The following is a 110,827-nucleotide window of genomic DNA, read 5'->3' as shown; positions in this document are numbered from 1 at the left end:
GCGTGAAGGACATGATGTCGAGCGCGTTGCCGAACGAATGCTCGGAGAGCTTGGCACCGGCTTGGTTGTTGCGGCCGCGGCAGGAATAGGTGCCCGCGTTGATCTCGGCCACCGGCACGCCGAAATAGAGGTTGGCGGCGGGCTGGATCGTGTCGGCGAGCCACGCCTCGGCCTCGGCGAGCGCCGGGCAGGCCAGCGTCATGCGCTGCTTAAGCGCAACCGTGCCGCCGCCGAGCCGGGTGACCTTGAACGGCTGCTGCATGCCGCACGGGCCGGGGCCGTCGATCTCCTTGGCGAGCGAGACATAGGCCGTCGGCTGCACGAGCTTGCGCGCGATGCACATCTGTTCGGCTTGGTCGCGCCATGCTTCCCGGCGCTCGAACCGGTTGATCGCACAGCCCGTGAGCCCCGCGCCGAACAGCACCAGAGCCGAGAACGCTAACGCTTTACGCCACATGGACGCGACGATGCGCACCGTCCCGTAAACGAGCCGCTAACGATGCGCGATCGGATCCGCCCTCATGTGGAGCGCTGTTGACAGATTCGACACGGACCGTGACTCGGATGGGCATGACCTCGCTTCTCGACATCCGCGCCCGTGTCGCGGACGATACCCTCTCGGCCGCGGACGCGATTCAGACAGCGCGCGAGCGGATCGCCGCGCGCGACCCCGCCATCGGCGCCGTGTTGCGCCTTGCGCCCGAAACGACGGCCGTCCCTGCGCATGGGCCGCTCGCCGGCATCGCGGTGGGGATCAAGGACATCATCGACACCGCCGACATGGCGACCGAGTCCGGCTCGGGGATCTATGCCGGCTGGCGACCCAGGGCCGACGCGGCGATCGTGTCGCGGCTGCGCGCGCTCGGCGCCGTGCCCCTCGCCAAGACCGCGACCACGGCCTTTGCCGGTCTCGACCCTGCTGCCACCGTGAACCCGCACGATCCCGGCCATACGCCGGGCGGCTCCTCCTCGGGCTCGGCCGCGGCCATCGCCGCCGGGATGCTGCCCCTGGCGCTCGGCACTCAGACCGGCGGCTCGGTGATCCGCCCGGCGGCCTTCTGCGGGATCGCGGCGATCAAGCCGTCGTTCCGGCTGCTGCCGACGGTTGGGGTCAAGACCTTCTCCTGGGCGCTCGACACGGTCGGCCTGTTCGGTGCCTCCGTCGCCGACATCGCCCACGCGCTCGCTCTGATCGCGGACCGGACCGGCATCGAGGCGCCCGCCCCGGAGCACCCGCGCCTCGCCCTCTGCCTTCAGGATTTCGCGGGGAGCGCCGACGCGGACGCGCTCGCGGCGCTCGATCACGCGGCCCGTGCCGTCGAGCGGGCCGGAGCGGTTCTGCGCGATCTCGTCCTGCCGGAACCCTTCGCGCGGGCCTGGGCCGCGCACCCGACCGTGCAGGATTTCGAGGCGCGCCAAGCGCTCGCCTGGGAATATGCCGAACACCGGGAGTCCCTGCCGCCGGTTCTGCGCGGCCAGCTCGACCGGGCGCAGGATCTCAGCGCCGCCGATTACGACGCCGCCCGCCGCGAGGCGCACCGGGCGCGCCGCCTGCTCAAGGAGCTGTTCGCGGATGTCGATGCGATCCTCACGGTGTCCAGCGTCGGTCGCGCGCCCAAGGGGCTCGGCTCGACCGGGGATGCCCGCTTCAACCGCCTCTGGACCCTGATGGGCGTGCCCTGCGTCACCGTTCCGGTGCCGGGCGACGGACTGCCGCTCGGCGTGCAGGTGATCGCCCGCTTCGGCGACGACGGACGGGCGCTCGCCGTCGCGCGGATGATCGAGGGGGCGCTGGCGCGGGCATAGAGCCTCATTCGGAGCGGCTTTGTCCGGCGGCGCTCGAGACCGAACGGAAAGCAGGGGCTCGCCGGAGCCGTAGCCGACCCCAGTGCGTCAGGCCGGCGTCTCTCGGTCCTTGGTTTGACGGGCCGCCTTGCGCCGTTCCGTGAGCGGCAGGTCGATGGAGCAGTGCAGAGCGGTCTCGCTCAGCTCGTAGCGCGTGCGCGCGTCGAGGGCGTAGGGCAGCGCCTTCTCGATCAGCTCGCGCCCGTAGCCGCGCCGTTGCGCGGCGCCTTCTTCGCGCGGGCGCTCGATCTCCGTCTCGCTCCAATGCAGGGCGAGCCGCATCCGGTCGTCCTCGGTATAGGTGCGCCACGTCACGCTCAGCCGCCCCGTGTCTCCGGAGAGCGCGCCGTATTTGCGGGCGTTGGTCGCAAGTTCGTGCAGGGCCAGCGCGAAGGTCTGCACCGTGGCCTTGCGCAGCCGCACGGATGGACCGTCGAGATAGATGCGGTCGGACGCCTCCCAGGCACCGAGGGCGTCGAGTTCCGTGGCGATGAGGGCGTGCAGGGTGATCGGCTCGATGGTCGAGCGGGAGAGCAGGCCCTGCACCCGCGAGAGCACCGCGAGCCGGTCGTAGAACCGCGCGCGGAACATCGGCATGGAATCGCTTCGGGCCATGGTCTGCTCGGCCAGCGAGCGCACCACCGTGATGAGGTTGCGCGTGCGGTGCTGCAACTCGGCCACCATCACGCCCTGCTGCTCCTGCAGCTGCCGCAGGTCGTCGATGTCGGTCGAGGTGCCCAGCCACTCGACGATGTCGCTGCCCTCGCGCAGCGGCAGGGCCCGCGACTGGAACCAGCGATAGCGGCCCTCGGGGGCGTGACGGATTCGGTAATCGACGGCCAGCGCCTCGGCCGCGGCGGCGCCGCTCCAGGCATTCTGGGCCCGGTCGCGATCCTCGGGATGAACCGCGTCGAGCCAGCCGAAGCCGCGGCTCTCGGCCTCGGTCTGGCCGGTATAGCGGCACCATTGCGGGCTCGCCCAGCTCCACGCGCCGCCATCGCCCGCCCGCCAGACGAGCTGGGGGATGCCTTCGACCAGGGCACGCTGCCGGGCTTCGCTCGTGCGCAGCTCCGTTTCGGCCTGCGCCCGCTCGGCCGCCTCCCAGGTCCGCGCGGCTACCTCCTCGATCAGGGTCGTCTCGGAGCGCGTCCACGTCCGGGGCTCGCGATGGGTTAGGTAGAGGACGGTGCGGACCCGGCCGTCGCGGACCAGCGGCACCGCCACGAAGCTACCGACGGCGCCCTGTCGCCAGACGCCGGGGGCCGCAACGGCCGCGGCATCGTCCACGATGATCGTCTCGCCGTTTCGGAGCCGATCGAGAACCGCCCGGCCGAAGGCCGTGATGGGCAGGGGGCCGAGCCGAGCCTCGGACTCGGCGTGATAGCCGACCTGCCGCTCGATCTGCTTCCCGTCCGCGGAGAGGCGCGCGTAGCCGACCCGTCCGGCGCCCAGATGGCGCCCCAGCGCCTCGACTACGGTCTGAAGGGCGGCCTGCGGGTCGGTCTGGTCCTGAAGCCGGTCGGCGAGGTCGAGAAGGAAGGCCTGCCGTGCCTCCTCCGCCCGCAGGCTCTGGGCGGCGATGTGCTGGTCGTGGATGTCCGTGGCGGCGCCGATCCAGCGCGTGATCCGACCTTCCGCGTCCCGCGCCGGGGCGTGGCGGATCAGGAACCACCGAAAGGGGCCGTCGCGGCGGCGGATGCGCTGCTGCCGCTCCACCGGCCGGCCGGTGGTGAAGGCTTCCGTGAAGATGCGCTTCGTCTCCTCCCGCTCGTCGGTTGGGATGGTGGCCAGCCAACCGCCGTTCTGGACCTCGTCTTGCGTCTGGCCGGTATAGGCGCCCCATTGCTGGTTCACGACGATGACCTTGCCCTCGGGATCGCAGTTCCAGAGCAGGCTCGGCACGAGTTCGGCGAGGGTCCGGAAGCGCTCCTCGCTCTCGCGCAGAGTGTCGGCGGTGCGCTTGCTCAGCAGGGCCTGGAGGATGGCCGGGGCCAGGGCCTCGGCGGCCTCGAGATCCTCCGACCGGTATCCGCCCGCGCGGTTGCCGAGCCCGATCATGCCGATGGTCTGTCCGTTCCGCTTCAGCGGGACGCCGAGAAAGGCCTGCAGGCTCGGGTGGCCCGCCGGTGTCCCGATCCGGTCCGGGTGCGAGCCGGGATCATTGGCGATGAGGCTTTTCCCGTCGCGCAGCACGCGGCCGTAGAGACCGTGGATCTTGAGCCCTTTCGGGCCGACGCCCTTGGAAAAAGCGGAGTTCTCCATCGCGAAGTGCTGCCAGCCGCGATCGCTGATGGAGAGTTCGTCGAACCGGTCGTTCTCCTGATCGACCTCCCCCATGAAGCTGAAGGCGCTCTGCGTCACATCCTCGGCGACCGCGAGGCAGACGCGGCCGAGTTCCTCTTCCGTGGGGGCGGTCAGCGCCTCACGGAAGATGCGGTTGATCCCTTCGAGCACCGCGTTCTTGCGCCGGATGTCCGCTTCCGCCCGGCCGCGCTCGACCGCCGACCAGATCCGCTCGGCCACCTCCCGCAGCAATCCCAGGTCGGCGTCCGTCCAATCGCGTGGGGTCGAGTGGGTGACCCAGAGCGCGCCGACCAGGCTGCCGTTCTTGATGAGCGGTGTGCCCATGCAGGCGCCGATCTGCAGGGCGGCGAAGGCGGGACGGCTCGCTTCCGGAACCGAGGCCTGTGTGTCGGCCAGGACGTGGCATTCCCCGCGGCGGAGGATCTCGGCGGACCATTCGAAGTCCGCGAGCCTGTGCTCGCCGGCGATCGAGGGCGCATCGCCGCGAACGTGGTCCCACGCGATCCGGATGATCCCGGCGGCTTCGTCGGCGGTCGCGTAGTAGCACCGGTCCACATCCAGCCGCTCGCCCACCAGCCGGCATGCCGCGCTCTGGATCGCCTCCGGATCGGTCAGCGAGCGCACCGCATCGCTCAGCGCCAGGAGGAAGGCCTGCCGCTCCTCGCGATCGCGCAGGGCCGTCTCGGCGACTTTGCGCTCGGTGACGTCGTCGTAGAGGATCAGCAGGCGGTCGTTCGCCTGCGGGTAGACGGAGACCTCGAACCAGCGCCCCATCGGCGTGTCCGTGTGCTCCAGCCGTGCCGGCAGGCCCGTCGCGGCGATGCGGTCGTAGGTCTCGACCCACCAGAGATCGAGGTCGGGCACCACTTCGCGTCCCGTCCGCCCGCGTGCTTCCGCGGCCGGCAGACCGACCAGCCGCTCGAAGGCGGGATTCAGCTCGATGTAGCGGAAATCGACGGCCCGGCCCTGCTCGTCGCGCACGAATTCGAGTTCGCAGAAACCCTGCCCCATGGTCTGGAATAGGGTGCGGTACTTCTCTTCGCTCGCCCGAAGCGCCGCTTCGGCCCAATCGAATTCAAGGATCCGTTGCGCCGTTGCGTCGCGATTCGACGGCCACCCGGGCGGGTCTGTTCTTTGGCCCATCCTGCGCCCTGCTGCGGCTCGATGGGCAACACCTAATCGATAGGTTGTCGATTTTGTAAAGCACGCTTGCGTTGTGGAGGCCTACCTCGCCGAGATGTGTACGGTGCGCGATATGTACGGGGCCCGGCCCGCCGCACCGCCGGTTCCGGCCCGGAACCGGCGGTGCGGAGGCCGCGCGGCTTACGCGCCGCGCAGGCTCGACAGGTCGAGCGGCAGCGAGCGCAGGCGCTGGCCCGTCGCGGCGAAGACCGCGTTGGCGATGGCCGGCGCCAGCACCGGCACGCCGGGTTCGCCGATCCCGGTGGGAGCGACCTCGGACGGCACGATGTGAACATCGACCCGCGGCATCTCGGAGATGCGCGTCGGCTGGTAGCTGTCGAAGTTCCTCTCCTGCACCACGCCGTCCTTGAGGGTGATGCGGTTGCGCAGCACCGCCGACAGGGCGAAGCCCACCGCACCCTCGACCTGGGCGCGCACCACGTCCGGGTTCACGGCGATGCCGACATCGACCGCCGCCACGATCCGGTTGACCTTCACACCGGACTCGCCCGCCGTGACGTCGGCCACCATCGCGACGTAGGAACCGAAGGATTCGTGCACCGCCACGCCGAGGCCGCGGCCCTTTTCGGAGGGTTTTCCGCCCCAGCCGGCCTGCTCGGCGGCGAGCTTCAGCACGCCCGACAGGCGCGGCGCGCGGGTCAGCAGCGACAGCCGGTAGGCGACCGGATCGGACCCCGCGGCATGGGCCAGCTCGTCGATGAACACCTCCATCACATGGGCGGTGTGGGTGTGGCCGACCGAGCGCCACCACAGGACCGGCACGCCCTCGCGGGCATTGTGCACCTCGAAGCGGTAGGCCGGGAGCGCGTAGGGCGTGTCGGAGGCGCCCTCGACGGTGGTGGAGTCGATGCCGTTCTTGACGAGCATTGCCTCGAAGGGCGAGCCGATCATGATCGACTTGCCGACCATGGTGTGGCGCCAGCCTGTGATCTGGCCCTTCTCGTTCAGGCCCGCCTTGACCGTGTGGTGGACCTGCGGGCGGTAATAGCCGGCCGCCATGTCGTCCTCGCGGGTCCAGACGAGATGGACCGGCGCCTTGCCGTCCCAGGCCTTCACGATTGCGGCGGCCTCGGCGAAGTAGTCGGCGCCCGGCGTGGCCCGGCGGCCGAACGAGCCGCCGGCCCATTGCGTGTGCAGCCGGACCCGGTCGGTCGTGACGCCCAGCGTCGCCGCCACCACCGCCTGCTCGATCGTCTGGATCTGGCAGCCGGCATAGACGTCGAAGCTGCCGTCCGCCGCGCGCTCGATCGTGGCGTTCAGGGGCTCCATCGCGGCATGGGCCAGGTAGGGGAAGGAGAACTCCGCCTCCAGCACCTTGGCGGAGCCCTTGATGGCGCCGTCGGCGTCGCCCGCCTGCGAGGCGACGAGACCGGAGGTCTTGGCCGTCTCGCGGTACTCGGCGAGGATCGCGTCCGAGGAGCGGGTCTCGGCGGCGGAATCGTCCCAGGTGATCTTCAGGGCCTCGCGGGCCTTCATCGCGGTCCAGGTGTCGCGGGCGATCACCGCTACGCCGGTCGGGATCGCGACGATGCCGACGACGCCGGGCATGCCTTGCGCGGCCTCCGCATCCACCGACTTCACCGTGGCGCCGAAGCGCGGCGGGTGGGCGACGAGGGCCGTGACCTGACCGGGGCGGCGGATGTCGAGGGAGTAGATCGCGGTGCCGTCGGTCTTCGCCGCGGAATCGATGCGCGGCACGCGCTGGCCGATCAGCGTCCACTCGGCCGGCGTCTTGAGGCGGGGCTCCTGCGGCACCGGCTTGGCGGCGGCGGCCTCCGCGAACTCGCCGAAGCGGGCCTGCTTGCCCGACTTGTGGCTGATGACGCCCTTGGCGACGGTGATCTCACCCGCCGGCACGCCCCACTTGTCGGCCGCGGCGGAGACCAGCATGGCGCGGGCGGCCGCACCCGCCTTGCGGAGCTGGAACCAGGAATTGGCGATCGCCGTCGAGCCGCCGGTGCCCTGGACCGGGCCCATCAGCAGGTTGGCGTAGAGCTTGGCGTCGGCCGGGGCGAAGGCGACGCGCATCTGCCCCCAATCCGCGTCGAGTTCGTCGGCGAGGATGGTGGTGAGCCCGGTCGTGTTGCCCTGGCCCATATCGAGATGCTTGATCATCACCGTGACGGTGTCGTCGGCGGCGATCCGCACGAAGGCATTAGGCTGGGCCGGGGCCTTCGACAGCGCGTCCGAGGCTTCCGCGGCGCGGGCACCCTTCAGGTCGAGGCGGAAGGCGAGCAGCATGGCCCCTGCCGCCGCGCCGCCGAGGAAGGCGCGCCGCGAGGGGACGGGCGCATCAGTCAGGTCTCGCTTGAGCATGCCGGGCTCCAAATCTAGATAGGCTGCGGGGCGGCTCAAGCGAGCGTGCGGGCGGCTTCGTGGATGGCGGCGCGGATGCGCTGGTAGGTGCCGCAGCGGCAGACATTGCCGTCCATGGCGCCGTCGATATCCGTGTCGCTGGGCTTCGGGTTCTCGGTGAGTAGGCCGATGGCCGACATGATCTGGCCGGACTGGCAGTAGCCGCACTGCACCACGTCGAGGCCGCGCCACGCCGCCTTGACCGCATCGGCCACCTTGCCCTCGACGCCCTCGATCGTGGTGATCTTGGCCTCGCCGACATCGCCGATGCGGGTCTGGCAGGCGCGCACCGGCTGGCCGTCCATGTGCACGGTGCAGGCGCCGCACTGGGCGATGCCGCAGCCATACTTGGTCCCGGTCATGTCGAGGCGGTCGCGGATCACCCAGAGTAGGGGCATGTCGGGGTCGGCATCGACCTCCCGGGCCACGCCGTTCAGGTTGAGGGTCAGCATGGGCGCTCTCCGAGAGGAAGCTGTCGCACGAAGCGCCCAGGCTCAGGGCCGCCAGCGGGCCGCGAGATGCGCTTCGGCACCGTCACTTGGTGTCGGCACGTGGAGTGACGGCACTTGGAATCGTTCCGAGTTTGATCCTGTCCGCTCGTTCCCGATGTGCGGGAGCGCACTCCGATAAGGATGAGACGTTTCCGCCCCTGGATCTACGCAATTCGCCGGATCGTCGAAGCCGCTTCTTAACGGTTCGCACGGCACCCTGCGGGCTCTCCACCTCACCCCGTGCGCCGCTAGACCACGACCGGGCGCCCGGCGTTCCGATCCCGATTGGCGATCTCGACTGTTATGGCCGACCTCACAGCGGAGATGGTTCAGCGCGGGCGCGGGCCCTCCTCGCAAGAGGTGGCCAAGCGGCGCGGCATCGCGCGCGAAATGCGCTCGGCCCGGGAGCGGCTGACCTCCACGAGCGGCCTGGAGCGGGCCTTCGACACCGAACTCCTGCGCCTCTACGCCCAGTACCGGGTCGGGGCGGGCATCCCGCTCCTGATCCTGGCGCTGATGGTCGCGGGTGCCTCCTCGATCTGGGTGCCGGCCGTGACCGCGGCGATCTGGGCGGCCGGGGCGATCGCCGCCACCACCCTGATGCTGCTGCTGAGCCGCCGCTTCCTGCGGCAGGCGCCGGAAAGCCTGTCGCTGAAGCACTGGGGGCGCGCCTTCGTCGCCGCCGAGTTCGGCCAGAGCGCTGCCTGGGCGATGCTGCTGCTCGTGGGCGTTCCCGAGGCGCGCACCTTCGCGCTGTTCGGCCTCGTCATCGTCGCGGCGGTGACGACGATGCTCGCCGCAACCGTTCCGGTCGCCGCCCTGGCCGGCCTCGTCCCGCTGATGCTGGCGGCTTTGTCGCTGCTGATCTTTTCCAGCGACATGGACACGATGCTCCTCGTCGCGATGACGGTGGCGAGCCAGCTCTTCTTCGCCGGGCTGGCCCGTCGCCTCTACGCCTCCGCGGTCGGCACCCTGCAATCGCGGGCGGAGAAAGACGCGATCTTCGCCGAACTCGAACAGGCCAAGGCCAATTCCGACGAGGCCCGGCGGCGGGCGGAGGAGGCGAACCTCGCCAAGTCCCGCTTCCTCGCCACCATGAGCCACGAGCTGCGCACGCCGCTCAACGCCATCCTCGGCTTCTCGGAGGTGATGAAGAACGAGGTGTTCGGCGCCCACGTCGCCCCGGCCTACCGGGAATACGCCACCGACATCCACGACAGCGGGATGCACCTGCTCAATCTCATCAACGAGATTCTCGACCTCTCGCGCATCGAGGCCGGGCGCTACGACCTCACCGAGGAGGCGGTGCAACTCGCCCATACGGTCGAGGAGTGCCGCCACATGATGACCCTGCGCGCCCGCAGCAAGGGCCAGACCTTCGCCAGCCTGATCGACGATTCGCTGCCGCGCCTCTGGGCCGACGAACGGGCGCTGCGCCAGATCGTGCTCAATTTGCTCTCGAACGCGGTGAAGTTCACGCCGCCGGGCGGCGAGATCACGATCAAGGTCGGCTGGACCTCGTCGGGCGGGCAATATCTCAGCGTCAAGGATTCCGGGCCCGGCATCCCCGAGGACGAACTCGGCACGGTAATGTCCTCGTTCGGGCGCGGCTCGCTGGCGATCAAGACCGCCGAGCAGGGCTCCGGCCTCGGCCTGCCGATCGTGAAGGGTCTGATCGACCTCCATGGCGGCGGCTTCCAGCTTAAGTCGAAGCCGCGCGAGGGCACCGAGGTGATCGTCACCTTCCCCGCGAGCCGCGGCATGGACACCCTGCCCGCGATGACGCTCGCTGCCGAGAAGGCCCCGGCCGAGGCGGCGTCCGCCCGGCGTGCACGGGCGGCCTGACGGGCGTCAGTCCGCGCTCTTGCCCGACACCCCCGCCTGCTCGAACGTCGCCATGTCGCGGTGGCAGGCGAGCGCGCCCTTCAGCAGGCCGAGCGCCAGGGCCGCGCCCGAGGCTTCGCCGAGGCGCATATCGAGCGACAGGACGGGCTTGAGGCCGAGCCGTTCCAGCACCTCGCCATGCGCGCCCTCGGCCGAAAGATGCCCGGCGATGCAGTGGTCGAGGGCGTGAGGGTCGGCGGCGTGCAGAATGGCCGCCGCGGCGGTCGCGACATAGCCGTCGAGCACCACCGGCACCCTCTGCAGCCGCGCGGCGAGGATGGCCCCGGCCATCGCCGCGATCTCCCGGCCACCGAGGCGCGCGAGGATCGTCAGCGGGTCGCCGAGATGATCCTTGTGGGTTTCGAGCGCCAGCCGCACGGCCTGCGCCTTGCGGTCGAGGCCGGCGGCATCGAGGCCGGTGCCGCGCCCGACCCAGTGCTCGGCCTCGCCGCCGTAGAGCGCGGCGTAGATCGCCGCCGCGACCGTGGTGTTGCCGATTCCCATCTCGCCGACCGCGAGGCAATCGGTGCCCGCCGCCACCGCCTCCATGCCGAAGGCCATGGTGGCGACGCACCCCCTCTCGTCGAGGGCCGGGCCGGAGCAGATGTCGCCGGTCGGCAGATCCACGGCGAGGTCGAACACCCGGAAGCCGAGGCCGTAGGCGGCGCAGAGCTGGTTGATCGCGGCCCCCCCGGCGGCGAAGTTGTCCAGCATCTGCCGGTTGACCGCGGCCGGGAAGGCCGAGACGCCGCGCTCCACCACGCCGTGGCTGCCGGCGAACACGCAGACCATCGGCCGGTCGAGGGTGGGCTTGGCCTTGCCCTGCCACGCGCCGAGCCATTCCACGAGACCTTCGAGCCGCCCGAGCGCGCCCGGCGGCTTGGTGAGGCTGGCATCCCGCGCCCGGATCGCGGCGACCGCGTCCCCATTGGGGCCGGGCATCTCGGTGAGCAGGCGGCGGATGTCGGCGAAGGGCGAGGCGTCGGGGGTCGGGCTGGAGGTCATCGGCAGGGCTCGTGCGCGTCGGATGCGGGAAAAACGAAGGAGGTCGCCCGATCGGTGCGGGAATTGCCACCGGATAGCCAGCGGCGCCGCGTAGCAGGCAGCCGGCTCCCGGCGCTATAGAAGCGGACGGGCCCGCGGTACAGGCGGCCGAAGGGAAGGGCAGCGGAATGATCGAGCGCAGTGGCCGCGATCTCGGACCGCCCTTTCCGGGGGCGGAGCTGGTCTACGATCTCGCCGCCTGCCTTCGCTTCTTCACCCGCCTGCCGGTTCCGCCGCTGCCCGACGAGCCGGCGCCCTACGCCGCGCCGGATTTTCGCACCGTGCCGCGGATGCTGCCGCTGGCCGGGCTGCTGATCGCCGCGCCCGCCGCCCTGGTGCTTGTGCTGGCCTGGGAGATCCGGCTCGGGCCGTTCGTCGCCGCGGCACTCGCCCTCGTGGCGCTCGCGCTCATCACCGGCGCCATGCACGAGGACGGCTTGGCCGACGTCGCCGACGGGTTCGGCGGCGGACAGAGCCGCGAGCGCAGTCTGGAGATCATGCGCGACAGCCGCATCGGCGCCTATGGCGGCACCGCTTTGTTCCTCGGGCTGGCGCTGCGGGCGGCGATGCTCGCCACCTTGCTCGACCGCTCCGGCGGGCTCGCCGCCGTGTCGCTGCTGTTCGCCGCGGCCCTGTCGCGGACGGTGGCGCTGCTCCCGCTCGCGATCCTCGACCCCGCCCGTCCCGGCGGCGCGGGCGCCGCGGTCGGCCGGCCGACCCGGGCGACGCTGGGGATCGCGGGATCGATCTGCCTGATCCTTGCCGGGATCGCCGCCGCCCTCGGCCTGCCGCCGCTGGGTCTCGGCCTCGCGCTGATCCTGGCGCCGCTCGCGGCCTTCGGCCTGAGCGCGCTCGCCGAGCGGAAGATCGGCGGTCAGACCGGCGACGTGGTCGGCGCCTGCCAGCAAGTCGGCGAGATCGCGGTGCTGCTGGCCCTGGTGGCGGCGACGGCCTAGGCGAGATCTGCATGATGCTGGAGATCCTCCGCCGACTCTTCCAGAGCCGGAGGGTGAAGGCGCAGAGCCAAGCCCCGTCCGACTCGCCCTTGGAGGCGATCGACCGGGCCGACACCGCCGAGCGGATCGAGATCCTGGCCCGCGGCGGCTTCGAGACCGAAGCCTCGACGCTCAAGACGATCCTGGACGAGTACTTGAACCCCGACGAGATCGATCCCGAGGATCGCCGCTGGGTCGAGGCGGAGGTGGCGCGCGCCTTCGCACGCAAGCGGGCCGACGAGGCGACGTGGCCGCTGGAGACGGATTTCGACCGCCTCGCCATCGCCTTCGATGCGCTCGACGCGAGCGGGATCATCGCGCTGCACGATGCCGGCTACACCCGCTCGGACGGCATCTCGGATGCGGCCGAAATCTATCACCAGCGCCGGGAGCGCGGGCGCGCCTCGCGGGGGTTCGTCTTCTACCACGGGCAGGATGTCGAGGCGGTCGTCTGCGACCGGGGGCTCTACCTCGCCTTCGGCGCGTTCGACGACCGCGAAGCGACCATGGCCGCCATCGCCGCCGAGATCGTGGCGGCCGTGGAGGCGCAAGGGTTGCGGACGCATTGGGAGGGGGATGTGGGGACGCGCATCCTCGTCCACCCGATCCACTGGTTGAAGCGCAGCCCGTCCGACGACCCGCGGGCGGCGTAAGGTTTTCGGTGAGACCTTGATTCACGGCCCCGCTCCGTCCCATTTGCACGGGCGATGCTGGCGACCCCTTCGAAAAAACCCTCCTCACCCTGCACCAAGCTCTGCGTGCTCGATGCCGTCACGGGCCTGTGCGAGGGCTGCGGGCGCACGCGTGACGAGATCGGGCTGTGGGGCTCGCTCTCCGAAGCGCAGCGGCTGGCTGTCATGGCCGCGCTGCCCGAGCGGCTGCGCCGGGCCTATCCCGGCCGGGAGGTATGCGCGCCATGATGTGGGCCGCGCTCGCCATTCTCGGGATCGGCCTTGCCGTCCTGATCGCCAACCATGACGGCGGCCCGGTGATGGGGCTCGATGCCGATCAGCTCGCCGGCGTCGTGTCGATGACCGCGCTGCTGTTGCTGCTCGTCGCCGGCCGCTGGCGGCAGGCGCTCGTCATGCCGGGCAAGACCCTGGGTTCGATCCTGATCTGGCTCGCCATCGGCGCGGTGATCGTCGTCGGCTACACCTATCGCGACGACGCGCAGCGGGTCGGCGCCAATGTCGTCGGGGCGCTGCGCCCCGGCACCGCCGTCGTCGGCCCCGGCGGCGAGGTGACGATCACCCGCCGCTCCGACGGCGATTTCGCCGTTCTGGCGGCGGTGAACGGCGGCGCCGAGCAGCGCTTCGTCTTCGACACGGGCGCGAGCAGCGTCGTGCTCACCGCCGAGACCGCCGAGCGCCTCGGCATCCGTCCGCCGGAGGGCGCCTTCACCCAGCGCGTCTCCACCGCCAACGGCACCGCACTCACGGCATCGATCCGGCTCGACTCGATCACCGTCGGGCCAATCACCGAGCGCAACGTCAACGCGATGGTGAGCCGGCCCGGCGTACTGACCACCAACCTGCTCGGCCAGAGCTTCCTCGACCGGTTGCCCTCCTACGAGGTGCGCGGCGACCGGCTGATCCTGCGCAGCCGCTGACGGGCGTCCGCGCCGCCCGCCGACTCCGAAGCCGCCCGGGACGTTTTCAGGCTCGCGGTCGGTGCTCTGTCCGAGCACCATCAGACGGCCTCGACGGGACCGACGACCTCGCTTGTCGCCGCGATGGCAAGAGTGAACCACGTCCACGGACAAATCGTTTGAACGGCTCAGCCTTCCCGGCGCGGGTGACGATCCCGGCCGGTGCAAAGCTGTGAGGGGAGCGTTTCGAACGGAGTTTTCCGACCTTGGCTATACGTCCTTACCGCGCCGCCCGGCGTCTTCCCCTCGTTGCCGGACTCTCGGCCGTCCTGCTCGGCCTCGCACCACTCGCCGTCTCGGCTCAGTCCGTGGTTACACCGGACGTCGAGGCACCCTCCGTCGAGGCGCCGACCGCGCCCGATCTCGGCAACGGGCTTCCCCAGGGCGCCTTGGTCTTTCACGGTAATTATTGCGGCCCGGGCAGCCGCGGCGCCGGCCTTCCCCCGATCGATGCCCTCGACCGGGCCTGCATGCACCACGATGCCTGCTCGCCGCCGGTGGGCCAGGGGCTGCCGACCTGCTCCTGCAACGACCAGCTGGCGCGCGAAGCCAGGCAAGTGGCCCGGACGCCGCGGATCGACGACGAGTTGCGGACAGCAGCGGAGTTCGTCGCCGTCGGCGCGAAGGCGCTGGCCTGCGAACCCTAAAATCTAACCCCTGACACGCCATCGGCCCGGAGCGCTCGTTCCGGGCCGATGTCATTTTGCGCGATGGATGTCTCGCTCGAAGCGCAGAGGGCCGCGACTCGTCCGGCTTGCAGCGAGCGTCTGCGCGACCTCACGCCGGGTGGGGCGCCCTAGGCCTCGGGCGGCTCCATGGGAATTCCCAGCGCGTCGAGACCTTCTTCGAGGAGCGGCGCCGCATCCGGCGTGCCGAGCAACTCGCGGATCACCGTATCGCCCGCCGCCTCACGCTCCTTGGCGAAGTTGACCGCCGTGTGCCATTCGGCCGCCTCGTAGTCGCCGCGGCCGATATACAGCAGTGCTCCGAGATCGGCGCGCTCGTCTTCGTTGAGCCCGGCGATCATGCTGCGGATCTCCTGCTCGGTGGCGTCGTCGGTACCGCCGACCAGCATGTCGATCGAGCCGTCATCGGTCGGGTTGGAGCCCGAATCCGGATCGGTCGCGCCTTCCTTCACCTCGACCGCCCGCAGCCGCAGGATGATCTCGGTGATCTTGTCGAGGGCAATGTCCATACGTGGCTCCAGCATCGACGGCCCACGATACGCGGCGCGTCGGGTTCGAACGGAACGCGCCGTGTCCGCCGCGATCGTCTGGGCCGGCCGGTGACGTCGGGCTGCGACAGGGCGCAGAGCCTCGACAACCCATGGCGTGGCCGTTGGTTCGGCCGGACCGGAGCACCATGCGGAATCGGGAGTGGAAAGGGGTGGAAGCGGCGGGCGCGGTAGCGCGGACAGCCTCAGGCCCGCGGCGGATATCCGCCCGGCTCGGCGTCCGCGGTCCGCGCCGGGCGTTCCTCCTCCCGCCGGTGCCACATCAGCAGCAGGGCGGAGATCACGAGCCAGGGACCGGCGATCCCGATGAAGAAGGACATGGGCGCATCTCCCCGCGGCGGCGTCTGCAGTTTCGAGAAAATCCGGTCCGCGTCAGAGAGGATGATAGGGGCTGCCGACCGGTCCGCAAGCGGCGCGTCAGGCGAACAATTCGGGGCGGCGCAGGCGGAGCGAGAGCAGGAGCACCAGCGTCTTCATATCGACGATCTCGCCGGCCTCGCTCATGGCGGCGAGGGTGGAGAGCGGCATCTCGACCACGGTGATCGCCTCGTGCTCCTCGGCCAAGCCGCCGCCCGGCCCTTCCCGGTCGCTCTCCGCGTAGGGGGCGAGGTACAGGTGCATCCGCTCGGTGGAGATCCCCGGCACGCTCCACACCGTGGAGACCGGCTCGAGATGCGACAGCCGCAGGCCGGTCTCCTCGAAGGCCTCCCGGCGCACGCCCTCGTCCGGGTCGGCCTCGTCGAGCAGGCCCGCAGGCACTTCCAGCAGATCGGACACGCCCGCGGTGAAGAAGGGTGGGGCGCGGAACTGCCGGATCAGCAGGGCCACCTTGCGCTCGGGATCGTAGGGCAGCACGCAGACCGCCTCGCCGTGATCCTCGATCTCGCGGGTCACCGCGGTGCCCTCGGAAGTCGTCACCTCGGCGACGAGGAAGGTTGCCCAGCCATCGTGGACGGTGCGGGTGCCGCGGATCTCGGGGGGCATGGCGTCTCCGGTTCGGGGCTTCAGGTCGGAATCTCGGGGTCAGGCTTGCGCAGGCGGGTGGTCGACGCCGCGGCGGATCAGGAAGCGTGCGGCCGGGCCGTGGCGCTCCAGCGCCTCCAGCGCGGCCCCTTCCTCGCGGACGACGTTGGGGATGTCGATCCCGGCCAGTGGATCGGTCGCGGTCACGGCCAGGCGCGCCCCGGGCGCGAGGCCCCGCAGGGCCTTGCGCGTGCGGAGCGCGGGGAGGGGGCATTTGAGGCCGCTGAGGTCGAGTTCGACCGTGCCGTCCTGCGAGATCTCGGACATGGGAGCGGCGCATAACACGAAAACGCCCTGCCGGCTGAACCCAGCCGCAGGGCGTTGTCGTCACGGGTGGAGGAGACGGCTACCAGCCGTAGGGGCCGTAGCCGTAATAGCCGCCATAAACCGGGTAGCCGTAGCCGCCGTAATAGCCGACGGGGACGCCGTAGCCGTAGTAACCGCCATAGGCCGGATAGCCGTAGTAGCGGGGGGCCGCACTGGCGGCGATCGCGCCGCCGATCAGGCCGAGCGCCGCACCCGCGAACAGCGCACCCGCGACGTTGCGGCGGCGATAACCGTAGCCGTAGCCGTAACGGGGGCCGTAATAGCCTCCGTAATATCCGCGGCGCCAGCCGACGGTCTCGACGGCGGGGCCGCTGCCAACCTGCGCAGCGCTCATCGCCGGCAGGGGCGCGGCCTGGACGGGCGAAACGGCCGTCACCGTCAGGCTCGCCGCGGTGAGACCGGCCAGCGTCAGGGTCGTGATGCGGGACATAGATGCGAACTCCTTACGCGATAAGGAACACGCAGAGGAACAACGCCGCACAGAACGCGTTCCGACTGCCCCGCTTGCCGTGGAAGAAAATCTAGGGTGGTACCCGCACGATCAGAACGTGCAGGTGGTGAAGGCCGGATCGACCGACTTCTCCCAGGGGCCTTCGTAGTCGGCGAGCCGCTCCTGCGCGTGGCTGCGGCCGGCGGCCACGATCGCCTCCAGCGGCTGGAGATAGACCGCCTCGTCGCGGCCGTTGCCGTCGCGGCGCGCCCGTGCCTGAAGCCCGGTGCGGGCGATGGCGAGCGCCTCCGCCGCGACCGCGCCGAGGCAGCGCCCGCCGATGCTGGCATGGAGCCCGAGCCGCGGCACGGCCGCGCGCATCGATTCCCGCTCGCTGGCGGACCAGCCGCGCACCAGATCCCAGGCGGCGGAGAGGGCGGTCTCGTCGTAGAGGAGCCCGACCCAGAAAGCCGATTGCGCGGCGATCATCGCCGGCCCGCCGACATCGGCGCCGCGCATCTCGAGGAAGCGCTTGAGCCGCACTTCCGGGAAGACGGTGGAGGCGTGGTTCGCCCAATCCGAGACGGTGGCCCGCTCGCCCGGCAGTTGCGCGAGGCGCCCGGCCATCAGGTCGCGGAACGAGGCCCCGGCGACGTCGTGATAGGTCTCGCCGCGCTTGACGAAATACATCGGCACGTCGAGCAGCCAATCGGCGTAAGCCTCGTAGCCGAAGCCCTCATCGAAGGCGAAGGCCAGCATGCCGGTGCGGTCGGGGTCGGTGTCGCGCCAGATCTCGGAGCGGCGCGACAGGAAGCCGTTGGGCCGCCCGTCGGTGAAGGGCGAATTGGCGAACAGCGCCGTGGCGATGGGCTGGAGCGCGAGGCTGACGCGCATCTTGCGCACCATGTCGGCCTCGGAGGCGAAATCGACGTTCACCTGCACGGTCGCGGTGCGCAGCATCATGTCGAGGCCGAGCTTGCCCACCTTCGGCATGTAGTTGCGCATAATGCGGTAGCGGCTCTTCGGCATCTGCGGCGTCGCCTCGCGGGTCCATTTCGGACTCATGCCGAGGTCGAGGAAGCCGATGCCGAGAGGCTCGGCCGCGCGCTTCGTGGCAGCGAGATGCTCGTCGAGTTCGGTCGCGGTCGCGTGGATGTCGGGCAGCGGCGCACCGGACAGTTCGAACTGGCCGCCGGGCTCGATCGAGATCGCGCCGCCGCCCTCGGGTCCCGCCAGCCCGATGATGTTGCCGGCATCCAGGATCGGCTCCCAGCCGGTCTCGCGGCCGAGATTTTCCAGAAGCGCCCGGATGCCGCGCTCGCCCTCATAGGGAACGGGCATGTGGTCGGCGGTGTAGAACGGGATCTTCTCGTGCTCGGTGCCGATCGCGAACCGTGCGCGCGGTTTTTCGCCCGCGGCGAACCACGCGATCAGTTCGTCCCGCGTCGTGAGCGGGGTGGTGTCGGACGTGTCGCGCGCCATGCGCTGCCTCGAAGGTAACGTCGGTCGAAGGGGTCAGCGGCGCGCCGAGAATCCGCCACCGGAAGGGCCGTCAGCGGCCGCACCGGATGTCGTGTCCTTAGAGGACGCTGCAAGAGTGAACAACGCGCCCGCCGACCGCATGGCAGACATGACATAAGCTAATGTTTACGGCGTCTACCTCGCCGATCACCGATCCGCGAAATAGGCGCCGTAGGCGGCCCGATCCACCCCCGCCCGAAGGAGAAGCTGGAGCATCAGCCGCGCTTTCACGCCCGACAGGTTGCCGGCCGAGAGCGCGCCGCGACCCAGCAGATCGATCTCGCCGCCGGGATACCCGTATGTGCGCGAGAACACAGGACCGGTCTCGGTGCGGGAGGCGAGCACCACCGGAAGCCGCGCGATCAGGGTGGAGACGATCTCCGCCAGCGCCTCCGGCACGTGGCCCGCGCCCATTCCCTCGATCACGACGCCCGCGAAGCCGAGATCGGGCAGGGCGGCGAGCATCCGCCCGTCGTCGCCGATCCCCATCTTCAGGAGCGCCACCGGGGCCGGCTCATCCGTCAAAGGACCGGTCAGGGTAAGGCTGCGGCGGGCTCGCAGGAAAATCCGGGCCTCGCCCTCGATCACGAGACCGACCGGGCCGGCGAGCGGTGAGCGGAAGGCCGAGGGCAGGGCGGTGTGGGCCTTCTGCACGAGGCGGGCGGCGTGGATCTCGTCGTTGAGGACGGCGAGCACGCCCATTCCCCGCGCCGAAGCGCTGCCCGCGACGATGGTCGCGGCCAGCAGGTTGCCGGGGCCGTCGGCGCCGGCGCTTTCCGGCCCGCGCATCGCGCCGGTGACGACGACGGGCTTGTCGCCGGCGACCAAGCTGTCGAGGACGAAGGCCGTTTCCTCGATCGTGTCGGTGCCCTGGATCACCACCGCGCCGTCGAGGTCGCCCGCCAGACGCTCGTTCAGCATGCGTGCCACGCCGATGAGGTCGTCGAGGGTGAGCCCGGCGCTCGGCCGGCGCAGGGGCGAGAGCGTCTCGATGGATGCCACCGCGGCCAGCCCCGGCACCGAGCCTGCGAGGTCGGCGGCCGTCAGCGTCGGCACGATCCCGCCCTCGAGGCTCCGGGTCATGGTGATCGTCCCGCCGAGGGACAGGAGGAGGATGCGGGGCAGCGTCATTCTTTAAGATATCCTCGAATCAGCCGAACTCACCGCGCATCCCCCAGCACGGCCTGCACCAGCGCCAGCACCGCCACGGCGGCCGTATCCGCCCGCAGGATGCGCGGGCCCAGCGACAGCGCGACCGTGTTGGGGCGGGCGGCGATCAGCGCGCGCTCTTCGGCGTGGAACCCGCCCTCGGGTCCGACCAGAACAGCGAGCGGCGGCGGGCTCGCCGGGTCGGCCGCGCCGCGCAGGGCCGCCACCGGATCGGTGACAGATGCGTCCTCGTCGCAGAACACGAGCAGGCGATTCGCTTCGAGGGCATCGAGGCAGGCGGGCAGCCGGGCCGGCTCGCCGATCTCCGGCACGGAGAGGATGCCGCACTGCTCGGCCGCCTCGATCGCGTTGGCCTGGAGACGATCGAGCTTGATCCGCTCGCCTTGGGTGAAGCGGGTGAAGACCGGCTGGAGGCGCCCCGCGCCCATCTCCACCGCCTTCTGCGCCATGTAGTCGATCCGGCCCGACTTCAGCGGCGCGAACAGGTAGTGCAGGTCGGCCGGCGCCGGCTGCGGCCGGGTCTGCGCCACCACGCGCAGGTCCGCGCTCTTGCGGCCCTGCGGCACGATCTCGGCGCGCCACTCGCCGTCGCGCCCGTTGAACAGCAGGACGGGCTCGCCCTCCGCGCGGCGCAAAACCGTGAGCAGGTAGTTCGCCTGCGCCCGCTCCAGCGGCAGGACGCGCCCCTCCGCCAGATCCGCTTCGACGAAGAGGCGTGGAGCGGTGAAGTCGTAAGCAGCCATGGTCTCTCGCAGGCAAGCCGGTCTCGTCGCGTGGCGGCCCCGGCCTGTCAATCGGCAGCGGCCCGACGCTCACTGATGCAAAAACAACACGCCCCGAATGTTTCAAGGCGTTTCCCACGCTCCTGGCATTCGTGCGGCGGAAGGCACCATTGGCGCCACAATCCCGTGCGCAGAAGACTTCTGCATCGAAACACTTCAAGCCCCTCTGCCGGGCCCATGGCGCGAGCCGCCAGGGATTCAGGCCGGATGGGCGCTGCGGGATCGGGGGTACACCCGTCGCGGCATGCGGGGAGAAGGACCGGGCCGAATGTCTGCCAGGATTGTTGCACCGACGAAGACCGCCGCCGCTCTTGTCGGCCTTGTCCTGCTGGCCGGGCCGGCTCTGGCCCAGAGCATGGGCGGGATGCCGCTGCCGTCGATGGATACGCCGGCCGAGCCTGCGCCCTCGGCTGGCGCGCCGATGAGCGTTCCCGCGCCGATGGCGCCGGCTGCGCCCGCCCAATCCGTTCCGCAGCAGGCCGGCACGGATTGCAGCTCGATCCAGAAGACGCTGATCGAGCGCAAGAACCTCGTGGCCAAGGCCAACTCCGCCTCGAACTCGAAGAAGAAGATGACGCCGCAGGAGGCGTGCTCCCTATTCGGCCAGCTCCAGGCCAACGGCGCCACCGGCATCAAGTGGATCACCGCCAACAAGGAGTGGTGCTCGATCCCGGATTCGTTCTCGGAAGGCTTCAAGGCCGACCACAACAAGGTCGCGGCGATCCGCACCAAGGTCTGCGGCATCGCCGCCCAAGCCACGAAGATGGAAGCCCAGGCCAAGACCCAGGCGCAGAACGGCGGCGGTGGCGGCGGTCTGCTCGGCGGTCCCGGCCTGTCGGGCGCCTTCCGCATGCCGCAGGGCGCGCTTTAAAAGACGCACTGTAAGTTTTCAGCGCCGCGTCACCGTTGCCCTCTCCGTCCGAGCCCGGCTCCGGCCGCGTCGCCGATGCGGTCGCCGGCCATTGGGCCGACCGGCTCGCGCCGGCCGGGGCGCGGCCTTATCTGCGCCTCGCCCGGATCGAGCGGCCGATCGGCTGGTGGCTGCTGCTGCTGCCGTGCTGGTGGTCGGCGGCCCTCGCGGCGACCGCCGCCGGGAATCCCGGCCCCCATCTCGGCCATCTCGTGCTGTTCCTGATCGGCGCAGTGGCGATGCGCGGCGCCGGCTCAACCTACAACGACATCGCCGACCGGAAGCTCGACGCGCAGGTCGAGCGCACCCGCTCGCGCCCGCTCCCCTCGGGACAGGTGACGACGAAACAGGCCGCCGCCTTCCTCGTGGCCCAGGCGCTGGTCGGCCTCGCGGTGCTGCTGCAATTCAACGCGACCGCGATTCTCGTCGGCATGCTCTCGCTGGCGCCGGTGGCGATCTACCCGTTCATGAAGCGGGTGATGCCGATGCCGCAGGCGGTGCTCGGCCTCGCCTTCGGCTGGGGCGCCTTAATGGGCTGGGTCGCTGTGTTCGGCCGCCTCGATCCGCCGGCCCTGTGGCTCTACGCGGGCACGATCTGCTGGATCGTCGGCTACGACACGATCTACGCGGTGCAGGACATCGAGGATGACGAGATCGTCGGCATCCATTCCTCGGCCCGGCTGTTCGGGACGCGCCTGCGGCTCGCGGTGGGTCTGTGTTACGCGGGCACCGTCGCCCTGTTCGTGCCGGCGCTGATCGGCGCCGGGGCTGGCCTGTTGGGCTGGATCGGGCTCGGGCTGTTCGCCGCTCATCTCGCCCGGCAGGTCATGCATCTTTCCGAGCGCGACGGCCTCCGGGCCCTGGCGCTGTTCCGCTCGAACCGCGATGCGGGCCTCATCCTGTTCGCGGGGCTCGCCGCCGACGCGCTGTGGCAGGGTCTGCGCTGAATCGGCCGTGGCGAGGGCTCGTCCCCGCGCCATATTCGATTCCATGAGTGAGACAGATCCGCACCGACCACCCGACGATCCGATTACCCAGGGCGCCCGTGCCCGGATTCAGGGGCGTCCGCGCGACGCCTGCCCCTATCCGGTGAATTCGCCCGAGCGCACGGCGTGGCTCGAGGGCTATGACGGCTCTCCGGCCGACCGTTCGCCGGACAGGCCGCTCGACAACGGCTGAGGCGGGGCACCGTCTCATACCAAATCCGTTTGATCCCTTCGGGATGGCGGATTTGGGCTTCGCTCAGGCGCCGCGCGGGCTCGCTGATACGGTCCCCGCTTTCATCAAGCGGAGACCGTATCAGCCGCGGGAGATGATTTCGCTCTCGCCCCGGTGGATGCAGGGCCGGGCCGGGAGACGGGCGGGCTTGCGCCGCACCAGGAAGCGCGGGCGGCGTCCGCTGAGCGCGGCGTGACGGCGGCGCTGGCGGCCCTTGCCGAGCACGACCGGGCCGAGCTGCTGCGAGACCGGGACGATGGCGCCGTCCTCGCGCAGCAGCATCCGGGCGAGACCGCCCGTGGTCGAGATGTCGCGCCACACCGCCACGACATCCTCCTCGGGGAACGGCCCGAGCCGCATCGACACCTCGCCCTCGTCGTCGACGAGAAGCAGCGAGAAGCGGTCCTCGCCGCAGGCATCGGCCGCATCGTCGGCAAACGCCAGCGCCACGCCGACGGGCGCGACGCCATTGGCCGCCCCGAGAACCGGCAGCGGCGTCGCCTGAACCGTGATGCAGGGCGCGCTCATCTCGTCCTCGCCGCCGGGCCGACAGTTCTGATTCATGATCTCGAAAGTCATCATCGGTTCGACGCCCTATCCCGTGTCGCGGTCTCTGTCGGACGCGCTGATCTGACAAGCACAGTGCCGGTCGTCTCCCCCAAGGCGCCTTAAGAGTGAGCGTTAAGCGTTCGTGGATCGAGCCGAAGTCTGCCGGATGCTCAACGGACCCTTGCCGGGATTGGTGCAAATGTCGGTAACCGTGTGGGCGCCGCCGCGCCGGCTCGGCGATGCCGCCGAGCGTGCGCGCGGCCGGGGCGGCCCGCCCTGCATCACTGCGTTCCGAAATCCGATGGCTACTTTTTCCGCCGATGCTCTAGAACGGAAGGGTGCCGGCGCCGTTCAAACGGCATGAGGCGGCTTTGAACGAACGGCTCCGACCGGATCCATGACCCAGACGACATCCTCTCTCGCGGCGCTGCGGCCCGTGCTGCACGACGCGATCCGGGAGGCCGCCGCGCTCGCGCTGCCCTTCTTCCGCCAGGGAGATCAGACCAGCGCCCGGGTCTGGTCAAAGGCCGGCGGCTCGCCGGTCACCGAGGCGGACGTCGCCGTGGACACCTTCCTCAAGATCCGCCTGTCGCAGATCGAGCCGCGGGCGGCCTGGCTCTCGGAGGAGACCAGCGACGATCCGGTGCGGCTCGGCCACGACTTCGTCTGGATCGTCGATCCGATCGACGGCACCCGGGCCTTCCTGTCCGGGCATCCCGATTGGTCGATCGCCGTCGCTTTGCTGGCCCGGGGCGAGCCGGTGCTCGGCGGCGTTTTCGCACCCGCGACCGAGCAGTTCTACGAGGCCGTGGCGGGCGAGGGCGCGACCCTTAACGGAGCGCCCATTCGCGTCGCGCCGCAGGCCACGCTGGAGGGCGCACGCATCACCGGCCCGAAGCCAATGCAGGACCGCCTGCTCGACGGCGCGGCACGGCTCGGGCCGCGCCCCTCGGTCACGGTCGTCGACCGCGTGCCCTCGCTGGCCCTGCGGCTCGCGCGGGTGGCCGAGGGCCGGATCGATCTCGGCCTCGTCTCCCGGGATGCGCGGGATTGGGATCTCGCCGGCGCGGACCTCATCGTCCGCGAGGCGGGCGGCGTGGTCTGCGATCTTCAGGGCCGGCCGGCGGTCTATAACCGCCCGGAACCGCGCCACGGCGAACTGATCGCCGTGCCGCTGCCGCTGCGCGATCCCGCTCTGGCTGCGCTGGAGGCGTGAGCGCCGGAGCCGCCGGAATCGAGCGGGCTCGCTCGCTCGGGTAAAGGGTAAGGGGGCTGCGGCCCTACCGCGCGGTGTTCACCCAGCGCACGAGGTCGGCGAGCACTTGGCCCAAAGCCGCGTCGAGGCCGGCGGCGGCGCTTTGCGGATCGACCTTCTTCACCGGCACGCGGGCGGTGAAGACGCGGGCGTTGACGACCCGTCCGGTTCCCTCGGCGATCAGCTTGGCCGAGAGGTCCACCACGGCTTCGCCGGTGCCGGAATTGACGTCGAACTCGCGGATCTCGCTGACGAGCTGGTAGTCCGACGGCACCTTGTCGCTGGGCCGCGAGACCGAGCGCAGGCGGCCGGTATTCTCCAGGCTCTGGATCACCCGCGTCTGGATCAGCCGCGGCAGGCGGTCGGCCCACTGGCCGCCGCCGAGGAAGGACAGGGAGCCGCCGGGCTCGCGCACGATGATGCGGTCGGCCTCCATCGGCTGCAGGCCGACGGGCTCGGACACGACGATCGAACGTGCTGCGCCGCCCGCCCGCGCCTGACCCGGCAGGGCGGCGAGGTCGAAGGTGAGCGGCGTGCCGCCGCCGCAGCCGCCGAGGAGCGCGAGCGGCGCGAGAAGGGCGCCCGCCCTCAGGATGCGGCCGGACAGGGGGCGACCGGGAAGAGCAGGCGAGAGAGGAAGACGCGTCATACGCTCGGGCACCGTCCGTTCGCTGTCGGGGAGACTGACACCCCCTCTAGCACGCGGGAGCATACGCCAACGCTCAAGCTGCGCCGTGCGTGCCGACACATCGTTCGGAAACAGAACCGCTCAGCGGCCACCGTTGTATTCCGGCAACGACGGCTTGCCGCCGAAAATAACCTGTGATGGGTCGCGCTCCAGGCTGCGGGCCGCCCGGCTCAGGGTGTTGAGGGTGCGCTGGCCGTCGCTCGACAGCGCCTCGACCTCGCGCCGGCTCGTACCCGACAGGCGGTTGAAGCTCGTCGAGATGTTGGCGGTGCGCTTGTCGAGGTTCTCCGACAGCGCCCGGAACGCCCGGCCGGCGTCGCGCACGGAGATCGCCGCCTCGCGGATCTCGGCGAAGGTGCCCGCGCCCTGCTGGCCCGAGGCCGAGCCGAGGAAGCCCTCCGCGCCCTTGAGCACGCCGTCGATCTTGTCGGCGGAGGCGTTGAGCTTGGCCGCCAAGCTGCGGGCATCGTGCAGCCCGGCCTGGATGTCGCCGCTCGAATTCGCCAGCGCGGTCGAGAAGGTCTCGGCGTTCTCGATCACCCGGTTGAGGCGCTGCCCGTCCACCGACTTGACGAGGCCGGCGATGGAGGGACCGGCCTCGGCCAGCGTCTTCGAGAACGACTCGACATTGGCGAGGGTGCGGTTGATCGCGCCCTCGTTGCCGGCCACGACCTTGTCGAGGCGCTGGAGCACGTCGTCGGCCCGCTGCGCGATCTGCTTGGCCGCCGCCATCATGTCCTGGATGTCGCTCGAATCGGCGAAGATCGTCGGCATCTTGTCGCCCGAGCCGGGCGTGAGGGCGGGTGCGTCGGCGCTGCCGCCGGAAAGCGCGATCTGGGAGACGCCGGTCAGCATCGCAGAATCGAGCCGCGCGCGGGTGTCGGCGCGCAGCGGCGTCGAGGGATCGACCTGCACGATCGCCACGACCCGGCGCGGGTCCTGCGGCAGCAGGCGCACGTCGAGCGCCTCGCCGACCTTGATGCCGTTGAACGAGACGGTCGAACCCTTGGCCAGCCCCCCGACCGAGCCGGAGAACACGATGCGGAGCGCCTGGGTCGCCTGTCCCCGGGAGCCGCCCTGGAGCCAGAACACGAAGCCGAAGGCGGCCAGCACGACGCCGATGGTGAAGGCGCCGATCAGGACGTAGTTTGCGCGAGTCTCCATCGGCTCAGCTCTAATCCCGATCCGAGGGGGCGAAGCGGTGCGAAACCGCACCGGGGGCGATCATCGACACCTCACGCATGGGCGTAGCCGGGTGGCGCGAGTTGGCTCGGCGTGGCGATGGCGCGGGCGCGCTTGCCGTGGAAGTAGGAGCGCAGCCAGGGATGGTCGCTCGCCAGCATCTCCTCGATCGTCCCCTGCGCGATGATCCGGCCGTCGCCCAGCGCCGCGATGCGGTCGCAGGCGGTGTAGAGGCTGTCGAGATCGTGCGTCACCATGAAGACCGTCAGGCCGAGCGTCTTCTTCAGGGTCGAGACGAGGTCGTCAAACTCGCCCGCGCCGATCGGGTCGAGGCCCGAGGTCGGCTCGTCGAGGAACAGGATCTCCGGGTCCAGCGCCAGCGAGCGGGCGAGCGCGGCGCGCTTGATCATGCCGCCCGAGAGTTCCGAGGGGTACTTGTCGGCCGCATCCGGCTTGAGGCCGACCATCTCGATCTTGAGGCGGGCGAACTCGTCGAGCAGGCGCTCGGACAGCTTCAGATGCTCGCGCATCGGCATCTGGATGTTCTGCTTGACGGTGAGGCCCGAGAACAGCGCCCCCTGCTGGAACAGCACGCCCCAGCGCTGCTCCAACTGGCGGCGCCGGGCCACGGTGAGCCCGTCCACGTTCTCGCCGAAGATCTCGATCGTGCCCGAGCGCTTCGGCACCAGTCCGAGGATCGTGCGCGTCAGCACCGACTTGCCCTGACCCGAGGGACCGACGAATCCCAGAATCTCGCCGCGACGGATATCGAGGTCGAGCCCCTTCATCACCGTGCGCTGGCCGAAGCCGACCACGAGATCGCGCACGCGAATAATCGCGTCGCTCTGGGCGGCGTTTGGCCCGGCCGGGGAAAGATGAGGGGTGGTCAAAGGGTCCGTCCGAACGTCGTCTGCCTAAAAAGGCTAGAAATCGATCGCGGCGAAGAAGACCGCGAACAGGCCATCCAGCACGATCACCATGAAGATTGACTTGACGACTGAGGCGGTGACGTGGCGCCCGAGCGACTCCGCCGAGCCCTCGACCGCGAACCCCTCGATCGTCGCGATGATGCCGATGGTCAGCGCCATGAACGGCGCCTTGATGAGCCCGACCGCGAAATGGTGGAACGACACCGCCGCCTGGAGCCGCGCCAGGAAGGCGTCGGTGGTCATGCCGCCATAGATCGCAGCGGTGAGTCCGCCGCCCGCGAGCGCGGCGAGCGAGCCGAGGAAGGCCAGGATCGGCAAGCCGATCACAAGTGCGAGAATGCGCGGCAGGATCAGGATTTCGATCGGGTCGAGGCCCATCACGCGCAGAGCATCGACCTCCTCGCGCATCCGCATCGAGCCAATCTCGGCGGTGAATGCCGAGCCGGAGCGGCCCGCCACCATGATCGAGGTGAGCAGCACCCCGAGTTCGCGCAGGATCAGCAGGCCGATCAGGTTCACGACGAAGCTCTGCGCGCCGAAGCGCTGGAGCTGGAAGATGCCCTGCTGCGCGACGATGCCGCCGACGAGGAACGAGATCAGCACGATGATCGGCACGCCGCGAAGCGCCACCTGTTCGAGCTGATTAACGAGCGCGGCCATGCGAAAAGTCTGCGGCCGGCGCGCGACCCGGCCGCCGGCAGCGACCACTTCGCCGAGGAAGGCGATGCCGGACAGGATCTCGTTGCCGCCGCGGGCGACGCGCTGACCGGTGGTGTCGAGGAAGCGCAGGGCCGGGTTGCGGGTATCCTGCGGCACCGGTTCGGGCTCGCGCAGGCCCATCTCGCCGAGCAGGATGCGGTGCTCGGGCCGCGCCCCGGCATAGGCCAGCCGCCCGCCCGCCGCCTCGATCTCGGCGCGGGTCCGCTCCAAGACCCAGGCGCCGAGGGTGTCGAGGCGGGCCAAGCCGCTGAGGTCCACCAGCACGGGCTGGGTCCGGCCCTGGGCGGCGATGCGCGCCGAGGCGCTCTCGACCGCCGGACCCTGGTCCGCGGTCCAGCGCCCATGCAGGAGCACGCGACCGCCGGCCGCATCGAGGTCGGCGCCCGCTGTCTCCAAGGTGCTTGAGCCGTCTGCGATCCGCACGCGCCGCTCCCGCTTCCGCTCCGAAAATCTTGAAACGAAATTCTTACCAAGATGCGTCGAATCCGATTTGTCGGATTCAACGTCGCGGCCGACCGAAGTCGCCTACCGGGGCGCTGCCCCGATCCCCGCCAAAGGGATGATCCCTTTGGAATCCCGCTCTCGGGATTGCTGGGGGAGCGTCGCCTATACCTTATGGGGAGAGCCGCCGCCAAATCGGTGGGGATCATGGATGCGTTGCGCCAGCGCCACGAGGACGAGGCCGGCAAGCGCCAGCGGCGCCATCATCAGGAAGGTCGAAGGCCCGCCGAACGAGCGGTAGACGGCGCCGCAGGCCAGCGTCGCCAGCGCCGAGACGAGCGCGGTCGAGGCGCCGATCGTCCCCTGCGCCCGGCCGCGGGCGCCGTCGGGCGCGAAGCCGGAGACGGCCGCCATGATGCCGAGATGGGTCGCGCCGAAGGTGAGGCCGTGCAGCATCTGAAGCGGCAGGAGCAGGGCCAGCTCCCCGTCCGCGAGGCTGAGACCCAGGGCCCGTAGCAGAGCCGCCGCCGCCCCGAGCCCGAGCAGGCGGAACGGGCTGCGCCAGCGCGCGGGAAAGCGGCCGACGAGGGCGAACAGCGCGATCTCGGCCGTGACGCCGACCGCCCAGAGCGCGCCGATCCAGGGCGGCGAGACGCCATGGCGGGCCCAATCGAGGCTGCCGAAGGCGTAGATCGCCGCATGGCTCGCCTGGATCAGCGCCGCCGCGGCAATCGAGAGCCGCAACACCCGCGGCAGGGGCGGAGAGGCTCCCCGCTTCGAATGCGGCTCGGCGGGCGGCGCGACCTCCTGACCCGAGGCTGCGACCAGGGTCGCGGCAAGCGCGAGCCCGGTGAGCAGCAGCGGCACCGCCACCCGGTCGCCGAGCAGGCCGAGCAGCGCGCCGCCCGCGAGGTTCGCGGCGAGGAAGGCAACCGAGCCGCACAGGCGGATGCGGGCATAATCGATCCGCTTCGAGCGGCGGGCGGCGGCGAGGGTCAGGTAGTCGATGCTCGGCACCAAGGGGGCCTGCGCCACGGCGTTCACGACGATCAGCGGGACGAGCAGGGCCGCGGCGATGGCGGCGGCCGCCGGCATCAGGGCATAGCTCAGCGCCAGGGTGAGGCTTCCGGCGACGAGTAGGGTGCGCGGGCGCACGCCGCGATCGATCCGCCCCATCAACGGCCGCGTCGCGACGACCTTGGTGGCGATCGGCAGGGCGAGCAGCAGGCCGATCAGCCCGGCATCGAGACCGAGCGCGCCGAGCCACACGGGCATGAACGGCATGGCGATGCCGATCTCGACGAAGACCACGGCGTAGAGGAGACCGAGGCGGACGGGATCGGGCTCGCCGGTCGGGGCTGTGCGTGTCACGGAATTGCGGCGAAGCGGGCCGCCCCTCTCGATCGGTCAAAAACGTCGCGCGGCGGGGCGAAGCGAAGGAAAGCGTAAGCCGCTGTTAAAGCACGCCTGTCAATCTGCCGCCGACCGTCAATCGTCGCGGCACTCCTCGCGGTGGGGCCCGAGTCTTTGCGGGGTGTGATGTCGAGTTCCCGTTCCCTGACGCCTCTGGACGCGTCGCAATACGATGCTATCGAGGACGCCGTCCGGGAGACCGAGCGCGGCCGGTGGTTTCTGACCGAATACGCCCGCCGCAACCGCAACGCCGACACCGAGGTGCTGCTGGACGCGATCCGGCGCATCGAGAACGTCGTCACGACGGACCGGCCGGACGATGTCGGGCGCTTCCGCGGCGACCTGATGGAAATGGCCGACGCCATCGCCCGCACCCGCGCGGAGGTGGCCGCCCTCTCGACCGCTGAGCAGGGCGAGAGCCGTCTCACGGTCGCCTCGGAAGCCCTCGACGCCATCGTACGCGCCACCGAGCGGGCGACCTCCGACATCCTCAGCGCCGCCGAGGAGGTGCAGGAAGCCGCCTGGACCCTGCGCGAGACCGGAATCGACTCCGAGCTGTGCGACGCCCTCGATCGGCACGCCACGCAGATCTACACGGCCTGCTCGTTCCAGGATCTCACCGCCCAGCGCACGAGCCGCGTGGTGCACACCCTGCGCTACCTCGAGAACCGCATCGCTTCGATGATCGGGATCTGGGGCAGCCCCGAGGACGCGGTGCCCCCGCTCGGCGAGGACGCACCTGTACCGGCCACCGCCCTCGATCAGAGCGATGTCGACCGCTTCCTCGACATGGAAGGGCCGGCGCCCGCGCCGGCCGTATCGACCCTGCGGCCGTTGCCGACCATGGTGCTTGACGACGACCTCGCCTTCCTGCCGGCCAGCCCCGAGACGCCGGAACCGGCCCACGAAGAGGAGCCGGCGGAGCTGATCACGACCGAGATGGCGGCGCCCGTCGCGGTTCTGGTCGATGAAATCCCGGCGGATCTCTTCGCGATGGAGATGCCGGAGATCGAAGCCGCAGCCGAAGAGGAGACCGTCTCGGCCGTGCTCGTTCCGGCTCCGGCCGAGCTGGAATTGGCGGAGGCGTTCGGGGCAGAGGACGAGGCCGCGTTCGAGGTCATGTCGGACATCGAAGCGGTCGACGTGGTGGAGGAGGCCGAACCGGCCGCCGAACTCACCATCCCGGCCACCCCCGAAGCGGTCATGCCGCTGGCCGAGCCGCTGATCGTCGCGGCGGTCGAGCCGATGGCGGCCGACGATCTAGCCGCGGCCTTCCCCGATCTCGATACCTTGAGCATCGAGGAAAAGATCGCGCTTTTCGCGTGAGGGAGCGGGCCCCGGGGGCGGGCGTTGCGGTTCGTCATGCCGCATCGTTCCGCCTGAAAACCGGCGGCCCCTTTTTTGACGGATGGCTTATACGGGCCCGGTCATGGCCCTGCATCTTCTGAAGCTGTGCGTCGGTCCCTCCTCCATCGAGGAGTTGGAGGCGCGGATCGCACATTATCGGGCGGAGGCCCTGCGCCTCGGCCACGCGCCGGAGACGGTTCACGTCACCCGCATGTTCCCCAAGCGCGCGGGCGCCATCGCCGGCGGCGGTTCGATCTATTGGGTGATGAAGGGGACGCTGAGCTGCCGTCAGTCGATCCGCGCCATCGAGCCGGTCACGGGAAGCGACGGGATCGACCGCTGCCGCCTCGTGCTCGATCCGGCGGTGACGCCGGTCTCGCCGCGCCCCTGCCGCCCGTTCCAGGGCTGGCGCTATCTCGAAGCGCGGGACGCGCCGGCCGACCTCGACCGGGCCAGTGCCGGGGAGGTCGCCGAGATGCCCGAGAGCCTGCGGCGGGAATTGGTGGCGTTGGGTTTGATCTGAGGCGGTTGCCGCTTGATCCAAGCGGGACGCGTCTTGCTCGGCCCGAGCGGCGCTTGAACCGAGGCTCAATCCGATATCCCAAAGGGATCGATCGGATTTGAAGTGAGGCCGCCTGCCTTGTGGCGGCGGCCGATTGGCCTCGCTCCGGATGGGTGCGAGGCCGGGTCGGTCAGGCGGCTTCCTGCAACCCGACGACGGCCGGGGTAACCCCGAGGCGGTCGGCAAGGTGCCAGCGCAGTTCGCGCGGGGAATGATACTCGTAGGAAGCGTCGATGAGGTGGCTGAGGTCGGCCTGCGGGCTGCGTGCCTGCGTATCGACCAAGCTGCCCACCCGGAATGTCGCCGCGTTGGTGACGGGCGAAATGGCGCCGTCCTGGCGCCGGAACTCGAATTTCATTGTTTTTCTTCTTCTCGCACCGGATCCCGCGCCCTCTGGGCGTGGCCGGTGTCGTTTCTGGTTGTTTTGGTTTGGTGATTTCGGCGTCGGCGGCGCCCGCCGTGAGACATCCCTGGAAACGCGTTCCGGGAGCCTTCCTCCGGTGGGTGCCGCTTCGTTGGTTGAGAACGCGCCGTCGGGCCGGTTTAACCCCGGGCCCGAAGCGACTTAGACGGCCTGCAGATTGCCGGCCGCGTCCTTGCCGCTACGCTTGTCGGTCAGGACCTCATAGGACACCTTCTGGCCCTCGACGAGGTTGCGCAGGCCAGCACGCTCGACAGCGGAGATATGGACAAACACGTCCTTGCCGCCGTCATCCGGCTGAATGAAGCCGTAGCCCTTGGTCTCGTTGAACCACTTAACAGTCCCAGTATCCACGAATAGTTCCTTCGTTCTTCACACGCCAAGCGCAAGCATCTGCTCGAAGCGAGCACCTGGCAGCGTCCGCCGATTTTGCGGGATGACAAGCGGGTTGCAAATGGACCGAAGCCATTCGCTCCGCCGCGCCCGTCACGACAACATGTAGGCTGACGATGCGGCCTTAACAAGGCGGGGCGGAACGCGGCCGCCCCGGAGCCGCGCGCGCGAGGCGGGAGCGGACCAAGCCAATCGAGCCGAGAGTACTGCCGCCGCCACCCTGTGACAAAGCACGGGGCCGGTGCATATATGAACGTCAATCCAGGCGGTTACGCACCGCTCCAAGGCAGTGCAGTCAGGCGGTTCATGGCGGGCATCTCGGTTTCCCTCGAAGGCGCGAACATCCAGCTCTCGTTCCAGAAGGACGACCAATCGACGGCGGTGGTCATGGATGCCCGCGCCGCCCGCGCGCTCGTGCGCGCCGTCGGCCAGCTCCTTACCGCGATCGATGACGACGGCGAGGTCGACCTGCCCGATGAGAACGGCGACGAGGAGGTCGCCATGCTCGACGTGACGTCCTCGGCCATCGAGGTGGGCACCGACGAGCAGGGTCAGGCGGTGGTGGCCCTCCAGGCCGGCGCGCTGCCGCCGTTCCAGCTCCGCCTGACCGACGAGGAAGCACGCCACGTCGCCTCCAGCCTCAGCGAGATCCTGGCCGCGCCGCGGGACGTCCGCACCTCGCACGGCGGGCATTGAAGGCCCGCCCTGCCGAAGGGTGACGCTTCGGCGGAGCGGCGATCCGCCCCTGTTACGGTCAGACGCCCGGTCTGCCGCGGCGACGGCGCGTGCGCTCCGCGCTCGGCAAGGCATCGGGCATCATGGTGACGGCGACGGGATTGGGCGTGTGGTCCATGGCCGCACCGGTATAGGCATCGACGCCCATGCCGATGACGCCGCCAGCCAGGACATTTCCGGCAAAACCCGCCGCCCCTGCGCCGGCCAGCTTCGTGCGCACCGGCACGGTTTGCGGCTGAAATCCGGGCTTCGTGAAGGTGACGTCGAACTCCTCCGAGCGCGGCACGTCGAGCGAGCAGGGCGTCGTCGCGCAGTACCGGCTCGTCGTGGTGGCGACGGCGGCACCGGGCGGCTCGGAGGTGAAGGCGATCAGCTCCGTCGTGCCGCGCGTGACACTTCCGCACGCGGCAAGGCTCACCGCGACGAGCGCGGCGGCCAGAGATTGCTTGAACATGATGTGGTGTCCCCCAACCGCCTCTGCGGACGGTGGGGCGGTTGTTGAGACGGCTTCGTCTCAACGCAAGCGTGCAGGCGATGAGAGATCGGGGACAGCCCGCACGGTCGTCAGCATGTGATGAAAATGTGACGTCGGTTGGCCGCGCCCCGCTCGGCGGGGCGCGGCCTCAGATCAGAGCCGTATGCCGGGATCGGTCGGTCCGCCGGGCAGATAGTCCGGCTCGGAGCCGGGTCCGCGCGGTTCATCGATGTTCGGATCATCGACCGGGTAGGGCGTGCGCGGACCGGTCGGTCCGATATCGGGCAGATCGTCGGGCTGCGGCGGCGGGGGAAGATCGCCGGGGATCTGTCCGCCGGGGATGGGCTCGGGGGTCGGGGCGCCGGGATTGGCCATGGACCGCCTCCTGTCTGGCTTCGGGTATGGCGGTCCAACACATGCCCTTGGGTCCAGTTCCGTTCCTCGTTCGTCTCGTGGGCCGTGTAGGTGCGGCGCTGTGACGGCGCAGCCATGGTTTCTGGAACCGCGCCGGGAGCGGTCCGTTGGCCCGGCAATCCCTGACATCAACGGAGCGAAGCCATGCCCGATATTCGCGAGGCCAAGATCCTCATCGTCGCCACCGACGGCTTCGAGGAAAGCGAGCTGACGGTACCGCAGGCCAAGCTGAAGGAGGCCGGCGCCGCGGTGACCGTCGCGAGCCCGCAATCACGCCAGTCCAAGGGGACCATCCGCGGCTGGGACAAGACCGATTGGGGCAAGGACGTGCCGGTCGATCTCGATCTCGAGAGCGTGAACCCCGCCGATTACGATGCGCTGGTTCTGCCGGGCGGGCAGATCAATCCGGACAAGCTGCGTCTCGAGCCGAAGGCGCTGGAAGTGGTCCGCAACTTCTTCACCTCCGGCAAGGTCGTGGCCGCGATCTGTCACGGCCCCTGGCTGCTGATCGAGGCCGGCGCGGTGAAGGGGCGCACGCTCACCTCGTTCGCCTCGATCAAGACCGACGTGATCAACGCGGGCGGCGATTGGCAGGACAAGGCGGTCGTCACCGATGGCGGCATCATCACCAGCCGCAATCCCGGCGACCTCGATGCCTTCTGCGCCAAGATCGTCGAGGAGGTGAAGGAAGGCCGCCACGAGCCGCGTCAACTCGCCGCCTGAACCCGACTCACCAACACGACAAAGCCGCCGATCCTCGGATCGGCGGCTGTTTTTATGCCCGATGACGTGCCGCCGTCAGCGCTTGGCGACGGCCTTCTGAATCTTCGGCCGCTCCGAGGCGGCACCGGCCATCAGCTTGGCGAGGTGATCCTTGTCGACGCCGCTGCCGAGGCTCGCCGGCATCACGGCCGCCTCCGGTGCCGAGCGCTCAGTCTTGCGCGCCGCGATGGAGCCGGTGGTGACGGGATCAGCGAGCGCCGCCACCGGCAGGGCCGCTGATGCGGGCTCCCGCTGGACGCGCATCGCCCAATGGGCGGCGGTGGAAAGGACGGCGATGGCCAGGATCGCCTTGATGCCGCCGGTCAGGAAACGCCGCATGGTGAGGCCCGAAAACGCTGGGAACGCAGCCGGTTCCCCGGCCTGTCCCCAGCATCGCGCAAGATCGTGAACGAACCCTCCGAGGTGACGCCGACGAGGCGTGCCGGATCGGGAAGGCGCACCTCGCGGATCCTGCCTGCGTCAGATCCGGTGCGCGACTTCCGCGCGGGTCTTCTCGGCCTCCGTCTCCGCCGCGCCGCGGGTGCGCCACAGGCTGTAGACGACGCCGAGGGTGAGCAGGACCAGGGTGACGACGAGCGAGACCCACGGCGGCAGGTGGACAAGTTCCAGCGTGTCGGCGACGACGATCTTCGCGCCGATGAACAGCAGGATGAGGGCGAGCGCCGTCTTCAGGTAGGCGAAGCGGTCCACCATCGCGGCCAGCGCGAAGTACAGCGCGCGTAGGCCCAGGATCGCGAAGATGTTCGAGGTGTAGACGATGAACGGGTCGGTGGTGATCGCAAAGATCGCCGGCACGCTGTCGACGGCGAAGATCACGTCCGCGATGTTCACGAGCACCAAAGCCACGGCGAGCGGCGTCAGCCAGCGCACCATCTTGCCCGTCTTCGGATCGGGCTTGCGGACGATGAAGTGCTGGCCCTCCGGCTTATCGGTGACGCGCACCCACTTCTTGAGCAGGCGCATGGAGGCGCTGTTCTGGATGTCATGCTCGTCCTCTTCCTTCGAGACGAGCATCTTGATGCCGACATAGATCAGGAAGGCGGCGAAGACCGAGAGCACCCAGTGCGCCTGCTGGACGAGAGCCGAGCCGAGCCCGATCATCAGGCCGCGCAGCAGCACCGCCGCGAGGATGCCCCAGACCAGCACCCGGTGCTGCGCCGCCCGCGGCACGCCGAGCGAGGTGAGGATCACCGCGATCACGAAGACGTTGTCCATCGACAACGACTTCTCGATCACGAGGCCGGTCACGTATTCCTGGGCCGGGTCGAACCCAAGCATCCACCAGATCCAGCCGCCGAAGGCGAGGCCGAGGGTGAAGTAGAAGGCGGTGAGGAGCAGGCTCTCCTTCACCCCGATCTCGTGGTTCTTGTCGCGGTGGAGCAGGCCGAGATCGAAGGCCAACAGGCCGGCCACCAAAGCGTGGAAGCCCAGCCACATCCAGACGGGCTTGCCGAGCCACTCGTGGTTCAAAAATTCCATCATCATCGCGCGGGACCGGATGCTTCACTTTGGGAGAGCATCGACTCCGACATCGCGGAAGCGTCTGCCGTCTCCCTCCCGAACGGGCCGCCGATCCGGCGGACGGATGATCTCACCGGAATACCGGGAGCATCGCGAGGGGGACGGTGCGCGTTCCGCCAGAGGGGCCCGCAGCCGATGTCGGGCAGTTAGACGCGCGATCGCGTCGAATCAAGGGCAGGGCGATTTTCATCCCTGATCCTCACCCACAAAGCGCATGTGCTGATTTTCAGCCCGGCCGCGCTTGACAGGAGCGGGGTCTCCGGGCCCTGCCGCGGATCATGGACGCGGATCGAGAGCATGGAATCGCCATCGTCGGCGGCGGGCCGGCCGGGCTCATGGCGGCGGAGGTGCTGGCCGGGGCGGGGCAGCCCGTCACCGTCTACGAGCGCATGCCGTCCGTCGGCCGCAAGCTGCTCATCGCCGGGCGCGGCGGGCTCAACCTGACCCATTCCGAACCACTGCCGGACTTCCTGGGGCGTTACGCCCCCGTCGATTCGCGCCTGCCGGCGGCGGTCGAGGCCTATCCGCCGGACGCGCTGCGGGCATGGTGCGAGGCGCTGGGGCAAAGCACCTTCGTCGGGTCGAGCGGCCGGGTGTTTCCGGAAAGCTTCAAGGCCTCGCCGCTGCTGCGCGCTTGGCTCACCCGCCTCGATGCCTTGGGCGTCACGATCCGCACCCGGCACCGGCTCGTCGGCCTGGAAGACGGCGCGCTGGCCTTCGACACGCCGGAAGGCCCGCTCCGCATCCGGCCGCGGGCGACGCTGCTGGCGCTCGGTGGGGCGAGCTGGCCGCGGCTCGGATCGGACGGGGCCTGGGTGCCGCTGCTGGAGGGGAACGGCGTCGCGGTCGCACCGCTCAAGCCTGCCAATGTCGGCTTCCACGTTGCGTGGTCGGCGCATTTCTCGGGACGCTTTGCGGGCGAGCCGCTCAAGCGCCTCGCCGCGCGCATCGGCGGGGCGAGCGCCCGCGGCGAGGCGGTCGCCACAGCCGACGGCATCGAGGGCGGGGTGATCTACGCGCTCTCGCGGCCGATCCGCGAGGCGGTGGAGCGCGACGGCGTCGCCGAACTCACCCTCGACCTGCGCCCGGATCTCGATGCGGGCGCACTCCAGGCTCGCCTTGCCCGAAGCCGCTCCGGCGAGAGCCTCTCCACCCGCTTGCGCAAGGCGGCCGCGCTGAGCCCCGCCGCCATCGGCCTGCTGCGCGAGGCGCATGCCAACGCCCTGCCGACCGAAGCGGGGCCGCTGGCGGCGGCGATCAAGGCGGCGCCGCTCCGGCTCCTCGGGCCGGCCCCGATCGCGCGGGCGATCTCGACGGCGGGCGGTGTCGCCTTCGCTGAACTCGACGCGCATTTCATGCTGCGGGCGCGGCCCGGGACTTTCCTGGCCGGCGAGATGCTCGACTGGGAAGCGCCGACCGGCGGCTACCTGCTTCAGGCCACCTTCGCCAGCGGCCGGGCCGCGGCGAAGGGGATGCTGGCCTGGCTCGACGGGCAGCGGTGAACCCGGTCCGGCTCAGGGCCGGGCGCAGATCCCGACCATGCCGCTGCTACCGGCCGCGCAGGAGGCTTTCGTGTCGCCGTCCAGGGTCGCCGCGCCGCCCGTCTGGCAGGTGGCCGAGGCCAGGACCTCGCCCGTATCGCAGGAGAGCGTACAGCCCGAATCGGTGCAGGCGCGCGCCCGCACGACACGGAACGGGGCCGACACCGTCGCGGCGGTCTCACCTTTCGATCCCGGATCGCCCTTGGGGCCGCGCTCGCCCTTCGAGCCCGGCTCACCCTTGAGGCCCTGATCCCCCTTCGGCCCCGGCGCGCCCGGAGGCCCGGCCAGACCCGCTTCGCCCTTTGGCCCGGTCTCGCCCTTGAGCCCCTGCTCGCCCTTGACCCCTTGCTCGCCCTTCGGGCCAGGATCGCCTTTCGGCCCGGCGGCACCGGGCGGTCCCTGGAGGCCGGCGCTGCCCTGCGGGCCGGCGGGGCCCTGTTCGCCGGCCTTGCCGGCCGGCCCCTCCGGCGCGCAATTGGCGACCACCGCCTCGCGCTCGTTCTCACCGGCCTTGACCATCGCGACGCAGGTCGCGGGCCGGTAGGGCAGCCGGAACTCAAAGCGTCCGCGGCGGTCCGACAGAACGGAGATGTCGTCGTCGAGGATCACGGTGACGCCGCTCTTGCCCACGCTGCCGCTCATGCGCAGGTCGCCGCCCTCGATGCGTGCGTCCCAGATCTGGATCGGCTGGACCGGCGGGCTCGGTGCCTTGGCACGGGCCGCCCGCGGCTGCGTCTCGCCCTGGCTCTGCGCCGCCACCGGTCCAGCAAGGACGAGGCCCAGCGCGATCAGGATCGGCGAGAGGGTCGGCCAAACGGCTCGCGAAATGGCTGGCTTTCGTGCTCCCAGGTCGCGCGTCGTCGGCATGCTCGCTCCTCCGATCTTGTCCCGCGCATCTCCCGGCGCGGCGGAGGAAAGGTTTCGGTTGCCGGCCGGCCAGGGTCAAGCCCGCGGCGTCGTCCACACCCGTCCACACCGCCCATCCACAGGCCAAGCGGTTGGGGCTGAATGCTGTTTTTAGATTGTGTCCACAGCTCCAGCCCACCGGAAGTGAAGCCGATGCGCGCGGCGAGGAGAACCCCCGGTAAAACCGTAAAGCCATCGGCGGGTCGATCCGTTAAGAAGGCCGGCAGAGTGCCCGGTCCGCCGACAGCCCGCACGGGCGCGGCCGGCCGAGGCTTGCGACCTTCGAGACCGAACCACCGCCATGCTTCGCCCGCTTCTCGCCGTCCTGTTCCTCCTGTCCACCGCCGCGCAGGCCGACGAGTGCGACGCGCTCGCCGCCCGCATCGCCCAGGCGACGGGGGCGAAGAAGGCCGGCCGCCGGGTCGGTCCGAGCATCGACGTCCGGGCCGCGAGCGGGGTCCGGCTCGATCTCACCTGCCGCGCCCAGCCCATCGTGCAGGCATCCTCGGGCGATCCCTCGCCCTCCGCCGAATTCTTCCGCGAGCTGACGATCGCGTCCGAACTCGTGGTCGGCGAGCCGGCCGCGACCGTGCAGCCGATCCTGGCGCGGGCCTACCAGACGGCTTTGCGCGAGGGGCGCAAATCCTTCATCCAGCAAAACGGCTGGTCGGCGAGCTGCTACACCGACAGCGCCGGGGCGCTCCGGACCCTCTGCTCGGTCGGGCGCATCCCGACGGAGTAAGGGCTGACAGACGGCCCGGCCGTCTTCCCGATCGTTCCCGCTTGAACGAAGCGCGCGCCCGCGCCAATGCGGAGGGCAAGGATCCGCCGCAGGGATCCGTCGCAAGAACATCGATCACAGGGCATTTGGTGAGGAAGCGCGCGATGGCCGAACCGATCGTCAATCACCTGTTCGGCCTCGTGCGCACCCATTGCCCGGCCGATCCGGGCGCCAAGGTCTTCATCGAGACCGCGGACGGCGCCCGCTACACCTATGCCGACCTTCTGGCCCGCTCCGGCGCCTATGCCAGCGCGCTCCGGGCCCTCGGCGTGAAGCCTGGCGACCGGGTGGCGGTGCAGGTCGAGAAGAGCGCCGAGGTGATCTTCCTCTATCTCGGCGCGGTGCGGGCCGGCGCGGTCTTCCTGCCGCTCAACACCGCCTACACGGGACCCGAGATCGCCTATTTCCTCGGCGATGCCGAACCGGCCCTGTTCGTCTGCGATCCCGCCCGCGAGGCCGACCTGTCGGCGGTCGCGGGCCAGGCCGGCGTGCCGCAGACCCGCACCCTCGACGCCGCCGGGCACGGCAGCATGGCCGAGGCCGCCGACGCGGCGAGCCCGGACTTCGCGGATGTGCCCCGCGGGGCCGACGACCTCGCCGCGATCCTCTACACCTCGGGCACGACCGGGCGCTCCAAGGGCGCCATGCTGAGCCACGACAACCTCGCCTCGAACGCGCTCACGCTGGCGCAGTATTGGCACTTCACCGAGCGCGACGTGCTGATCCACGCCCTGCCGGTGTTCCACACCCACGGGCTGTTCGTGGCCACCAACATCGTCCTGGCCACCGGCGGCACGATGCTGTTCCTACCCCGGCTCGATGCGAAAAAGATCCTCGAACTGATGCCGCGGGCCACCGCGATGATGGGTGTGCCGACCTTCTACACCCGGCTGCTCAAGGAGCCCGGCCTCACCCGCGAGGCGGCGGCCCATATGCGCCTGTTCGTGTCGGGCTCCGCGCCGCTGCTCGCCGAGACGCACCGGGAATGGGCGCAGCGCACCGGCCACGCCATCCTCGAACGCTACGGCATGACCGAGACCAACATGAACACCTCGAACCCCTACGAGGGCGCGCGGCGGGCCGGGACGGTCGGATTCCCGCTGCCGGGGGTGACCCTGCGCGTGGTCGAACCCGAGACCGGCGCGCCGCTCGGACCCGAGGAGGTCGGGATGATCGAGGTGAAGGGCCCCAACGTGTTCCAGGGCTACTGGCGCATGCCGGAGAAGACCGCCGCCGAGCTGAAGGTGGACGGCTTCTTCATCACCGGCGATCTCGGCAAGATCGACCGCGACGGCTACGTCCACATCGTCGGGCGCGGCAAGGACCTCATCATCACCGGCGGCTACAACGTCTACCCGAAGGAGATCGAGGTCGAGATCGACGCGCTGCCCGGCGTCGTCGAATCCGCGGTGATCGGCCTGGCCCATCCCGATTTCGGCGAGGGCGTCACGGCGGTGGTGGTGCCGGGCGAAGGCGCGCCCGACGAGGCGGCGGTCCTCGCGGCGCTGGAAGGGCGGCTTGCCAAGTACAAGTGCCCCAAGCGCGTGCTGTTCGCAGCCGAACTGCCGCGCAACGCCATGGGCAAGGTGCAGAAGAACCTTCTGCGCGAGACCCATGCCGACCTCTACCGCGGCTGACGCGGTCGCCCGCTCGCGCTGACGGGTTCCCCTGTCGGACCGGTCGAGAGGGCCGCGCTGGCGCTCTCAAGCCTGTGATGCGATGCTGGCGGTGACCGGTGTTATGAGCCTGCTTATGCTCCGGGAACTCTGCGTCCCGGTGGTGTGGACCCGATGGCGGTCCATGTTTTCTCCGTCTGGAATCCTCGGAGTTTCGTCCGAACGTGACTAAGAGTGCCGAACACGACCGGATCGAAGCCGAACTGGTCCGCGTTTCCAAAAGCACCGACCCGTTCGCGGCCGCCGTCAAGGCGACGCGGATGCCGATGCTGATCACCGACCCACACCGGTCCGACAACCCGATCGTCTTCGTCAACGGCGCCTTCAGCAAGCTCACCGGCTACAGCCGCGAGGAGATCCTGGGGCGCAATTGCCGCTTCCTGCAGGGACCGGAGACCGACCCGCGCGACGTCGCCCGGATCCGTGACGCCGTCGAGCGGCGCGTGCCCGTCGAGATCGACCTCCTCAACCACAAGAAGAGCGGCGAGGTCTTCTGGAACCGCCTGCTGATCTCGCCCGTCTTCGACGACGAGGGGCAGCTCACTTACTTCTTCGCCTCGCAGTTCGACGTGACCCTGGAACGGGACCGGATGGTCCGGCTCCAGCGCGACCGCGACGCCCTGGAACAGGAGGTCGAGCGCCGCAACGACGACCTTACCCGCAGCGAGCACCGCCTCGAATTCATGCTGGCTGCCGGCCGGCTCGGTGCCTGGTCCCTCGACCTCGCCGAGCGCCGGCTCGTCGCCTCGACCCTGTGCAAGCAGAATTTCGGGCGCCCGCTCACCGAGCCCTTCAGCTACGACGACCTCGTCGAGGCGGTGGTGCCCGAGGATCGCGAACGGATGCAGGCCGCGATGCAGGCGGCCATCGACCGCCGGAGCGATTACGACGTCGAGCACCGCGTCACGGCCCCCGGCGGCGAGGTGCGTTGGGTGCAGTTGCGCGGCCGGGCCTATTACCGGGCCGACGGGGCGCCGCACTCCATGGCCGGCATCTCGCTGGACGTGACCGACCGCAAGCGGGCGGACGAGCAGCGCACCCTGCTCGCCGCCGAGATGAAGCACCGGGTGAAGAACACGATCGCCACGGTCCAATCCATCGCCCACCAGACCCTGCGCAACGCCGCTTCGCTCGACGATGCCCGCCGGACGCTGGACGCGCGTCTCAACTCGCTCGCCGCCGCCCACGACATCCTCACCACGGAAGCCACCGCCGGGGTGACGCTCGCCGAGGCGGTGGAGAGCGCCCTGCAGCCGTTCCGGGTCAGTCCGCGCAACCGCATCCGCTTCGGCGGGCCGGAGGTGCGCCTCACCTCCCGCCTGACGCTGGCCGTGGTGATGGCGCTGCACGAGCTCGCCACCAACGCCGTGAAGTATGGCGGCCTCTCGAACAATTCGGGCCGCATCATCCTCAACTGGGACGTCGAGGGTCGTGCGTCCAAGCGCCTGCTGATGCGCTGGGAGGAGTTCGACGGTCCGCCGGTCGAGAGGCCGTCGCGGGTCGGTTTCGGCACGCGCATGATCGAGCGGGTGCTGGCGGCCGAGTTCGGCGGCGAGGCCAAGATCGACTACCGCAGCCGCGGCCTCGTCCTCACGCTCGAGGCGCCGCTGCCCGAGCGCGAGGTCGCCTGAGGGTCACGCGCGTCGAAGCCGTCGCCCGTTCCGACGTTTCCGGTGGATGCGCCGCGGTTCGAGGGAACGGCCAAGCCTGATCCGGGGTTGAACCGCGTCTTAGTGTCTCTCACAAAACTCCCGCCCCGCTGTCATCGCCAGAGCGAGAACGGTCGGAGACCGGGAGTTTTGTGAGGCACTCTTATCCAGGCGCTTGCGCCCGACCCCGCGAATCATGCCGTCCTCCCCCCAGACCCCGCCCCGCCTGCCCGCGGAAGGCACGGCCTCCGTGCTCTGGACCCTGATGATGGGCGCGGCGCTGGTCGCGCTCGCCGCCGCGTCCCGACGCCCGCCCGACGCGGATGACGAGCCTGCGGCTGAGGCGGCGAAGGAGCGCAACGGCGGCGCCCATTCCCACGAGGGGCGCTCCGCCCGCTGGGTGGCGGCGACGCAAGCCAATCGCGGCCGCGCCGCTGACCATCCCGGCGAGATCCCGTCGCCCGGCTGGTGGGACATCGCCACGCGGGTCTACCTCGAATTCAACAAGGACCGGGTGCTCTCGGTCGCGGCGGGCGTGACCTTCTACACCCTGCTCTCGCTGTTCCCGGCGATTGCCGCGCTCGTCACCTGCTACGGGCTCGTGGCCGACGTGAACACGATCAACGTCCACCTCTCCACCCTGCACGGCGTGCTGCCGGAGAGCGCCATCGAGATCATCGGCGAGCAGGTCAAGCGCATCGCCACTAAGGGGAGCGGTGCGCTCGGCTTCACCTTCTTCACCAGCCTGACGCTGTCGCTGTGGAGCGCCAATGCCGCGATGAAGGCGATGTTCGACGCGCTCAACGTCGTCTACGAGGAGGAGGAGAAGCGAAACTTCTTCTGGCTCAACGTCCGCTCGCTCACCTTCACCGCGGGCGCCTTGCTCTTCATCATCCTGGCGCTGATCTCGATCGTCGTGCTGCCGGTGGTGTTCAACTTCCTCGGTCTGGGCGACGGCGCCCGCCTCATCGCCATGGCGCGCTGGCCGGTGCTGCTCCTCGTCCTGCTCGGCGGGCTGGCCGTGCTCTATCGCTACGGCCCGAGCCGGGAGCGGGCGCGCTGGCGCTGGGTCGGCACCGGCAGCGTCGTGGCGGGCGTGCTCTGGCTCATCGCCTCGATCCTGTTCTCCTGGTACGTCGCCAATTTCGGCAACTACAACGAGACCTACGGCTCGCTCGGCGCCGTGATCGGCTTCATGACGTGGATCTGGATCTCGGCGACGATCGTGCTGCTCGGCGGCGAGATCAACGCCGAGATCGAGCACCAGACCGCGCGTGATTCGACCACGAGCCCGCAGAAGCCGCTGGGGCAGCGCGGCGCGCGCATGGCCGACACCGTGGGTGCGGCGGCCTGAGGCGCACAACGCATCATCCGTTCTTGCGCGGGAGGGTCGCACTCGTGACAAGCGGTGCCCGGCACCATCTTGCCAAACGAGAAAAGCACCGGAGGAACGCGACATGGCCGGATCCGACGTCATCGGCACAGATCCCGAGATTCGCACGGAAGAGGAATGGCGCGCGGCGCTGACGCCGGAGCAGTACCGCGTGCTCCGCGAGCACGGCACCGAGCGGGCCGGCACGAGCGGCCTCAACGCCGAGAAGCGCGCCGGCACGTTCGTCTGCGCCGGCTGCGGCGCTCCGCTGTTCGAGAGCGACACCAAATACGAGTCGGGCAGCGGCTGGCCGAGCTTCTTCGCGCCGCTCGAGGATGCAGTGGAGACGACGGTCGACCGCAGCCACTGGATGACCCGCACCGAGGTGCATTGCGCCCGCTGCAAGGGCCATCTCGGCCACGTCTTTGAGGATGGTCCGGCCCCAACCGGGCTGCGCTACTGCATGAACGGCGTCGCTCTCGGCTTCGAACCCGAGGGCTGAATTCATGGGATCGGCCCGATGAATTCCACGCCTTTTCGGCCTCCAGGCTTGCCGCGTGGTTGTTTCGGGCCCATCACTTCGCCATGAAGGTCCATGTGAAGAACAGGTTAACGCCCCGGTCTTCGCGGACCGCCCATGTCCAATACGGTGGGCGGCAGCCGATCCCCTTCGGGATCGGCGCCCCGAAGGCCGAGTGTTCGGGCGCGGTCCCGGACCGGTGCGTGCCGACCCGCGGAGGGAAGTGAATGAGTGTCGTTCGCCGGTTTCTCGTGGCGCCCTCTCTGGTCCGTCTTCTGCGGAAGGAGCGGGGCGGGTCCCGCGTCACCGAAGGTTACTTCGCACCGCAGGCCGGGCGGACCTCGTTCGTGCGGCTGCAGGGTACCAACTGCTTCCTCGTGCTGATGACCGGCTCCGAGGGGGCGATGGCCGAGGAGCGCACCGAGGTGCCGCGCGCCCACGGCGACGCCCTGCTCGACGTCTGCCAGGGCCGGGCCGTCTACGAGCGCACCACGGTCTCGCTCGGTGGTTCGGTGGAGGCGCTGGTCGATCGCTACGTGCGTCCGTCGGGCCTCGACATCGTCAGCCTCGTCTTCTCCGATGCATCGGCCGCGCAGGGCTTCACGCCGCCGGTCTGGTTCGGCGCCGAGGTGACGACGGACAAGGCCTATGACGGCCAGTCGATCGCGATCACCGGCGTTCCGACCCCAGGTGACATCCCCCTGAGCAACGCCGCCCTCGACGCGGTGCTCGACCTGATCGAGCCGCGCTTCGGTTCCAATCGTCCGCCCTTCACCCCGTCGAAGCCGGTGTCGCCCCCGCGCGACACTCCGGCGCGTCCGCCCGAGCCGCCGAAGCCTGCGCCGGTTCCGGATGCGCTCCTCGCGGCAGCGGTGGCGGAGCCGGCCACGCCGCCCGAGACCAAGTCGGAGGAGCAGCCTCAGGCCTCCGAAGAGCCTCTCCCGGCCGCGGCCGAACCGACGCCCGAAGCCCCCAAGGCCGAGGAGCCTGCGCCCGCCGAAGCGACGGCGCCCGAGCCGGCCGCTGCCGAAGAGCCTGCATCGACCGAGGCCGCCAAGCCCGAGGAGGCGCAGCCCGCCGCCGAGACCGCCGAGGCTCAGAAGCCGGCGGCCGAGTCCGGCGAGCGGTTGCCGCCGGATGCGCGCATCGACGACGTGATCGAGAGCCTCTCGAAGGCGCTCGGCGCCGCGATCCGCAACCCGCAGGAGCCGGGCCGCGACGAAGAGGTGACCGAGGCGTTCGAGCGCTGGCAGGTCCGGCCCCGCCGCACGCAGCAGACCTAACCGGCTGCGTCGAAGGACTTCTTGGAACGCCGGCTCCCGCAAGGGGCCGGCGTTCTGCGTTGCAGGGTCTCACATGACGCCCGCTTGTCTGCGCGGCGGAGGGGAACGCCCCCGTTCGTCACCGATTCTGGGGCATGGATCCTGGGATGGCGAGACCGTTGGCTGGAACCGGCAAGGGGAAGGCTTCGTTGGCTGGCATCCGGTTGCAACCCGTCGGGTGAAGCACCGGTACGTGTCCATTCCCAACGAGGAATCGCCGCCATGAGACGTTTCGCCATTGCTGCCGCAGGGCTGATGCTCTGCCTCATGCCGATCGCCGGTGAGGCTCAGGCCCAGGGCATTCCCGGCGGGATGCGCCGCGGCGCGGCCGAGGGCGATCGCGTCGCCGGTCCGATCGGCGGCATCGTGGGCGGCGCCGTCGGCGGTGCGGTGGGCGGAGTGAACGGCGTGCTCGGCATCGATCCCGGCCGGCGCGCCTACCGGACCCGGATGCGCTCGAACCGGCCCTACCATCACCGCCGTTACCATCCGCGCCACCACCGCCACCGCTAAGTGCGTGTGGTCATGCGCGGGGAGGGGGGCCCCTCCGCCGCGCTTGTCGGCGCATCAGGGCATCCTCGCTCAGCAGAGCGAGGCCCGAGGCGACGATGATGCCGGCGCCGAGCATCGTCCAGGCGCTCGGCACGTCGCCAAACAGGACGTAGCCGAGCAGGACCGACCACAGGATCTGCGTGTAGATAAAGGGCGCGAGCAGGCTCGCCGGCGCCCGTGCATGGGCCAGCACCAGCAGCCAGTGCCCGATCGTGCCGAACAGCCCGACCGCGACCAGCAGGGCCCAGACCGTGCCCGAGGCCGGTGCCGTCCAGATCCACGGCAGGAGCGGGCTCATCACTGCGAGCCCACCGAGCCCGGTGTAGAACACCGTCGTGGCGGTCGAATCGTGGGCCGCGAGCTTGCGCGTCACGATCACGTAGATTGCGTAGCAGAGCATCGCGCCGAGGCTGAACAGGATCGCCGGCTTGGCCGCCAGCGCGTCGGGCCGCACGATGACGAGAACGCCGACGAAGCCCGTCGCCACCGCCGCGAGCCGCATCCGCGACGACCATTCGCCGAGCAGCGGCCCGGCGAGCAGCGCCACGGTCAGCGGCGCGGCGAACTGGATCGAGATCGTCTCGGCGAGCTGGAGCGAGCGCAGGGCCAGGAAGTTGCAGGCGGTCGAGCCGAACAGCAGCAGCGAGCGCAGGATCTGGAGCGGCAGGCGCCGCGAATGGGCGACGCCCGGCCGTGTCACCGGGTTGATCAAGGCGGTCACCAGCGCAACGTTGACCGCGTAGCGCATGAAGGTGGTGAGCAGCGGATCGACGCCCGCGCCCGCCAGCACCTTGCCCGTGGCGTCGAGGCTGGCGAAGAATACCGGCGCGACGCACATCAGGGCGATGCCGACGAGGCGTCGCGGATCGCGGGCGATCGCGCGTTCCGTCTCGCCGACCTGTTTGGCGGACACGACTCTCTCCCGGTCTCCGGCCTCGATCGAGGCCGTAGAGCAAGCCGGAGTCCAGCGCATCCCGGCTCCGCGCGGGGCCGCGTCCCGCAAGCGGCTTAGAGTTTCGCCTTCGGCCCACGCCCACTCGTCAGCGACGGCTCGCCGGCTGCGTCACACACCCACGCCGGAGCCTGCACGCGGTTCGTGGATCGGGCAGCCGTTATGCTCGGCCCGGAAGCCGGCGGAGGCGGGGTAGGCGGCCCGGCGGGCGCGCATGATCGCGCCGAGCGGCCGGTGCGCGGCGAGCGCGTGCCAGGGATTGAAGGCGAGCCCGTCGTCGATCTGCCGGACCTTCTCCTCGCTCCACGCATCCTGCCGCGGCACGGTGAGGCGGGCCACGGCGAGATAGGGGCTCGCCTCCTCGGGCCAGGGCTTCGAGGCGTCCTCGACCGGCATCGTTTCCTCGTCGGTGCGCAGTTGCGCCCGCAGCTCCCACACGCCCTCGTTCTCGGCGAAGAACGCGGTCACCGCCTCGCGCAGGCCGTCGGGCCGGCCGTTGACGTTGAGGCTGGCGCCGGTCAGCGCCGTCAATTCGGGCGAAACCGGCGCCACCGCGACCTTGGCGATGTAGGCGCCCCAGCGCAGGGGAACCTGGCTGTAGAACGTCTCGCCGAGGATGTGCGTCTCCGGGTGGCCGCCCATCGCGATCAGGGTCGGGCTCTGGGTGCCGAGGCCTTCGAGCACCGATTCGACGCCGCGTAGAACCGCCGAGAACGCCTTCTTGAACACCTGCGGCGTGTCGGTGGTGGCGGCCAGGAGCTTCAGGCTCTTGAGGAAGGCCGCGTCGTCCGGCGCCGTGAAGGCGGGGGCGTTGGCCATCACGAAGTCCTGGCTCGTGCCCTCGTCCCCCTCCAGGCGCTCGCCCTCGACGCCGACGATCTTCAGCGCCAGGCCGCGCGGGGTCGAGACGCTGTCGTCGAGGATGTCGCCGGGATTGGTGGAGAAGCGCAGCACAGCCTCGTAGGTGCTGGGCGTCTCGAATAGGCCTTGCGCCAGTTCGGGCGGTAGACCGTCGAGGATTTCGAGGCGTCCGGTGAGCAGGCCGTGGGCTTTGGCGTGAACGCCCCGCACCGCCCGGCCGTAATCCTTGAACGTGGTCTCCTGGATCTTCGCGAAGGTCGCGAGCATCTGCGCGTGGATGTCGGCCTCGTCGGTGCGCGGCTGCTCGACGGACGGATGATAGGGAATCGGGCTCGCAGGGCTCACGTCCGGCCTCGTGCTGGATCTGCCGGTCCTGACAGAGCCGGTCTAAAGCCCAACGAAGGTTGGTCGCGGCCGTTCAGCGCCACCCGGTCACGCTTGCGCGACCGGGCCGTCGAGGGGAGCCAACCGGGGGGCGGGCGCGAGTGCTGCGGAGGTACCGCGTCTCCGGCGCCGGCCGAGCCGCCGAGCGAGACCGGGCAGATCGACGGAATTCGCGCCGGACGCGGCAGGGCCGAAGACCTGCCGGTCGAGGGTGGCGAGGTCGCGCGCCAGATCCGGCTCCGCCTGCCAGAGCGCGGCGAGATCCGGCTGCGCCTGCGCGGCACGACCGAGCACCGTCCGGAACGCCGACGCGTCGCCCGCGGCCGCCGCCAGCCGCAGGGCACGGGCCTGACCGCGGTCGAGCTGCAGCCAGCCTGGACCGGTGCGGAAGCCGATCAAGGCCAGCCCGAGACCGAAGGCGGCGAGCGCCGCCGCGGCCAGCGCCGACCACGCGGCGGGCCCCGCTTCCTTGAGATCCTCCGCCCGGTCGGCGAGGCCGCCGCCGATCTGGCGGGCGGGAATCTCGGTCTCGCGCAGGGTGCGCGTGAGCGTGTCGAACCAGGGGATCTTGATCGCGTCGAGCGGGATCACCTCGGCCACGCCCTTCTTGATGTCCCACTGGTAGGTCGCCCGCGCCACCGGGCCGGAGGGCGTGATGATCGTCTCGCGCTTCACCGGGCCGGCGAAGGTGATGATGCCGCGGGTGCGCATCACGGGGCGTGGCGGCAGCCCCTCGGCGAGCATGCCTTGGGCTTCGAGCGTGACGATCCGGCGCGCGGTCTCGCCCTGGTTCAGCGTCTCGGGGTCGGGGTCCCAGGAATCGGTAATCGCCACGTCCCGCGCCGGCAGCCACCACGGTTCCGCCGTGTCGGGGCCGCCGCTCGCGCCGGTCCAGGCCGCCACGGGGAAGGGGACGGGCTCGGAGCGCACATCGATCTGCTTGCGCTCGCCGTTGTCGTTGATCGTCAGGCGGTGGACGAAGGGCTCAATGGTGAACGTCCCCGTATGCTGGGGGAAGACCGCGATCGTGCGCTCGAATTCCAGCGCCATCTGCCCGTCGGGCATGCGCGTGCGGCCCCAGTTGTCGCGGCCGAGCTGGGTCCAGGAGAAGTTGACCAGCGCCGGCTGGCGCACCTCCTCCAGCAGAATCTGCGTGCGGTAGACCCCGCGCAGGCGCAGCAGCACCATCTCGCGGGCATAGGGCTGCGCGCCGCCGGGGAGATCGGGCGTCACGGTGAGGGTGAGGTCGCCGGGCTCGATGGCGTGGGCGGGGGCGGCGAAGGCCAGCAGCACGAGGAGGGCCGCCAACGGTCCCCTCATCCCGCTGCGGGGGAGGATGGCCCACCTGAACGAGTCGAAAAACATTACCACGGGTTGCTGCCTCCCGGGATGGCGGTGCCGGCCTCGATGCGGCGGGCCTGCTCGGCCTTGAGGCGCAGCTTCAGATAGCGGCCGGGCTCGTCCGGCAGGGTCTGGAGCCAGAGCCGGTCGGGGTGGATCTCGTGCGCCTCGAAACTCTTCGTCACCCGGCGCGCCTCGCGCTCGGGCGCGGCGGCGACCATGGCCGAGCCGGCGCCCTGGCGTCCGCGGCCGGCGGCGTCGCTCGCCGAGCCGCGGGCCTGCCCCTTGCCGGAATCGACCGCCTGCTGCTCGGCCTTGCCGCGGCGGGCCACCGGGCTCGTGCCCGGCAACGAGGCGGAGGAGCCGCCCTCCTTGTTGCCGGCCAGACCCTCGCCGCTGGCGGTGGCGCGGATGTCGTCGTTCTGGTCCTGGTTGGCGGTGTTGTTGTAGCGGGCACCGTACTGCGCCGAGGCGTTGGCGATGCCGCCGCCCTTGCCGCGATCGATCTCCTCTTCCAGGGCCTTGGCGATCAGCGAGCGGTTGGCCTGCGCGTCGGCGTCGCGCGGGTTGTAGGTCAGCGCCTCGTCGTAGGCCTCGAGCGCGCCTTGCAGATCGCCGGAGCGGGCGAGCGCGTTGCCGAGGTTGTAGGCGCCGCGCTTGCCCTGCGCCCGGAACAGCGGAATCGCCTCACCGTAGCGCCCAGCCTCGTAGAGGGCGGCGGCGCGCCATGCGGGGGTGTCGAACACGTGAAGGGCCGCGCCGGGTAGACCGGCCGCCATGAGGAAGCGGCCCAGCGTCGTGCGCGGCTCCGACACGAGCAGCAATCCGAGCAGGCCGCCGCCCGCGAGGGCAAGCCCCGCGATGCGCGCGAGCCGCCGCCAGTGGCGCGGGAAGGCGACGGGCAGCATCCGCCGCAGCGGCGCCGGCCGGGTGAAGGGGCGGGGCGAAAAGGACGCCAGCATCACGCGCTCCGTCGGAATAGGAGGAGGGCGGGCATAAGCGCCAGCAGCAGCAGCCAGCGGCCGAGATCGGCGAAGGCGAGTACGCCGTAGCCGTTCGCGGCGAGGTGCTGGGCGGTCGAGGCGCCGACACGCTCGAGCACCGCCTCGGAGGCATCGATGTCGGCGGCCCGGCCGCCGCCCGTGCCGGCGAGCCGGTCGAGGGCGGTCCGGTCGGGGCGCGGCGCGCCGGGTGGCAGGGCCTTGCCCGCGGGCACGAACAGGGCGTGGAGCTGCCAGCCCTTCTCCCGGATCGCGGCGGCCTCGCGCTCGGCGGCCTGGCCGATCCCGTCGCCATCGGAGATCAGCACGACGTCGGCGGCGACGACGTTGGCCTCAGCCAGCGTCCGGCGGGCCAGGGCCAGCCCGCGCTCCGGGTGGCTGCCCCGGTCGGGCACGGTGTCGGCATCGAGCGCGAACAGGGTGGTGGCGAGGCTCTCGCGGTCGTTGGTCGGCGAGAGCGCGGTGTAGGCGTCGCCCGCGTAGACGATCAGCGCCAGCGAGCGGGTGCCCGCAGCCTCCGCCACTGCTTCCGCCGCCTGCCGCGCCTCCTTGAAGCGCCCGCCCTCGGTGACCGAGCGGGAGAGGTCGAGCACGATCACCGTGGCGTCGAGGTTGCGGAAGGTCGAGGCCTCCGGGCGCTCGACCGCCGGGCCGGTGAGCGCCAGCGCCAGGATGCCGGCGGCCAGAGCGGCGGCGATGTTAGCCTGCCGCCGGCCGCCCAGCACCGCGCCGCGGCGGGCGGCCAGCGCCATCAGGTGCGGATCGACCGCCTTGTTCCAGTCGCCGAGCGGCGCCGAGCGCCATGCCGCCCGCAGCGCAAGCAGAGCCACGACGGGAATCGCCAGGAACCAGAGCGGGCGCAGGAGGGTGAGGGATTCGATCATGCGATTCCCGCTCAGATCCGGCGCCGCGTCGCCAGCAGACCGCAGGCGCAGAGGAAGGCGAGCGCCGCCGGCCAGGGCCAGAGATCGCGCCGCAGGGGCAGCGGCGGCGCCTTGGCACGCCCACCCTCCAATTCGTCGATGGCGTTGGCCACGTTCTCCAGGTCGTCGGTGGTCTTCACGCGGAACGCCCGGCCGCCGCTGGTCTCGGCCATGGCGCGCAGGGTCTCGACATCGACCACGTCCTGCTCGTTGTTGGGGTTGTCGGCCATGTCGATCGGCCCGAGCGCGATGGTGTAGACCCGCACGCCGAGATCCTTTGCCAGCGCCGCCACGTCCTTGGGTGCGGTCTGGCCGGCATTGTTGGCCCCGTCCGAGAGCAGCACTACGACCTTGTCGCGGGCGGGGGGCGGCCCTTCGCCGTCGGCCGCCGCGACCTGAGCCGGGGCGAGGCGCTTGAGCGCGAGGCCGAGCCCGTCGCCGATGCCAGTGGAGCGCCCGACGAGGCCGATGGTCGCCTGCTCCAGGGTGCGGGCGACGGTGGCGGTGTCGAAGGTGGGGGCTGCGGCGACGTAGGCCTGATCGGCGAACTCGACGAGGCCGATGCGGTCGCCGGCCCGGCGGCGGATGAACTCGGCGCCGACGCGCTTCACCGCCGCGAGCCGGCTGACGGTCTCGCCGTCCAGCGAGAAGTCCTTGCGCTCCATGCTGCCCGAGAGGTCGAGGGCGAGCACGATCTCACGGGCCGAGGCCGGCAGCGCGGTCGCGGGCAGGACGAGACGGGGGCCGGCCAGCGCGACGACGAGGGCCGCCCAGAGCGTTCCGATGAGCCAGAGACGGCGCCGGCCGCGGGCGGCGATGCTCTCGGCATGCTCGGCGCCGCCGACGAGGGAGGGGGAACGCGCAAGGCGCCGCTGCCGCCCTGGCGCTCCGGCGGGATCAGCCGGGCGGCGAGCGGCAGGGGCAGGAGCAGTAGGGCGAGCGGCGCCGCGAAATCGAAGGCGGAGGCGAGGGCTGTGATCCAGGTGGGCATTCGGATCAGGCCCGGATCTGTGAGAGCAGGCGGCCGAGGCCGGCATCGATGGCGGCGGGATCGATGGTCTTCGGGCGCCGGTAGAGATCGTCGGCGAAGACGCGGCCCGGCCCGGAGCGGAAGAAATCGGTGGCGAAGGTGGTGTCGAGCGTCGCGGCCCAGGCCGCGCCGCTTGTGCCGGCCGCCGCCTCGCCCTTCAGCGTGCGCACTACGCGCCGCAGCAGCCGCGCCTGCGCGACGCGCCGGGCCTCCGGCTCGAGGCTTTGGGCCAAGGCCAACTCGCGCAGGGCCGCCCGGCGGACTGACGCGCCGCGCCGCGCCCGGACGAGGCGGATCAGGCCGACGAGCAGCGCGAGGCTGAAGCCAAGGGCCAGGGCGGCCACCATCTCGGGCTGCACCGCGCTGTTGCCGCCGGTGGGGAGATGGAGCCCGCGCAGGGTGGAGAGGTCGGGAGCTGGGGCGGTCATCTCTCAGGCATCCGCGCATCCCCTCTCCCCGCGTGCGGGGAGAGGGTTCTGTCGACCCCGTCGTCGGCAGAGCCAGCCGGCAGGCGACGGGGCGCCACCGAACGAGCCTCTTCCTGAACCGCCCCCGCTCCCCGGATGCGGAGAGCGGGGGATTCGCTCCCAACCTCACAACACCGCATCGAGCCGCTCCATCAGCGGGGCGTAGCTCTCCGGCCCGGCCTCGACGTCGATGCGCAGGCCCTCGACGCCGCAGGCATGGAGGCGGGCGAGGCGCGGGTCGATTGCATCGGCGGGCTGGGCCCTACGGTCGGCCTGGACGGTACCGCGCTGCCCGCCCGGCAGGGCGTAGGGGTAGAGGCCGGCCGGGCGCGCCCGCTCGAAGGCGTCGCTGACCAGCAGCAGGCGGATCGAGAGCCGCTCGGCGAGCGCGGTGATCAGGCTCTCGAAATCCGGCCCCGGCGCGTCGAGGGCACTCGCCACGACGAGGTGTCCGCCCGAGGGCAAGAGCGAGCGGGCGAGCGCCAGCGTATCGGTGAGCGGCGGGTCGTCCACCGCCGGGCCGGCGAGGGCTTCGGCGTGGGCATGGGCCAGCGCGCCGGTGACGGCGGTCATCGCCCGCTCGCCGCCGGCCGGGCGGATCACCGCAGGCTCGCCCGCGCCCGCCGCGATCAGGCCGATGCGCCCGCCATCGCCGACGATGCGCCAGCCGAGCAGCGTCAGCGCCTCCGCCGCCGCCACCGAACGCAGCGCCCGGCGGGTGCCGAACAGCATCGAGGGCCGGAAATCGGCGAGCAGCACCACGGCGCGGTCGCGCTCGTCGTGATGGGTGCGCACGTGCACCTGGCCGGTGCGGGCGGTGGCGTTGCGGTCGATGAAGCGGCGGTCGTCCCCCTCGGACCAGGGCCGCACGTCGTCCGGCTCCGAGCCGCGCCCGCGCTTGCGCGTGACGATGCCGCCGGGCAACCCGGCGATGGTGCGGGTCGCGGGCGAGACGCCGCGCCGCGCGAGATGGCGCAGGCTCATGAGTCCGGCCCCGGACAGGTGGATGCCGGGGGCGTCGGTCAGGTCGCTTGCGGGGGCCGCCGTCGCGGTCATGACGGCTACAGCGCCCGCGTCCGCTCGACCAGCCCGCCGATGATGCCCCGCGTGGTGCGCCCCTCAGCCGCCGCGCGCCAGGTCAGGCCGATGCGGTGCGCGAGGGCGTCGGCGGCCAACTCCGAGATGTCCTCGGGCACGACGTGGTCGCGGCCGTGCAGGTAGGCGCGGGCCTTGCCGGCGACCATCAGCGCCAGCGTCCCGCGGGGCGAGGCCGGGTGCTCGATCGCCGCGCGCAGCTCCGGCGCGACGCTGTCGCCGCGGGTGCCGGCCACGAGCCGCACGAGATAGTCCTTGAGGGCTGGCGAGACGTAGGTGGCGAGCGCGGCCTCGCGGGCGGCGATCACCTCGGCGACCGAGAGCTTCACCGGCATCGCCTCGGCGTGGTGGTTCAATTCGCCCTCGACGAGATCGAGGATGCGGCGCTCGGAGGCCTCGTCCGGCATCTCGACGACGACGTGGAGCAGAAAGCGGTCGAGCTGCGCCTCGGGCAGCGGGAAAGTGCCCGCATGCTCGATCGGGTTCTGCGTCGCCACCACCATGAACGGGTCGGGCAGGCGGTGGGTGTGGCCCGACACCGTGATCTGCCCCTCGGCCATGGATTCCAGCAGAGCCGACTGCACCTTGGGCGGCGCGCGGTTCACCTCGTCCACGAGGATCAGCGAGTGGAACAGCGGTCCCGGCAGGAACTCGAAGGTGCCCGCATCCTGGCGCCAGACGGTGGTGCCGGTGAGGTCGGCGGGCATCAGGTCGGGCGTGCACTGCACGCGGGCGAAGGAGCCGTCGAGTCCGTCCGACAGACGCTTGACCGCGCGGGTCTTGGCGAGCCCCGGCGCGCCCTCGATCAGCAGATGGCCGCCGGTCAGCAGCCCGATCAGCAGGCGCTCGACCAGCTTGTCGGCGCCGATCAGCCCGTGGCTCAGCCCGTCGCGAAGCTGCAGGATGCGATCGCGGACGGGCGCGGCTGCCGCGGGCCGGGCGAGTGCCTCGACGCTCATACGAGCGCCTCTGCCAGCGCCGTCGCCGGTCGAGCCTCGGCCCTCGTCGCAGGAGAAAGATCCTGCAGCATGCGCGTCTCCTCAGCGTGGGTTTTTCTTAAGGCTCCCACAATCCTGCCGGTGTGCCCGCTGCCCGGTCGCCGCGTCAATCCCGCGCCGCGCCCCTGACCACGGGCAAATTGACCGCACGCGACCGAGTGCGCGCGGATCGCTGACGTTTCGTCACGCAACCGTCACGCTCGTGCGACAGCGGGGAAACCGCGCGACACCGAAAAGGTCCCCGAACGGTCCATGCCCGGCCCCTTTCCCTTCCCCACGCCCGAAGCCGTGAATTCCGGCATCAGCCTCGCGGTCGCCTTCGGCCTCGGCACCCTGATCGGGGTCGAGCGGCAGTACCGGCAGCGCAGCGCGGGCTTGCGCACCGCCGTGCTGGTGGCGCTGGGCGCTGCCGCCTTCGTCGATCTCGGCATGCGGCTGACCGGCGCGGAGGGGGCGACCCGCGTCGTCGCCTATGTCGTCTCCGGCATCGGCTTTCTCGGCGCCGGCGTCATCATGAAGGAGGGGATGAACGTGCGCGGCCTCAACACCGCCGCGACCCTCTGGTGCGCGGCGGCCGCGGGCGCCTTCTCCGGGGCCGACCTTCCGCTGGAAGCCTGCTTCGTCACCATCGCGGTCCTTGCCGGCAACACGCTGCTGCGCCCGCTGGTGAACCTCATCGACCGCATCCCCATCGACGAGAGCGCGACGGAGGCGACCTACGCGGTGCAGGTGACGGTGCCGGCCGAGACCGCCGGCCTCGCCCGCGACCTGCTGGTCGAGCGCCTAGAGGCGGCGGACTACCCCGTCGGCACGACGGAGGTGGAGGAGCGCGGAGAGACCACCGTCGACGTCATCGCCACGCTCACCGCCACGACGGTCCACGCCAAGGATCTCGACGCCGTGGTGGCCGATCTGGAGAAGCGGCCGGAGGTGCGCCACGCGACGTGGTCGGTGCAGACGGGGGATTGATCGCGCCCTGCCGTGAAGCCTACGGCCCACACATCCATCGGTGCGAGTGCGGACGAACCACCATGAGCCACACCCAGAAACACGCCCTGATCGTCGGTGCGTCCCGCGGGCTCGGGCTCGGGCTGGCCGAGACCTTCCTGCGGCGCGGCTGGCAGGTCACCGCGACTCGGCGCGGGGCCGCGCCCGGTCTCGAACGGCTCGCGGAGGAGGGGGTGCGTGTCGAGACCGTCGATATCGACGACGATGCGTCGGTTGCCGCCCTGCACGAACGGACGCGGCGCGAACAATTCGATCTCGTCTTCGTGGTGGCCGGCGTGCTGATCGAGGCGGAGAAGCCGCTCAACGCGGTGGCGCGGGCGGTCCACGCACAGGTCTACCTGACCAATGCGGTGAGCCCAATCTTGTTCGCGGACGCCTTTGCCGAGACCCTTGCACCGGGCGGCACGCTGGCCTTCATGTCCTCGGTGCTCGGCAGCGTCGGCCTCAACACCGAGGGCGGCTGGGAGAACTACCGGGCGAGCAAGGCGGCGCTCAACATCAACGCCCGGAGCTTCGCGGCGCGCCACGCCGACCGCGCGTTCGGCGTGTTGCTGCTGCATCCGGGCTGGGTCGCCACCGATATGGGCGGCGAGGGGGCCGATCTCGACGTGGCGACAAGCGCGGCCGGGCTGGCGGACGTGATCGAGGCGAGAGCCGGCCGGACGGATCTCGCCTTTCTCGACCACCGGGGCGAGACGCTGCCCTGGTAGGCCCGGGCAGCGTCCCGAAAGCCGGCGGCCGGCTTTTTCAAAAAGACGATGCCTTGGGCTTACCGACGCTGATCGAGGGGCCGGCTGCGGCGCTCGACCACCACGGTCGGGCGGCTGCGGCGCTCGACGATCACCGCCCGCGGCGGGGCGCGGTTCGGGCTCGTCGGCGCGAGGATGCGCTGCTCCAGCGGCCGGTGCGCCGGACGCGCCGCCGCGGCCTTGGCGGCGGCGACGACGTGGGGGCGCACCTCGTCCGGGCCGAGGCCGATCAGCCCGCAGGCGATCTCCACCTGCTGCTCGACGTCGTCGGCCAGATCCTGGGCGGCGGCGACCGCCTCGTCGACCGTGGGCGGCTCGCGCCGCACCCGGATCGGAGGCAGATCCTGAAAGCTCTTCGGAGATTTTTTCACGGCACGACTCGCGGTCTTCATGCACCGATCATAGGACGGTCCGTCCGGTTTGTGCACTGCACCCAAATCGGACGTGACGGACCGCCGGCCGCATGGCTTGCCGGGCGGACGCCCCGCTCGTCGAGCATGCAGGATGCGCGCCGATCCGCGCGGGCGCCAGCACATTCGTTGACGGAGTCAGCAGGCGAACATGGCCCAAGCCGGTCAGAGTGTCGCGGTCGCGCAGCAAAAGGATTGGCGAATCCACGCGCCTGCGGGGCACACGAAAATCGGGCGTGGCGCGATCCTTCATCCCGAATCCCGCCCCGATCCTGCGCCACGCAGGCTCCACGATGCCAGACACTCGCGATCCCCGCCTCACCCCGGCCCGGCCCGACCTTGCCGATATCCGCCTGAAGGGCGTCGTGACGGCCGAGCGCTACGTCGCGGGCGAGCCGGCGCGGGTCGCCGTGCCCTCCGCTCCCCTTCGCCGCGCGCCGCGCCTCGAGGCCGGACTCGAGACCGAGGCGGTGATGGGCGACGCCGTGACGGTGTTCGAGATCCGGGATGGATTCGCCTGGGGCCAGATCGCCCGCGACGGCTATGTCGGCTACCTGCCGGAGACGGCGCTCGGGGCGATCGATCCGGCGCCGACCCATCGGGTCGCCGCTTTGCGCACCTTCGTCTACCCCGCGCCCGACCTGAAGCGTCCGCACGTCGCCCATCTCAGTCTCGGCGCCGCCTTCGCGGCGGAGGCGCAGGAGGGCGAGTACTGGCGGCTCGCCGGCGGCGGCTACGTCTTTGCCGGCCACGCCGTGCCGCTCGGGACCGCCGAGCCCGATTTTCCGGCCACCGCCGAGCGGCTCGTCGGCACGCCCTATCTCTGGGGCGGGCGTACCAGCCTCGGCCTCGATTGCTCGGGCCTCGTCCAGCTCTGCCTGGAGACCGCGGGCCTGGCCTGCCCGCGCGATGCAGACCAGCAGGAACGGGCCCTCGGAACCGGCCTGCCGCCGGGGCTCGACGGCCTGCGGCGCGGCGACCTCGTGTTCTGGAAGGGCCATGTCGGGATGATGCTTGACGCCGATCGGCTGATCCATGCCAACGGCCACCACATGGCGGTGGCGGTCGAGCCCTTGCGCGAGGCGGTCGAGCGCATCGCCGTCAAGAGTTTCGGCGCCGTCACCGCGATCCGCCGGCTCGATCCGATCGCCTGAGGGTGTTCAGCCGGCGCGGACGCTCTCCGGCGCCAATTCGATCAGCGCCTCGGCGAGGGCATCGACCTGCTCCTCGTTATGCGCTGCCGAGAAGGCGACCCGTAGACGGGCGGTGCCGGGGGCGACCGTCGGCGGACGGATCGCCACCACGAGGAAGCCACGCGCCTCCAACGCCGCCGAGAGAGCGAGCGCTGCCTCTGCCGCGCCGATGAGCACCGGCACGATCGGGCTCATCGCCTCGAGCAGGCCGAGACGCGCGGTGAAGCGGCGCGCGAGCGCCAGCGGCCGGGCGGCGCGCTCCGGTTCCGTCTCGACGATGTCGAGGGCTTTGAGCGCCGCGGCGGCGGAGGCCGGCGGCAGGCCGGTGGTGTAGACGAGGCTGCGCGCCCGGCTGGTCAGCAGGTCGATCACGGGCTGCGAGGCGCAGAGATAGCCGCCATAGGAGCCCAGCGTCTTCGAGAGCGTGCCCATTTCGAGCGGCGCCCGCTGGCCCGGCTCGACCACGCCGAGGCCGTGGGCATCGTCCACCAGCGTCCAGGCGTCGTATTCGCCGGCGAGCGCCAAGATCTCGGGGAGCGGCGCCCGGTCGCCATCCATGCTGAACACCCGCTCGGTCAGGATCAGCGCCCGCCGCGCCGTGCCGCGATGCTCGGCGAGCAGCACGCGCAACTGCGCGACGTCGTTATGGGCAAAGCGCACGATCTGCGCCCTCGACATGGTCGCCCCCGCAAACAGGCAGGAATGGCCGAGTTCGTCGATCAGGATCAGGTCGCCCGCGCCGACGAGGGCCGGCGCGATGCCGAGATTGGCGAGATAGCCCGAGCCGAAGACGAGGGCGGCCTCCTTGCCCTTGTGCCGAGCAAGCCGCTCCTCCAGCGCCGCGAGCGGGGGGAATTGCCGGTCACCAGACGCGAGGCGCCCGCGCCCGCGCCGTAGCGCGCCAGCGCTTCGGTGGCCGCCGCGATCACCCGCGGATCGTGGGCGAGGCCGAGATAATCGTTGCAGGAGAACGAGACGAGGCTGCGTCCCCCCCGCTCGGCCGCCGCCTCGGGGCCTCGCGCTGTCACGGCCAGACGGCGGCGCAGGGCGCTGACTTCCAGGCCGGCGAGCTTTTCTCCGGCGAAGGCGTCGAGGCTGTTCGATGGGTTCGGCGACATGGCGCTTGAAGGCGACGGCGCTCAGGCGAAGTCAAGACGATGGTGATGAACGTGGCGAACCCGTTGCGGGGCGCCGCGTTGCCCAGGCTCTGCCGGAACCCCTGCCATGCTGCGCCGCCGCCTCGTCGTCCTTCTGCTGATCGCCTTTGCCGGTCCCTTCGTCAGCCCGGCACCGGCCTCGGCCGGCCCGGCGCAGTCCTACCTGTTCGGCGAGACGCGCTTCCGCAACGCCTGCCGTCCGCCGCTGAAATACGCGGCCGGGGCCTGCGTCCGCCGCTGCCCGGCCGGCTTTGAGAGCTTCCGCGGCTATTGTCGGCAGCGCAACATGATGCGCTGATCGTCACCGAACTTGACTTGCATAGGCGGGCGCAAAGTGCGAGCCTTCCGGGGTCCGTTACAGACGATACGGGAGAGCCCAGGCTCATCGAAAGATGAATCATGGCGCCGACGGAGCAACCACCCCCGGAAACTCTCAGGCACAATCACCGTATCGTTGGACAATCTGGAGAGAGGCGCCGTCCGGCGTCCACCGAAGGAGAAACCTCGCTCGAATGCCGAGTGAGGGAAGCTCTCAGGTAAGCGCGACAGATGGGGGCAACTTGCCAGCCGGCCGGCGGGCAAGATCCGTCTGTCGTGGAGTGCCCGATGAGTCTGCAAGCTGCCGGTGCCGTGAGCCCCGCCGCCCCCGTTTCCGCTGATCCGCTGGCACAGACGCCGCTGCACGCGCTCCACCTGCGCCTCGGCGCCAAGATGGTGCCGTTCGCGGGCTACGCGATGCCGCTGCAATACCCCGCCGGGCTGCTCAAAGAGCATCTGCACACGCGGGCGGCGGCCGGACTCTTCGACGTGTCGCATATGGGCCAGATCGCGCTGACGCCTCGCTCCGGCGATGTCGCGGAGGCGGCCCGCGCCCTCGAAGCGTTGATCCCCATCGATATCCTCGGGCTTCCCGAAGGTCGCCAGCGCTACGGCTTCCTGACGGACGAGGCCGGCGGCATCCTCGACGACCTCATGGTCGCGCGCCTGCCCGGCCGGCTCCACGTCGTCGTCAACGCCGCCAACAAGGCCGCCGGCTTCGCGCATCTCCGGGCGCATCTCCCGGACGCCATCGACATGACGCTGGTGCCGGATGCGCTGATCGCGCTTCAGGGCCCGAAGGCGGCCGAGGTGCTGGCGCGGCTGGCACCCGAGACCGAGGCGATGCGCTTCATGGATGTGCGCGCGGTCGCGATCCTCGGCGCGCCCTGCCTTGTCAGCCGCTCCGGCTATACCGGCGAGGACGGTTTCGAGATTTCCGTGCCGGCCGAGCGCGCCGAAGCTGTGGCCGAAGCCCTGCTCGCGGAGGCCGAAGTGCTGCCGGTCGGCCTCGGCGCCCGCGATTCCCTGCGCCTCGAAGCCGGCCTGCCGCTCCACGGGGCGGATATCGATCCCGGTACCAACCCGGTCGAGGCCAGCCTTGCCTGGGCGATTTCCCCCGCCCGCCGCCGGGGCGGCGCCCGCGAAGGCGGGTTTCCGGGCGCCGAAAAAATCCTCTCCGCGATGGAGGCCGGGCCGTCGCGGCGGCGCGGCGGCCTGCGCCCCGAGGGCAGGGCGCCGGTGCGGGCGGAGGCCCCGCTCTTCGCCGCCGCGGCCGGCGGCGAGCCGGTCGGCCGCGTCACCTCCGGCGGCTTCGGCCCGAGCGTCGGGGCGCCCGTCGCCATGGGCTTCCTGCCGGCCGCGCTGACCGCCCCCGGCACCCGCGTCTTCGCCGAAGTGCGCGGCCAGCGTCTCCCCCTCGTCGTCTCCCCGCTTCCCTTCGTCCCGGCCGGCTTCAAGCGCGGCTGATCTCTCTCGTGTCAGGAGTTTTGACCATGCTGCGTTTCACCGACGAGCACGAATGGCTGCGCCTCGACGGCGACGTCGCCACGGTCGGCATCACCGCGCATGCCGCCGAACAGCTCGGCGACCTCGTCTTCGTCGAGCTGCCGAAGGTCGGCGCGAAGCTGACCAAGGGCGAGGCGGCCGCGGTCGTCGAGTCCGTCAAGGCGGCCTCCGACGTCTACGCACCGCTCTCCGGCGAAGTCACCGAGGTCAACGAGGCGGCGGTCGCCGACCCGGCCTCGGTCGGCACCGACCCGCAGGGCGGCGGCTGGCTCTACCGGCTCAAGCTCGACGATCCCTCCGCCATCGACGAGCTCATGGACGAGGTGGCCTACGCGGCGTTCGCGAAGTAGCGCCAGCCGGATCCCTTCCCAGCCATCCCCCTCATCCTGAGGTGCCGGAGCGCAGCGGAGGCCTCGAAGGAGACCTCCCGTACCCGCCACGACCCCTGGAGCCCTCCTTCGAGGCTGCTTCGCAGCACCTCAGGATGAGGGGGGAGGGGGTGACGAGGCGCGCGGCATCCGCCTTCGAAAGGCCTCCCCATGAAATACGATCGCCACGATCCCTTCGATTTCGCAGCCCGGCGCCATATCGGCCCGAAGTTCTCCGAGATCGACCAGATGCTGGAGACGGTCGGCGCCAAGTCGCTGCACGCGCTGATCGACGAGACGCTGCCCCCCGACATCCGGCAGGCCGAGTACATCGATTTCGGCGCCTCCCTGACCGAGCGCCGCTCGCTCGAGAAGTTGCGCGCCACAGCCAACAAGAACCGCCTGCTCGTCTCGCTGATCGGCCAGGGCTATCACGGCACGACGATGCCGCCGGCGATCCAGCGCAACATCTTCGAGAACCCGGCCTGGTACACCGCCTACTCGCCCTACCAGCCGGAGATCAGCCAGGGCCGGCTCGAGGCTCTGCTCAACTTCCAGACCCTCGTCTGCGATCTCACCGCGCTCGATGTGGCCAATGCCTCGCTGCTCGATGAGGCGACCGCGGCGGCCGAGGCCATGGGCATGACCAAGCGCGTGGCGAAGTCGGACCGGAACGCCTTCTTCGTCGACAAGGACTGCCTGCCCCAGACCATCGCCGTGCTGAAGACCCGCGCGGCGCCACTCGGCTGGGAGATCGTGGTCGGCGATCCCTTTGCGGATTTGGACCCGTCCACGGTCTTCGGGGCGCTGTTCCAGTATCCCGGCGTGAACGGCGCGGTTCACGATTTCTCCGGCGTGATCGCAGGGCTCCATGAGGCCGGCGCGCTCGCCGCGGTCGCCGCCGACCCGCTGGCGCTGACGCTGCTGAAGGCGCCGGGCGAGATGGGGGCCGACATCGCGGTCGGCTCGATGCAGCGCTACGGCGTGCCGATGGGCTATGGCGGCCCGCACGCCGCCTATCTCGCCACCCGCGACGCGCATAAGCGGGCGCTGCCGGGTCGCATCGTCGGCGTTTCGGTCGATGCCCGTGGCAACCGCTCCTACCGCCTCGCGCTGCAGACCCGCGAGCAGCATATCCGCCGCGAGAAGGCGACCTCGAACATCTGCACCAGCCAGGTGCTGCTCGCGGTCATCGCCTCGATGTTCGCGGTCTATCATGGGCCGGCGGGCCTCAAGGCCATCGCCCGGCGCGTCCACCGTGACGCCGTGCGCCTCGCCGAGGGGCTGGAAGCCCTCGGCTTCACCGTCGAGCCCCAGCACTTCTTCGACACGATCACCGTGCGGGTCGGCGCGTTCCAGGGCGTGATCCTGAAGAGCGCGGTCGAGAACGGGGTGAACCTGCGCCGGATCGGCACGGACCGCATCGGCATCAGCGTCGATCAGCGCACCCGGCCCGACATCGTCCAGGCGGTGTGGCGCGCGTTCGGGGGCGGCAATCTTCCCTACGACGAGGGCTATCCCGAGCCGCGCCTGCCGGCCGAGCTGGAGCGGACCTCGGACTACCTGACCCACCCGATCTTCCACATGAACCGGGCCGAGAGCGAGATGACGCGCTACATGCGCCGGCTCGCCGACCGCGACCTCGCGCTCGACCGGGCGATGATCCCGCTCGGCTCCTGCACGATGAAGCTCAACGCCACCGCCGAGATGCTGCCGGTCTCCTGGCCGGAATTCTCGGAACTGCACCCCTTCGTGCCGGAGGATCAGGCGCTGGGTTACCGCGAGCTGATCGACGATCTCAGCCAAAAGCTCTGCGCGATCACCGGCTACGACGCGATCTCGATGCAGCCGAACTCGGGCGCGCAGGGCGAGTATGCGGGGCTGCTGGCCATCCGCCGCTATCACCTCTCGCGGGGCGAGGGGCACCGCACGGTCTGCCTGATCCCGTCCTCAGCCCACGGCACCAACCCGGCCTCGGCGCAGATGTGCGGCATGAGCGTCGTGGTGGTCGGGGCGGATGCCCATGGCAACATCGACGTCGAGGATTTCCGGAAGAAGGCCGAGCAGCATTCCGAAAAGCTCGCGGCCTGCATGATCACCTACCCGTCCACCCACGGCGTGTTCGAGGCGCGGGTGCGCGAACTCTGCGACATCGTCCACGCCCATGGCGGACAGGTCTATCTCGACGGGGCGAACCTCAACGCGATGGTCGGGCTGGCGCGGCCGGGCGATATCGGCGCCGATGTCAGCCACCTCAACCTGCACAAGACCTTCTGCATCCCGCATGGCGGCGGCGGGCCGGGCATGGGGCCGATCGGCGTGAAGACGCACCTGATCCCGTTCCTCCCCTCCGATCCGCGCTCGGGCGAGGAGGGCGCGGTCTCGGCCGCCGCCTTCGGCTCGGCCTCGATCCTGCCGATCTCGTGGAGCTACTGCCTGATGATGGGCGGGCGCGGCCTGACCCAGGCGACGCGGGTGGCGATCCTCAACGCCAACTACATCGCCCGGCGGCTCGATGGGGCCTATTCCATCCTCTATGCCGGCCAGAACGGACGGGTCGCGCATGAATGCATCGTTGATGTGCGGCCCTTCCAGAAGAGCGCGGGCGTCACCGTCGAGGATATCGCCAAGCGCCTGATCGATTGCGGCTTCCACCCGCCGACGATGAGCTGGCCGGTGGCCGGCACGCTAATGATCGAGCCGACCGAATCAGAGACCAAGGCCGAGATCGACCGCTTCTGCGACGCCATGCTGGCGATCCGCGAGGAGATCCGGGCGATCGAGGAGGGGCAGATGGACCGGGCCAACAACCCGCTCAAGAACGCGCCGCACACGGTGCAGGACCTGATCGGCGCCTGGGAGCGGCCCTATTCCCGCGAGGCCGCCTGCTTCCCGTCGGGCAGCTTGCGCATGGACAAGTACTGGCCGCCGGTGAACCGCGTCGACAACGCCTACGGCGACCGCAACCTCGTCTGCTCCTGCCCGCCGACGGAAGCCTATGGCGAGGCGGCGGAGTAGGGCCGCCGCATGCGACACCCTCCCCCCTTTGCGGGGGAGGGTGCCTGCGGAGCAGGCGGGAGAGGGGAGCGACGTGTCCGAAGAGTGCGGAGCCAGCCCCTCACCCGACCCCTTCGGGGCCACCCTCTCCCGCAGAGGGGAGAGGGAAGGGCTGACGCGTTTGACTCTGCCAGCGCCACCCCTCAATTCCCCGCGCATGACCGCGCTCGACAACCATCACCTCTGGCGCCCCTACACCCAGATGAAGACCGCCGCGCCGCCGCTTGAGGCGATCGCGACGCGGGGCTCGCGCATCACGCTGAAAGGCGGGCGCGAACTCATCGACGGCATCGCCTCGTGGTGGACGGCGGTGCACGGCTACAATCACCCGCACATCGCCGCGGCGATGGCCGACCAGCTCATGCGCATGCCGCACGTGATGTTCGGCGGGCTCACCCACGCCCCGGCCGAGCGTCTCGGCGCGCGCCTTGCCGCGCTGCTGCCGGGGGATCTCAACCACGTCTTCTTCACCGATTCCGGCTCGGTCGCCGTCGAGGTCGCGCTGAAGATGGCGGTTCAGCTCTGGCTCAACCGCGGCGAGACCGGCCGCACCCGCGTGCTCGCCTTCCGCGGCGGCTATCACGGCGACACGATGGGCGCGATGTCGGCCTGCGACCCCGAGGAGGGGATGCACCGCCGCTTCGGCGCCTACCTTCCCGCTCAGGTGTTTTGCGCGCTGCCGCGCACGGCCGAGGACCAGGCGGCCCTCGATGCGGCCCTTGCCCGCCACCGCCACGAACTGGCGGCAGTGATCGTCGAGCCCCTGGTGCAGGGGGCGGGCGGGATGCTGACCCATCCGCCTGAGGTGCTGGCCACCGTCGCGCGGCTCGCGCGCCGCCACGGCCTGCCGCTCATCGCCGACGAGATTTTCACCGGGTTCGGCCGCACGGGGACGCTGTTCGCCTGCGAGCAGGCCGGTATCGTGCCCGACATCCTCTGTCTGTCGAAGGCGCTCACCGGCGGCACGATGGCGCTCGCCGCCACGGTCGCCACCACCGAGATCTTTTCCGCCTTCTGGACGGACGAGGCATCGACCGCGCTGATGCACGGGCCGACCTTCATGGCGAACCCGCTCGCCTGTGCGGCGGCGAATGCCAGCCTCGATTTGTTCGAGGCCGAGCCGCGCCTCGCGCAGGCCCAAGCCATCGCCGCGCGCCTGCAAGAGGGGCTCGCTCCCTTGAGCCGGTTGCCCGGTGTGCGGGAGGTTCGGGTGCTCGGCGCCATCGGCGCGGTGCAATTCGCAGGCACGCCCGACCTCGCGGATCTCAAGCGGCGTTTTGTCGAGCGCGGCGTCTGGGTGCGCCCGTTCGGCGACATCGTCTACCTCACCCCGGCGCTCACCATCGATGCGGGCGACCTCGACCGTCTGATCGCGGCCGTGACGGCGGTGACCGAGGCGGTGGCCTAAGGCCGGCGCGCCGCGATCGGCCCCGCGGCGCGAAGCTTGCGAGCTTGGCCGCAGAGAACCACGGGACCCTGCAACCCGCAGCGGGGTTACCCGTTGGATGATCGCAGCGCAGCGGTTCCCAGCACGGGAAACGGCCAAGCCTGTGAGCAGGTTCAGTCTGTGGGCAGGCCGAGTCTGTCAACGACAAGTCTGCGAACACCTTGGGCCGCTGGAGCAAATCGGGGAGAGCGTAAGGTGGCGAGCCAGACCGAGACGACGAATCCGGAAGCCGACCGTCCCGTCATCCTCATCGTCGAGGACGAGGCCCTGACCATCATGGACCTCGGCGACGTGCTGGAGGGGGGCGGCTACGACACCGTGCAATGCGCCTCCGCCGAGCGCGCGCTGTCCATCCTTCAAGCGCGGCCCGACATCTGCGGCCTCGTGACCGACGTCCAGCTCTCGGGCCGGGTCGATGGCTTCGATCTGGCCGCTTCCGTCGCCCAGGCGCGGCCGAACCTGCCGATCCTGATCGTGTCCGGCCGCGCCTCGCCTGATCCCGAGCGCATGCCGGAGGGTGCGCAGTTCATCGCCCGCCCCTGCGCAGGCGAGGATATCCTGGCTCGGCTCAAGGGACTGATGCCGCATTGCTGAGCGCGGCGCGCCAAGCTGCGACGGTTTGCTCTAGGCCCTGTTCGAGGCCGTAGCGGGCCGAAAAGCCAACCTCGTCCGTCAGGCGCCGGATGTCGGCCTCGATGCAGGCCGGCTCCGCCGGGCCGAGGGGGCGGGCGCCGAAATCGATCAAATCGGGGCGTCCGGTCAGCGCACCGATCGTTTCCAGGATTCTGCGCACCGGCACCGCTTCGCCCGAGCCGATATTGACGGGCCCCTCCACCCCCGAGTCGAGCAGGGCCGCGAAGGCCGCTCCCACATCGGCGACATGCAGGAAATCGCGCCGCTGCCGGCCCTCGCTGGTGGCGAGACGCTGGCCCGTGAGCAGCGCCCGCGCCGCATCGCCGACGAGCCGGCCCGGCGTCTCGCCGGGACCGTAGAGGTAGAACAATCGCCCCCAGCCGAGGGAGAGTCCGGCGGTCGCCGCATAGGCTTGCAGGATGCGGCGAAGACCGTCCTTGGCAGCGCCGTAGAGCGTCGCCGGGCGGCAGGGGGCCGCTTCCGCCAAATGACCCTCTCGGATCGCCGCTGCATCCCCGCGCCCCGCTTGCGGGGAGAGGGTCGCAACGACAGGCTCGCCGAAGCCCTCTCCCCGCGTGCGGGGAGAGGGGGATTCCAATTCTGCACGTGGCAGAAGGTTGATCCCCGTCCAATCGTACTCGGCACAGGTCCCGGCCACCACGGCGCGGGTGCCCCCCGCCTCGCGGAACGTCCGCACGAGGTCGAGGCTCGCAGCCGTCCAGTTGAGGTTGTCCGGTGCCTGCCAGTAGCGGCCGGGTGTGGTGACCCAGGCGAGGTGCAGCAGGTGGCTTGCCGAGGCCGCCTGCACGGCAGCCCGGCGCTGCACCGGATCGAGCAGGTCGGCCGCGTGGAAGGCGTGGACGCCGTCCGGCGCGGTCCGGCCGATGGCGTGAACCGCGAAGCCGCGAGCGGCGAGCGCACTGACCGCGTGGCGGCCGACGAAGCCGGCCCCGCCGGTGACGAGAACCCGCTTCACCGCCCCGCCCAATCGGGAAAGGCGAGGTCGCGCGATGCGATGACCGTCACCGGCTCGGGCCACGCGAGCCCGAAGGCGGGATCGTCCCAGCGCACGCCGTCCGCGGCGGAGGCCACGAACGGCCGGTCGATCATGTAGAGAATCTCGGTGTCGTCGCTCAGCGTCTGGAAACCGTGGGCGAGGCCCGCCGGGATGTAGAGGGCGTGGCGGTTCGCGGCCGAGAGCGTCACGGACGCGGTGCGGAGATAGGTCGGCGAATCGGGCCGCAGATCGATCACCGCGTCGTGGATCGCGCCGGCGGTGCAGCGCACGAGCTTCGTCTCGGCGTGGGGCAACTTCGAAAAATGCATCCCGCGCACGGTGCCGCGGCGGTGATTTAACGACACGCTCGACTGCGTGAAGCGCCCGACCAGCCCGCGCTCCGCGAATTCGCTCTCGCACTGGGTGCGGGCGAAGAAGCCGCGCTCGTCCGCGTGCGGCTCGGGCACGACGCGGAACAGGCCGGGCAGCGCAAGTTCCTCGAAGATCATGAGATGCGTGCGCTCGGCTGCGAATTCATGGCCGCTCCCACCCTCGTCCTCATCCTGAGGTGGCGGCGCGAAGCGGCGCCCTCGAAGGATGCTCCCGCCGGCCGCGCGATCCCTGGACGATCCTTCGAGGAAGCTGCGCGGCACCTCAGGATGAGGCTGGGAGGGGCGGGCCGCGGCATCAGAACACCGTCAGTTCTGGGATCGCCACGGCGAAGCGTCCGCCCCATTCGCGGATCGCTTCCATCTCGCCGGCGATCTCGTCCTTGAGGTTCCAGGGCAGGATCAGCACCGTGTCGGGGCGCATCGCCAGGAGTTCGTCCGGCGAGACCACGGGGATGCGGCTGCCGGGGAGCCACGTGCCCTGCTTGTGCGGCGAGCGGTCGGCCACCGCGCGGATCAGCTCCGGCTTGATGCCGCAATAATTGAGGAAGGTGTTGCCCTTGGCAGCCGCGCCGTAGGCGCAGACCGTGCGGCCCGCCATCCGCTCCTCGATCAGGAAGCGGAGCGCCGCGCATTTGATGTCGGCCACCGCCCGCCCGAACCCGGCATAGCCGGAGGGGTCGAACAGGTGCGCCCCCCACTCGCTGAGCACCACGCGCTCCAACTCCGGCGTCGGCGCGTGCGCGGCGGCCTCGTGGCAGGCGAAGACGCGCAGCGATCCGCCATGGGTGGGCCATTCCTCGACATCGAACACCCGCAAGCCGTGCTGGCGCAGGATGCCGATCACCACGCCGAGCGAGAGGTAGGAGAAGTGCTCGTGGTAGATCGTGTCGAACTGCCGATGCTCGATCATCCGCAGGAGGTGCGGGAACTCGAAGGTCGCCACACCCTCCGGCTTCAGGATCTCGGCAAAGCCCGCCGCGAAATCGTGGATGTCTGGCACGTGGGCGAGCACGTTGTTGGCCGCCGTCAGATCCGCCTTGTGGCCCGCCGCAGCGAGCCGCCGGGCGGTCTCACGGCCGAAGAAGGCGACCTCGGTGGGCACGCCGCGCTCGACGGCGACGCGGGCGACGTTGGCCGCCGGCTCGACGCCGAGCACCGGCACGCCACGGGCAACGAAGTATTGCAGCAGGTAGCCGTCGTTGCTCGCGACCTCCACGACCTTGCTCTCGGCGCTCAAGCCGAAGCGCGCGATCATCGCGGCGACGTAGCTTTCGGCGTGGCGCAGCCAGCCGGCGGAGAAGCCGGAGAAGTAGGCGTAATCGGAGAAGATCGCCTCGGGGCTCTCGAAGGCTTCGAGTTGCACCAGCCAGCAGGCATCGCAGACATAGGCGTGGAGCGGGTGGAAGGTCTCGCCCCGGTGGCGCCATTCCGGCGTGACGTAGGAATTGGCGAGCGGCGACAGGCCGAGATCGCAGAAGGTCCGGGTGAGGGCGGCGCCGCAGGCGCGGCAGGTCGGGGCAGTCACGCTTGGACTCCGGCTTTTGCTCCAGGCTGGCCCAGCGCCTCGTAGCGCGCGATCTCGGCCTCGGCCAGAGCGCGGGGATCGGCGCCGGAAGCGGCCGCGCGGTACCAAGCGGCAGTCCAGTCGAGCGCCGTATCGAGGGTCAGCCGCCGGTCCCAGCCGAGGCGGGCGCGAGCCTTGGAGGCATCGACCTTGAGATAGGTCGCCTCGTGCGGATGGGTCTTCTGCGAGAGGTGCCAGCCGGCCCCCCCGCCCCAGCCCTGCGCCAGCCGCTCCACGAGGTACGAGACCGGCCGGCAATCCTCGTCCGCCGGCCCGAGATTCCAGCCCTCCGCGAAGGCGGCGCCGTCGTCGCCCGCGAGGCATTCGGCGAGCCTGAGGTAGCCGGCCAGCGGTTCCAGCACGTGCTGCCACGGGCGGATCGCGTGCGGCGCGCGGATCTCGACGGAGGCCCCAGCCTCGAACGCGCGCACGATATCGGGGATCAGCCGATCGAGGGACCAATCGCCGCCGCCGATGACGTTGCCGGCCCGCGCGCTGGCGATCCGCGCCGGATGGCCGCCCGCGCCGAAGAACGAGGCGCGATAGGCGTTCGTCACGAGTTCGGCGCAGCCCTTCGAGGCGCTGTAGGGATCGCGCCCGCCCATCGCCTCGGTCTCGCGATAGGCATAGGGCCATTCGCGGTTCTCGTAGGCCTTGTCGCTCGTCACGACGACGACGGCGCGCACGCTCGGGGCCGACCGAACCGCTTCCAGCAGGTGGACAGTGCCCATGGTGTTGACCGCGAACGTCCCCACCGGATCGGTATAGGAGGGCCGAACCAGGGCCTGCGCCGCCATGTGGATCACGATCTCCGGCTCGGCAGCCGCCACGGCCGCGGTGAGCGTCGGCAGGTCGCGGATATCGCCGATGCGCGAGTCCTCGGACGGGAATCTGATTGCCTCGAACAGGTTCGGCCGCGTCTCAGGGGGGAGGGCGAAGCCGGTGACGCGGGCGCCGAGGCGAACGAGCCACAGGCTCAGCCACGCGCCCTTGAAGCCGGTATGCCCGGTGAGCAGCACGCGCTTGCCCGCCCAGAAGGTGGGATCGGGGTTGAGCGCACCCATCACCACACCTTCCAGGACGCGTCGCCGCGGGCCCAGAGTTCTTCCAGGTGCTTCTTGTCGCGCAGCGTGTCCATCGCCTGCCAGAAGCCGTGATGATGGTAGGCGTGGAGCTGGCCGTCGCGGGCGAGGCTCTCCAGCGGGCCGCTCTCCCACACGGTGGCATCGCCCTCGATCCGGTCGAGCACTTTTGGCGAGAGCATGAAGAAGCCGCCATTGATGGTCGCGCCGTCGCCCGCCGGCTTCTCGCGGAAGCTGCGCACCGCATCGCCCGCGAGGTCGAGCGCGCCGAAGCGGCCCGGCGGCACCACCGCCGTCAGCGTCGCGAGCCGGCCGTGAGCCCGGTGGAAGGCAGCCAGCGCCGTGAGGTCGATATCGGCGACGCCGTCGCCGTAGGTCATGAAGAAATCGTCGTCGCCGAGATAGTCGCGCACCCGCTTGAGCCGCCCGCCGGTCATGGTGGCGTCGCCGGTTTCGATCAGCGAAACCTTCCAGTCCTCGGCCGCCGAGCGGTGGAACTGCACGTCGCCCCGGCCGAGATCGAGCGTCACGTCGCTCAAGTGCAAGCGGTAATTGAGGAAAAACTCCTTGATGACGTAGCCCTTGTAGCCCAGGCAGATCACGAATTCGGTCACGCCGTGGGCGGCGAAGATCTGCATGATGTGCCAGAGGATCGGCCGTCCGCCGATTTCCAGCATCGGCTTGGGGCGCACCACGGTCTCCTCCGAGAGCCGCGTGCCGAGCCCGCCCGCGAGGATTACGGCCTTCACAGGTGGTCTCCGGGTCTGTCTGTCGTCGTCATCATCGCCACGCCTCTACCATGTGCTGCCGTGCTGCCGGAAACCGCTCGGCGTCGAGGGTGAAGGCGGGCGGGCGGATGCCGAACGGGTCCGGGTAGTACGGGTCGCGGGCGAGCCGTGCGCCCCAGCGCTTGCGGAAGCGGGCCTGCTCGGCGGGATCGACGGTGGGGATGCGGTTGCGGCTCTCGTAATGGTGCAGGCTCGCCTCGGCGCAATAGACCGTGCGCAGGCCTCGCTCGCCGAGCCGCAGGCAGAGGTCGATGTCGTTGTAATTGACGGCGTATCCCTCGTCGAAGCCCTGAATGGCTTCGAACTCGGCTTGGCCCACCATCACGCAGGCGCCGGTCACGGCAAGAGTGTTGCGGTTGGCCAGGCTTGAGCCGTGATACCCGGCGTCGTCACCGGGGAAGCCACGGCGGACATGGTCCGGCAGGCCCTCGCCGAAGACCACGCCGGCATGCTGAAGGCTGCCATCCTCGAACAAGAGCTTGGGGCCGACTGCACCGACGCCGGGGATGGCGAGCTGCGCCAGCATCGCCTCGATCCAGTCCGGCGTGACGACGCTGATATCGTCGTTGAGAAAGACTAGCACCTCGCCGCTCGCCGCTCTTGCGCCGAGATTCATCTTGGCGGCGACGTTGAAGACCGGCTTGTCCCAGGTGACGGTGCGCGCGCCGAACCGCTCGACGGCGGCCCGCGTCTGCGGGCGCAGGTCGCCGTTATCCACCGCCACGATCTCGATGTTGTCGTAGGTGCCGGTCTCGCGGATGCTGGCGAGACAGGCGGCGAGCAGATCGATGTTGCGCCCGCCGATGAGGCTGTCGCGCCCGGCGGTCGGGATCACCAGGGAGACCAGCGGGCGCGTCGCGAGCGCGCGGCGCAGGGCAAAATGTGAGGCGCTGAGCACGCGAATGGCATCGAGCCCGCCGGTGCGCCGTGCGCGTCCGGCCAGCGCGCGGGCGGCCGCCTCCGGATCGGGCGCGGCGGCGCGGCGATGGCAGAGCACCTGCGCGACGTGGCCGACGCGCTCACTCCGCTCGGTCACGCGGAGCGCGAGGTCGTAGTCGGCCGCGCCCTCGCTCTCGCCCGGAAAACCGCCGACCGCCCGCACCAGGGCGGTGCGGTAGAGGGCAAGCCCGCCGATGTAGAAGCTGCTCTCCAGGGTCTCGGGCGACCAGTCCGGCTTGAAATACGGATCGCAGCGCTCGCCCGCCGGCCCGATCCGGTCTTCATCCGTGTAGAGCAGGTCGAGATCGGGCTCGCGGGCGAGCCGCCGGACGAGGGCGAGAAGCGCCTGCGGCGCAAGCCGGGCACCGGGCTCCATCGTGGCGAGATAGGAACCGCGCGCCTGCGCCAGCGCCGCATCGAGGGAGGCCGCTTTGCCCTTCGCGGGCGGTAGCAGACGGATGCGGTCGTCCTCCGCCGCCAGCGCTTCGAGCGCGGCCGATGGCGTGGCCGCGAGGCACAATTCCCAATCCGGGTAGACCTGCGCCCGCAGGCTCGCGACCGTCTCCCCCAGCTGGACCGGATCGTTGCCGCCCGCCACCAGCAGAGAGATCAGCGGGCGCTCCGACAGGGCTCCGAGCTGCGCGCACATCGTCTCGATGGAGGGCAGAGCCTTGGCTTCCACCGCCTGAATCCAGGCGGCATAGCTGGCGGGCGGACGGTGGGTCTGGGCGGCGCGGGTGAGGCGGCACCAGATTTCGCCGGGCGGCACGCTGCGCAGGAGGCCGACGGCGCGGCGCAGGAGGCGCAGCGGCCGGCGCTCCTGCGGTGGCAACCGTTCGATGATCTTTTGGGCGGACAGCATGGCCGCCTCGATCCGGCCCGCCGGCGCGATCCGCACCCCGTCGAGGCGGAAGCGCAGTCCTGCCTCGGCGGCTTCCAGGCGCAGCGCGCGTGTGCCGCGCGGCAGGCGGATCAGGTCGTCGGTGCCGTCCGCCCGCACGGTGAGCCGGTAGCGGCGCGGCTCGGCCTCGCCCCGCGCCTCGACCGCGAGCACCGGCCGCACCGAATCCGGCCGGCAGCGGATGCGGATGCGCTGGCCCGACAGCGCCGACACGGCGTCCGCCGGGCCGAGCGCGAAGATCGGATCGGGGCCGGTCGCGCTCCAGGCGTCGTCCGCACAACGGCGCAGGTCGCGCAGGGGATAGAGGCCGAGCGCCTCACGGCGCTTCATGGAAACACCCCGTCGTCTCGGTTCCGGTGGACGCTCATGCGGCGCCGGAATCCACGAAATCGGCCGCGCCGTGAAGCGGTTTCTCGCAAAAGCGGTGTGTTGTCGGCGCTGTGTCGGCAAAGCGAAGGGTTTCTGTCATCGAAGTTTCATCGCCGGTCGGCAGATGCTTGCCCTGCGGGCCGCCCAGAGGGCACTCTTTCCGGGCAGCGTTCAGGAGCCCGCACGTCCGTGAAGGGAAACCGGATCATGTCGGCGGCAAACGAAGTGGTCGCCGTGGCGGCACACGGCGAAGCTCCCGCTCAATCGGGCGGCCGAAGCGCGGCAAAGGACAAGGCGAGCAAGACCGTCAAGCGGCTGCGGCCCCCGGCGGCCAAGAGCGTCGGCTGGGCGCTGGTCCAGGCGGCACGGCTGCACCGCGCCCGGATCGGCGACCGGCTCGCCGAACTCGACCTGTTCGCCGGCCAGGAGCAGGTGGTGCAGGCGCTGGCGGCGGCCGGCAGCATGACCATGGGCGATCTCGCCGCGACCCTGCGGGTGCGCCCGCCGACCGCCTCGAAGACGATCTCGCGGCTCGCCGCCCTCGGCTTCGTCGAGCGCCGGGCCGAGGCCGGCGACGGCCGCATCGTGCGCGTGCGACTGACCGAAACAGGCTTTGCCAAGGCCGCCGCGATCGAGCGAATCTGGGACGAGGTCGAGGCCGAGCTGCTCGAAGACTTCGACAACAAGGAGCGCCGCCGCCTGCGCAAGCTCCTGCGCCGCGTCGCCCGTAGCCTCGCGGGAGCCGCGGGTGTGACCGGCCACGAAGAGGCCGATGCCGAGATCGACGGCGAGGCCGACGACGAGGACGAAGCCTTGCTGGCTCCGGGCGCGGTAGCGCAGTCGTCCTGAAACAAGTCCGTTGCCTTTCAGGACGGCCGCAGAGGCCGATCTTTCCGATTCGGCCGCACCGCGATCCGGCATGTTTCCCGTTGACGGGATTATGGGCATATGCCCATAATCGGTCGTGACGCTGGCATCCCCACCGTTGAGAGAGTGCTGGTTCGTCGGATCGAGCCGAAAGGATCTGTCAGCGTTTCCCGACGTGGTCAGAAGCGAGTTCGGGCATGCGCTTCACGAGGCCCAATGCGGCTTGGAGCCGTACGCAGCCAAGGCTTTGAAGGGATTTGGCGGCCGCGGTGTTCTCGAAATTATCGAGAATCACGATGGAGACACCTTTAGGGCTGTCTATACGGTGCGCTTTGCCGGAGCGATCTACGTTCTTCACTGCTTCCAGAAGAAGTCGAAGAAGGGCATCGCCACCCCGCAACACGATATCGAGCTGATTCGAGCCCGTCTGCGTGATGCAGAGACGCTGCACCGGATCAGGATCGAGGAAGGACGTTGAGCCGATGACTGACCCCGAACCGGAGGCTTGGCGGAGCAACGGTAACGTCTTCGCTGATCTGGAATTGCCCGATGCCCAGGAGCTGCATCTCAAGTCCAGCTTGGTGATCGAACTGCGGCGGCAGATCGAAGGCCGTAAGCTGACCCAGACCGCTGCCGCGACGATCCTTGGGATCGGTCAGGCGGACCTGTCCAAGCTGCTGCGCGGTGGCTTGCGCGGCACTTCCGTGGAACGGTTGATGCGCATGCTGACCGCTTTCGATCAGGATGTGGAGATCACCGTACGCCCGCACCCCGAGGCGGGCGAGGGAGGGCGCATCACGGTCACACCGGTTCCAGCCTGACCGCTCAAGCCCGACCGGCAGGCACCATGTCGGCGAGATCCCGCTGGGCCGGGCGGGAGAGGGCGGCGGCCAGCATCGCCTCCAGGACGATGAGGTCGGTTTCCGGGTCGGGCTCCCAGCCGCAGGGGCAGTGCCCTTCGGGACCGTGCGCGGCGGCTACCTGCCGGTAGAGCGTGCCGACGGTGCGCGCCGCGGCTTCGAGGGCGGCCATGACGTGCATCGGCTCGCGCTGAAGTGCCTGCCAGAACGCGGTCGTGAGCGCCCGCTCCAACGTGCCCTGCGCTTGCCGCTCCGCCGCGTCGGGCGGGGCCGTGACGAGGCCGGCGCTCATGCCTGCACCTGCGCCCGCACGTCGACCGGCACCAGCCGCGGCGGTGTCGCGTCGCCCGGCTCCAGCCCGACCAGGGATTCGAGGCCACCCCGGCTCAGGCCGAGGGAGGAGCCGTCCCACCACGCGAGGCGCACGGATTCGAGCACCGCGTCGAGGGCCGCGAGCAGACCGGCCAAGCCGCCTGAGCCGTCGCGGACCGAGGACAGCGTATCGACCCGCGAGGGCCACGCGCTGACGTGAGAAGCGTTCGGGAATGTCAGAATGTGCGCCATGCATTCATCATGGCTCCATCTGTCGATATTGCGCAAGAGATCTTCAAAACATTGGAAATGCTTTAATCGAGCTCTGTTCCGAGGCTTTGCACTATTGATTTAGAACAATTCAACCCGCCTCAAAAAATCACGGCGGCATCTCGGTTTGGCCGGGCCGCACGGCGTCGATCAGCGGACGGGCCGGTCGAAGGCCGTGTCGGGGTAGGGCTCGCCCTTGAGGGTGAAGTGCCACCATTCCTGTGCGTAGGGCACGAAGCCGGCGCGAATCATCGCGTCGCGCAGGCGCTGACGGTTGCGCGACTGGATCGGGCTGACGCCGGGGAAATCCGTCGCCGAGGCCGGGTCGAACAGGTCGAACGGCGTGCCCATGTCGAGTTCGGCGCCGTCGGCGCTGCGCACCAGCGTCAGGTCCACGGTGGAGCCGCGGGAATGCGACGAGCGCTCGGCGATGTAGCCGAGGCGGAACAGATCCGCCTTGTCCGTCCGGGGATAGTAGGCCGCCTTCATTTGTGTGTCGGCCGGGTCGCGCGCCCAGGCGGCGAAGTCGGCCACCGCCTGGCGCGGGCGGTAGCAATCGAACACCTTCAGACCGAGGCCGTCCGGCGCTAGCGACGCCTGCACTCGGGCCAGCGCGCCGGCGGCCTGCGGGGTGAGCAGGCAGCGCGGCGCCTCGTAGCCGGCGATGGGCCGGCCGACGAAGTTGTCGGAGCCGGCATAGCGCATGTCGAGCGCGAGCCCCGGCACGTGCCGGGCGGCATCGACGAAGGAATCGGCTTCTGCCTCGGCCGGCTGAGACGCGGTGAGGGCGAGGCCGGCCAAAGCGGCGCGCATCAGGCCCGACATGCCAGCAGCCCCGCGCCCGCCGCGATCAGCCCGACGCCGAGCCAGTGGTGGGGTGCGAGGCGCTCGCCGAGGAAGAGGACGCCGAACACGGCCACGAGCACGACGCTCAGCTTGTCGAGCGGGGCGACGCGGCCGGCGTCCCCGAGGGCGAGAGCCCGGAAGTAGCAGAGCCAGGACGCGCCGGTGGCGAGCCCCGACAGGATCAGGAAGACGAGATTTTTGCTGGAGACTCGGCCCAGCTCCTGCGCCTGTCCGGACGCGGCGAGGATCGCCCCGGCGAGCGCCAGCACGACGAGCGTTCGAATGAAGGTGGCCACATCCGGCGCGACGCCGTCGATGCCGACTTTGGCGAGGATCGCCGTGGCGGCGGCGAACCCGGCGGAGAGCAGGGCCCAGAACCGCCACGACAGGAGCCATTCGCTCACCGCTTCCTCCTTCACAGGGCGTGGCGCATCACGATCAGGGCCAGGGCCAGCCCGCCGATACCCGCCAGCACCGAGACGAGCACGTAGGCGAGCGCCGCCAACCCGTCGCCGCGCTCCATCAGGGTGAAGGCTTCGAGGGAAAAGGTCGAGAAGGTGGTGAAGCCGCCCAGGATTCCGGTGGCCACGAACAACCGCGCTTGGGGCGGCCCGCCGCGCGCGGCCAGCCAGCCGGTGACGATCCCCATCAGCACCGAGCCGGCGACGTTGATGCCGAGCGTGCCCCACGGGAAGCTCGCCCCGAGCCGCACGGCCCAGGCATTGACGCCGTGGCGCATGACACCGCCGAGGCCGGCACCGAGGAAGACGAGAAGGGTGTTCAAGGCTGAAGGCTCGGGATGAAACGCCGTTACGGCGCGGGCTTGCAAGGCGCGTGCAGATCTAGCGCATCGAGCGGACGGAGGCGCGCATCATCCGAACCCGTTGCGTTGTGCAAGGGCGGTTCGGGCCATGCTCGGCTTTCATCGCGAGCGTCAGCCAAGCGATCCGGACAATGCGACGGCAACAGGTTTGGCACGGGCTGTTGGAGCCGGTCCTTCAAGAGAAAACCCCGCCGGCACTGGGCCGACGGGGCTTCTGTTTCGCGGCGACGGGGTGGTTCAATCCTCGCCCAAAATCTTATCGGGCGTGATCGGCAGGTGGCGGATGCGCTTGCCGGTGGCGTGGTAGACCGCGTTGGAGATCGCGGCGGCCACGCCGACGATGCCGATTTCGCCGAGGCCCTTCACGCCGAGGGGGTTCGCCTTGTCCTCCTCGTCCACGAAGATCACGTCGATGTCGTGGATGTCGGCATGCACCGGCACGTGGTACTCGCCGAGATTGTGGTTCATGAACCGGCCGATGCGGTGGTCGAGCATCGATTCTTCGTGCAGGGCCGAGCCGATACCCATGACGACGCCGCCGAGGATCTGGCTGCGGGCCGTCTTGAGGTTGATGATCTTGCCTGCCGCGATGGCTGAGACCACGCGGGTGCAGCGCACTTGGCCCAGTTCCTCGTCGATCTTCACCTCCACGAAGATCGCCGAATGGGTGTAGGCCTCGAATTCTTGCGCAAAATCCTTGTCCGGGGCGGCCTCGCCGGTCGCCTCCAGCTTTGGCGTGCCGGTCGCCTTCAAGACGTCGGTGAACGCCACGCTCTTGGACGGGTCGCCCGCCACCTCGATGCGGCCGTTCGAGAAGACGACGCGCTCGAAATCGGCGTTGGCCAGCGGTGAGTTCTCCATGCCACGCGCCAGCTTGAACGCCTGCTCGGCGATATCGCGGCAGGCCTTCATCACGGCGGTGCCGGAGGAAGCCGCCGTCCACGAGCCGCCGGCCACGGGGGCCTTGGCGAGCTTCGTGTCGCCGAGCTTGGTCGTGACGTGTTCGAGCGGCAGGCCCAGCGTATCGGCGGCGATCTGGGTCAGGATCGTGTAGGTGCCGGTGCCGATGTCGCCTGTCTGGTTGCCGACTTCGAGCCGGCCGTCCGCGGTGAGCACGGCATGTGCGCTCGACTGCATCATCATCGATTCCCAGATGCCGGTCGCCATGCCCCAGCCGACGAGTTCGCGGCCCTCGCGCATGGAGCGCGGCTGCGGGTTGCGCCGGCTCCAACCGAAGCGCTCGGCGCCCTCCCGGAAGCACTCCTTCAGCGCCTTGGAGCCGAACGGCTTGTCCTCGGTCGGGTCGCTCTCGGTGTAGTTCTTTAGGCGAAGCTGGATCGGATCCTGGCCGGTGGCGTAGGCGAGTTCGTCCATCGCTGTCTCGATGGCGTAGACGCCGGTCACGGCACCGGGCGCACGCATGTCGCCCGGCGTCGGGGTATCGATCTTGGCGAGGCTATAGGTGAGCGCGACGTTGTCACAGTCGTAAAGCACGCCCGACCAATTGACGACGACCTCCTGGTAATCCTCGTAGGACGAGGTGCCCTGCACCGCGTCGTGCTTGAGCGCGGTGAGCTTGCCCGAGCGGTCGGCGCCCAGCGACACGGTCTGGAGCGCCTCCGAGCGGTAGGTGAAGGACCACATCTGGTCGCGGGTCAGCGTGACCCGCACCGAGCGGCCGAGATCTTTCGCGGCCAGCATCGCCAGGAAGAGCTGGTATTGCGGGCGCAGGCCCGAGCCGAAGCCGCCGCCGAGATAGGGGTTCAGCACCCGCACTTGCTCCGGCTTCAGACCGAAGGCGCTGGCGATGTAGTCGTGGGTGTTCGAGACGCCCTGGATCTTGTCGTAGACCGTGTAGGTGCCGTCCTTCTCCACGACGACGGTCGAGGCGTGCGGCTCCATCGGGTTGTGGTGCTCGTCGGCCATCCGGTACTGGCCGTTGACGCGGATTTCGGCCGAGTCGAACGCCTTTTCGGCATCGCCCCACGGCTCCGGCGGCGGCTTGATGCCGGCCCGCTTCATCGGCGGATCGTAGGCCTCGGGCGCCTGCGCCGAGAGATCGGTGCGCGGCGCCACGACCCCGTAATCGACCCGCACCAGGGAGGCGGCATAACGCGCCGTCTCGAAATCCTCGGCGACGACGAGGGCCACCGGCTGGCCGGAAAAGACGATCCGGTTTGTTGCCAGCGCCTGGAACGGCGCACCGGGTGGCGCCACCGCGTCTTGGTAATCCTCCGGATTGTCGGAGGTGGCCGGGCGGTTCTCGTGGGTGATCACCTTGATGACGCCGGGCACCGCCTCGGCGGCGGAGGCGTCGATGCTCCGCACGCTGCCTTTGGCGATGGCGCTCGACACCACCACGCCGTAGGCGAGGTCGGGTGCGGCGAACTCGCCGGCATATTTCGCGAGGCCGGTGACCTTGGCCGGGCCATCGACGCGGCTGACGGCGCTGCCGACGAAACGGTCGCGGCCGGCCGCCGGGCTGATCTGGACGGTCATGGCTGCTCCTTACTGGATGCGCTTGTCGGACTGGGACTGGGGCGTGCCGGCGGCGGCCTGTTCCAGGCCGCGGACGATGGCGCGGCGCGCCAGCTCGATCTTGAAGCCGTTGGTCGCCTGCGGCTTGGCTTCGCGCAGGATCAGGTCCGCCGCGGCCTTGAAAGTCTCGCGGGTGGCCGGCTTGCCCTGCAGCAGCGCCTCGGCTTCGGTGTTGCGCCAGGGCTTGTGAGCGACGCCGCCGAGCGCGAGGCGCGCGGTGCGAATGGTCTGGCCGTCGAGTTCGAGCGCGGCGGCGACCGAGACCAGCGCGAAGGCGTAGGAGAGCCGGTCGCGCAGCTTCAGGTAGGTGTGATGCTTGCCGCCAAAGCCCTTGGCCGGCAGGTCGATGGCGAGGATGATCTCACCGGGCGCGAGGTTGGTGTCTTTCGAAGGCTCGTCGCCGGGCAGGCGGTGGAAGTCGGCGAAGGGGATCGAACGATCACCCTGCGGCCCGCTCACCTGCACGGTCGCTTCCAAGGCGGCGAGCGCCACGCACATGTCGGACGGGTGGGTGGCGATGCAGTGCTCGCTCGTGCCGAGGATCGCGTGGATGCGATCGACGCCGCCGATGGCCGAGCAGCCCGAGCCCGGCTCGCGTTTGTTGCAGGGCGTGGCCGTATCGTAAAAGTAGTAGCAGCGCGTGCGCTGGAGCAGGTTGCCGCCGGTCGAGGCCGCGTTGCGGAGCTGCGCCGAGGCGCCGGCCAGGATCGCGTCCGCCAGCAGCGGGTAGCGCTCGCGGATGCGGGCGTCGTAGGCCAGCGTCGCGTTGGTCACGAGGGCGCCGATGCGAAGGCCGCCGTCGCGCTCTTCGATCTCGCCGAGCGGCAGGCGGGTGATGTCGATGAGCTTGCCCGGCCGCTCGACGTCGTACTTCATCAGGTCGATGAGATTGGTGCCGCCGGCGATGAAGCGGGCCGCCGGGTCGCTGCCCAGCGCCTGCACCGCCTCCGCCACCGTGCTGGGGCGAACGTAATCGAAGCGGTTCATCGGGCGTCTCCCTGGTGCATGACCTCTTCGATGGCATCGACGATGTTGGTGTAGGCGCCGCAGCGGCAGATGTTGCCGCTCATTGCCTCACGGATCTCGTCGCGGGTCTTGGCGTGGCCTTCGTTCATCAGGCCGACCGAGGAGCAGAGCTGGCCCGGCGTGCAGTAGCCGCACTGGAAGGCGTCGTGCTCGACGAAGGCTTCCTGGATCGGGTGAAGGCTGTTCTTGCTCTCGCGATGGGCGAGGCCGGCGAGCCCCTCGACGGTGGTGATCTCCGCGCCGTCCTTCATCACCGCGAGGGTGAGGCAGGAATTGATGCGGGTGCCGTTCACGAGAACGGTGCAGGCGCCGCACTGACCGTGGTCGCAGCCCTTCTTGGTGCCGGTCAGGTCGAGGCGCTCGCGCAGGAGATCGAGCAGCGTGGTCCAGGGCGCCACCTGAAGCGCGCGCCGCTCGCCATTGATGGTGAGCGTGATGCCGATTGTCCCGACGGCGCCGGGCGAACCGCTGTCGATGAGCATGGTTACATCCGTGATGAGGCTCGGGCTCCGCACGGACGGAACGCGAGGCATAAGGCTTCGCGAGGGGCCGGACGGGGAGCGCGTCTTGGAAGGGCGTGGGCTCAGGGCCCGCACCGGGTCGTGGCGATAACGATTCCAAGGTGGCCCTGTTCCGCTCGCCCTGGGGAGGGACGGCACGGCGCGATCACGGACCGGCGAGGCTCAGGCGCGCTTCCCGGCGGGCCGGGGTTACGCGGGGCGAGAAGCTCGGCTAACGCTTGCCCCGCACGCCGACTTCGAGGAGCCGCCATGGCCGATGCACTCGACCCCGTCCTCAACGACATCGACCGCGATCTGGACAACAGCCTGGAGCGGCTGTTCGCGTGGCTGCGCATCCCCTCGATCTCGACGGATTCCGCCTATGCCGGCCATTGCCGCGAGGCGGCGCAGTGGCTCGAAGGAAACCTGACGGCGCTCGGCTTCGAAACCAGCGTCGAGGAGACCTCGCTGCATCCTGTCGTGCTGGCGCACCGCCCGAAGCCGGGGGCGCCGCACGTGCTGTTCTACGGCCATTACGACGTGCAGCCGGTCGATCCGGAAAACCTCTGGAAGACGCCGCCCTTCGAGCCGCGCATCGACGAGACGGGAGACTCGAAAAAAATCGTCGCCCGCGGTGCGTCCGACGACAAGGGTCAGGTCATGACCTTCGTCGAGGCGTGCCGCGCGCATCTCGCGATGAACGGCGACCTGCCCGTCGGTGTCACCATCCTGATCGAGGGTGCCGAGGAGAACGGCTCGCAGGGGTTGCCCGAATGGGTCGAGGCCAACCGCGAGCGGCTGAAGGCCGACGTGGTGCTCGTCTGCGACACCGGCATGTGGGATCGGCAGACGCCGCAGATCACCACCTCGTTGCGCGGGCTCGCCTATTACGAAGTGAAGGTGACCTGCGCCGACCGCGATCTGCATTCCGGCTTCTTCGGCGGCGCGGCGGCCAACCCGATCCATGTCCTGTCCCAGATCATCGCCGACCTGCACGACGCGGACGGCCGCGTGACCCTGCCGGGCTTCTACGACGGCGTGCGCGAGCCCCCGCCCGAGCTGCTGGAGCAGTGGCGCGGTCTCGGCCTGACCCCTGAGAAGTTCCTGGGACCCATCGGCCTGAAGGAGCCGGCGGGCGAGCGCGGGCGCCTCCCAATCGAGCTGATCCAGTCGCGCCCGGCCTGCGACGTCAATGGCATCATTGGCGGCTACACGGGCGAGGGGACGAAGACCGTCATCGCCTCCCAGGCCTCCGCGAAAGTCTCGTTCCGCCTCGTGGATGACCAGGACCCGGAGCAGCTCTCGAAGACCTTCGAAGCCTTCGTACGCGAGCGCATCCCCGCCGACTGCTCGGTCGAGGTGATCTGCTACAAGGGCTCGCGGGCGGTGGCCTTGCCCTACGACATGCCGCAGCTCGCCGCCGCCCAGGCCGCGCTCGCGGCCGAGTGGGGCCGCCCGGCGGTGGCGGTGGGAGCCGGCGGTTCGATCCCGATCGTCGGCGACTTCAAGCGCATCCTCGGCCTCGATACCCTGCTGATCGGCTTCGGCCTCGACGACGACCGCATCCACTCGCCCAACGAGAAGTACGAGCTGACGAGCTTCCACAAGGGCACGCGCTCCTGGGCGCGGATCCTCTCGGCGTTGGCGCAGGCGTAAGCGGCGCGGCGATGCGAATGGATCTTCCAGGCCACATTCCTCATCCTGAGGTGCCCGCGTCAGCGGGCCTCGAAGGATCCTCCGGGGATCGCGCGGGATCTGGACGATCCTTCGAGGCCGCTGCGCGGCACCTCAGGATGAGGCTGCGGGTGGGAGGCCCGACGAACGCCCCGGCAGATGGCGTGATGGCATGAGCGCCACTGCGGTTGTGCGGCCGACGGGGGACGGGACTGTGCCCGTACCTGGGCAACTCGTGGAGGCCGCGCCCGGCGCCTGCGTGCTGCGCTTTCCCCTGCCGCCCTCGCTGCCGATTCCGCTGCATATCGCGGCGCCCGAGTCGGTGCGGCTGGTGACCTGGGTCTTCTCCGGCCTCGAAGCGGGCGCACCGGACGGTCCCGTCTGCCTGCTGGCGCTCGAAGCGGAGGGTGCTGCACTGCGCGAGGGCGTCACCCTCGCCACGCATTTCCGCGACCTCGTGGTGCGGTCCGAGCCGGCCGCGAGCGATGTCCTGCCTCCGTCCGAGCGAACCCTGCTCGCGCGGGCGCTGCTCTCGGCGGGCACGGCCGGGCTCGCGCCGCTCGGGCGCCTGTTCGGCCTCATCGAGGCGTCGGTCATCGCGCTGCCGGTCGCCGAGGATGCGCCGGATCTCGCCGACGAGGATCACGGTTGGTCGCTGGGCGGCACCGCGATCCCGCACGGCCTGCTGTTTCGCGCACGCGCCGGCTGGGGCTGTGCGCGGGTGGCCGGGGCACGGCTGCGCTTTGGCCGGCACCCGCGCCAGCATCTGACCCTCGAACCCGTTTGGGGTGCGGCGCCCGAGGGCCTGCCGGAGCGTTCCATCGCGCTCCACGCCCACGGCTTCACGGCGCTGACGATAGGGGCCTCGTGATGCCGCTCGACCAAGCGGAGAAGCCCGCGATCCTTGTGCTCGCACCGATGCCGGCCGCGCCCGTGAGCGCCGGCAACCGGCGCCGGTTGGCGGCCACCTGCGAGGCGCTGACCCGCGGCGGCTTTGCCATCGATCTCGCCTATTACACCCACGAGGATCAGATCTATCGCCGCTTCGGCCAGCACCCGCCGACCGATCTCTCGGAAATGGAGCGGACGTTCCGCAACGTCTTCCTGATCGAGGCCCGCACGGTCATCCCACTCAAGACGCGCTCGACCGCCTTCGGGATCGACGAATGGTGCCCCGACGAGGTCGGCGATTTCGTCGCGTGGTACTGCTCCGCCTACCCCGAGACCGGCGCGGTGCTGGTGAACTACGTCTTCCTGTCGCGCGCCCTGGAACGGGTCCCGCCGGGCGTCCTGACACTGATCGACACCCACGACCGCTTCGCCGGCCGCCAGACCCAGTACCGGCCGTTCCGCGCCGAGCCGAACTTCTTCTACACCGACGCGGCCGGCGAGGCGGCGGGTCTCGCCCGCGCCGACGTCGTCCTGGCGATCCAGGCGGCGGAAGCCGGCTATTTCGCAGGCCTGACCGACAGCCGCGTCCTGCTGCTCCCGCCGCATTTCCCGGCCCAGACGCCGTTCGCCGTGCCGGAGCGGGTCGCCCGCATCGGCTTTCTCGGCCACGGCAACGACCCGAACCTGTTCTCCATCGGCCGCTTCATCCGCGCTTGGCGCGACGGCTGGACCCCGGATCGACCCGAACTCGTCATCGCCGGCGAAATCTGCCGCAGCCTGCCCGGCGTCGAAGGACCCGGCGTGCGGCTGCTCGGCTATCTCGACCGGTTGGAGGATTTCTACGCCCAGGCCGACCTCGTCGTAGCGCCGATGCTGATGGGCTCCGGGCTCAAGATGAAGGTTGGCGAGGCGCTCTCCTTCGGCCGCCCGGTGATCGGCACCGAGATCGGCCTCGAAGGTTTCGAGCCGGTGGAGCCGGCCCATCGCTGCCGCGACGCGGAGGCGGTGAAGGCGGCGGTCCTGGCGGTGGCAGCCGACGCCGAGGCCCTGGCGCGGCTGACGCGGGCGAGCGAGGCGCTGTTCACGCGCTACGCCGCGACGGCGCTGGCGGCAGAGGCGGAGCTGATCGGGTTGCTAAGAGCGCACGAACGCGAACGCGCGTCCCCCTCTCCCCGCACGCGGGGAGAGGGTCGCGACGATCTTGTCGTCGGTGCGACAAGCGGTAGCGAGGGTGAGGGGGCGCTTCGGGGCGAGACTCTTTCGGAAACGCCCCCTCACCTTCGCCTGCCGGCTCGCTCCGCCGACGACGAGGTCGGCAGAGCCCTCTCCCCGCGGGCGGGGAGAGGGGATGCCAATCTGGATGCGGCGTCGATCGTCATCCAGGGCGGCGGCCTCGTCCTGAGCTGCGAAACCTCCGCCCGCTCCCGGCCCGCCGCCGATCCCGATCTCGGCGTTCTCGTCGCCACCGAGCGGCGACCCGGCCACGGAACGGCGGCGGTCTACGCACCGCAGCGGCAGCGCTGGTTCGCCCGTGCGGAGGCGGCAGCCGACGGCGCGGCGCCCGATCTGGGCGCGCTCGATGTCGCCCTGTCGCCGGAATGGGTGCGCGACAGGACGCTGCCGCCCCTAACCCGCGCGGCGCTGGCCCGTGCCTTCGCCGGGATGCAGGCGGATTGGGAGACGGAAGGCCGGATCGTCGGCTGCGCGGGGGATCGGCTCGAGATCGAAACGCTGCTGCCCGGCGTGCTCGTCAACGGCACACATCCGGCGGCCGCCTTCCTGGTTGCGGGGGAGGGCGCTTCCGAATGGCGCCTGGAGCAGGTCACGCCGCTCCATCGGCGCCGGATCGACACCTATGCCAACCTCACCGGCCGCCTGCCGGCACCGCTACCCGTGAGCCTGTCCTTCCGCGGGGCGGCCACAGGCCCGGCGAGCGGGTGCCTCCTGTTCCTCACCGATGACGGGATCGGCCGGATCATCCTGCCGGAGGGCGCGGCTTAGCCCATGAGCGAAACCCCCGCCGTCCCCCTGCTCGACACCGTCGATCCCGGCACAGGCCGCCGCGCGGCGCTGGCCGAGGCTGCGCTGATTGTCGAGGCGATCCAGCGCAACGGCGTGCGCCTCGCCTTCGCGCCGCAGCCCGATCCGGATGTCTCCATCGTCATCGTCGCCCGCGATGCCCGCCACTTGCTGGCGCTCACCCTCTATCGTCTCTGTGCGAGCCAGGGGCTGGCCGGCGTCCGCTTCGAGGTCGTGCTGGTCGACAACGCCTCCGCCCCGGAGACCCGCGCGCTCTACCCGCATCTCGACGGGGTGACGCTGATCGAGAACGCCACCAACACCGGCTTCGGGCCCGCCTGCAACGCGGGCGCGGCCAGGGCGCGGGGGCGCTTCATTCTGTTCCTCAACCCGGATGTAGATCTCCTGCCCGGCGCCCTGGCGGCGATGGTCGCGACCTTCCGCGATCATGAAGGCGCTGGCATTGTCGGCGCCCGCCTCGTCTTCCCCGGCGGCGTGCTGCAGGAATCCGGCGCAGGCTTTCGCGACGACGCGCAACTCACCCATCCGCACGGACGCGGCAACGCCGACCCCTTCGCTCCCGAACATGCCGCGACCCGCGATGTCGGCTACGTCTCGGGCGCCGTGCTGATGATCGAGCGGGCCTTGTTCGAGGCGCTCGGCGGCTTCGATCCGCTCTTCGCCCCGGCCTATTTCGAGGACACCGACCTCTGCCTGCGCTGCCATCAGGCCGGGCGTCGCGTCATCGTGCAGCCGCGCGCCACGGCGATCCACTACGAGAACGCCACCAGCGCCCGCCGCGAGGACGTGGAGGCGCTGCTCGACCGCAACCGCGCCCGCTTCCTCGACCGGCACCGGCAGAGCCTGTTCGCGCAGGGGCCGCAGCCGCGCGGCACCGGCCTCCTCGACCACGATCCCTGGCGCCTGCGGGTGCTCTACGTCGATGACCGGGTGCCGCATCTCGATCTCGGCGCCGGCCTGCCGCGGGCCAACGCCATCCTCAATGCCATGGCAGGTCTCGGCTATGCGGTGACGTTCTTCCCGAACTACGAGGCGGATGCGGAAGAGGCGCGGCGCTACCGCGACCTCGACGAGCGCATCGAGATTTCTTACGCCAGCGGCGACGAGGGGTTTGCCCGCCTGATCGCCGAGCGGCGCGACCATTACGACGTGCTCTGGGTCAGCCGCCCGCACAACATCCTGTTCGTCACGCAGGCGCTGCACGCCGCCGGGCTCGATCCGCGCGGCTTCGTGCGCTCGAAGGTGATCTTCGATTCCGAGGCCCTGTTCGCCCTGCGCGACTTCGTGACGGAGGCCGCGACCGCGGGCAGCGCGGTGGCCGCCGATCTGGCGTGGCAGGCGGAGCGCGAGACGCGCCTGTTCGGACTCGCCGATGCGGTGGTCTGCGTCTCGCCGGCCGAGGCGCGGGTGCTCGCCCGCTACAGCGCCTGCAACGCCACCGTGCTCGGCCACGCCCTGACCCGGCCCGAGGCGCCGACGCCGGGTTTTGCCGGCCGCACGAGCTTCGTCTTCGTCGGCGCGCTCGCCCGCGAAGGGCAGCCCAACGTCGATTCCCTCGACTGGTTTTTTGCGAGCGTCTGGCCGCTCGTGCGGGCACGGTTGCCGGCAGCGCAGCTCACCATCGTGGGTGGGATCGCGCCGGAGATCCGGGAGCGCTATGCGCGCGAGCCGGGTGTGCAGGTCACCGGCCGGGTGCCGCAGACCGAGCCCTATCTCGACGCGGCCCGCGTGTTCCTGGCGCCGACGCGCTTCGCCGCCGGCATTCCGCACAAGGTCCACGAGGCGGTGGCGCGCGGCCTGCCCTGCGTCGTCACGCCGATCCTCGCCGATCAGGTCGGCTGGGCGGACGGCGCCGGCTTCCTCGTGCGCGACTGGCGCGACCCAAGACCCTTCGCCGAGGCGCTGGTGGCGCTCCACGAGGACGCGGCCTTGTGGGACGCGGTTCGGGAGGAGGGGAGCCGGTACATCGCCGAGGATTGCGACGCCGATTCCTTCGCGGGCGCGATCCGGGCCCTGTGTGAGGCGCAGGTCGTCGCATGAGCGCATCCCCCGTTGCCCGCCTCGTCGGCCTTGCCAGCGGGCTCCTGCGCCGCGCCGTGATCGGCCGCGTTCCGAAGCTGTTCGATGCCGCCTATTATCGCGAGCGCAATCCGGGCGTGGCCCGCAGCGGCCTCGACCCGTTCCTGCACTACGCGTGGTTCGGCGCCCGACGGGACCGGAACCCGAACGCGGATTTCGATACCGCCTTCTACCGCCGGCAGAGCGGCCGGACCCGGCTCGACCCCCTGCGCCACTACGGGCAGATCGGCGCGGCGCAGGGTCTCGACCCGAGCCCCGGCTTCAGCACCAGCCTCTATCTCGCCCGCTATCCCGACGTGGTCGCGGCGGGGGTCAACCCGCTCCAGCACTTCCGCACCGACGGTCGGGCGGAGGGGCGCGAGGCGGCGCCCTCGCCGATCGAGCCCGACCGCCTGCGGGCGCTCGACGGCGTGGCGGAGGATCACCGCCGCACCCTGCCGGAGGCCGAGGGCGGGCGCTTCGCCCTGACACTTCTGCGCGACAGCCCGCTCGACCGCACGGCGGATTTCGCGCCGCGCTTCTGCCTCCAGCTTTGCGTCGACGGCGTCGAATACGATGCCCTGCTCGATGCGTTCCGCGCCTTCGAGGCGGGGGCGCAGGCCTCGCTTGCCCTGGAGATCGACACGGGGGCCGGCCCGCACCCGCCGATGCCGACGCAGCTCCTCGCCTTCGAGCGCTGCTTCGTCTCCCGCTCCGGCGACGGCCGGGTGCTGCATCTGCGCTACGCCGAATTGCGAGCCTGGGACCTGCGCCTCAAGCGGCCCGGCGTGGCGGCCGTGTTCCCCGGTGGCCATTTCTCGGCGCGGCTGCTGGCGAAAGGGGAGGGGTGGCCGGCGGCCTGAATCCCCGCCCGGGCCCTTCGGGGAAACCGAGGCGGCGACGGGCGTTCCCCGGGTGAAGAACCCGAGCAGGATGGCCACCATGAGCGACGACGATCGTCAGACGCGCGAGGAGCGCCCCGACTCCACCGGACCCAATGCCCGGCCCCGCGACACCACCATCGCCCAGACCGGCGAGGGGATTCCCGACGATAGCGGGCGGCCCGTGCAGGTCGATGAGGCGGAGGCCAAGCGGATCGAGGAGAAGATCCGCGCGCTGTGATCCAGGCTCAGCCCCCCGCCTTCCCATCCATGGCCTCATCCTGAGGTGCGCAGCGAAGCGGAGCCTCGAAGGACCCTCCAGGGATCGCGCAGAATCTGGAGGATCCTTCGAGGCCGCTTTCGCGGCACCTCAGGATGAGGGCGTCGGATTGGAGGATCGGCCGCTCGGCGTCGTTAGACCCCGCGCTCCGAAAAGATCGCCTTCTTGACGATGGCGTGGACGCCCCAGTTGCCGTCGACCACCTGGGTGATGCCGAAATCGACCGCGACCGACATCAACGAGATCGCCTCGTCCTCGGTCAGTCCCTTCGCCTGCATCAGGAACTGGCGCATCTTGCGGAAGGCGTCGCGCATGGCGAGGTCGAGGGAGGATTTCTGGAAGATCGCGTTCTGCGCGTCCGGGCCGAGATCCTTCAGGTAGTTCGGGTAGCTGAAGCCCGAGAGCACCCAATCGTCGGCGGTTTCGATCATCGGGAAGTCCAGGGACTCCAGCGACGTGCCGGCGAGATCGGCCCGCTTGTGCAGGATGAACTGGAAGGTACCGGTGAGCGAGCACTCGATCGCCGTGCCGCAGAGTTCGGAATCGCCCTGGCTCGCATGGGGGTCGCCCACCGAGAACAGGGCGCCCGGCACGGCGACGGGGTAATACATCGTCGCGCCCTTGCCGATGCGCCAGTTGTCGATGTTGCCGCCGGTGTAGCTCGGCGGAATCGAGTTCACCATGTCGGCTTCGGACGGGGCGAGGCCCATTGTGCCGAAATGCGGGCGGATCGGCACGCGGATGCCCTTCAGTACGTCGAAGCTGCGCTTGGTCTTGGTGTGATCGACCGGCAGGCCGGGATAGTCGATCGTCGGATGCTCGCGGCCGTCCGGGTCGGTCACGCCCGGCCAGGGGAAGCTGTAGACGGCCTTGGCCCAGTCGCGCTCGCCGGTCGCATCGACCTCGTAGATGGTGAGAACCTCGCGCTTCTTGGCCTCCAGCATGTCGTTGTAGTGGTAGCCCCACCACGCCGCCGCGTTGCTGCCGAAGGTCCGGCCCTTGAACTTCGGGTTGGCCGAGGGGCGCGGCGCCACGTCGAGAATGCGCACCTCCAGCACGTCGCCGGGCTCCGCGCCGCGGATCGCCACCGGGCCGGTGCAGATATGGACGCCGAGCCCGCCGCCGGGACCGAGCTTGGAATCCTCAGGTCCGGCGCCGCGGCGCGGCACGCCCTTCTTCTCCTTTGTCCAGAGGAACACGCTCTCGGCGCCGGGATCGCCCGTCACCATCCGCTCGGCGTCGTCGTTGGCGTGGTGGGTCAGGGTCTCGATGGTGACGAAGTCGCCCGACTCGATCTCGACCTGGGGTTTGAGGGTCTTCGAGAAGTAGCCCCAGTGGATGGTCTCGGCATTGGCTGGGAGGTGGTAGTGGGCCGTCTGCTTGAGCCGGCGCGCGCTACTCTGCGCCAGGGCCGGGCTCACCAGGGAAAGGCCGCCCGCCGCCAGCGCCGCGGCCCCTCCGGTGGCGACGAAGCTGCTCTTCAGGAAGGACCGCCGCTCGGGCTCCATGTCGCGCCGGTAGCGCAGCCGATGTTCGGCGAAAGCGGCACAGGTCGGATCGTCACCACGGCACATTGCAGACTCCAGACGCGTTCAACGCCCGGAACTGAATGCAAAATTACAGCCAAGCTCGGGGCCCGTCCTTGCGTAAAGCAGGGGCCCCGAGGCTCGGTGCGTTACTCCGAGAGCGGCCCCACGCCGGGTTCGGCCTCCGGCGCAACTTGCAGCGGCACCGCGGCCTGCGCCTCCACCACCGCCGCGGCGGTGACGTTGACGATGCCGCGGGCGGTGACGGAGGGCGTGAGGATGTGCGCCGGCTTGGCTGGGCCGATCAGCAGCGGACCGACCGGTAGCGCGTCGGCGAGCACCTTGGCGAACTGGAAGGCGATGTTGGCGGCATCCAGGTTCGGGAAGACGAGGATGTTGGCCGCGCCCTTCCAGTTCGAACTCGGCAGCACTCGGTCGCGGATGAGTTCGGACAGGGCCGAATCCGCCTGCATCTCGCCGTCGGCCTGAAGATCGGGCGCGCGCGCCTGGATCAGTTCGAGCGCGCGCCGCATCTTCTTCGCGGAAGCGGAGTCCGACTGGCCGAAATCGGAGTGGCTCAGGAGCGCGATCTTCGGCGTCAGACCGAAACGGCCGACATGGTTCGCGCAGGCGATGGCCACGTCGGCGATCTCCTCCGCGCTCGGATCCTGGCGGACATGGGTGTCGGCGAGGAAGAAGGCGCCCTTCTTCGTCACGATCAGGCTCATGCCGGCGAAGTCGATCGAGTCGGGCGAGAGCCCGATCACGTCGCGGATGACCCGCAGGCGCGTCTCGAACCGGCCTTCCAAGCCGCAGATCAGCGCGTCCGCCTCGCCGCGGCGCACCGCGAGCGCTGCGATCACGGTGGAGTTGGTGCGCACCAGCGTCCGGGCGAGATCGGGGGTGATGCCGCGCCGGCCGGCGATTTCGAGATAGGTGGCGACATAGTCCCGGTAGCGCGGATCGTCCTCGGGATCGATCAGGTCGAAATGTTCGCCGTGCTTGAGGTCGAGGCCGAAGCGCTTGATGCGGGTCTCGATCACCCGCGGGCGACCGACCAGGATCGGCCGGGCGACACCGTCCTCGACCACGGCCTGTGCGGCGCGCAGCACGCGCTCGTCCTCGCCCTCGGCGTAGATGACGCGCTTCGGATCGCTCTTCGCCTTGGAGAAGAGCGGCTTCATGATGAAGCCGGAGCGGTGCACGAAGCGGTCGAGCGATTCCGCGTAGGCGTCGATGTTCTCCACCGGCCGGCCGGCGACGCCCGAATTCATCGCCGCCTTGGCCACCGCGGGCGCGATGCGCACGATCAGGCGCGGATCGAACGGGCTCGGGATCAGCGAGCGCGGCCCGAACGGCCGGGCCTCGCCGCCATAGGCGCGGGCGACCACGTCGGAGGGCGTCTCGCGGGCGAGCGCCGCGATCGCCTTCACGGCCGCCTTCTTCATCTCCTCGTTGATCTTGTGGGCGCCGACATCGAGCGCGCCGCGGAAGATGTAGGGGAAGCAGAGGACGTTGTTGACCTGGTTGGGGAAGTCCGAGCGCCCGGTGCAGATCATCGCGTCGGGCCGCGCCTGCTCGGCGAGATCCGGCATGATCTCGGGGTAGGGGTTGGCCAGCGCCATGATCAGCGGCTTCTCGGCCATCTTCTCGAGATATTCGGGCTTGAGCACCCCGCCCGCCGAGAGACCGATGAACACGTCGGCGCCGGGGATCACTTCGGCCAGGGTCCGCGCGTCGGTCTCCTGCGCGTAGACGTCCTTCCAGCGGTCCATCAGCTCGGCGCGGCCCTTGTAGACCACGCCCTTGATGTCGGTGACGGTGATGTTCTCGCGGGTCGCGCCGAGCGAGACCAGGAGGTTGAGGCAGGCCAGAGCCGCCGCGCCGGCACCCGAGGTGACGATCTTGGCGTCCGAGAGCCGCTTGCCCGCGAGTTCGAGTGCGTTGAGGACCGCGGCCGCGACGATGATCGCCGTGCCGTGCTGGTCGTCGTGGAAGACCGGGATGTTCATCCGCTCCCGGCACCGCTCCTCGACCTCGAAGCATTCCGGCGCCTTGATGTCCTCAAGGTTGATGCCGCCGAAGGTCGGCTCCAGGGCGCAGACCACGTCCACCAGCTTGTCGACGTCCTTCTGGTCCACCTCGATGTCGAACACGTCGATGCCGGCGAACTTCTTGAACAGGACCGCCTTGCCTTCCATCACCGGCTTGGAGGCCAGCGGGCCGATATCGCCGAGGCCGAGCACGGCGGTGCCGTTCGAGAGCACGGCGACGAGATTCTGGCGGATGGTGAGGGTGGCGGCCTCCTGCGGGTCGTCGTAGATCGCCATGCAGGCGGCGGCGACGCCGGGAGAGTAGGCCAGCGCCAGATCGCGCTGGTTGCCGAGCGGCTTGGTGGCCTGGATCTCGAGCTTTCCGGGTTTCGGCAGTCGGTGGTAGACGAGCGCCCCGGACTTCAGATCCTCGGACATATTGTCGGCCATGGCGATGCCGTCCTCTTCCGCTCGTTTTTGCGCGCCCGCACCCTCTTCTTGCGGGGGGCACTGTTGAGGCATCTGTTGCAACGGCTGAGGCGGGGGCGCAACCCGCACAACGAGACCCGGCTGCATCTGGAAAAGCTGGCCCAGCGCTGGAATTTCACAATTGGTGCATACTCTTACGGCCGGCCGAAGGTACGCTTCCCCGAATCGGGTCGGCAGCTGACGATCGGCCGGTATTGTTCCATCGCGGATCGGGTCGAGATCCTGCTCGGCGGTGACCACCGGCTCGACTGGGTTTCGACCTATCCGTTCGCCGCGATGACCGGCCTCTGGCCGGGGGCGGACGCACCCCAGGATTATCACGCCTCGCGCGGCGACGTGATCATCGGCCACGATGTCTGGCTCGGATCGGGCTGCATGATTCTGTCGGGCATCACCGTGGGGCACGGCGCGGTGGTGGCGGCCCATGCCGTCGTCACGCGGGACGTGCCGCCCTACGCGGTCGTCGCCGGCAACCCGGCCCGGATCGTGCGCCGCCGCTTCGACGAGGCGACGACGGCTGCGCTCGTCGCGGCGGCGTGGTGGGATTTCCCGCATGAGACGGTGATGCGGTGGATCCCGCTCCTTCAGAGCGGACGGGTGGCGGAGCTGATCGACGCGGTGCGAACCGAGCGTGCCGTTGCGGGCGCGCCGCGATTGCCGTAACCGGCCGGCACGATTTCCAGGAACGCACGACCCATGTCCGAAACCCCTCCCGACCGCCTCTCGGTCAATCCGAACAGCCCCTATTACGACGAGGCGGTCCTCGCCCGCGGCGTCGGCATCCGCTTCAAGGGTGCCGAGAAGACCAATGTCGAGGAGTACTGCGTCAGCGAGGGCTGGGTGCGACTCTCGGCCGGCAAAGCGCTCGACCGGGCCGGCAACCCGATGACGGTGAAGCTCAAGGGCGCCGTCGAGCCGTATTTCCGCGAGGAGCCGGCCGAGGCGTAGGCGTCTGGCGACCGGGGGGCGCCTCCGGACGTGGACTCCGCCGGGCACATGCTTCAACCTGCGCGTGTTCGAATCATGAGGAGACCGTTCATGCGCAGGACGGTGATCGCGGCTTTCGTTTGTCTCTCATCAGCTTTGGCGCACGCCGAAGGTTTTGTCCGGCACGACCTGACCGAGATCGCTTCGGAGGCTCGTGCCGCCCTGGATGACTCCTTCGCGATGACGAGCCACGTGAGGCGGCTGACACTCACCTGCCCAGGCTGCAAGGGAGCACCGACGATCGACCTATCGATCGGCGGGCATATGGATGATGCGGTCGCGCGTCTTCAGTCCGGCCGGACCTCGCTCGCGTCGTTCCGATCGGCATGCCGCTCGCGCAATCCAGCCTGCAACATAACCGAGTTGTCCGTTGGCCCGGCCGTCGGCTGGGTCGTCACCCATCCAGCCGGCCCTCTAACGACATCGGCCACGGCGTTTGTCCTGCGCGGCAGCGACCTCCTGACCATCCGGTCGCTCGTTGAGGACAGCGCGACCGCCGAACGGAACGCTGACACGTTGGTGCAAGCGCTCGCACCTCGCATCGTCGGCCGCTGATCCCCTCATCGAGGCTCGTCCCGGTCCGGTCTGGGCTCTCGGTTTGGACCCTGAAACGCTGAAGCCCCGCCGAAGCGGGGCTTTGGATGTCTGTTGGGTGCGTGGCTGTGCTCAGACAGCCATGCGGTCTTCACCCTCGACCGGCTCGCGCAGCACGTAGCCACGGCCCCACACGGTCTCGATGTAGTTCTTGCCCGCAGACGCGTTCGCGAGCTTCTTGCGCAGCTTGCAGATGAACACGTCGATGATCTTCAGCTCCGGCTCGTCCATGCCGCCGTAGAGATGGTTGAGGAACATCTCCTTGGTGAGCGTGGTGCCCTTCCGCAGCGAGAGGAGTTCCAGCATCTGGTACTCCTTGCCGGTGAGGTGGACGCGCGAGCCCGAGACCTCGACGGTCTTCTGATCGAGGTTCACGATCAGGTCGCCGGTGGTGATGATCGACTGAGCGTGACCCTTCGAGCGGCGGACGATGGCGTGGATCCGCGCCACCAGTTCGTCCTTGTGGAAGGGTTTGGTCAGGTAGTCGTCGGCGCCGAAGCCGAGGCCCTTCACCTTGTCCTCGATGCCGGCCATGCCGGACAGGATCAGGATCGGGGTCTTCACCTTGGCGACGCGCAAGCTACGCAGCACCTCGTAGCCCGACATGTCGGGCAAGTTCAGATCCAGAAGGATGATGTCGTAATCGTAGAGTTTGCCGAGATCGACACCCTCTTCGCCAAGGTCAGTCGTGTAGGTGTTGAAGTTCTCGGACTTGAGCATCAATTCGATGCTCTGCGCCGTGGCGCTGTCGTCCTCGATCAGAAGTACGCGCATCGTGATCCCCACCGGACAGGCCGTTTCGGGGCGCTTGAGACAAGCTGCCGCCGGTCGTCCGCCGACGGCCCCGGCGGACGCTCCCTCATTCCCACTTTCGAAACGCTATTCCTTAACCGTTAACAAAACCCGAATCCCGCTTGCAAGCACTGTCTCTTTCGAGTCCGAGAACGATTCTCCCGATCGTTGGCGATCTGTTCCCTTGTGCTGCGCGCGCTCCCGAAACCGGGGATGAGCCTCCCCCGCTAACCCCTTCTGTTGTCTCAGGTTGGTCTCTCTGTTGCGGAAAGGTGACGGAGGCCATTCGTCGCCGTTCTCATTCCCGCGAGCGGCGGCATCGCGATCCGGATGGGTGCCTGGAAGCCTTGGCGAGCGGTCCGGCGGTGTTAAGACATCGGCCGGTTCGGTGGCGGGACGCGGTTAACGGGGTCGGGGCACATGACGCAGGAGCGCGGCTCCGGAGGGCTGGCGGCGGCACTCGCCGCGCTCTCGACCGTCGAGACCCTGGAGACCTTCGGCCGGGTGACGGCGATCCGCGGCCTTCTGGTCGAGGTGGCCGGGCCGGTTTCCGCGATGCGGCTCGGCGGCCGCATCGACGTGGTCGTGGAGGGCGCCGGGGTCGCGGCCTCGACGGTCCCGTGCGAGGTGATCGGCTTTGCCGGCGACCGCGCGCTCGCCATGCCGTTCGGCTCGCTGGAGGGGGTGCGCCGCGGCTGTCCGGCCCTGGTGCGCGACGAGGCGGCGGGCGCGATCCGCCCCTCCGCCGCTTGGCTCGGGCGCACCGTCGATGCCCTCGGGCGCCCGATCGATGGCCTCGGCCCTCTCGCGCAGGGGCCCGCGATCTATCCCCTGCGGGCCGACCCGCCCCCCGCGCATGGACGACGGCGCGTCGGGCCGCCGCTCGATCTCGGGGTTCGCTGTATCAACACCTTTCTCACCATGTGCCGCGGGCAGCGCATGGGCATCTTCGCCGGCTCCGGCGTCGGCAAGTCGGTGCTGCTCTCGATGCTGGCCCGCTACACCGCCGCCGACGTGGCGGTGATCGGCCTCGTCGGTGAGCGCGGCCGCGAGGTTCAGGAGTTTCTCCAAGACGACCTCGGCGCGGCGGGGCTCGCCCGCTCGGTCGTGGTGGTGGCGACCTCCGACGAGCCGGTGCTGATGCGCCGCAACGCCGCCTACGTGACCCTGGCGGTGGCCGAGTACTTTCGCGACCAGGGCGCGCAGGTCTTGTGCATGATCGATTCGATCACCCGCTTTGCCATGGCCCAACGCGACATCGGGCTGGCCGGCGGCGAGCCGCCGACCGCCAAGGGCTACACCCCCACTGTCTTCTCCGAATTACCGCGCCTGCTCGAACGGGCCGGGCCGGGGGTAGGGGAGGGGGCGATCTCCGGCCTTTTCACCGTGCTGGTGGAGGGCGACGATCACAACGAGCCGGTGGCAGATGCGGTGCGCGGCATCCTCGACGGGCACATCGTCATGGAGCGGCGCATTGCCGAGCAGGGGCGCTACCCGGCGATCAACGTGCTGCGCTCGGTCTCGCGCACCATGCCGCGGGCCTGCGATCCGGCCCATCTCCCCACCGTCCGCCGTGCGCGGAAGGTGCTGGCGACCTATGCCGACATGGAAGAGCTGATCCGGCTTGGGGCCTACCGTGCCGGTTCCTCGCCGGAGGTGGACGAAGCGGTGGCTCTCATGCCCGATCTGACGGCTTTTCTGGGGCAGGGTAAGGAAGAAGCAACCTCCATCAGCGAGGGTTATGACCGGTTGGCCGCCATTGTCGGCGGTGCGTGAGGCGGCTTCGAGAAGCGCGTCGGGGTAACGGTCCGTGTGGATCGCCCGCGCCGATCGGGTCGCGTCCCGGCGTAGCGTGGAGTGGATGGCCCGACATGAAATCGCGTGACACGCTGATCCGGTTGCGTCGGTTCCAGGTGGATGAGAAGCGCCGCAGGGTGGCGCAGATCGAGATGATGATGGCCGACTTCAACCGCATGGCGGCCGAACTCGACCGGGAAGTCTCGCAGGAGGAGGCCCGTGCCGGGATCTCCGATCCGGCCCATTTCGCCTACCCGACCTATGCCCGCGCCGCCACCGGCCGCCGGGACAACATGCGCCAGTCGGCCGCCGCCCTGGAAGGGCAGCTTGCCGAGGCCAAGGCCGAACTCGGCGAGGCGTTCGAGGAACTCAAGAAGGTCGAGATCCTGGAGGATCGCGAGCGCTCCGCCGAGCGTGCGGCCGAAGCCGCCCGCGAGCAGGCCGAGATGGACGCGATCGGACTTCGGGCGCGGGCCTGAGAGGCCAGATTCTAGGCGGGATCGTCGAGCGCGTCGGCGGCACGGGGCCGGCGACGCGGGCGAGTCCACGGTTCCCTGGTACCACCCCGTAGAAATCGCGCAGCTCGATCCTGCGGGGGCGTATGAGTGGCCGTGCCGGTGCCGCGTTCATCGCGGGCCATTCCCGGCCGCTCAAGCCGCACTGAATGCGTTGCCCGTTACACTCGCTGAGTCGGGCAGAGCCGCGTGTTTCGGCATGAAACCGTCATGATCTAACGGCAAGTGCCGGCCCCATCGAGACGGTTGCCCAGTCCCGCTTGCGATGCGCGCGGTCGTGGCGCAGGAGAGACCGCTCCCGAGAGAGGCGGCGGACATCCATGAAAAAACTCAGTGAAGTCTTCTGGGGCCTGATCGGCCTCGCCGCGGTGGCGGTGTCCTGCTACCTGCTCTGGGGGCAGTTGAAGACCCTATCCTGGGCGAGCATCGAGGCGGCGTTTGCCGCCATCCCGCTCCACCACTTCCTGTTCGCGGCCGTCTCTACCCTCGTCGCCTACGCCGCGCTCGCTTGGTACGATCGGATCGCGCTGCTGCATCTGGGCGTGCGCCACATCTCGTGGCTGTTCGTGTCGCTGTGCTCGTTCACGACCTACGCCCTCTCGCACAATATCGGCGCTTCGGTCTTCTCCGGCGCCCTGGTGCGCTACCGGGCCTACACCTCGAAGGGCCTCTCGGCGGCGCAGGTCGCGGTGCTGGTGGCCCTGTGCTCCTTTACCTTCGGCCTTGGCACGATCCTGCTCGGCGGCTTCGTTCTGGTCTATGATCCGAACCTCCTCGCGCGGCTCGACAACCTGCTGCCGGCGGTGCTGACCAATCCCGCGACCTCGCGGTTGGTCGGCTTCGGCCTGCTCGGTTTCGTCGCGCTCTACGTTCTCGGCTCGGTGCTGCGCTTCCGCCCGCTGACGATCCGCAACTTCAAGATCGAGTATCCGCGGCCCGGTATCATGGTGCGTCAGCTCATCGCGGCGCCGCTGGAGCTGCTGGGTGCCGCCGGCATCATCTACTTCGCCCTGCCGGATGCCCTGAACCCCGGCTTCATCCCGGTGCTCGGCATCTTCCTCGCCTCGTTCTCCGTCGCGCTCGCCTCGCACGCGCCGGGCGGCCTCGGCGTGTTCGAACTCGTGTTCTTCACCGCGATGCAGCTTCAGACCGATGCCGAGAAGGCGCCGGTTCTCGCCGCGGTGCTGATCTTCCGCCTGTTCTACCTGATCATTCCCTTCGCCGTGGCCATCGTCGTGGTGCTGCTGTTCGAGCGCTCCCGCCTCACGAACGCGCTCGGCAAGGACGGCAAGGCCGCACCGGAGCCGCCGCTCGTCGCTCCGGGCCTCGACAAGCACGTGATCGAGCGGCGGCTGGAGAAGAAGGCGGTCTGATCCACCCTCGTCGAAACCCTTGCCGGCGGCCGCTCTCCCAAGCGCGCCGCCGGTTGCGTTTCGGGTCACGAGCCTTGAATTCCGCGTCCATTTCGTCGCAGTGACGGCGGGATCGGCGATCCTTACCTCACACCGCTTCCGTGGATGAATGGGACGCGCGGGGTTGCGAGCCCTTCAGGAACGGTTAAGCTTCGACGGAATGGGGAGCCGCTCTGGCTCCTGGATGGACAACATGGCTTCGATCAAAATTCGGGTCGCCGAAGACGGCACCTGTTCGATCTGCCGGGACGGCACGATCATCAGCAGCGGGCTCACCCGTTCGCAGGCCGACCAAATGGTCGCCGTCCTGCGCGCGATCGAGGGACACGCCTGACCGGCGCCTGACCCAAGCGCCGAGCCGCTTCCCTATCTCCCGGCGACGCCGGCCCTCCGAAACGACAAAGTGCGCAGAATGCGGAGCCGAGCCGACCCTTGCAGGTCGGCTCGGCTCTTTTGCCTAAGGCCGTCGGTGATCGCCTCAGGCCGCGCGCACCGTGGCCAGAAAGCGTCGGACTTCGGCCCGCAGGTGATCGGATTGCTGAGACAGCTCCGAGGCGGCACCGAGCACTTGTGCGGCGGCCGTCCCGGTCTCCTCCGAGGCGCGGGCGACGCCGGAGATGTTGTGCGTCACCTCGCTGGTGCCGGTCGCGGCCTGTGCCACGTTGCGGACGATTTCCTGGGTCGCCGCGCTCTGCTCCTCGACCGCCGCCGCGATCGAGGTGGAGACGCTGCTGATCTCCTGGATCCGCCCGGTGATGTCGCCGATCGCGCTGACGGCCGTACCGGTCGAGCGCTGGATGCGGGCGATCTGCTCCGAGATATCCGTCGTCGCCCGCGCGGTCTGGCTCGCCAACTCTTTCACCTCCGCCGCCACCACGGCGAAGCCACGGCCCGCTTCGCCCGCGCGTGCCGCCTCGATCGTCGCGTTGAGGGCCAGCAGATTGGTCTGGCCGGCGATGTCCGAGATCATCGCCACGACATCGCCGATGCGGGCGGCGGCTTCGCTCAAATCCTGGACGAGCTGTCCGGTCTGGCCGGCCTCCTCCACCGCCGTGCGGGAGAGGGCGGCCGACCCGTCCACCTGCCGGCCGATCTCCTGGACGGAGCTGCCCAGTTCCTCGGCGGCGGCGGCCACAGTGTTGACGTTCGTGGTCGCCTCCTCGGCGGCCGCGGCGACGGCGGTCGATTGCCCGGCGGTCTGGTTCGCCGTACCGGCGAGGCCCTGGGCCGTCGATTGCAGTTGCGAAGCGGCCCCGCCGATGGTGGTGACGATGCCGGTGATTGTACCCTCGAACCCCTGAATCAGGGCGTTGAGCCGCTCGGCCCGCTCCATCTTCAGCGCCTGGTCGGCGTCCTGCGCCCCTTGCAGCCGCTCGCGCTCGACGGCGTTGTCGCGGAAGACCGCGACGGCGCGCGCCATCGCGCCGACCTCGTCGCTGCGCTCGGCCTCCGGCAGGGCGATGTCGGTGCGTCCCTGCGCGAGCCGGCCCATCGTCGCCCGCAGGGCATTCATCGGGCGCACGATCGAGCGGATGATCGCCCAGGAGGCGGCGCCGAGAAGAAGGAGAATGCCGAGCGCGATCGCGCCGAGGCGCAGGATCTGCTCCCACAACGTCGCCTTCAGATCGTCGATATGGACGCCGGTGGCGACATACAGCCCCCAGGGCGCATGGTAGCGAAACGTGGCGACCTTCGCCGTTGCCTCAGAATCCGGCGCACGCTTCCACGTGTAGACGACCGATGCCACCCCATCCCGCACGGCCCGTGGCAGCACGTCCGCGACGAAGGCGAAGCCCGTCGTGTCCTTGAGATTGCTGAAGTTGCGGCCGAGCAGGGTCTTGTCCGCGTGTGCGACCACGGTCACGTCGCGATCCCAGATGAAGAAGTAGCCGTCCGCACCGTGCCGCATTGCCGAGACGCCGGCATAGGCGGACGCACGGGCCGCCGCCTCCGGCATCTCCCCCTTCTGGGCGAGCCGGTAATGGTGGTCGACCAGACTGATGGCCGATTCCGTCATCAGCTCGAGCTGGCTGAGGCGTTGCGCGTACATCGCGTTGTACTGGTAGGTCAGCGCGACGGTGCAGATCGCCAGGAGGCTCAGCGCCGACAGGCCAACGAGCGTGTAGAGCTTCCTCGGGATATCGAAACGCAGCACGGCTAGATCCCTCGATGCCCCACGGTCCGATTCTTGCCGCAGGACAGCGACGAAAGTAGATTTTTGGCTATTAACAAAAGCTAAAAATTGTAGTCCCCGTTGGAATTTACACAAGTTGCTGTCTGACCGCGATCGATGTGCATCGAACACAGCCGCTCATGACGCTACGTGTGATCGCGGATGCTTTCTGCCCAGCCGTACTGGAGGTGATCGGTGATTGGATACGATCACCGCCAAAGGGTTCGATTGCTCGTCTACACCGATCCGACCGTCCGCAGCCGCGCGCGGGAATGGATCTCCGCCTGGCTCATCACCGGGGTCTCGCGGCGGAAGCGCTCGATGATCGAGCGCACGAAGGGCCGGGCCTGGACCGAGGTGACGAGCACCGGCATCTCGCCCATGCGCGCGGCCTGCTCGAAGCGGTCGCGCACCGTGTTGACGAACTCCGTCAGCTTCGACGGCTGCATCGCGAGGTAGCGCTCCTCGCGCTCGCCGACGATCGATTCGAGGAAGGCCTGCTCCCAGGCCGGCGATAGGGTGATGATCGGCAGCGTTCCGTCCGGGCCCTGGTATTGCGCGCAGATCTGCCGGCCGAGGCGGGCGCGGACATGCTCCACGATGTCGCGCGGATTCTTCACGTGGCCGGCCACTTCGGCGATGCCCTCGACGATGGAGCCGAGGTCGCGCACCGAGACCCGCTCGGTGAGCAGCAGCTGCAGCACGCGCTGGATGCCGGTGGTGGCGATCTGCGAGGGCACCACTTCCTTGAGGAGTTCGGTGTGCTCCTTGGGCAGTTCGCGCAGCAGCTTCTGCACCTCGACGTGGTTCAGGAGTTCCGAGACGTGGGCCTTGATCAGTTCGGTCAGGTGCGTCGAGATCACGGTGGCCGCATCGACCACGGTGTAGCCCTTGAGCTGGGCCTGATCCCGCAAGCCGGCATCGACCCAGGTCGCGGGCAGGCCGAAGGTCGGCTCCAGCAGGTGCTGGCCGGGCAGCTGCACCTGGCCGCCCATGGGGTCCATCGCCATGAACTGGCCCGGGAAGACTTGGCCCGTGCCGGCCTCGATTTCCTTCACCCGCACCACGTAGGTGTTGGCCTCCAGGCTCACGTTGTCGAGGATGCGCACCGAGGGCATGACGATGCCGAGTTCCGCCGCGAGCTGGCGGCGCAGGGCCTTGATCTGGTCGGTGAGCCGATCCTGGCCCTCGCCGTTGACGAGGGCGAGGAGCGCGTAGCCCATCTCCAGCTTGAGATCGTCGAGCTTGAGCAGATCGGTGACGGTCTCCTCGGCCGGTGCCCCGCCTGGGGCGGGAGCGCCGGGCGTGCCCTCCGCCGCCGCGGGCGGGGTCTCGCGTTGCGTCTTGGCGATGCGCCACGCCGCGTAGCCGGAGGCGCCGCCGAGCGCGAGGAAGGGCAGCATCGGCATGCCGGGCAGGAGCGCGATCAGGATCATGACGCCCGCCGACATGCCGAGGGCTTTCGGATAGTTCGCCATCTGCTTGCCGAGCGCCTTGTCGGCCGCGCCCTTCACGCCGGCCTTCGAAACGAGGATGCCGGCCGCGGTCGAGACGATCAGCGCCGGCACTTGGCTCGCCAGCCCGTCGCCGATGGTGAGCAGGGTGTAGGTCTTGGCCGCCTCGGCAAAGCCGAGCCCCTGCTGGGCGACGCCGATGATGATGCCGCCGACCACATTGATGCCGGTGATGAGGAGTGCGGCCACCGCGTCGCCGCGCACGAACTTCGAGGCACCGTCCATGGCGCCGAAGAACGAGGATTCCTCCTCGAGCGCCGAGCGGCGGGCCTTGGCCACCTTCTCGTCGATCAGCCCGGCCGAGAGGTCGGCGTCGATCGCCATCTGCTTGCCGGGCATGGCGTCGAGGGTGAAGCGCGCGGCCACCTCGGCGATGCGGCCCGAGCCCTTGGTGATGACGACGAAGTTCACGATGATCAGGATCGCGAAGACGATGATCCCGATCACGAAGTTGCCGCCCATCACGAAGTGCCCGAAGGCCTCGATGACGTGGCCCGCCGCCGCCGTGCCCTCGTGGCCATGGCCGAGGATCAGCCGGGTTGAGGCGAGGTTGAGCGCCAGCCGCAGCAGCGTCGCGACCAGCAGCAGCGTCGGGAAGACGGTGAATTCGAGCGGGTTGTCGATGAACAGCCCGGTCATCATGATCAGCACCGAGATGATGATCGAGACCGCGAGCAGCAGGTCGAGCAGGAAGGCCGGCAGCGGGAAGATCAGCACCACGAGGATGCCCATCACCGCGGTGGCGAAGAACAGGTCCGAGCGCTTGGAGAGCGCCTGGAAGCTCGCCCGGTTCGGCATGCGCAGGGACGACAGGCCGCCAAGCACGCCTGCTCCCGCTGGAACGGCCCTGGCCGTTTCGCTCATCGCGCCGAATCCCCGAAGACGAATCGCGCGGGCCTACCCGCAGGACCGCACCCGGCAGGATTTGCCGGGTACAGGGTTAGCGATGCGTTAACGCCGGCCCCGACAACGCCCGCCTCGATACGGAACCTCGGCCGGTGACTGGGGCTTGGTCAGGCAGCCGGCTCGGCGAACGGCCGGACCCTGCGGACGAGCCTCGAACCATGCGCGCCCTTCCCCTTCTCCTCCTCGCCGTACTGGCCTCCACGGCGGTCCGTGCCGCGCCGGAGCCGGCGGAGGCGCCCGCCGCGACACCCGCGGAAAAGGCGCACGGGGCAGTGGGCGGGCGTCTCGAACCGGGCGCCAACAGCTTCACTGCGGCTCAGGTGCGCGCACGGTTCGCCGAGATGGGCTTTGCCGACGTCGCCGACCTGCAACTCGACGGGCAGGGCATCTGGCGCGGGCGTGCCGAGCATGCGGGCCGCACGCTGAGCGTCGGCATGGATTTCCGGGGCAATGTCGCCGCCGAGTAGCGGCTGGCCACCCCCAAAGCAGACGAGAGGAACGACCATGGCAACACGCGCCGTCACCGCCCTGTTCGACAATCAGGACACTGCCGCTCGTGTCATCGATCGCATCGAGGCGGAGGGGGTGCCGCACTCGGATATCGGCATCGTTTCGCTGAACGGCGCCAATCGGCCGGCCGGTGCCTTGGCCGGCGGCGCCACCGGTGAGCCCGTGGCGCAGGGCCATGCCTCGTCAAGCGAGCACGAGGGTTCGGCGGCGGAAGGGGCGGGTGCGGGTGCGACGGTCGGCACCGTCCTCGGCGGCGGCGCGGGCCTGCTCGCGAGCCTGGGGCTGCTCGCGATTCCCGGCGCCGGTCCGGTGATCGCGGCGGGCTGGCTCGTCGCCGCCCTGTCGGGGGCAGGGGTGGGGGCGGCCGCGGGCGGCCTGATCGGCGCCTTGACCGGCGCGGGCCTGAGCGGCGCCGATGCCGAGACCTATGCCGAGGGCATCCGGCGCGGTGGCATCCTGGTCACCGTGCGGGCGGACGGGGAGGTCGCCGACCGTGTCATCGCCCTAATGCAGCGCGCCGGGGCGGTCGATCTCGACGAGCGCGCCGAGGGCTGGCGGGCGCAGGGCTGGACCGGCGGAACCACGGGTGAGCCGCGCGCGACCGGAACGCCCTCGCCGGTGCCCGACCCGGCCCTGGCGCCCGAGCCGGGTACGCCGGCCGATCCCACCGCCTCGCCGCCGACCCGCCGTCCACCCGGTGAGATCGCCTGACCGGTGCGTCAGCTATAGAGATACTTTCGGATCAGGACGCTGAAGCCGAACAAAGCCATGGCCACGAGCGCGACGATGCTCGTGATCAAGTGCTTGCGCGGCTCGATCGCCGATGTGGGCACGACCGGATTGACCACGGGGGTGAAGAACTCGATCTGACGGTTGGCGACGATGCGGGCCTGCTCGCTCGCGGCCAACACCTTGTTATGATAGAGGAGCGCGTTCTTGCGCTCGTTCTCCAGCCCTTCGAATTCCGTCATCGCCTCCGATAGTAGGCGTCGCTGATCCGGATCGGTGCTGGTCATCTGCCGTTCGATCTTCTCGATGTTGTCATCGAGATCCTGAATCTGCGCCTTCAAATCCTGGATCGGACGCCGCTCCGGCGCGAGGTCGCGCAGGCTCTGGTTGAGCTGCACCGAGAGGTCGATGCGCTTCTTGCGCAGCTCCGCGATGACCGTGAGGTTGTTCTTGTTGGCCGATTGCGCGTCGAGAATGCCGGCACGGTTGCGCAGGTCGCGCATGGCACGCTGGACGGTGAGCAGGCGCTCTTCGGCGTTCTTGAGTTCGCGGGTGCTCTCAGCCAGCGCGGCGTTGCGCGCCTTGAGGCTGAGTTCGTTCACCATGCGCTCGCTCTCGTCCAGAAGCGCGCGGGTCAGCGTGTAGGATTCCTGCGGGTCGAAGGCGGCGACCTTCAGGCTGATGATACCGCCATTGGAATCGACCGAGGTCGTCACGCGCTTGTGCCAGTAGAGCATGAACCGCTCGATCGGCTCGCTGGCGTCGAAGCGCGAGAAGAAGTCGATGCCGTCCCGCGAGAACATCTCGCGAAGCGGCATCTGCCGCTCCATGGTCTCGATCATCTGTCGGCTGGCAATGTAGCTCGTCGTGATCAGCGTGTCCTGGGCGATCATCTGCTTGGACAGGGAGCTGTTGTTGCCCGTTTCCTCGCTCTGCACCTTGTCGACGTTGCCGAGCGCCGGGCGCAGGGCGAAGCGTGCCTCGGTGATGTAGCGGTCGGAGGCGATCAAATAGAAGTAGCCGGCGGTGACCATCATCGGCAGCAGGAACAGAAGCACGAAGAAGGCGGGGATCCAGGGATCGCGCCGGACATGCGTCTGATAGGCGCGAATGCCCTTCTTGTGGTCGGACTGGCGCGCGATGCGGGCAAACCGCTTGAGCGATTCCGTGACCGCGGTCGAGCGGTCGGCGGTGGTCACCGCTGCGCTGTTCGGACTGCTGATCTCGGTGCTCATGGTCTTGGTGCTCGCACGCCTCGCGCGGTCAGCCGCGCCGCGTCAGGGCGGCGACGGATCGCACGCTAGCGTCTCTGGCCCGCCCTCGCGGCGAAAGCGTGTCCGAACCTTGAATGGGGGCCGATGCCGTCCCGCGGCCCGGCGACCCCTCAGCTATTCAGGCGCCGGTAGGCCGTGATCGCCTCATCGACATCGTCATAGACCACAGCCTGCCCGTTGATCAGGATCAGCGCCTGACTGCAGTATTCGCGGATCTGTTCCATGCTGTGGGAGATCAGGATCACGTCTGCGGTCTCGCGCCGCTTGTTGAACACCTCGGCGCACCGCTTCTGGAAGCGCGCGTCGCCCACCGAGAGCGTTTCGTCGATGAGGTAGGTGTCGAAGGGAATCGCCATGCTCATCCCGAAGGCAAGGCGTGAGCCCATGCCGGACGAGTAGGTGTTGACCGGCATGTTCAGGTAGCTGCCGAGTTCGGAGAAATCCTCGACGAATTCGAGCACGCGCCGCGGATCCTCCCCGTAGATCCGGGCGACGAAGATGACGTTGTCCCGGCCCGTCATCTTGGCGTTGAAGCCGCCCGCGAAGCCGAGCGGCCAGGAGACGCGAAGACCCCGGACGATGCGGCCCCGGGTCGGCTCTTCGACGCCGGCGATGAGCTTCATGGTGGTCGATTTGCCGGCGCCGTTGATCCCCATGATGCCGTAGCTGATGCCGGGCTTCAGGGTGAAGTTCACCCGGTCGAGGATGGTGCGCCGCCGACCATAGGTGGAATAGACCTTGGTGACGTTCTCGAAGCGGATCACGGTTCGGTAGGCTCCACCGGTGAACGTTGCGGGCCGGACCGACGCAACGGATGCGCTCGCCGTACGACCGCCGCGTCGCCAACGTAAGTCGGCGAGGCATATCGGGCGGGTGAGACCCGTACCTTGTGCGGCGCAGGAAACCGAAAAAAGCGGCGAATCTGGGGACGGCACGTCGATCCCCGCTTGCGCGACACCATCTCGAACGCGCGTCTCCCTGGCGGCGCGTACGGGGGAAACGACCCGCTCGGCTTCACCGCATCCATCCGGCCTCTCGCCCCGATGAGCACGGCGCAGTCATCCCGATCCTTCGCCGGTGCCTCACGTCGTGACAGGCCATCGCTGCCGCATACTTGAGTACGGCCGAGCGATATCAAATGACACTCGGATAGGCGAGAATGCTCTCGACGATGCCGGCGATCGGCCGTCCGGATGACGGCTCGCCCACGAGCGGCCTGCCGCGTCGCGAGGCGATCCGGCTCGATCCTGCATTAATGCCTTGGGTTGATTTGACGCGGCGAATAATTCCCCTAAGTTTTTTTGCGGTGGAGCAGGCCTTGAATCCCGATCTCATCGAGACACGCGAAGAGGCCCTGGCACTCGTGGATGCGGATCTGATTACGATCCAGGACTACCTCGCGCTGTGTCGGTTCAAGAGCTGGAATTCGACCGGCCAAACGTCCGCCCTCACTCCGACGCACCAGGCCGGGCTACCCGTCTGTCGGATCGCGCATTCCCACCGTGAAGCGGGCGACGTGCTGCGGTGGCCGGTTCAAAGATCGGCGACGGTCCCGGAGGTCTCCCGCCGCGAAACGCCGGTCCCAGCCCGCGGGCAGGTTGTCCGCTTGTCGCTCAAGAACGCTTAGGCGACGAGACTCCGGCGCGCCGGAGCGCGTCGGCCAGCGCCCCGTCCTGCGGCGGGGCTGCGGGCGCCGGGCGCCGGGGCTGCGTCTCGGGGCGGGGGGCGTTTCCACGCGGCGCCGTTGCGCCCTCAAGGGGGTCGTCGAGCCGCATCGACAGCGCGATGCGCTTGCGCGGCACATCGACCGACAACACCAGCACACGCACCACGTCGCCGGTCTTCACAACCTCGGAAGGCGAGGCGATCCGCTTGCGGGCCATCGCCGAGATGTGGACGAGTCCGTCCTGATGCACGCCGATATCGACGAAGGCGCCGAAGGCCGCGACGTTGGTGACGACGCCCTCCAACTGCATCCCCGGCTTGAGGTCGCCGATTTTCTCGACGCCTTCCTGGAAGCTCGCCGTCTTGAAAGCCGGGCGCGGGTCGCGGCCGGGCTTTTCCAGCTCGGCGAGGATGTCGCGCACGGTCGGCACGCCGAAGCGTTCGTCGGCGAAGGCGGCAGGTGAGAGCAGGCGCAGGGCCGCTTCATTGCCGATCAGCACGCGGATGTCGCTCTTCGTCGCCTCCAGGATGCGGCGCACCACCGGATAGGCTTCCGGGTGGACGCCGGAGCGGTCGAGCGGGTCCTCGCCATCGGGGATGCGCAGGAAGCCCGCCGCCAACTCGAAGGTCTTGGCGCCGAGGCCCGGCACCTTCTTCAGCCCGGCGCGGGTACGGAACGGGCCGTTGGCGTCGCGGTGGGACACGATCTTGTCCGCCACCGACGCGCCGAGGCCCGAGACCTGGGCGAGCAGCGGGCCGGAGGCGGTGTTCACATCGACGCCGACGGCGTTCACCGCGTCCTCGACCACCGCTTGAAGCGAGCGCGACAGCTTCTGTTCGGTGACGTCGTGCTGGTACTGGCCGACGCCGATGGATTTCGGGTCGATCTTCACCAGTTCCGCCAGCGGGTCCTGCAGGCGGCGGGCGATGGAGACGGCGCCGCGATGCGACACGTCGAGGTCGGGCAACTCACGCGTGGCGATGGCCGAGGCCGAATAGACCGAGGCGCCGGCCTCCGACACCGTGACCTTGGCCATCTTGAGATCGGGGTTGGCGGCCAGGATCTCGGTGGCGAGCCGGTCGGTCTCGCGCGAGGCTGTGCCGTTGCCGATGGCGATCAGCTCAACGCCGTGCTGGCGACAGAGCCGGGAGAGCGAGGCCACCGCCTCCTTCCAGCGCCGCTGTGGCTCGTGCGGATAGGTGGTCTCGACCGCCACGACCTTGCCGGTGCGGTCGACCACCGCCGCCTTCACGCCGTTGCGGTAGCCGGGATCGAGCCCGAGCGTCGCTCGCCCGCCCGCGGGGGCGGCAAGCAGCAGATCCTTGAGATTGCCGGCGAATATCTTCACCGCCGCCTCCTCCGCCCGCTCGAACAGGCGTGCGCGCAGATCGGCCTTGATGCCAGTGCGGATCTTGGTGCGCCAGGCGGTGCGAACCGTGTCGAGCAGCCACGCATCCGCCGGCCGGCCCCGCGCGGAGACGCCGAACCGGCGGCAGACGGCGAGCTCGAACGGCCCCGGCACGCCGGGCGCGGAATCCTCGCCCTCCGCGGCGAAGGCGAGGTCGAGCACCTCCTCCTTCTCG

The 110,827-nt window shown here is 69.9% G+C and carries 108 protein-coding genes, 2 pseudogenes and 1 riboswitch (2 of these 111 only partly in view); of the genes and pseudogenes, 51 read left to right on the top strand and 59 right to left on the bottom strand.

The genetic code is table 11. The features are described from left to right. Window positions 1-457, bottom strand: partial view of an extensin-like domain-containing protein gene (locus OVA30_RS25465; RefSeq protein ID WP_268177390.1) — the 5' portion only. It extends 533 nt beyond the left edge of the window; 457 of the gene's 990 nt are visible here — the first part of the coding sequence; its start codon is at window positions 455-457; the stop codon falls past the left edge of the window. 113 nt (window positions 458-570) lie between these two features. On the opposite strand from OVA30_RS25465, the gene OVA30_RS25460 reads away from it, so the two are divergent. After that, window positions 571-1,806, top strand: a complete 1,236-nt coding sequence (locus OVA30_RS25460) for an amidase (RefSeq protein ID WP_268177389.1) — start codon at window positions 571-573, stop codon at window positions 1,804-1,806. 87 nt (window positions 1,807-1,893) lie between these two features. Here OVA30_RS25460 and OVA30_RS25455 read toward each other — a convergent pair whose 3' ends face one another. The 3 genes from OVA30_RS25455 to OVA30_RS25445 form a co-directional block, all read right to left on the bottom strand. Then, entirely contained in the window at window positions 1,894-5,292 is a 3,399-nt protein-coding gene (locus OVA30_RS25455) for a GAF domain-containing protein (protein WP_268177388.1), read from the bottom strand. A gap of 180 nt (window positions 5,293-5,472) precedes the next feature. Next, entirely contained in the window at window positions 5,473-7,668 is a 2,196-nt protein-coding gene (locus OVA30_RS25450) for a xanthine dehydrogenase family protein molybdopterin-binding subunit (RefSeq protein ID WP_268177387.1), read from the bottom strand. A 35-nt stretch (window positions 7,669-7,703) separates the two neighbouring features. Next, window positions 7,704-8,159 (bottom strand): (2Fe-2S)-binding protein, encoded by a 456-nt coding sequence (locus OVA30_RS25445; RefSeq protein WP_003603744.1) that lies wholly within the window; start codon window positions 8,157-8,159, stop codon window positions 7,704-7,706. 342 nt (window positions 8,160-8,501) lie between these two features. Between OVA30_RS25445 and OVA30_RS25440 the strand changes: the two genes are divergently transcribed. After that, the gene (locus OVA30_RS25440) at window positions 8,502-10,043 is read left to right on the top strand and encodes a sensor histidine kinase (protein WP_003603743.1); all 1,542 of its coding nucleotides are present in this window, start codon (window positions 8,502-8,504) and stop codon (window positions 10,041-10,043) included. Between the two features lie 6 nt (window positions 10,044-10,049). Here the strand turns inward: OVA30_RS25440 and cobT are convergent, their stop codons facing one another. Further along, on the bottom strand, window positions 10,050-11,024 hold the full coding sequence (cobT, locus tag OVA30_RS25435; protein ID WP_442786128.1) for a nicotinate-nucleotide--dimethylbenzimidazole phosphoribosyltransferase: 975 nt from the start codon (window positions 11,022-11,024) through the stop codon (window positions 10,050-10,052). A gap of 230 nt (window positions 11,025-11,254) precedes the next feature. Between cobT and cobS the strand changes: the two genes are divergently transcribed. From cobS to OVA30_RS25410, 5 genes are all read left to right on the top strand, one after another. Continuing rightward, a complete protein-coding gene (gene cobS, locus OVA30_RS25430) occupies window positions 11,255-12,082 on the top strand; it encodes an adenosylcobinamide-GDP ribazoletransferase (protein ID WP_012752173.1) in 828 nt (275 codons plus the stop codon). A 14-nt stretch (window positions 12,083-12,096) separates the two neighbouring features. Next, a complete protein-coding gene (locus OVA30_RS25425) occupies window positions 12,097-12,774 on the top strand; it encodes a DUF6891 domain-containing protein (RefSeq protein WP_268177385.1) in 678 nt (225 codons plus the stop codon). Window positions 12,775-12,828: 54 nt separating this feature from the next. After that, on the top strand, window positions 12,829-13,041 hold the full coding sequence (locus OVA30_RS25420; protein WP_268177383.1) for a DUF1289 domain-containing protein: 213 nt from the start codon (window positions 12,829-12,831) through the stop codon (window positions 13,039-13,041). After that, window positions 13,038-13,730 (top strand): retropepsin-like aspartic protease family protein, encoded by a 693-nt coding sequence (locus OVA30_RS25415; protein WP_268177382.1) that lies wholly within the window; start codon window positions 13,038-13,040, stop codon window positions 13,728-13,730. Before OVA30_RS25420 ends, OVA30_RS25415 begins: the two co-directional genes overlap by 4 nt. A 245-nt stretch (window positions 13,731-13,975) precedes the next feature. Further along, the gene (locus OVA30_RS25410; protein WP_012605872.1) at window positions 13,976-14,416 is read left to right on the top strand and encodes a hypothetical protein; all 441 of its coding nucleotides are present in this window, start codon (window positions 13,976-13,978) and stop codon (window positions 14,414-14,416) included. 149 nt (window positions 14,417-14,565) lie between these two features. Here the strand turns inward: OVA30_RS25410 and OVA30_RS25405 are convergent, their stop codons facing one another. The 8 genes from OVA30_RS25405 to OVA30_RS25370 all read right to left on the bottom strand — a co-directional run bounded on the left by OVA30_RS25405 (window position 14,566) and on the right by OVA30_RS25370 (window position 20,217). After that, window positions 14,566-14,964, bottom strand: coding sequence for a DUF3775 domain-containing protein (locus OVA30_RS25405; protein ID WP_012252619.1), 399 nt, complete (start codon window positions 14,962-14,964; stop codon window positions 14,566-14,568). Between the two features lie 224 nt (window positions 14,965-15,188). Beyond that, window positions 15,189-15,323 carry a hypothetical protein gene (locus OVA30_RS25400; protein ID WP_003598869.1) on the bottom strand — a complete coding sequence of 45 codons (135 nt, stop codon included), beginning with the start codon at window positions 15,321-15,323 and terminating at the stop codon, window positions 15,189-15,191. A gap of 97 nt (window positions 15,324-15,420) precedes the next feature. Next, complete coding sequence (locus tag OVA30_RS25395) at window positions 15,421-15,987, bottom strand: NUDIX domain-containing protein (protein ID WP_268177381.1); 567 nt, start codon at window positions 15,985-15,987, stop codon at window positions 15,421-15,423. Window positions 15,988-16,026: 39 nt separating this feature from the next. Further along, a complete protein-coding gene (locus tag OVA30_RS25390; protein WP_268177380.1) occupies window positions 16,027-16,293 on the bottom strand; it encodes a sulfurtransferase TusA family protein in 267 nt (88 codons plus the stop codon). A gap of 79 nt (window positions 16,294-16,372) precedes the next feature. Further along, window positions 16,373-16,783: a hypothetical protein gene (locus OVA30_RS25385; RefSeq protein ID WP_268177379.1), complete on the bottom strand. Its 411-nt coding sequence runs from the start codon at window positions 16,781-16,783 to the stop codon at window positions 16,373-16,375. A gap of 111 nt (window positions 16,784-16,894) precedes the next feature. Beyond that, window positions 16,895-18,265 carry a glutamate--cysteine ligase gene (locus OVA30_RS25380; RefSeq protein WP_003598876.1) on the bottom strand — a complete coding sequence of 457 codons (1,371 nt, stop codon included), beginning with the start codon at window positions 18,263-18,265 and terminating at the stop codon, window positions 16,895-16,897. A 186-nt stretch (window positions 18,266-18,451) separates the two neighbouring features. Beyond that, a complete protein-coding gene (locus tag OVA30_RS25375) occupies window positions 18,452-19,435 on the bottom strand; it encodes an asparaginase (protein ID WP_268177378.1) in 984 nt (327 codons plus the stop codon). A 29-nt stretch (window positions 19,436-19,464) separates the two neighbouring features. After that, a complete protein-coding gene (locus OVA30_RS25370; protein ID WP_268177377.1) occupies window positions 19,465-20,217 on the bottom strand; it encodes a 16S rRNA (uracil(1498)-N(3))-methyltransferase in 753 nt (250 codons plus the stop codon). Window positions 20,218-20,524: 307 nt separating this feature from the next. On the opposite strand from OVA30_RS25370, the gene OVA30_RS25365 reads away from it, so the two are divergent. Genes OVA30_RS25365 through rmf form a run of 3 tightly spaced genes read left to right on the top strand, consistent with a single transcriptional unit; the run spans window position 20,525 to window position 22,345 of the window. After that, entirely contained in the window at window positions 20,525-21,127 is a 603-nt protein-coding gene (locus OVA30_RS25365) for a hypothetical protein (protein ID WP_003598880.1), read from the top strand. Between the two features lie 35 nt (window positions 21,128-21,162). Further along, window positions 21,163-22,113, top strand: coding sequence for a 4-hydroxybenzoate octaprenyltransferase (gene ubiA / locus OVA30_RS25360; protein ID WP_268177376.1), 951 nt, complete (start codon window positions 21,163-21,165; stop codon window positions 22,111-22,113). Window positions 22,114-22,156: 43 nt separating this feature from the next. Next, complete coding sequence (gene rmf, locus OVA30_RS25355; protein WP_012752168.1) at window positions 22,157-22,345, top strand: ribosome modulation factor; 189 nt, start codon at window positions 22,157-22,159, stop codon at window positions 22,343-22,345. A 120-nt stretch (window positions 22,346-22,465) separates the two neighbouring features. On the opposite strand, the gene OVA30_RS25350 is transcribed toward rmf, so the two are convergent. Continuing rightward, on the bottom strand, window positions 22,466-22,966 hold the full coding sequence (locus OVA30_RS25350; protein ID WP_268177375.1) for a DUF6101 family protein: 501 nt from the start codon (window positions 22,964-22,966) through the stop codon (window positions 22,466-22,468). Between the two features lie 364 nt (window positions 22,967-23,330). Here OVA30_RS25350 and OVA30_RS25345 point away from each other — a divergent pair, with 364 nt between their 5' ends. Beyond that, window positions 23,331-24,149 carry an inositol monophosphatase family protein gene (locus tag OVA30_RS25345; RefSeq protein WP_003598885.1) on the top strand — a complete coding sequence of 273 codons (819 nt, stop codon included), beginning with the start codon at window positions 23,331-23,333 and terminating at the stop codon, window positions 24,147-24,149. A 64-nt stretch (window positions 24,150-24,213) separates the two neighbouring features. Here the strand turns inward: OVA30_RS25345 and OVA30_RS25340 are convergent, their stop codons facing one another. The 5 genes from OVA30_RS25340 to OVA30_RS25320 form a co-directional block, all read right to left on the bottom strand. Further along, window positions 24,214-24,837 (bottom strand): ABC-type transport auxiliary lipoprotein family protein, encoded by a 624-nt coding sequence (locus OVA30_RS25340; RefSeq protein WP_056463206.1) that lies wholly within the window; start codon window positions 24,835-24,837, stop codon window positions 24,214-24,216. Between the two features lie 120 nt (window positions 24,838-24,957). After that, window positions 24,958-26,040 carry an MlaD family protein gene (locus OVA30_RS25335; RefSeq protein ID WP_003598888.1) on the bottom strand — a complete coding sequence of 361 codons (1,083 nt, stop codon included), beginning with the start codon at window positions 26,038-26,040 and terminating at the stop codon, window positions 24,958-24,960. A gap of 71 nt (window positions 26,041-26,111) precedes the next feature. Then, on the bottom strand, window positions 26,112-26,948 hold the full coding sequence (locus OVA30_RS25330; protein WP_186812945.1) for an ABC transporter ATP-binding protein: 837 nt from the start codon (window positions 26,946-26,948) through the stop codon (window positions 26,112-26,114). Window positions 26,949-26,981: 33 nt separating this feature from the next. Further along, window positions 26,982-28,130 (bottom strand): ABC transporter permease, encoded by a 1,149-nt coding sequence (locus tag OVA30_RS25325; RefSeq protein WP_268177373.1) that lies wholly within the window; start codon window positions 28,128-28,130, stop codon window positions 26,982-26,984. A gap of 183 nt (window positions 28,131-28,313) precedes the next feature. Further along, window positions 28,314-29,519, bottom strand: a complete 1,206-nt coding sequence (locus OVA30_RS25320; protein WP_268177372.1) for an MFS transporter — start codon at window positions 29,517-29,519, stop codon at window positions 28,314-28,316. A 168-nt stretch (window positions 29,520-29,687) separates the two neighbouring features. Between OVA30_RS25320 and OVA30_RS25315 the strand changes: the two genes are divergently transcribed. Together OVA30_RS25315 and OVA30_RS25310 are read left to right on the top strand one after the other, a co-directional pair. Then, a complete protein-coding gene (locus OVA30_RS25315; protein WP_268177371.1) occupies window positions 29,688-30,887 on the top strand; it encodes a hypothetical protein in 1,200 nt (399 codons plus the stop codon). Window positions 30,888-30,990: 103 nt separating this feature from the next. Beyond that, window positions 30,991-31,431 (top strand): DUF1489 family protein, encoded by a 441-nt coding sequence (locus OVA30_RS25310; protein ID WP_012605857.1) that lies wholly within the window; start codon window positions 30,991-30,993, stop codon window positions 31,429-31,431. 169 nt (window positions 31,432-31,600) lie between these two features. Here OVA30_RS25310 and OVA30_RS25305 read toward each other — a convergent pair whose 3' ends face one another. Continuing rightward, window positions 31,601-31,828, bottom strand: coding sequence for a hypothetical protein (locus OVA30_RS25305; RefSeq protein WP_003598896.1), 228 nt, complete (start codon window positions 31,826-31,828; stop codon window positions 31,601-31,603). A 207-nt stretch (window positions 31,829-32,035) separates the two neighbouring features. Continuing rightward, entirely contained in the window at window positions 32,036-32,245 is a 210-nt protein-coding gene (locus OVA30_RS25300; protein WP_003598898.1) for a cold-shock protein, read from the bottom strand. Window positions 32,246-32,590: 345 nt separating this feature from the next. Here OVA30_RS25300 and OVA30_RS25295 point away from each other — a divergent pair, with 345 nt between their 5' ends. Further along, the gene (locus OVA30_RS25295; RefSeq protein WP_003598900.1) at window positions 32,591-32,980 is read left to right on the top strand and encodes a hypothetical protein; all 390 of its coding nucleotides are present in this window, start codon (window positions 32,591-32,593) and stop codon (window positions 32,978-32,980) included. A gap of 58 nt (window positions 32,981-33,038) precedes the next feature. On the opposite strand, the gene OVA30_RS25290 is transcribed toward OVA30_RS25295, so the two are convergent. Then, complete coding sequence (locus OVA30_RS25290; RefSeq protein WP_268177369.1) at window positions 33,039-33,473, bottom strand: translation initiation factor 2; 435 nt, start codon at window positions 33,471-33,473, stop codon at window positions 33,039-33,041. A gap of 174 nt (window positions 33,474-33,647) precedes the next feature. After that, window positions 33,648-33,869 carry a hypothetical protein gene (locus tag OVA30_RS25285; RefSeq protein ID WP_003598905.1) on the bottom strand — a complete coding sequence of 74 codons (222 nt, stop codon included), beginning with the start codon at window positions 33,867-33,869 and terminating at the stop codon, window positions 33,648-33,650. Between the two features lie 183 nt (window positions 33,870-34,052). Here OVA30_RS25285 and OVA30_RS25280 point away from each other — a divergent pair, with 183 nt between their 5' ends. Next, on the top strand, window positions 34,053-34,631 hold the full coding sequence (locus OVA30_RS25280) for a type 1 glutamine amidotransferase domain-containing protein (protein WP_268177368.1): 579 nt from the start codon (window positions 34,053-34,055) through the stop codon (window positions 34,629-34,631). Between the two features lie 75 nt (window positions 34,632-34,706). Here the strand turns inward: OVA30_RS25280 and OVA30_RS25275 are convergent, their stop codons facing one another. Both OVA30_RS25275 and OVA30_RS25270 read right to left on the bottom strand, forming a co-directional pair. Then, window positions 34,707-35,009, bottom strand: a complete 303-nt coding sequence (locus tag OVA30_RS25275) for a hypothetical protein (protein ID WP_003598909.1) — start codon at window positions 35,007-35,009, stop codon at window positions 34,707-34,709. 141 nt (window positions 35,010-35,150) lie between these two features. Further along, entirely contained in the window at window positions 35,151-36,176 is a 1,026-nt protein-coding gene (locus OVA30_RS25270) for a TerC family protein (protein ID WP_012605854.1), read from the bottom strand. A 314-nt stretch (window positions 36,177-36,490) separates the two neighbouring features. On the opposite strand from OVA30_RS25270, the gene OVA30_RS25265 reads away from it, so the two are divergent. Further along, window positions 36,491-37,714 (top strand): TIGR03862 family flavoprotein, encoded by a 1,224-nt coding sequence (locus OVA30_RS25265; RefSeq protein WP_268177367.1) that lies wholly within the window; start codon window positions 36,491-36,493, stop codon window positions 37,712-37,714. A 12-nt stretch (window positions 37,715-37,726) separates the two neighbouring features. Here OVA30_RS25265 and OVA30_RS25260 read toward each other — a convergent pair whose 3' ends face one another. Further along, entirely contained in the window at window positions 37,727-38,620 is an 894-nt protein-coding gene (locus OVA30_RS25260) for a collagen-like protein (protein WP_268177366.1), read from the bottom strand. A gap of 340 nt (window positions 38,621-38,960) precedes the next feature. On the opposite strand from OVA30_RS25260, the gene OVA30_RS25255 reads away from it, so the two are divergent. The 7 genes from OVA30_RS25255 (at window position 38,961) to OVA30_RS25225 (ending at window position 46,492) form a co-directional block, all read left to right on the top strand. Then, entirely contained in the window at window positions 38,961-39,401 is a 441-nt protein-coding gene (locus OVA30_RS25255) for a hypothetical protein (protein WP_012605851.1), read from the top strand. A gap of 143 nt (window positions 39,402-39,544) precedes the next feature. Next, window positions 39,545-41,077, top strand: coding sequence for a malonate--CoA ligase (locus OVA30_RS25250; protein ID WP_268177365.1), 1,533 nt, complete (start codon window positions 39,545-39,547; stop codon window positions 41,075-41,077). A gap of 203 nt (window positions 41,078-41,280) precedes the next feature. After that, window positions 41,281-42,747, top strand: coding sequence for an HWE histidine kinase domain-containing protein (locus OVA30_RS25245; RefSeq protein ID WP_268177364.1), 1,467 nt, complete (start codon window positions 41,281-41,283; stop codon window positions 42,745-42,747). Between the two features lie 214 nt (window positions 42,748-42,961). Then, window positions 42,962-44,119, top strand: a complete 1,158-nt coding sequence (locus OVA30_RS25240) for a YihY/virulence factor BrkB family protein (protein WP_268177363.1) — start codon at window positions 42,962-42,964, stop codon at window positions 44,117-44,119. A gap of 103 nt (window positions 44,120-44,222) precedes the next feature. Then, entirely contained in the window at window positions 44,223-44,639 is a 417-nt protein-coding gene (gene msrB, locus OVA30_RS25235) for a peptide-methionine (R)-S-oxide reductase MsrB (protein ID WP_056463241.1), read from the top strand. A gap of 245 nt (window positions 44,640-44,884) precedes the next feature. Then, complete coding sequence (locus tag OVA30_RS25230) at window positions 44,885-45,940, top strand: hypothetical protein (RefSeq protein ID WP_268177362.1); 1,056 nt, start codon at window positions 44,885-44,887, stop codon at window positions 45,938-45,940. Between the two features lie 261 nt (window positions 45,941-46,201). After that, window positions 46,202-46,492 carry a hypothetical protein gene (locus tag OVA30_RS25225; RefSeq protein ID WP_042508707.1) on the top strand — a complete coding sequence of 97 codons (291 nt, stop codon included), beginning with the start codon at window positions 46,202-46,204 and terminating at the stop codon, window positions 46,490-46,492. Between the two features lie 10 nt (window positions 46,493-46,502). On the opposite strand, the gene OVA30_RS25220 is transcribed toward OVA30_RS25225, so the two are convergent. The 9 genes and pseudogenes from OVA30_RS25220 to OVA30_RS25180 all read right to left on the bottom strand — a co-directional run bounded on the left by OVA30_RS25220 (window position 46,503) and on the right by OVA30_RS25180 (window position 55,544). Then, window positions 46,503-47,504: a DMT family transporter gene (locus OVA30_RS25220; RefSeq protein WP_268177361.1), complete on the bottom strand. Its 1,002-nt coding sequence runs from the start codon at window positions 47,502-47,504 to the stop codon at window positions 46,503-46,505. A gap of 90 nt (window positions 47,505-47,594) precedes the next feature. Continuing rightward, entirely contained in the window at window positions 47,595-48,689 is a 1,095-nt protein-coding gene (locus tag OVA30_RS25215; RefSeq protein ID WP_268177360.1) for a catalase family protein, read from the bottom strand. 87 nt (window positions 48,690-48,776) lie between these two features. Next, window positions 48,777-50,093: a hypothetical protein gene (locus OVA30_RS25210; protein WP_268177539.1), complete on the bottom strand. Its 1,317-nt coding sequence runs from the start codon at window positions 50,091-50,093 to the stop codon at window positions 48,777-48,779. Continuing rightward, window positions 50,093-51,031 carry a tetratricopeptide repeat protein gene (locus OVA30_RS25205; protein WP_012252586.1) on the bottom strand — a complete coding sequence of 313 codons (939 nt, stop codon included), beginning with the start codon at window positions 51,029-51,031 and terminating at the stop codon, window positions 50,093-50,095. Before OVA30_RS25205 ends, OVA30_RS25210 begins: the two co-directional genes overlap by 1 nt. Beyond that, window positions 51,031-51,954: a VWA domain-containing protein gene (locus tag OVA30_RS25200; RefSeq protein WP_268177359.1), complete on the bottom strand. Its 924-nt coding sequence runs from the start codon at window positions 51,952-51,954 to the stop codon at window positions 51,031-51,033. Before OVA30_RS25200 ends, OVA30_RS25205 begins: the two co-directional genes overlap by 1 nt. An 11-nt stretch (window positions 51,955-51,965) precedes the next feature. Beyond that, window positions 51,966-52,984, bottom strand: a pseudogene (locus tag OVA30_RS25195) (VWA domain-containing protein). 5 nt (window positions 52,985-52,989) lie between these two features. Next, window positions 52,990-53,451 (bottom strand): DUF4381 domain-containing protein, encoded by a 462-nt coding sequence (locus tag OVA30_RS25190; protein ID WP_268177358.1) that lies wholly within the window; start codon window positions 53,449-53,451, stop codon window positions 52,990-52,992. 165 nt (window positions 53,452-53,616) lie between these two features. After that, window positions 53,617-54,546, bottom strand: coding sequence for a DUF58 domain-containing protein (locus OVA30_RS25185; RefSeq protein ID WP_012605838.1), 930 nt, complete (start codon window positions 54,544-54,546; stop codon window positions 53,617-53,619). A 5-nt stretch (window positions 54,547-54,551) separates the two neighbouring features. Continuing rightward, window positions 54,552-55,544, bottom strand: a complete 993-nt coding sequence (locus OVA30_RS25180; protein ID WP_003605735.1) for an AAA family ATPase — start codon at window positions 55,542-55,544, stop codon at window positions 54,552-54,554. 291 nt (window positions 55,545-55,835) lie between these two features. Here OVA30_RS25180 and OVA30_RS25175 point away from each other — a divergent pair, with 291 nt between their 5' ends. Both OVA30_RS25175 and OVA30_RS25170 read left to right on the top strand, forming a co-directional pair. Continuing rightward, window positions 55,836-56,552, top strand: a complete 717-nt coding sequence (locus OVA30_RS25175) for an MgtC/SapB family protein (RefSeq protein ID WP_003605733.1) — start codon at window positions 55,836-55,838, stop codon at window positions 56,550-56,552. A 62-nt stretch (window positions 56,553-56,614) separates the two neighbouring features. Further along, on the top strand, window positions 56,615-57,301 hold the full coding sequence (locus tag OVA30_RS25170) for an SDR family NAD(P)-dependent oxidoreductase (protein WP_268177357.1): 687 nt from the start codon (window positions 56,615-56,617) through the stop codon (window positions 57,299-57,301). Window positions 57,302-57,360: 59 nt separating this feature from the next. On the opposite strand, the gene OVA30_RS25165 is transcribed toward OVA30_RS25170, so the two are convergent. Beyond that, window positions 57,361-57,732, bottom strand: a complete 372-nt coding sequence (locus OVA30_RS25165) for a hypothetical protein (RefSeq protein ID WP_012605836.1) — start codon at window positions 57,730-57,732, stop codon at window positions 57,361-57,363. Window positions 57,733-58,043: 311 nt separating this feature from the next. Between OVA30_RS25165 and OVA30_RS25160 the strand changes: the two genes are divergently transcribed. Then, window positions 58,044-58,904, top strand: a complete 861-nt coding sequence (locus tag OVA30_RS25160; protein WP_268177538.1) for a C40 family peptidase — start codon at window positions 58,044-58,046, stop codon at window positions 58,902-58,904. Between the two features lie 6 nt (window positions 58,905-58,910). Here the strand turns inward: OVA30_RS25160 and OVA30_RS25155 are convergent. Beyond that, window positions 58,911-60,061: pseudogene (locus OVA30_RS25155) on the bottom strand (aminotransferase class I/II-fold pyridoxal phosphate-dependent enzyme). 106 nt (window positions 60,062-60,167) lie between these two features. Here OVA30_RS25155 and OVA30_RS25150 point away from each other — a divergent pair. The 6 genes from OVA30_RS25150 (at window position 60,168) to OVA30_RS25125 (ending at window position 67,390) form a co-directional block, all read left to right on the top strand. Further along, window positions 60,168-60,398 (top strand): hypothetical protein, encoded by a 231-nt coding sequence (locus OVA30_RS25150; protein ID WP_056501383.1) that lies wholly within the window; start codon window positions 60,168-60,170, stop codon window positions 60,396-60,398. A 59-nt stretch (window positions 60,399-60,457) separates the two neighbouring features. Beyond that, window positions 60,458-60,559: riboswitch (glycine riboswitch) on the top strand. A 147-nt stretch (window positions 60,560-60,706) separates the two neighbouring features. Further along, window positions 60,707-61,885 carry a glycine cleavage system aminomethyltransferase GcvT gene (gene gcvT, locus OVA30_RS25145; protein ID WP_268177356.1) on the top strand — a complete coding sequence of 393 codons (1,179 nt, stop codon included), beginning with the start codon at window positions 60,707-60,709 and terminating at the stop codon, window positions 61,883-61,885. Window positions 61,886-61,911: 26 nt separating this feature from the next. Next, window positions 61,912-62,274 carry a glycine cleavage system protein GcvH gene (gcvH, locus tag OVA30_RS25140; protein WP_268177355.1) on the top strand — a complete coding sequence of 121 codons (363 nt, stop codon included), beginning with the start codon at window positions 61,912-61,914 and terminating at the stop codon, window positions 62,272-62,274. 189 nt (window positions 62,275-62,463) lie between these two features. Beyond that, window positions 62,464-65,310: an aminomethyl-transferring glycine dehydrogenase gene (gcvP, locus tag OVA30_RS25135; RefSeq protein ID WP_268177354.1), complete on the top strand. Its 2,847-nt coding sequence runs from the start codon at window positions 62,464-62,466 to the stop codon at window positions 65,308-65,310. 196 nt (window positions 65,311-65,506) lie between these two features. Next, on the top strand, window positions 65,507-66,757 hold the full coding sequence (locus OVA30_RS25130; protein ID WP_268177353.1) for an adenosylmethionine--8-amino-7-oxononanoate transaminase: 1,251 nt from the start codon (window positions 65,507-65,509) through the stop codon (window positions 66,755-66,757). Window positions 66,758-66,991: 234 nt separating this feature from the next. Further along, window positions 66,992-67,390 carry a response regulator gene (locus OVA30_RS25125; RefSeq protein ID WP_003603986.1) on the top strand — a complete coding sequence of 133 codons (399 nt, stop codon included), beginning with the start codon at window positions 66,992-66,994 and terminating at the stop codon, window positions 67,388-67,390. Here OVA30_RS25125 and OVA30_RS25120 read toward each other — a convergent pair. From OVA30_RS25120 to OVA30_RS25095, 6 genes are all read right to left on the bottom strand, one after another. Beyond that, window positions 67,365-68,405 (bottom strand): NAD-dependent epimerase/dehydratase family protein, encoded by a 1,041-nt coding sequence (locus tag OVA30_RS25120; RefSeq protein ID WP_268177352.1) that lies wholly within the window; start codon window positions 68,403-68,405, stop codon window positions 67,365-67,367. The two genes, OVA30_RS25125 and OVA30_RS25120, sit on opposite strands and share 26 nt — an antisense overlap. Next, entirely contained in the window at window positions 68,402-68,935 is a 534-nt protein-coding gene (locus OVA30_RS25115; RefSeq protein WP_268177351.1) for a dTDP-4-dehydrorhamnose 3,5-epimerase family protein, read from the bottom strand. The genes OVA30_RS25120 and OVA30_RS25115 overlap by 4 nt, the downstream gene beginning before the upstream one ends. A gap of 178 nt (window positions 68,936-69,113) precedes the next feature. Continuing rightward, a complete protein-coding gene (locus tag OVA30_RS25110) occupies window positions 69,114-70,343 on the bottom strand; it encodes a class I SAM-dependent methyltransferase (RefSeq protein WP_268177350.1) in 1,230 nt (409 codons plus the stop codon). Beyond that, window positions 70,340-71,446, bottom strand: a complete 1,107-nt coding sequence (gene rfbG / locus OVA30_RS25105; protein WP_268177349.1) for a CDP-glucose 4,6-dehydratase — start codon at window positions 71,444-71,446, stop codon at window positions 70,340-70,342. The genes OVA30_RS25110 and rfbG overlap by 4 nt, the downstream gene beginning before the upstream one ends. Beyond that, window positions 71,446-72,213: a glucose-1-phosphate cytidylyltransferase gene (gene rfbF / locus OVA30_RS25100; RefSeq protein WP_268177348.1), complete on the bottom strand. Its 768-nt coding sequence runs from the start codon at window positions 72,211-72,213 to the stop codon at window positions 71,446-71,448. Before rfbF ends, rfbG begins: the two co-directional genes overlap by 1 nt. 31 nt (window positions 72,214-72,244) lie before the next feature. After that, window positions 72,245-74,422, bottom strand: coding sequence for a glycosyltransferase (locus tag OVA30_RS25095; RefSeq protein ID WP_268177347.1), 2,178 nt, complete (start codon window positions 74,420-74,422; stop codon window positions 72,245-72,247). A gap of 246 nt (window positions 74,423-74,668) precedes the next feature. Between OVA30_RS25095 and OVA30_RS25090 the strand changes: the two genes are divergently transcribed. From OVA30_RS25090 to OVA30_RS25080, 3 genes are all read left to right on the top strand, one after another. Further along, a complete protein-coding gene (locus OVA30_RS25090; protein WP_268177346.1) occupies window positions 74,669-75,310 on the top strand; it encodes a MarR family winged helix-turn-helix transcriptional regulator in 642 nt (213 codons plus the stop codon). Window positions 75,311-75,425: 115 nt separating this feature from the next. Further along, entirely contained in the window at window positions 75,426-75,806 is a 381-nt protein-coding gene (locus OVA30_RS25085; RefSeq protein WP_268177345.1) for a type II toxin-antitoxin system RelE/ParE family toxin, read from the top strand. A gap of 4 nt (window positions 75,807-75,810) precedes the next feature. Then, window positions 75,811-76,149, top strand: a complete 339-nt coding sequence (locus tag OVA30_RS25080; protein WP_268177344.1) for a helix-turn-helix domain-containing protein — start codon at window positions 75,811-75,813, stop codon at window positions 76,147-76,149. A gap of 4 nt (window positions 76,150-76,153) precedes the next feature. Here OVA30_RS25080 and OVA30_RS25075 read toward each other — a convergent pair whose 3' ends face one another. The 8 genes from OVA30_RS25075 to OVA30_RS25040 form a co-directional block, all read right to left on the bottom strand. Continuing rightward, window positions 76,154-76,480, bottom strand: a complete 327-nt coding sequence (locus OVA30_RS25075; protein WP_268177343.1) for a hypothetical protein — start codon at window positions 76,478-76,480, stop codon at window positions 76,154-76,156. Continuing rightward, on the bottom strand, window positions 76,477-76,752 hold the full coding sequence (locus tag OVA30_RS25070; RefSeq protein WP_268177342.1) for a hypothetical protein: 276 nt from the start codon (window positions 76,750-76,752) through the stop codon (window positions 76,477-76,479). Before OVA30_RS25070 ends, OVA30_RS25075 begins: the two co-directional genes overlap by 4 nt. 168 nt (window positions 76,753-76,920) lie before the next feature. Next, on the bottom strand, window positions 76,921-77,583 hold the full coding sequence (locus tag OVA30_RS25065; RefSeq protein ID WP_268177537.1) for a M15 family metallopeptidase: 663 nt from the start codon (window positions 77,581-77,583) through the stop codon (window positions 76,921-76,923). After that, a complete protein-coding gene (locus OVA30_RS25060; RefSeq protein ID WP_268177341.1) occupies window positions 77,583-78,020 on the bottom strand; it encodes an EamA family transporter in 438 nt (145 codons plus the stop codon). The genes OVA30_RS25065 and OVA30_RS25060 overlap by 1 nt, the downstream gene beginning before the upstream one ends. A gap of 11 nt (window positions 78,021-78,031) precedes the next feature. Next, a complete protein-coding gene (locus OVA30_RS25055; protein ID WP_012252561.1) occupies window positions 78,032-78,355 on the bottom strand; it encodes a CrcB family protein in 324 nt (107 codons plus the stop codon). A gap of 321 nt (window positions 78,356-78,676) precedes the next feature. Next, entirely contained in the window at window positions 78,677-80,938 is a 2,262-nt protein-coding gene (locus OVA30_RS25050; RefSeq protein WP_268177340.1) for a xanthine dehydrogenase family protein molybdopterin-binding subunit, read from the bottom strand. 9 nt (window positions 80,939-80,947) lie between these two features. Beyond that, the gene (locus tag OVA30_RS25045; protein ID WP_015821309.1) at window positions 80,948-81,964 is read right to left on the bottom strand and encodes an FAD binding domain-containing protein; all 1,017 of its coding nucleotides are present in this window, start codon (window positions 81,962-81,964) and stop codon (window positions 80,948-80,950) included. Beyond that, window positions 81,961-82,485, bottom strand: coding sequence for a (2Fe-2S)-binding protein (locus tag OVA30_RS25040; RefSeq protein ID WP_268177339.1), 525 nt, complete (start codon window positions 82,483-82,485; stop codon window positions 81,961-81,963). The genes OVA30_RS25045 and OVA30_RS25040 overlap by 4 nt, the downstream gene beginning before the upstream one ends. Before the next feature lie 288 nt (window positions 82,486-82,773). Between OVA30_RS25040 and OVA30_RS25035 the strand changes: the two genes are divergently transcribed. From OVA30_RS25035 to OVA30_RS25010, 6 genes are all read left to right on the top strand, one after another. Next, window positions 82,774-84,159, top strand: coding sequence for a dipeptidase (locus tag OVA30_RS25035; RefSeq protein WP_268177338.1), 1,386 nt, complete (start codon window positions 82,774-82,776; stop codon window positions 84,157-84,159). 190 nt (window positions 84,160-84,349) lie between these two features. Then, window positions 84,350-85,048, top strand: a complete 699-nt coding sequence (locus OVA30_RS25030) for a hypothetical protein (RefSeq protein WP_268177337.1) — start codon at window positions 84,350-84,352, stop codon at window positions 85,046-85,048. Next, the gene (locus tag OVA30_RS25025; protein WP_268177336.1) at window positions 85,048-87,069 is read left to right on the top strand and encodes a glycosyltransferase; all 2,022 of its coding nucleotides are present in this window, start codon (window positions 85,048-85,050) and stop codon (window positions 87,067-87,069) included. The genes OVA30_RS25030 and OVA30_RS25025 overlap by 1 nt, the downstream gene beginning before the upstream one ends. A gap of 3 nt (window positions 87,070-87,072) precedes the next feature. After that, complete coding sequence (locus tag OVA30_RS25020) at window positions 87,073-89,148, top strand: glycosyltransferase (RefSeq protein WP_268177335.1); 2,076 nt, start codon at window positions 87,073-87,075, stop codon at window positions 89,146-89,148. Continuing rightward, window positions 89,145-90,029 carry a hypothetical protein gene (locus OVA30_RS25015; RefSeq protein ID WP_268177334.1) on the top strand — a complete coding sequence of 295 codons (885 nt, stop codon included), beginning with the start codon at window positions 89,145-89,147 and terminating at the stop codon, window positions 90,027-90,029. The genes OVA30_RS25020 and OVA30_RS25015 overlap by 4 nt, the downstream gene beginning before the upstream one ends. 79 nt (window positions 90,030-90,108) lie before the next feature. Beyond that, complete coding sequence (locus OVA30_RS25010) at window positions 90,109-90,288, top strand: hypothetical protein (protein ID WP_268177333.1); 180 nt, start codon at window positions 90,109-90,111, stop codon at window positions 90,286-90,288. A 173-nt stretch (window positions 90,289-90,461) separates the two neighbouring features. Here the strand turns inward: OVA30_RS25010 and OVA30_RS25005 are convergent, their stop codons facing one another. Together OVA30_RS25005 and OVA30_RS25000 are read right to left on the bottom strand one after the other, a co-directional pair. Then, complete coding sequence (locus OVA30_RS25005) at window positions 90,462-91,901, bottom strand: acetamidase/formamidase family protein (RefSeq protein ID WP_268177332.1); 1,440 nt, start codon at window positions 91,899-91,901, stop codon at window positions 90,462-90,464. 101 nt (window positions 91,902-92,002) lie between these two features. Next, complete coding sequence (locus OVA30_RS25000; protein ID WP_326493627.1) at window positions 92,003-94,336, bottom strand: NADP-dependent malic enzyme; 2,334 nt, start codon at window positions 94,334-94,336, stop codon at window positions 92,003-92,005. 75 nt (window positions 94,337-94,411) lie between these two features. Between OVA30_RS25000 and OVA30_RS24995 the strand changes: the two genes are divergently transcribed. From OVA30_RS24995 to OVA30_RS24985, 3 genes are all read left to right on the top strand, one after another. Next, entirely contained in the window at window positions 94,412-95,038 is a 627-nt protein-coding gene (locus OVA30_RS24995) for a CatB-related O-acetyltransferase (RefSeq protein ID WP_041357425.1), read from the top strand. Between the two features lie 33 nt (window positions 95,039-95,071). Continuing rightward, window positions 95,072-95,323, top strand: a complete 252-nt coding sequence (locus OVA30_RS24990) for a DUF3297 family protein (protein WP_012252550.1) — start codon at window positions 95,072-95,074, stop codon at window positions 95,321-95,323. Window positions 95,324-95,413: 90 nt separating this feature from the next. Further along, window positions 95,414-95,917 (top strand): hypothetical protein, encoded by a 504-nt coding sequence (locus OVA30_RS24985; protein WP_268177331.1) that lies wholly within the window; start codon window positions 95,414-95,416, stop codon window positions 95,915-95,917. 111 nt (window positions 95,918-96,028) lie between these two features. Here the strand turns inward: OVA30_RS24985 and ctrA are convergent, their stop codons facing one another. Continuing rightward, window positions 96,029-96,730, bottom strand: coding sequence for a response regulator transcription factor CtrA (gene ctrA / locus OVA30_RS24980; protein ID WP_268177330.1), 702 nt, complete (start codon window positions 96,728-96,730; stop codon window positions 96,029-96,031). A gap of 438 nt (window positions 96,731-97,168) precedes the next feature. On the opposite strand from ctrA, the gene fliI reads away from it, so the two are divergent. The 4 genes from fliI to OVA30_RS24960 all read left to right on the top strand — a co-directional run bounded on the left by fliI (window position 97,169) and on the right by OVA30_RS24960 (window position 100,806). Beyond that, a complete protein-coding gene (fliI, locus tag OVA30_RS24975; RefSeq protein ID WP_056120117.1) occupies window positions 97,169-98,524 on the top strand; it encodes a flagellar protein export ATPase FliI in 1,356 nt (451 codons plus the stop codon). A 95-nt stretch (window positions 98,525-98,619) separates the two neighbouring features. After that, the gene (gene fliJ, locus OVA30_RS24970; RefSeq protein WP_003599595.1) at window positions 98,620-99,024 is read left to right on the top strand and encodes a flagellar export protein FliJ; all 405 of its coding nucleotides are present in this window, start codon (window positions 98,620-98,622) and stop codon (window positions 99,022-99,024) included. 356 nt (window positions 99,025-99,380) lie between these two features. Next, window positions 99,381-100,433 carry a lysylphosphatidylglycerol synthase domain-containing protein gene (locus OVA30_RS24965; RefSeq protein WP_003599596.1) on the top strand — a complete coding sequence of 351 codons (1,053 nt, stop codon included), beginning with the start codon at window positions 99,381-99,383 and terminating at the stop codon, window positions 100,431-100,433. Between the two features lie 232 nt (window positions 100,434-100,665). Next, the gene (locus tag OVA30_RS24960) at window positions 100,666-100,806 is read left to right on the top strand and encodes a hypothetical protein (protein ID WP_012605805.1); all 141 of its coding nucleotides are present in this window, start codon (window positions 100,666-100,668) and stop codon (window positions 100,804-100,806) included. A gap of 144 nt (window positions 100,807-100,950) precedes the next feature. On the opposite strand, the gene OVA30_RS24955 is transcribed toward OVA30_RS24960, so the two are convergent. Both OVA30_RS24955 and flhA read right to left on the bottom strand, forming a co-directional pair. Next, window positions 100,951-102,627, bottom strand: a complete 1,677-nt coding sequence (locus OVA30_RS24955; RefSeq protein WP_268177328.1) for a methyl-accepting chemotaxis protein — start codon at window positions 102,625-102,627, stop codon at window positions 100,951-100,953. A gap of 254 nt (window positions 102,628-102,881) precedes the next feature. Then, complete coding sequence (gene flhA, locus OVA30_RS24950; protein ID WP_268177327.1) at window positions 102,882-105,023, bottom strand: flagellar biosynthesis protein FlhA; 2,142 nt, start codon at window positions 105,021-105,023, stop codon at window positions 102,882-102,884. A gap of 200 nt (window positions 105,024-105,223) precedes the next feature. Here flhA and OVA30_RS24945 point away from each other — a divergent pair, with 200 nt between their 5' ends. Further along, the gene (locus OVA30_RS24945; RefSeq protein ID WP_015821298.1) at window positions 105,224-105,532 is read left to right on the top strand and encodes a hypothetical protein; all 309 of its coding nucleotides are present in this window, start codon (window positions 105,224-105,226) and stop codon (window positions 105,530-105,532) included. A gap of 37 nt (window positions 105,533-105,569) precedes the next feature. Beyond that, window positions 105,570-106,286 (top strand): hypothetical protein, encoded by a 717-nt coding sequence (locus tag OVA30_RS24940; RefSeq protein ID WP_268177326.1) that lies wholly within the window; start codon window positions 105,570-105,572, stop codon window positions 106,284-106,286. Window positions 106,287-106,294: 8 nt separating this feature from the next. Here the strand turns inward: OVA30_RS24940 and OVA30_RS24935 are convergent, their stop codons facing one another. Further along, on the bottom strand, window positions 106,295-107,539 hold the full coding sequence (locus tag OVA30_RS24935) for a capsule biosynthesis protein (RefSeq protein ID WP_268177325.1): 1,245 nt from the start codon (window positions 107,537-107,539) through the stop codon (window positions 106,295-106,297). A gap of 149 nt (window positions 107,540-107,688) precedes the next feature. Then, complete coding sequence (locus OVA30_RS24930; protein ID WP_012252542.1) at window positions 107,689-108,342, bottom strand: ABC transporter ATP-binding protein; 654 nt, start codon at window positions 108,340-108,342, stop codon at window positions 107,689-107,691. Between the two features lie 395 nt (window positions 108,343-108,737). On the opposite strand from OVA30_RS24930, the gene OVA30_RS24925 reads away from it, so the two are divergent. Beyond that, the gene (locus tag OVA30_RS24925; RefSeq protein WP_268177324.1) at window positions 108,738-109,205 is read left to right on the top strand and encodes a hypothetical protein; all 468 of its coding nucleotides are present in this window, start codon (window positions 108,738-108,740) and stop codon (window positions 109,203-109,205) included. Here OVA30_RS24925 and OVA30_RS24920 read toward each other — a convergent pair. Continuing rightward, window positions 109,192-110,827, bottom strand: partial view of a Tex family protein gene (locus OVA30_RS24920; RefSeq protein WP_268177323.1) — the 3' portion only. Its footprint extends 680 nt past the window's final position; 1,636 of the gene's 2,316 nt are visible here — the last part of the coding sequence; its start codon lies off the right edge, out of view; it ends in the stop codon at window positions 109,192-109,194. The two genes, OVA30_RS24925 and OVA30_RS24920, sit on opposite strands and share 14 nt — an antisense overlap.

This window comes from Methylorubrum sp. SL192, assembly GCF_026672325.1.
GTDB classification, from domain to species: Bacteria; Pseudomonadota; Alphaproteobacteria; order Rhizobiales; family Beijerinckiaceae; genus Methylobacterium; species Methylobacterium extorquens.
This window is presented reverse-complemented; position numbering and strand designations above follow the sequence as displayed.

Bases quoted from the DNA above. Each gene is read 5' to 3' on its own strand.
- OVA30_RS25025 (WP_268177336.1), top strand. From the start codon at position 85,048: ATGCCGCTCGACCAAGCGGAGAAGCCCGCGATCCTTGTGCTCGCACCG.
- OVA30_RS25315 (WP_268177371.1), top strand. From the start codon at position 29,688: ATGTCGAGTTCCCGTTCCCTGACGCCTCTGGACGCGTCGCAATACGAT.
- OVA30_RS25240 (WP_268177363.1), top strand. From the start codon at position 42,962: ATGCCGTCCTCCCCCCAGACCCCGCCCCGCCTGCCCGCGGAAGGCACG.
- OVA30_RS25365 (WP_003598880.1), top strand. From the start codon at position 20,525: ATGTCTGCCAGGATTGTTGCACCGACGAAGACCGCCGCCGCTCTTGTC.
- rmf (WP_012752168.1), top strand. From the start codon at position 22,157: ATGAGTGAGACAGATCCGCACCGACCACCCGACGATCCGATTACCCAG.
- OVA30_RS25050 (WP_268177340.1), bottom strand. From the start codon at position 80,938: ATGACCGTCCAGATCAGCCCGGCGGCCGGCCGCGACCGTTTCGTCGGC.
- OVA30_RS25265 (WP_268177367.1), top strand. From the start codon at position 36,491: ATGGACGCGGATCGAGAGCATGGAATCGCCATCGTCGGCGGCGGGCCG.
- OVA30_RS25070 (WP_268177342.1), bottom strand. From the start codon at position 76,752: ATGGCGCACATTCTGACATTCCCGAACGCTTCTCACGTCAGCGCGTGG.
- OVA30_RS25095 (WP_268177347.1), bottom strand. From the start codon at position 74,422: ATGAAGCGCCGTGAGGCGCTCGGCCTCTATCCCCTGCGCGACCTGCGC.
- gcvH (WP_268177355.1), top strand. From the start codon at position 61,912: ATGCTGCGTTTCACCGACGAGCACGAATGGCTGCGCCTCGACGGCGAC.
- OVA30_RS25385 (WP_268177379.1), bottom strand. From the start codon at position 16,783: ATGTCCCGCATCACGACCCTGACGCTGGCCGGTCTCACCGCGGCGAGC.
- OVA30_RS25250 (WP_268177365.1), top strand. From the start codon at position 39,545: ATGGCCGAACCGATCGTCAATCACCTGTTCGGCCTCGTGCGCACCCAT.
- OVA30_RS25210 (WP_268177539.1), bottom strand. From the start codon at position 50,093: ATGTTTTTCGACTCGTTCAGGTGGGCCATCCTCCCCCGCAGCGGGATG.
- OVA30_RS25200 (WP_268177359.1), bottom strand. From the start codon at position 51,954: ATGATCGAATCCCTCACCCTCCTGCGCCCGCTCTGGTTCCTGGCGATT.
- OVA30_RS25255 (WP_012605851.1), top strand. From the start codon at position 38,961: ATGCTTCGCCCGCTTCTCGCCGTCCTGTTCCTCCTGTCCACCGCCGCG.
- OVA30_RS25305 (WP_003598896.1), bottom strand. From the start codon at position 31,828: ATGAAATTCGAGTTCCGGCGCCAGGACGGCGCCATTTCGCCCGTCACC.
- OVA30_RS25220 (WP_268177361.1), bottom strand. From the start codon at position 47,504: ATGCGCTGGACTCCGGCTTGCTCTACGGCCTCGATCGAGGCCGGAGAC.
- OVA30_RS25290 (WP_268177369.1), bottom strand. From the start codon at position 33,473: ATGTTCAAGCAATCTCTGGCCGCCGCGCTCGTCGCGGTGAGCCTTGCC.
- OVA30_RS25415 (WP_268177382.1), top strand. From the start codon at position 13,038: ATGATGTGGGCCGCGCTCGCCATTCTCGGGATCGGCCTTGCCGTCCTG.
- OVA30_RS25035 (WP_268177338.1), top strand. From the start codon at position 82,774: ATGGCCGATGCACTCGACCCCGTCCTCAACGACATCGACCGCGATCTG.
- OVA30_RS25395 (WP_268177381.1), bottom strand. From the start codon at position 15,987: ATGCCCCCCGAGATCCGCGGCACCCGCACCGTCCACGATGGCTGGGCA.
- OVA30_RS25460 (WP_268177389.1), top strand. From the start codon at position 571: ATGACCTCGCTTCTCGACATCCGCGCCCGTGTCGCGGACGATACCCTC.
- OVA30_RS25450 (WP_268177387.1), bottom strand. From the start codon at position 7,668: ATGCTCAAGCGAGACCTGACTGATGCGCCCGTCCCCTCGCGGCGCGCC.
- OVA30_RS25080 (WP_268177344.1), top strand. From the start codon at position 75,811: ATGACTGACCCCGAACCGGAGGCTTGGCGGAGCAACGGTAACGTCTTC.
- OVA30_RS24945 (WP_015821298.1), top strand. From the start codon at position 105,224: ATGCGCGCCCTTCCCCTTCTCCTCCTCGCCGTACTGGCCTCCACGGCG.
- OVA30_RS25180 (WP_003605735.1), bottom strand. From the start codon at position 55,544: ATGAGCGTCGAGGCACTCGCCCGGCCCGCGGCAGCCGCGCCCGTCCGC.
- OVA30_RS25225 (WP_042508707.1), top strand. From the start codon at position 46,202: ATGAGACGTTTCGCCATTGCTGCCGCAGGGCTGATGCTCTGCCTCATG.
- OVA30_RS25375 (WP_268177378.1), bottom strand. From the start codon at position 19,435: ATGACGCTGCCCCGCATCCTCCTCCTGTCCCTCGGCGGGACGATCACC.
- cobS (WP_012752173.1), top strand. From the start codon at position 11,255: ATGATCGAGCGCAGTGGCCGCGATCTCGGACCGCCCTTTCCGGGGGCG.
- OVA30_RS25405 (WP_012252619.1), bottom strand. From the start codon at position 14,964: ATGGACATTGCCCTCGACAAGATCACCGAGATCATCCTGCGGCTGCGG.
- OVA30_RS25205 (WP_012252586.1), bottom strand. From the start codon at position 51,031: ATGCTGGCGTCCTTTTCGCCCCGCCCCTTCACCCGGCCGGCGCCGCTG.
- OVA30_RS25230 (WP_268177362.1), top strand. From the start codon at position 44,885: ATGAGTGTCGTTCGCCGGTTTCTCGTGGCGCCCTCTCTGGTCCGTCTT.
- OVA30_RS25310 (WP_012605857.1), top strand. From the start codon at position 30,991: ATGGCCCTGCATCTTCTGAAGCTGTGCGTCGGTCCCTCCTCCATCGAG.
- OVA30_RS25175 (WP_003605733.1), top strand. From the start codon at position 55,836: ATGCCCGGCCCCTTTCCCTTCCCCACGCCCGAAGCCGTGAATTCCGGC.
- OVA30_RS24985 (WP_268177331.1), top strand. From the start codon at position 95,414: ATGCGCAGGACGGTGATCGCGGCTTTCGTTTGTCTCTCATCAGCTTTG.
- OVA30_RS25380 (WP_003598876.1), bottom strand. From the start codon at position 18,265: ATGGCGCGCGACACGTCCGACACCACCCCGCTCACGACGCGGGACGAA.
- OVA30_RS25055 (WP_012252561.1), bottom strand. From the start codon at position 78,355: ATGCGCCACGGCGTCAATGCCTGGGCCGTGCGGCTCGGGGCGAGCTTC.
- msrB (WP_056463241.1), top strand. From the start codon at position 44,223: ATGGCCGGATCCGACGTCATCGGCACAGATCCCGAGATTCGCACGGAA.
- OVA30_RS25130 (WP_268177353.1), top strand. From the start codon at position 65,507: ATGACCGCGCTCGACAACCATCACCTCTGGCGCCCCTACACCCAGATG.
- OVA30_RS25275 (WP_003598909.1), bottom strand. From the start codon at position 35,009: ATGCGGCGTTTCCTGACCGGCGGCATCAAGGCGATCCTGGCCATCGCC.
- gcvP (WP_268177354.1), top strand. From the start codon at position 62,464: ATGAAATACGATCGCCACGATCCCTTCGATTTCGCAGCCCGGCGCCAT.
- OVA30_RS25295 (WP_003598900.1), top strand. From the start codon at position 32,591: ATGGCGGGCATCTCGGTTTCCCTCGAAGGCGCGAACATCCAGCTCTCG.
- OVA30_RS25340 (WP_056463206.1), bottom strand. From the start codon at position 24,837: ATGACGCGTCTTCCTCTCTCGCCTGCTCTTCCCGGTCGCCCCCTGTCC.
- OVA30_RS25345 (WP_003598885.1), top strand. From the start codon at position 23,331: ATGACCCAGACGACATCCTCTCTCGCGGCGCTGCGGCCCGTGCTGCAC.
- OVA30_RS25040 (WP_268177339.1), bottom strand. From the start codon at position 82,485: ATGCTCATCGACAGCGGTTCGCCCGGCGCCGTCGGGACAATCGGCATC.
- OVA30_RS25075 (WP_268177343.1), bottom strand. From the start codon at position 76,480: ATGAGCGCCGGCCTCGTCACGGCCCCGCCCGACGCGGCGGAGCGGCAA.
- OVA30_RS25020 (WP_268177335.1), top strand. From the start codon at position 87,073: ATGAGCGAAACCCCCGCCGTCCCCCTGCTCGACACCGTCGATCCCGGC.
- OVA30_RS25005 (WP_268177332.1), bottom strand. From the start codon at position 91,901: ATGTGCCGTGGTGACGATCCGACCTGTGCCGCTTTCGCCGAACATCGG.
- OVA30_RS25160 (WP_268177538.1), top strand. From the start codon at position 58,044: ATGCCAGACACTCGCGATCCCCGCCTCACCCCGGCCCGGCCCGACCTT.
- OVA30_RS24990 (WP_012252550.1), top strand. From the start codon at position 95,072: ATGTCCGAAACCCCTCCCGACCGCCTCTCGGTCAATCCGAACAGCCCC.
- OVA30_RS25370 (WP_268177377.1), bottom strand. From the start codon at position 20,217: ATGGCTGCTTACGACTTCACCGCTCCACGCCTCTTCGTCGAAGCGGAT.
- OVA30_RS25190 (WP_268177358.1), bottom strand. From the start codon at position 53,451: ATGACCGCCCCAGCTCCCGACCTCTCCACCCTGCGCGGGCTCCATCTC.
- OVA30_RS25455 (WP_268177388.1), bottom strand. From the start codon at position 5,292: ATGGGCCAAAGAACAGACCCGCCCGGGTGGCCGTCGAATCGCGACGCA.
- OVA30_RS25260 (WP_268177366.1), bottom strand. From the start codon at position 38,620: ATGCCGACGACGCGCGACCTGGGAGCACGAAAGCCAGCCATTTCGCGA.
- fliJ (WP_003599595.1), top strand. From the start codon at position 98,620: ATGAAATCGCGTGACACGCTGATCCGGTTGCGTCGGTTCCAGGTGGAT.
- OVA30_RS25285 (WP_003598905.1), bottom strand. From the start codon at position 33,869: ATGGCCAATCCCGGCGCCCCGACCCCCGAGCCCATCCCCGGCGGACAG.
- cobT (WP_442786128.1), bottom strand. From the start codon at position 11,024: ATGCCCGGCCCCAATGGGGACGCGGTCGCCGCGATCCGGGCGCGGGAT.
- OVA30_RS25045 (WP_015821309.1), bottom strand. From the start codon at position 81,964: ATGAACCGCTTCGATTACGTTCGCCCCAGCACGGTGGCGGAGGCGGTG.
- OVA30_RS25030 (WP_268177337.1), top strand. From the start codon at position 84,350: ATGAGCGCCACTGCGGTTGTGCGGCCGACGGGGGACGGGACTGTGCCC.
- OVA30_RS25420 (WP_268177383.1), top strand. From the start codon at position 12,829: ATGCTGGCGACCCCTTCGAAAAAACCCTCCTCACCCTGCACCAAGCTC.
- OVA30_RS24935 (WP_268177325.1), bottom strand. From the start codon at position 107,539: ATGAGCACCGAGATCAGCAGTCCGAACAGCGCAGCGGTGACCACCGCC.
- OVA30_RS25170 (WP_268177357.1), top strand. From the start codon at position 56,615: ATGAGCCACACCCAGAAACACGCCCTGATCGTCGGTGCGTCCCGCGGG.
- OVA30_RS25350 (WP_268177375.1), bottom strand. From the start codon at position 22,966: ATGATGACTTTCGAGATCATGAATCAGAACTGTCGGCCCGGCGGCGAG.
- OVA30_RS25000 (WP_326493627.1), bottom strand. From the start codon at position 94,336: ATGGCCGACAATATGTCCGAGGATCTGAAGTCCGGGGCGCTCGTCTAC.
- OVA30_RS25015 (WP_268177334.1), top strand. From the start codon at position 89,145: ATGAGCGCATCCCCCGTTGCCCGCCTCGTCGGCCTTGCCAGCGGGCTC.
- rfbG (WP_268177349.1), bottom strand. From the start codon at position 71,446: ATGGGTGCGCTCAACCCCGATCCCACCTTCTGGGCGGGCAAGCGCGTG.
- OVA30_RS25165 (WP_012605836.1), bottom strand. From the start codon at position 57,732: ATGAAGACCGCGAGTCGTGCCGTGAAAAAATCTCCGAAGAGCTTTCAG.
- OVA30_RS25090 (WP_268177346.1), top strand. From the start codon at position 74,669: ATGTCGGCGGCAAACGAAGTGGTCGCCGTGGCGGCACACGGCGAAGCT.
- OVA30_RS25185 (WP_012605838.1), bottom strand. From the start codon at position 54,546: ATGACCGCGACGGCGGCCCCCGCAAGCGACCTGACCGACGCCCCCGGC.
- OVA30_RS25280 (WP_268177368.1), top strand. From the start codon at position 34,053: ATGCCCGATATTCGCGAGGCCAAGATCCTCATCGTCGCCACCGACGGC.
- OVA30_RS24925 (WP_268177324.1), top strand. From the start codon at position 108,738: ATGCTCTCGACGATGCCGGCGATCGGCCGTCCGGATGACGGCTCGCCC.
- OVA30_RS25445 (WP_003603744.1), bottom strand. From the start codon at position 8,159: ATGCTGACCCTCAACCTGAACGGCGTGGCCCGGGAGGTCGATGCCGAC.
- OVA30_RS24965 (WP_003599596.1), top strand. From the start codon at position 99,381: ATGAAAAAACTCAGTGAAGTCTTCTGGGGCCTGATCGGCCTCGCCGCG.
- gcvT (WP_268177356.1), top strand. From the start codon at position 60,707: ATGAGTCTGCAAGCTGCCGGTGCCGTGAGCCCCGCCGCCCCCGTTTCC.
- OVA30_RS25440 (WP_003603743.1), top strand. From the start codon at position 8,502: ATGGCCGACCTCACAGCGGAGATGGTTCAGCGCGGGCGCGGGCCCTCC.
- flhA (WP_268177327.1), bottom strand. From the start codon at position 105,023: ATGAGCGAAACGGCCAGGGCCGTTCCAGCGGGAGCAGGCGTGCTTGGC.
- OVA30_RS25425 (WP_268177385.1), top strand. From the start codon at position 12,097: ATGCTGGAGATCCTCCGCCGACTCTTCCAGAGCCGGAGGGTGAAGGCG.
- fliI (WP_056120117.1), top strand. From the start codon at position 97,169: ATGACGCAGGAGCGCGGCTCCGGAGGGCTGGCGGCGGCACTCGCCGCG.
- OVA30_RS25270 (WP_012605854.1), bottom strand. From the start codon at position 36,176: ATGATGATGGAATTTTTGAACCACGAGTGGCTCGGCAAGCCCGTCTGG.
- OVA30_RS25065 (WP_268177537.1), bottom strand. From the start codon at position 77,583: ATGCGCGCCGCTTTGGCCGGCCTCGCCCTCACCGCGTCTCAGCCGGCC.
- OVA30_RS24940 (WP_268177326.1), top strand. From the start codon at position 105,570: ATGGCAACACGCGCCGTCACCGCCCTGTTCGACAATCAGGACACTGCC.
- OVA30_RS24960 (WP_012605805.1), top strand. From the start codon at position 100,666: ATGGCTTCGATCAAAATTCGGGTCGCCGAAGACGGCACCTGTTCGATC.
- OVA30_RS25115 (WP_268177351.1), bottom strand. From the start codon at position 68,935: ATGATCTTCGAGGAACTTGCGCTGCCCGGCCTGTTCCGCGTCGTGCCC.
- OVA30_RS25010 (WP_268177333.1), top strand. From the start codon at position 90,109: ATGAGCGACGACGATCGTCAGACGCGCGAGGAGCGCCCCGACTCCACC.
- OVA30_RS25400 (WP_003598869.1), bottom strand. From the start codon at position 15,323: ATGTCCTTCTTCATCGGGATCGCCGGTCCCTGGCTCGTGATCTCCGCC.
- OVA30_RS25150 (WP_056501383.1), top strand. From the start codon at position 60,168: ATGCTGCGCCGCCGCCTCGTCGTCCTTCTGCTGATCGCCTTTGCCGGT.
- OVA30_RS25390 (WP_268177380.1), bottom strand. From the start codon at position 16,293: ATGTCCGAGATCTCGCAGGACGGCACGGTCGAACTCGACCTCAGCGGC.
- OVA30_RS25335 (WP_003598888.1), bottom strand. From the start codon at position 26,040: ATGGAGACTCGCGCAAACTACGTCCTGATCGGCGCCTTCACCATCGGC.
- ctrA (WP_268177330.1), bottom strand. From the start codon at position 96,730: ATGCGCGTACTTCTGATCGAGGACGACAGCGCCACGGCGCAGAGCATC.